This is a genomic window from Bacillus sp. JKS001846 (assembly GCF_900176455.1).
GTDB classification, from domain to species: Bacteria; Bacillota; Bacilli; order Bacillales; family Bacillaceae_G; genus Bacillus_A; species Bacillus_A cereus.
On the sequence record NZ_FWYG01000001.1, the window covers coordinates 4,345,293 to 4,460,635 of the forward strand.

Sequence of the window (115,343 nt, forward strand, 5' to 3'; positions counted from 1 at the left end):
ACTTGCTTAAATTCACCATCTTCATACACTGTACGCGATGGTAAATATGGATCATATTCATATGTCGTTGTCTCTGTAATTGATGCAGAAAAAGCAATCGGACGATACGAACCGTGACTTACACGGACAGACTCTACAGTATCCAATTGATTTGCTGCATGCATTGCCATCATTTGCGTTACACCCGGCGTCATGCCAAATCCAGGTAAACATATCTTTTCATTTTCAACAAATATAGCATGCGATTCATTTTCTTCACCAAATCCATTTAAGTTCACACCGTGACATCCTGCTTCTGCAATACAGCGGGTCGACAATCTGTTTAACTTTATCGTCGTACCGTCCATTACAATGTCATAACCAATCATTTTTGCAACCGTATCCTCGTGATCCGTTACATCTACTTTTACAAAATCAACACGAGGGTCGTTGAGCCATTCTACTACTTTACGGCCCTCTACCTCGTTAAAATCAGCTACTGTAATTGTCTCAAAAGATGAAAATTGAACTAAATCCAAAATAGCTTCGCGACAAATTTTACCTGCTCCACCTAAGCAAAATACTTTCACCCAATAACAGCTCCTTTAGCAATACTATCAACTAAGCGATTAATATCTTGTTCATGTACATCACCGATATTTCCAATGCGGAACGTATCTACTTTCGAAATTTTCCCAGGGTAAATAACAAATCCATAACGCTTTAATTCGTTATATAACTGTTGAAACTCGAATCCCTCTTTTGGATAAATGAAAGATGTAATAATAGGAGATTGGTATTCCTCATCTACTAGTGGCTTAAATCCGATTTCTCCCATTCTATTTACTAGTAGTTTTTGATTGTTGTAATATCGATTGTAACGCGCTCTTACTCCTCCCTCTTTTTCTAGTTCAAGTAGTGCTTGATAAAAAGCATGTACAACATGTGTAGGTGAAGTAAAACGCCATTTCCCATTTTGTTTTTCCATCGTTTCCCATTGATCATATAAATCAAGAGATAAAGAGCGTCCTTGCCCTTTACACTTCAATAATTCATCACGTTTTGCGATTACAAATCCGAATCCAGGAACCCCTTGAATACACTTATTCGCACTACTAATTAAAAAATCAATTTGTAAATCAGCAATGTCTATTTCAATCCCGCCGAAACTACTCATCGCATCAACAATTGTAACCTTTCCATACTGTTTTCCTAATTTACATACATCTACAATTGGATTTATAATGCCTGTCGTCGTTTCGCAATGAACAACTGCAATATGCGTAATCTCTTTATCTTCTTGCAATAACTTCTCTACTTCTACAATATTAGTAGGTTCCCACTCTTCTGTTTGACTGACCACTACATCAATCTGTAACATCTCTGCCATTTGCACAATGCGCTTACCGTACGCACCATTTGTACAAACGAGAATCTTCCCATTTGCCGGAATAACAGAACCAATTACTGCTTCAACTGAAAACGTACCGCTTCCTTGCATTAACACTGTTGTATATTTCTCTTCTTCCTTCGTCGCTAACGATACAAGTTTAGCTCTTACTTCTTGCACCATCGTATTATATTCATCATCCCACGTACACCAATCGTATAGCATAACTTCTTTTACTGATTTTGTTGTCGTTAATGGTCCTGGTGTTAATAATAAGTAGTGATTTTCAGTCATGATCCTATTCCCCTTTTATGAAATAATAAGTTCTTGTTTCTCGATATGTTCCATTACGCTTTCGAGTTCCTGCATCGTTTCTATCGTAAAGTGCGCCCCATTTTCAACGAAACGATTGCGAACTACTTCTATTTTTTCACGAAGTTCTACCGAATCCATATTCTCCACTTCCTCTTCCGTTAAACCGAGCTCGCTACTGCCAAGAATTACACCAACTGTCCACATTCCAGCATTTCTACCTTCTTTCATATCTGATACTGTGTCCCCAACTTTTATCATATGGTTCATCGGATACACACCAAGTTCCATTGCATTTTTATAGCACATCCATGGATATGGACGGCCTGCTGGAACATCATCTGGCGTAACAAGAAAATCAGGTTTATATCCTTGTAACGCTGCTTCCTTTGCTACAATATCCATCATTTCTCTCGTATAACCAGTCGTTGAACCAATTTTAATTCCTCTTTCACGTAAAGAAGCAATCACTTCTTTTACTCCATTAATCGGCGAAGCATAGCGCGGTAAAATAGCGAAGAGAATCTCTTCAAATTCTTCATACATCTCCTGAATGTCTGCTTCTGTTGGTAATTGTCGGAAAACACGATTCCACTCACTCGCAATACGAGGCATCTCAGTAAGTGCCCTTACATGATCTATTTTTAATAACCCCATTGGCTTACGAGCTTCTTCTGCTGTAATTGCTACACCCCGTTTATGAAAAATCTCCATGAATACTTCTAGTGGTGCAAAACATCCGTAATCAACTGTTGTCCCTGCCCAATCAAAAATAACTGCTTCAATTTTCATTCTGTCCATCACCTTTCTTACTTATCTTTTTTGCCATTGTGAAGTTCGGTTACGAAGTGCTTTCGTTCCCCATTCATATACAACTCTTACTACAATATTTGTAACAACAATAAGCACACTCATTGCAGCTGCTGGCGCCACATTTCCTGCATCATCCATATTTACGATTGATACGGCAGCTAGTTTAAAATCAGCTGCATATAGGAATACAACTGCCGATACAGTTACCATTGAATTTACGAAGTAGTACATTACCATTTCTAAAATTGCTGGTAAACACATTGGTACCGTTACTCTAAAGAATGTTTTATAAAACGGAATACCCATCGACTGCGAAACAAGCTCAAACTCTCGATCTAATTTCTTTAAAGCAGTCGTTGCCGTGACAAATGTTACAGAATAAAAATGAATGATATTTACTAGTACTAACACAGCGATTGTTCCGTATAAAGAATGAAACGGGTTCGTTACTGATAGTCCCAAAATTTGAATCGTTGGTTGACTAAAGAAAAAGACATATCCTAATCCGAGTACTAAACCTGGTATGGCTAAAGGAACGATAGAGAAAAAGTAACCTGTTTTTCGGAAGAATTGTAGCTGGTCTATTTTCTCAATTGCATATGCAAATACAAATGTTAAAATCGCCCCAATAACTGCTGTAACTGCTGAAACAATTACGCTATTTTTAAATGCTTCAAGTCCATCTCCTGTTAAACTCGAAAAATTAAAATGCTCAAATGTAAAACTCATATTATATGGCCATACTTTCACACTTGCAGCAATACCAACTGCCACAAATAACAGAATGATCATAAATGTAATCACACTACAGTATATGAATGAGATGACATCTCTTTTCTTATTAGCTATTATTCTGTATGGTACTGCTTTTGAAGATAAGAAATTCGCCTGCTTTCTTTGCGTAATACGATCAACTGCAAATGCGAATATAGCTGGGATTAATAAAATCATTCCAACTGTTGCACCCATCGACATATTTTGCTGTCCAATTACTTGTTTGTATACGTCAGTAGCAAGCACATTATATTGTCCACCAACAATTTTTGGTGCCCCAAAATCAGTGAAACTAAGTGTAAACACAACAAACATTGCACTAATTAATCCGTACTTTACACTAGGTAAAGTAACCGTGAAAAATTGTTTTGTTTTACTCGCCCCTAGCATATTAGAAGCTTCATATAAACGATAATCGGATCCTTGAAAGGCAATTAGTAATATGAGAAAGGCTTGCGGAAATGTATACATAACTTCAGCTATTACAATTCCTACTGGTCCATATAAAGGGATTTGTATACCTTCAAATAACCCAAACATTCCTTTCGTTACTAGCCCTTGATTACCAAATAAATATGTAAGTGCTATACCGTGCATCATCGTTGGTGCAAACAATGGTAATAACGCTACATACTGAAATACACGCTTTCCAAAAACATTCGTACGGGCAATTGCATATGCGTAAACGAATGCAATTGAAACTGAAATAATTGTTGTTGCGCCCGAAATCCATACCGTATTTTGTAAAGACTGAACTAAAGTTGGTGTTGTAAAATATTTACTGAAATTCGCTAAACCAATGAAAACTCCATCTTTATTATAAAAAGCTTGTGTAAATAGTTGTAATAGTGGTAATACAAGTATGACAAGGAAGGAAAGAATCATACCGATAATTACAAGCCTTTGGATCCATTCCTCTTTCCCTATACTTCTCTTAATCTTTTTTTTCGCACTTTCTACCTTGTAGTTTTCTAACATCTCCATCTATACAATGACCTTCTTTCCATATGACAACATATGATTTTCTGAGAAAGAGATTTGAATCGGCTTTCCTTTTCTAATATCAGCTACTTCTACTTCTGATGCTAATATATCCACTACAATTTTCTCATTATAAAGGTGTGTGTTTTCTTCTACGACTCGCACTTCCGTTCGATATACAGATCCACGAAATTCCATACTTTCCACAACTGTTTTAATACCGTCCTTTTGTACAATTGTTACATGTTCAGGACGAATTGCATGCTCTTCGTTATTTTTCGAAAAGAAATTAATAGAACCAATAAAATCTGCCACAAACGGATTGGCTGGTCTTTGATAAATCTCCTCTGGTGTTCCAATCTGCATAATTTCCGCATGATTCATTACAACAATTTTATCAGCCATCGTTAATGCCTCTTCTTGATCATGCGTGACCATAATAGTTGTTACTCCTACTTTCTCTTGCAAATCACGCATTTCTCTACGTAACTTTTCACGTACTTTCGCATCTAAAGCAGATAACGGCTCATCAAGTAACAAAATATCTGGAGACAGAGCGAGCGCACGTGCAAGTGCCACTCGCTGCTGTTGTCCACCAGACATTTGAGCAGGATATTTATCTTTTACATTCAGTAAATCTACAAGTTTTAACGCCTCTAGCGCTTTCTCTTTTACTTCTGCTTTTCCATATTTTTTTGTCTTTAAGCCGTATTCAATATTTTCAAGTGCTGTTAAATTCGGAAATAATGCATACGATTGAAACACCATTCCGAAGTTTCTCTTTCCAGGAGGTAATGCTGTAATATCTTTTCCATTCACAGCTATACTACCTGTTGTTGCCTCTTCTAGACCTGCTAAAATTCGAAGCAATGTCGTTTTCCCACAACCACTTGGGCCTAATAAACATACAAACTCATTTTTGTTCACAGTAAAAGAAATATCTTTTAACGCTGTAAATGCATCAAACTGTTTTTGAATGTGTTGAATTGATAAATATTCGCTCATTTTTTCTCTCTCCCACTCACTTACTTTTTCGGTTCTGCTTTTTGGCCAAACTCTTTTTCCCATTTTTCTAAAATTTTGTCACGATTTTCTGCTGCCCACTTAAAGTCATTTTTTTTGTATAACTTTTCTGTTACATCTTTAGGGAATCCATCTGGAAGTTTATAATCATTTTTAATTGTCGCAAATCCATTTTTCTCGAAGTATAACTTCATTACATCATCAGTAATCGCCCAATCTAAAAATGCTTGCGCTAATTTTTCATTTTTTGCATTATCTTTTTTAATAAGTGCGTTCGCTTCTACTTCCCAACCTAATCCTTCTTTCGGCAATACAACTTCAACTGGTGCACCTTTTTGTTTCTCTTTCAAAGCACTATAAACCATTGATACGCCAACTGGATATTCACCCGCTCCTGCTAATTTCGCTGGTTTTGATCCTGAATGCGTATAACTTGCCATATTATCATGAAGTTTCTTCATGTAATCCCAGCCTTTATCTTCACCCATGATTTGTAGCCATGCAGAAACTGTTAAAAATCCTGTTCCAGATGATGCTGGATGTGGCATAACAAGTGTTCCTTTATACTCTGGTTTCGTTAAATCTTCATATGATTCTGGCATCGGTAAATTTTTCTTCTTTAACTCTTCTTTATTTACAGCAATCCCCGTCATAAATGCAGTATTTCCTACCCATTTTTCAGGTTGCTTATCATCTTTAAATTGTGGAAGAACACGATCTGCTCCTTTTGGAGAGTATCCTTTTAACATATCTTTTTTATCTAAAGCTAATAGACTTGATGCCGCAGTTCCCCATACAACATCGGCTTGTGTATTTTTCCCTTCAGCTAGTAATTTCGCAGTAATAACTCCTGTTGAATCACGTACAATGTTCAATTTCACATCAGGATATTTCTTTTTAAAGGAATCAAGATAAATTGGTACAAGCTCTTCTTCAATTGCTGTGTAAACAGTTAATGATCCAGATAATTTGTCATCTTTCACTTTCGCTCCAGCACTTTCTTCCTTCTTTGCACCACACCCCATTAATAACGAAAATACCATTCCAGTCGCTACAGCTTTAAAGATTGTTTTTTTCACTGTTTCTCTCTCCTTTTACAAATCTTATGTACAACTCAAATATAAACAACTAGTGTAAAAGCAGTATTAAACCAACATTAATCTTTTGTTTGTTGTTTGTTTTTGTGTAATACGTTGCTACTTCTATGTTTTTTCGCATTTTTCTGCTAATAGAAAACACTAAATTTACAAATAATTAAAAAAACCTTTATAATCCCACAAAAAAATGAGGCGTTTGTAAAAAACGCCTCATTTTTGTTTCCCTTTTTTTGAATTACGATTCGCATACTTTGCGCTATTTTCTCCTTCATACTCTAATGCAAATTCTGCATCTGGTAAGCTTTCTTTCGGAGTTTTATTATTATTGATTGCCGCATTTTGTTTCACTTTTCTTTTTACCAATACATTCACCTGCTCTCAAGAAATCACTTTCTACTCTAGTTTGAAACAACTTAAAATAATTATTACTGGCAAGTGTTAACAAGTACATAAGAGGCGTTAGATGGAAATACTACATATGAAGAAATCATTATAAAAAGGAGCGATAATTTTGAAGAAAAAAGAAAAGATTCAATCACCCATTTTAGACGAAACGCTCCCGCATCAAATGAATTTTCCATCTTTTAAAGGAACAGGAAAAACGATGCAACAACCTTTTGTGAATCAATATAATGTTGTAATTGGAGACAGTAAATATAATTCCGAGAACAGTCCGCTTAACAATTGGAGTGATGAAGTAGATCCTGCCATTATGGCTGGCGATGAGTGGATCCATCCGACAAATGATATTGGGTGGATTTCAGAAGAAAATCAAGAGTTACTAAAAAACGAAGTGGATAATAAAAATGAAGCTTTTATGCATCCACAATTTGGCATTAACGACTAAAAAACCATTCTACCTAACGTAGGTAGAATGGTTTCATACTATCCAATAATAATCCGCTCTTTCGGGTATTTATAGCGAGGTGGTTGTTCCCTTCCACCACTAGCTAAAATAAATGTTAAAATACCAACGCGTCCGATAAACATAAGCACAATAAGTACAAGTTTCCCAACAGTTGTTAAATCAGGCGTAACACCTGTTGATAGTCCCGTCGTTCCGAAAGCAGAACAAACTTCAACAATTAAGCTCATAAGCGGTACATTTTCCGTAATAGATAAAATGAATAGCGCAGTAGCACATAACAAAATCCCCATCGTCATAACGACAGATGCTTTCAGTACATCCTCTTCATGTAGCTGACGTTTGAAGACTCTAACTGTTCTACCGCCCCTTGCAAAGGTGTATAGTGACAATATACTAACAGCAAATGTAGTTGTACGTATTCCGCCCCCAACCGAACTTGGAGATGCCCCTATAAACATTAATATACTCATAAATAAAAGCGTCGGTTGTGATAATTCACGTATATCCATTGTTGCAAGTCCACCACTTCGCGTCGTCACAGATTGGAATAATGTATAAAATACAGTTTCATGCCATGACTTTCCTACTAAAAAATGATTTCTCTCCAGTAAAAAAATCATAATTGTACCAACAACAACGAGTGCAAAAAATGTTGTTGTCGTCAATTTTGTAAATAATGAAAAACGGAATAATTGTTGTCTCCTTTTACTAAGGAATTGTTTCACTTCCATTAGCACAGGGAAACCAATCGCTCCTAAAATAATTAGTAACATATGAATCATTTGAACAATATAATCTTTTTTATACGGAATTAATGATTGTCCTGTTAAATCAAATCCGCCGTTCGTAGTGGCACTAACAGCTGCAAAGAAACCGTGAAAATAAGCTTCTTGCCAAGTCGGAAAGTAAAGTAAAAATCTTGTCCCCAATAAGATTGCTCCAATAAGTTCTATTGAAATAATTACAATTAAAATAGAACGCATCAATTCTACGAGACCCGATAAATTTCCTTGATTATGGTCTGCCATAATTAATCTTCTTCTTTGCAAACCAATCTTTTTCCCCGTAATGATCCAAACAAATGTCCCAAGCGCCATAATTCCTAAGCCGCCTAATTGTAAAATAAGGGCTAAAACAATAATTCCTGCTGTAGTAAACGTATCTGAAATCGTAATAACAGACAGTCCCGTAACACTTACCGCACTAACCGATGTAAAAAGCGCATCTATAAATGTCCATTTCACACCAGGCTTCGTAACAAACGGTAAACTAAGCAATATCACCGATACAACTACCGCTAATAAATAAAACAAAACGATGAGTTGTACAGGACGTAATTTTTGTAAAAACTTTTTTATATCTCTCATTCCATCACTTCGCTACCTTTTTTCTATCGATTAAATAAAGAAAAATCTTTACTTTCTTTATTTGTAAATAACTGCTCAAATAATTTGGCAAAGACCATTCCATATACAGTTCCATTACCTCCATACGGCAATGCATAAAACAAATTATGTATCTTTTCGTCTTCTTTTAAAATGGGGAGACCATCATGAGTACCACCAAATGCGGCTGCCCAATAGTAGTCTGCCTGTATATTTTTATACTGCGGGAACATCTCTTTTACAATATTAATAAGGATATCACGCTTATGCAATAATTTCGTATCACCAATTGTTTGAATTTGTAGCGCTTCATCTAATCCGCCTACAATAATGCGGTTTCGATACGTTCGAAAATATAAGTAAGGCCGTGCCGTTTCCCAAATTAACGATCGCTCATGCCAGCCTTCAAATTGATCTATTTCATTTGTTACAATTGCATAAGAGGTGTCTACTGTTGTATTTTTTTCTTTCTTTCCAAAAAGCGCCTCATAACCTGTCGCCATAATAATATTCTTTGCTACAATTTGATTTCCTGTTTTCGTGTAACAAATTAAATCATTTTTGCGTTTTTTTATATGTATTGCCTCTGTATGTTCATATATATTAGCTCCCATTTGGTTTGCTTTATGCAAAAAACTATACGCTAGTAAATACGGATTCACCTCAGCATCACCTTGCGTATATAACGCTGCTTGTTTTGCAAAAGAATAACGTTTCTTAATATCAGCTTCTGTAAAATATTCAACTGGAAATCCATAATTCTGTAACGTATTATATTCCTCTTGTAAAAATGAGACATCCTCACTTTTACTTGCATAATATAAACTATTTCGCGGAATAAAATGGGGATTAATATCAAGAGTCGGTATAACCTCTTCCATTGTTCTTAGCGCTTCATAACAAAGCTTATATGCTCGTACCCCTTTTTCTTTACCAAATGTATGGATAAGAGAGGTTAACGATTTATCATGAAGAAATTGTAGTAAACCTGTATTAGCAGCTGTGCTACCACACGCAATTGCTCTTTTTTCAATAAGTGTAACACTCATGCCAATTTTCGCTAACGAATGCGCTATATGAGCACCGGCTTCGCCGCTTCCAACTACGAGCACATCACATATCATATCATTTTCTAACAGTGGATAACAAGGTACAGAAACTCCTGTATTCCAAAACAACTTACCCATCATAAGTTTCATAATTATACTCCTAAAATATAAATTTCTCCTTTCTATGTTTTGTTATTTTTCATAAAAAAATCCAACTAACATAGGCTAGTTGGATTTTTTTATTTTTAATTAGAACGCTCTTCAAGCCAATTTCCAATCGTCGGATATGTTTGTTTTACAGCTGTTCCACCGTAAACGATAGACATATGCCCTGTTGGTAAACATACATATTGTTTATCTGTGCTAGAAATATGGTCTAGTAATGCTTCTACTTGACATGGCAAAGCGATATGATCACGTTTCCCGGAAATATTTAAGACATTCGCCTTAATATTTGCAAGGTCTACCTTTTGTCCGCGAATAACGAGTTCACCCTTAACCAACTTATTATTTTGATAAAAATCACGAATCCACTGTCTGTATGATTCACCTGGGAACGGAATACCATCACCAACCCACTTTTGAACCAATCTCCAGCTTTCGACGAAGCGCTCATTCTCTGAACGATCTACTAAAGCAACATATGGACCAACAAAGTTCGTAATTGGCTTTAACATTTTGTTTCCGAAATCAATCATTTCTGGCGGAATATTTCCAAATGTATCAACCGCTTTATCTAAATTGAAGTATTTCTCATCTAATAAAGGGCCATACAATCCTGTTTCAGAGAAATCAAAAGGACTTGTCATGAAAATTAAATTACGAATTGGCATGTGCGGATGAAGTGCTGCATAAATAGAAGTTAGCGTTCCACCCATGCAATAACCAAGTAAAGAAATCTCGTCCGATTTTGCAGTTCGCATTACTTTTTTTACTGCTTTTGCAATATAATCAAACACGAAATCATCAAATTTCAAATGACTATCTTCTAAACCAAATGTGCCCCAATCAAGCATATACACATCAAAACCACGATCCACTAGATATTCCACTAAACTATTTCCAGGAGTTAAATCCATAATATATGGTTTATTAATAAGAGCATATATTAATAGAATTGGAACTCTTTGTGTTTTTTCTTGTTTTGGAATGTAGCGATAAAGCTTCGTCTTATTCTTCGTCCAAATAACCTCTTTCGGCGTTAATCCGACTTGGGGCTCTGGTTCACGTAATAAAATTTCACTCGCCCTTTTCACTCGGCGGTATGCTTTTCGGTACTCTTCTGGGTATAGCTCTAATTGCTTTTCCCATTCTGTTGCGAATGTAGTCATTTTTCTATCTCCTTTTTGGTCGATTTCCTTCTAAAAAAAGAAGTGCATTCCTGCTATGGATATGCACTTTTTTCTTACTTCATTACATATATAATCCGCCGTTAATGTTTAATTGTTGACCTGTGATATACGCACCGTCACGGCATAGGTATACTACACCTTTTGCAATTTCATCAGCTTGACCAAAACGTTTTTTCGGGATTTTTGCAACGATTTTTTGACGTACTTCTTCTGGTACTTCTGCTACCATTTCAGTATCAATAAATCCTGGGCAAATAGCGTTTACAGTGACATTTGTTTTTGCAAGTTCTAACGCTAATGATTTTGTAAATCCTAACATACCCGCTTTTGCTGCTGAGTAGTTTGTTTGGCCAAATCCACCTGCTTGACCAATAATAGAAGAAATGCTAATAATTCTTCCTTCTTCTGCTTCCGTTATGTATGGAAGAACCGCGCTTGTCGTATTAAATACGCTACTTAAATTCACGTCAATTACGCGCTCCCAATCTTCACGATTTAACTTTTTGAATGTACGATCTCTTGTAATACCAGCATTATTAACAAGAATATCAACTTTACCAAAATGATTCACAGCTTCTTCTACAAGTCGGTTTGCATCTTCTACTTTAGAAACATCCGCTTGCACTGCATAAACGTCATGTCCGTCTTTTCCTAATTCATTTACTAAATTTTCAGCTGCTTCTTTACTGCTATTATAGTTAATAACTACTTTCGCTCCCTCTTGTGCTAATGCTACTGTAATTGCTTTTCCAATTCCTTTTGCTCCACCTGTTACGATTGCTACTTTTCCATTTAATTGAACCATTTCTTTTCCCCCTTAAATGAATTTGTGAACGATTGTTATGAATCATTTTGGTACTCATACTATAGAGTCCATATATAATTATGTTTCGCTGTTTATACACGAAAAGAGATTCTCCCTCTCTCTTTTACATGTTATAAACAAGCGCTTTTATCATTTTTTATTTTCTGGTTTATTCGCAGGCTTTACCTCTTCTTTTACAGGTACTTGTAGTTTAGCTAGTTCTGCATTTTGCTTTTCTAGCAATTCTAAAATTTGATCTACTTTTGTTTCAAGCGTACGAATATCTTGTTTTACTTTCGTCACATCACGCTTTAATGTAGGAGCTTGTCCTAAAGAATCTACTTTCTCCTCTAGAAACTCCTCAATGTTATCTACTTTATTTTCTAAGTTAATAACAAGCGTAGCCACTCTTGCGATATCCTCTTTCGTCGGCACATTTACTTGTTCTAAATAGCTTTTTGTCGTATCATTTAATGCTTTTTGATAAAACAAATTCAAATCTAGAACGCTGCCCATCCAAGCAGAATATTCTTCTGTTTTAATTGTTTCATTGAGCGCTTTTCCCCAAAATGTTTCGGTTTGTTCATAAGCATTTTTCCATGCTTGTAGTGGATCGAATTTTTGATCAATCACTTTACCTACACTCCTTTTTTCGTTTTTGAAACAATTCAACCTATTCACTATTTTCTAATATTCTGAATAAAACTTCAAGTCTATATTTTATTTTTTTCTATTTTCTAACAAATGTGTTGACTTTAAAAACAGATAGGTGTAAATTGCACTTATAAGCAAAAAATTCCATCTAACTGATTCATGAGGTGATGCACAATCATGCTACAAAATGAACCAGAACAACGCGAAAGTTTGGAGAGCAACCAAGCGAAACAACCAAACTCCATGCCAAAAAACTTCTTAGTTCCCTTCTTACTTCTCTGTCTAAAAGACTGGAGTCTTCATGGTTACAAACTTATTCAAATGCTAATGGATATCGGCTTTTCTTCTGTTGACCAAGGTAATGTTTATAGAACACTACGCAAGTTAGAAAAAGAAAACCTTATTTCTTCTACTTGGGATACAAGCGATGGAGGGCCAGCAAAAAGAATTTATTCTTTAACTGAATATGGAGAGCAATATTTAACAACATGTGCGACTTCTTTTGAACATTATCAAAATATGTTGCGAACGTTTTTCACGTTATACACCAATGCATTCTTTCCATTTTCTACTTCTCCAGAAAAGGATGAAAAGGATTCTTCATCTTCACCTGGTGGTACAGCAGAGTAATCTGCGTTCACAATATGCAAAAAAACATTTGGGGGTCAAACAATGGAAACTAAACCATACGAATTAGTCGATGCATTTTGGAAAAACTGGTCTCAATCACTTTCCCTTTTCTCTTCAGCTGGGAAACAGTTAGAGCAACTTACTTTAGAAACATTAAAACAACAACAAGACGCTTTGCATAAGTTAACATCAGGAGTAGATGAACTAGAAAAAGAACTACAACAACTCACTGCTCAGTTCAATAACCAATATACAGATTACGTGAAACAATTAACTGGAAACTCCTTAAATGATCAAATTAACGAGTGGCAAGACAAATGGAAAGAACTTTCTGCTCATATGCATCAGCTTACCGTTTCTCCTACAAAAACTTCTTTGTCAATTCTTACACAAACAAGCGGTCAATTTGAAGAAACAACAAAACAATTTATTGAACAACAACAATTACAACGTGAAGAGGCTCAAAAACAGTTAGAGGGTTTTTTGGAAGAGTTCAAGTCAAAACAGTTGGAACTCGCAAAAAAGTTCGAGGAAAACTCAAAAAATCTATTTACTTCCATCAAGTAAGAAAAATGTGGGAGCTAACCGCAGCACAAACAAAACTCTTTCTTCCTCCTACTACATCAAGATGGCTAACATTTTTCGATATGGAAAAGAAGGAGGACAAAATGAATCCATTTCAAGAAGCACAAACTGTTCCGGAGCTTCGCTATGATGAGATTCAAGTCGGTGATCAAGCATCCCTTACAAAAACAATTACAGATGAAGATGTTATCAATTTTGCAAAATTGACTGGAGATGTGAATCCTATTCACATTTTAGATTCTTTTGCGAAAACGACAATGTTTAAAGAACGTATTGCCCATGGTATGCTCGTTTCGAGTTTTATTTCTACCATCCTTGGAACGAAACTCCCAGGCAAAAATACGATTTATTTATCCCAAAATGTTTCATTCCGTGCCCCTGTCAAAATCGGTGATACACTTCGCGTTGTGGCAGAGGTTATTAAGAAGCGTGACGATAAAAAAATCATTACGTTGCAAACAAATATATATAATCAATCGGATGATATTGTCGTGGAAGGTACAGCGACAATACTAAAAAAAGAGTAGCAAATTTGCTACTCTTTTTTCTATCCAATAACTTCTAATCACACCGATTACTTCCGCGTATGAGCACGCCGGTTCCACATAAAATAACAGTACCAATTCAGATAAGTACTTATCTGGACTGGATTACTCATAAGGATGTGTATCATCATGGCAAAAACAAACAAATTACTAGTTCCAGGTGCTGAACAAGCACTTGATCAATTTAAATATGAAATTGCACAAGAATTCGGCGTAAGCTTAGGGTCTAATACAGCATCTCGTTCTAACGGATCAGTTGGCGGTGAAGTAACAAAACGTCTTGTTTCTTTAGCTCAACAACAATTACGTGGATAATAATATAACATATGGCTTAGAGGCAGATATTCTCTGCCTCTTTCTATTTTTCACATACATAATCGGACTTTTTCACATACTAGTAAGAGCAAACAGAAAGGAACGATATATAACATGAAACGGATTAACATTCGTATGAGTCCTCCCCGCGTTCTTACTTTGTCTTTTATCATGTTATCAATTATAGGTACATGCTTATTAAAGCTTCCAATTGCTACAACAACGTCTATTTCATGGCTCGATGCTTTATTTACAACAGTTTCTGCTTGTACGGTTACAGGGCTTGGTGTTGTGGACACTGGAAAAGTATTTACTTTGTTTGGACAATGTATCATTTTAACGCTTATACAAGTTGGCGGGCTTGGTATTATGAGCTTTGCTGTCTTAATTGCGATTATGCTCGGAAGAAAAATCGGTCTTCAAAATCGGATTTTACTGCAACAAGCATTAAATCAAACGAATATAGGCGGCGTCATCCGTCTTGCCAAAGCATTATTTTTATTCTCTTTTACAGTCGAATGTATCGCTACTTTAATTCTTTCTTTTGATTGGGTACCAAAATACGGGGTTACCAAAGGGATCTATTATAGTTTTTTCCATTCAATCTCAGCCTTTAACAATGCTGGTTTTTCTGTGTGGAGCGATAATTTAATGTCCCATTCTCATAGCATTATTGTCAATTTCGTCATTTCCTCTCTCATCATTTTAGGTGGAATTGGTTTTACAGTGATCGTAGACATAAAAAGAAAGAAAAACTTTAAAAACCTTACACTACATTCAAAACTTATGCTCTCTTCTACTCTAATCATCAACATTATTGCTACCCTTTTTATTTTTATATTCGAGTTCCATAACTCCCTTTCTATGAGAGGGTTTACCCCATTTGAAGAAGGAATGGCCTCTTATTTCCAAGCAATTTCAACGCGAACTGCCGGTTTTAATACAGTTGATATTTCTACATTGTCAAAACCTTCCCTGCTATTAATGATGCTACTTATGTTTATTGGTGCTGGTAGTGCTTCAACGGGTGGGGGGATTAAGTTAACAACATTTTTAATCATATTTTTTGGCGTATTTAAATTTTTACAACAACAAGAAGATATTGTCGTATTTAAAAAATCCATTAAAGATACTCTCATTGTCAAATCATTAACCATTACTATTATTTCTATTTCATTTATCTTTTTTGCTATTTTAATTTTGAGTATTACTGAACGAGTTTCTCTATTGATGAGTGCTTTCGAAGTATTTTCAGCATTTGGGACTGTTGGCCTCAGTATGAACTTAACACCCCACTTAACTATAATTGGAAAAGCGATTATTATTTTTATGATGTTTTTTGGGAAAATGGGTCCTTTAACATTGGCATTTTCATTTGCTCGTAAAAAGAACCGAAAAATAAAATATCCGAATGAAGATATTTTAACAGGTTGACAACCGTATAAATTATCCATATAATGAGAATACAATAACATATCTCCAAAGGGGAGTAGCGTCCAAGAATATATCTTGGAAACAAAGTCGTCATTACGTAGAACTTAGTTCTTCCGGCTTTGTTGGCATTTTTATTACATATGTCTAGCAAGACCTTTGCCTATTAACGGCAGAGGTCTTTTTTGCATTCATTTCCAGATTCTCCCAAAGTTAATAGGCAGGAGTATGGGGAAACTAAATAGTGGGGAAATTCTTCACTTATTTAGAAGTTATAGAGATGAGAGGAGAATGTACATGGATGTATCATTATTATTGGAGTATGGTTGGGTATTACTCATCCTAATTGCACTTGAAGGGATTTTGGCGGCTGATAACGCTCTTGTTCTTGCAATTATGGTAAAACATTTACCAGAAGAAAAACGAAAGAAAGCACTATTTTACGGATTAGCGGGGGCATTCGTTTTCCGATTTGGATCGTTATTTATGATTTCGTTCTTAGTCGATGTATGGCAAGTGCAAGCAATCGGTGCCATCTACCTTATGTTTATCGCTGGTAATCACTTATTTAAAACATATGTTAAAAAGAATACAGATGAAGAAACTGAAGAAAAAGAAGCAAAGAAAAAACAAGAGAACTTTTGGTGGACTGTATTTAAAGTTGAGGTTGCTGATATCGCCTTCGCAGTTGATTCAATTTTAGCTGCTGTTGCACTAGCAATGACTTTACCAAAAACAGGACTAGGTACAATTGGTAGTCTTGATACTGGGCAATTCGTTGTTATCTTTGTAGGTGGACTTATCGGATTAATCATTATGCGATTTGCAGCAACTGCTTTCGTACAAATCTTAAAACGTAAACCAGGGCTTGAAACTGCAGCATTCTTAATTGTAGGTTGGGTTGGTGTGAAGCTAGCAGTTTATACATTAGCACATCCTGCATTAAATGTAATTCCACATTCATTCCCAGAATCCACTCCGTGGAAGCTTACATTCTGGATTGTATTAGTCGGAATCGCAGTTGGTGGTTGGTTCTTCTCAAAAGAAGTAGAAGTAAAAGTGGAAAAGAATTTAGACGAAAAAGCGCTGTAATTACAGCGCTTTTTCTTTTTCCTTTCTTCCTCGCAATGTCCAGAAAAAATTCCATTATACTACCTTTTGTAAACGTTTTCTTAATGTATGTATGTCCTTTTTGTGAAACATTGCACAAACTTATTGAAAGTAAGAACAATTCCATGTACTTTATTCATATAAGGAGTATTTATAGAAGATTTACTAAAGGAGCGTATTACTCATGCTAGAACAAGGACTAGATTATGTTGTCAAACTGGCTAAAAGCAAAAAGAAAATACTAGATACAAACCCAATGCAATATTTCATTCGTGCTGCACTTGCTGGTATTTATATCGGCTTTATTATTGTACTATGTTTTAAATTAGGTAACTTTTTTCACATTGCAGATTCACCAGCAACTTATTTAGCCGCTTCTATGTTTTTCGGGATTGCTCTCGTACTTATTATATATGGCGGTGCTGAATTGTTTACTGGGAACACAATGTACTTTACTGTCGCAACTTTAAGAAAAGAAACAACGATTTCTGATACACTTCGTAACTGGGTTGCTTGTTATGCAGGTAACTTAGCCGGCGCATTATTCTTTGCCTTACTATTTTACGCAACTGGAATTTTTGAAGCAATTGATCACGGTCACTTAATGAGTAAAGTCGTTGAAGGAAAGATGAATACACCTACGATGCAGTTATTCTTTAAAGCCATTTTATGTAACTGGCTCGTATGTCTTGCTTGCTTCTTACCTTCTCAGGTTAAAGGTGACACAGCAAAAATAATGGTCATGATGCTACTTGTTTTCACATTCTTCTTATCTGGTTACGAACATAGTATTGCAAACTTATCACTCTTTGCTTTATCTTTAGTTTCACCGCATCCTGAGACAATTTCTTTTTCAGGTGCTATTCATAACTTAATTCCTGTTACAATTGGTAACATTATTGGCGGATCAGTATTTGTCGGTATGGTATACCACTACTTAACAAAGAAAACCCCTGAAGTTCAACAGGAAGAAACTGAAATCGCAACAGCTCAACAAGAAGAGATTATTCCTTTACAAGCCCATATGAAACATTAAAAACTCCAAAGTTTTACTTTGGAGTTTTTAGCTTCCCACGTATTTAATAACAAGGTGAGGAGTAATTTCTCCTTCTTCCTTTCCCTTATCCATTCTCTGTTTCATCTTGTACATACCGATGACATCATTCGTATGAAAGTGAATTTCATTTACATATAACCCCTCTGTACAAAAAGCTTCTACAAAATCCAGTCCATTTTTCGCTCCCCATCCCATATTAAAATCAAGAGAAAGAATATTCACATCATAATCCTGAACCATTTGCAAAGCACATTCTACTGTAGTTGCGGGCACATACCCGAACGGGCAACTTCTTTGATCATCCATATATACGTTCATTTTCGATTCCCTCTCTAATTTGAATATGCGGCCAATACATAACATATTGCCCCGAGACTAATAAAAGGACCAAATGGAATTGGCTTTCGTACTTCTATACGTTTTAATCCGATACCAATCCCGAAAAAACAAAGACTAAAACAAGATGCTAAAAATAAAACGATAAAAACTCCTTTCACTCCTACTATAAATCCAAGTAACGAAAGTAGTTTTATATCTCCTCCGCCAAGCCCTTCTGGATATATCTTTTGCATGCAATATAACAAAATAAATATAACACCACTACCAGCTATACTATCTGTCCAAGTAACTAATTGTACAAAAACACTTTCGAGAATGAGTAAAAAGGCAAACGAAATTAAAATACAATCAGGAATTAACATATATAAGTAATCTGTAACTGAAATAATAAGAAGCAGCGAAAAAAGGGATAAAATAATAATAAGCTCTCGTTCTATTCCAATCATATACACTGTAAGAAGAAATATACCTCCTGTTATACATTCAAATGCTACATACATAATTGGAATTTTCCTCTTACAATTCGTACAACAGCCTCTTTGTATATAAAATGAAATGATGGGGATTAGTTCTTTTGTCCTTAGCACATATTTGCAATAATCACAATGTGAACGCGGGGTAATAATAGAAGCACCTAATGGAACCCTCATCGCAACTAGCATAAAAAAAGAACCAAACACCATCCCTGCTAACAGTGCATATAAATAAGTGAACATCCCTTCCTCTCCTTTCCCAAAAAACATAGCAAAAAAAGGAGAGAACTTCTACTTCATATTATCCTTTATTCTACTAAAAAGCAGGCCATTTCCTGGCCTGCTTTCCCCTCTTTTATACGATGAAATAAACTGCTTTTAATGGTCCATGTACTCCGACAACAAGATTCATCTCGATGTCAGCCGAGTTACTTGGCCCTGTAATAAAGTTAATACAAGATGCCGCTGTCTCCCCATTTTCTACGCGTGAGTTCATATCCTGAACTGCTTGTGTAATACGAGGCACAAGTGTTTCACGTGGAATAATAGCAAAATATACAGTCGGTAAAAAGTGTAAAGAACGCCCTTGACCTTTATGACTTTGTACAACAATTGTACCAGATTCAGCTAATGTATAATCACTAAATGCAATACCAATATTCGCTTTTTCAGCTAAACGCATATTTTCGTCTTTTCTCTCTGGATCCCATACATTTACTTCAACATCTCGTTTTGGAAGTTCTTCTTTAAATAAAGATGTTAAACCATATGCATCAAAACGCGCATCTGCTGATAATAAAATAGGTCCCCCGCCGTTTTCCATGATTACTTTTTGAAGGTCTTCACCTAAACGGTCGTTTGTCGTTTCTACTACAGTTGTATGAATGTTTGTACATTGCTCTTTAAACACTTCTAGTAATTCTTCTTGTGAATAATCTTTTAACGTTTCTATATTCACATTACTTTTCCATACTGGACGCTCTACACCTTCTGTTTTACGCGCGCGCCCAAGTTCTTTTGCAATGTTATCTAGAAAGGCATCACGGTTTTGAATTAATCCTGTCATTATTTATCCCCGCCTTTCTTATGATCTTTATACCAATCACGGAATCGTTCTTTACTTGGAGCTGGGAATTCACGAATATCCGTCCAGTTTTTAAGTGGTCCAACACCTTTTGATACACGATTACCAGATGTAAATGGACTCATTGCCGCTGGTGCCATTTTTGAACCCATTTTATATAAAGCAGCTGAAGAAGCACCCATACTAAACATTTTCATAGCCAGTTTTTCTGCAAGTGGTGCACGACCTTCTTGCTCAACGATGACTTGACGATGTTTTAATAATAAATCATGCAATGGAATTTTTACTGGACAAGCTTCTGTACATGCTCCGCATAAACTAGATGCATAAGGAAGCTCTTTGTAATCATCATATCCACCTAGAAGCGGTGTTAATACCGCACCGATTGGTCCTGAGTAAATCGATCCATATGAATGTCCACCAACGTGACGATATACAGGACATACATTAACACAAGCAGCGCAACGAATACATTGTAATACTGAACGGAATTCAGATCCAAGAATTTGAGAGCGACCATTATCAACAACAACTAAATGAAATTCTTCAGGTCCATCAACTTCCTCTTCTTGAATTGGCCCCGCTACTGTTACATAACTTGTTAATTTTTGACCTACTGCACTACGACATAGTAAACCAACTAAAACATCTAATTCTTCCATTGTCGGAACCATACGTTCCATACCCATTACCGCTATTTGTGTTTTAGGAATTGACATAACAAGATCTGCATTACCTTCATTCGTTACTAAACAAAGAGAGCCAGTATTTGCAACAGCAAAGTTACAACCAGTTACACCAATTTCTGCATCCATAAATTTCTCACGAAGTTGTTTACGAACAAACTTTGTCATTTCATACGGGTCATCAGAATTTTCATAACCTAGCTTTTCTTTAAATACATCGCGAATTTGCGTTCTATTTTTATGAAGTGCAGGTGCAATAATATGTGAAGGTGGATCGTTATCTACTTGCAAGATATACTCTCCTAAGTCACTCTCTAACACTTCACAGCCAATCTCTTCAAGCGCATGGTTCATACTGATTTCTTCTGTTACCATCGACTTTGATTTTACTATCTTTTTTGCCTGCTTCTTTTTTGCAACGTCTTGAATATACTTTGCTGCTTCCTCTTTCGTTTTCGCAAAGTACACGTGTCCGCCTCTTTTTGATACATTTTCACTTAACTGCATTAAGTAATAATCAAGATTTTCTAACGTATGTTGACGAATTTGTTCACCTAGTTCACGCCACTCTTCCCAGTTTCCTAGTTCATCTGCGGCTTTTAAGCGATTCGTATATAAACGCGTTTGTGCAGAAGATACTGCTCCGCGCATAAACGAATCTTGAATTCCATCACCAACGCGATCATTAAATTTTTTCTCACTGATTTTCATAGACATAGCTTATGTTCCCCCTTCATGAGCGACTATTCAGTACCTCAGCAATATGCATTACTTTTACTTCTTTTCCTAAACGCTCAATACGTCCGCCAATGTTTAACAAACACCCACAATCTGCACCGATTAAATAATCTGCACCTGTTTCCATTACACTATCTACTTTTTCGTCTACCATTTGCTCAGAAATTGGAGTCATCTTAACTGAAAACGTTCCCCCAAACCCGCAACAATTTTGCACGTTTGGCAAATCTCTCACAGTTAATCCTTTTACATTTGATAATAAAATTCCTGGTGCTTCTTTTATTCCAAGCATACGTGTCATATGACATGATTTATGAATAGTAGCGACCCCTGGTAAACTTGCACCAACATCAGTAACCTTTAAAACATCCACAATAAACTGTGTAAATTCATAAGTTTTATCAGCAACTTTTTGTGCACGTTTAGCCCACTTTGGATCATCTTTGAAAACATGTGGATACTCATGAAACATTGTCGCACAAGAACCAGATGGCGTAACAATATATTCTGCATCTTCGAAAGTTTCAATCATATGTTTCATTGCTTCTTTTGCTGCTTCTACATGGCCGCTATTATAAGCAGGCTGACCACAACAAACTTGCGCTTCTGGAAATTCAATTTCACAACCTAAACGCTCCAACACTTCAACCGTTGCTTTACCGACATTTGTTTCAAACATATCGACTAAACAAGTAACAAATAAAGTAACTTTCATAACTATTACTCCCCCTTTTTACAACTTCACCAACAAACATATGGTCATCAGATGACTTAGCAGAGAAGAAATAGGCTCAACCATGGCCTATCCTCTCCCTCTTCTAAAGAAAACGCTTACTTAACCTTTCTCTATTTTATCAGAAAATTAAATTTTTAAAAGATTAAATTACGAATTTATATCGTTTTTACCTGTGACAATATGTTCTACATTTGTTAAGTGATCTAGCATTGCTTGCTGCGCTAATTCTACATCTTGTTTTAACACCGCATCATATATAACTTGATGCTCTTCTATAAGTCGTTCTGATGTCGTTTGTTCACCATATAAAATAATGCGTCTTGATTCACCAATCGTTTCAGCAATCATCTCTGAAACATGATTCATGAGTTCAAGCAAAATGCTATTATGCGAAGACTCTGCAATTCCCATATGAAATTGAAAATCGGCTTTTTCGCCAGCCTTTTCATCTCCAATGCTCTTTGCCATTTCATCTAACCAATGTTTCATATTTTGTAAATTATCTTCCGTACGTTTTGCCGCCGCTACTCGAACTGCCCCCACTTCAAGCACCTTTCGTACTTCTAATAAATTCAAAATATCTTCTTTCTTCATTAATAATCTATTGTTTAATGATTTCGTTAATGAAGAAGAATCGAAGTTCTTCACATATGTACCTTCTCCTTGTTTCATCTCAATTAAGCCCATCGCTCTTAGCGCACTTAGCGCTTCACGAACAGCAGATCTGCCAACTTGAAACTGCTCAGCTAATTGATGCACAGGGAGTAGTTTGTCACCAGGTTTTAACGTACCATTTTTAATCATTGTTAAAATAGCTTCAGATACTTCTTCGTAAATTTTTTTCGGTTTAATAGATTTGTACTCCAGTTAAATCACCTCAGTATCTTCCAAACAACAATTGAAACGATTTATAAGAACTTTGCATCATAACTATTTTAGACCGAATTGATAAGAAGTACAAATGTTTTGTTCATAAAATAGTCAAATTTTCGATATTTATTACATATTAATTTATATTTTTACGTATAAAGTGAAACTTTAATCAGTGAGGGTTTTGTTCATCCCCCACTGATTATTAGCCCTCACCAATCGGGCTTTTACGGGCAGCAGTGCCTCCACCTAACTTCTTTGCTTCCGCTGAATTTTGAGGTGAGGGTCTTACTGACCGGAGAATAGCGGGATAAATATTTTCTTCAATATAAAGAACATGCCCTAAAAATTAGAACATGCCCCCTCATCCTGTACATTCAGTTTAATAATAACCGTTGTTCCCTTATCTTTTTCACTTTCAATTTTCCACTGTCCACCATGTATATGAACAATTTGTTTCACAATAGCAAGGCCTAAACCTGTTCCACCATGTTGACGACTTCTCGCTTTATCAACTCGGTAAAAGCGTTCCCCAAGATTCTCCAAATGCTCTATATCAATGCCAATTCCTGTATCTTTTATTTTTAATTCACAGTAATCATCGATTTGCTCTAAAGTTATAACGATATTTCCTTTTTGATTTGTATACCGTATCGCATTATCTAACACATTATGAAGCACTTGTTGCATACGATCCTCATCAATCATGACAATGACCTCTGGATTTAAATTGGTTGAAATATGAATTTCCTTTTCTATAAACTTAATCTCATACGTATCTAATACGTCTTCAATCAGCTGTGAAAAAACGATAGGTTGCTTCTTTAACGGAAAGTGCTCACCTTCTAATTGTGCTAAGTCTAACAAGTCATGAACGAGACGCTGCATACGACCTGCTTCTTTATGAATTAGCTGAGTTACTTTTTCCTGCTGAGCTCCCTTTGCAACACCATCTAAAATAGCCTCGCTATACCCTTTTATATAACTAAGTGGTGTTCTAAGTTCATGCGAAACATTTGCTAAAAATTCCTTACGCTTTACATCTTCTGTTTCTAATGAATTTGCCATTTTATTAAATGCTTTTCCTAATCGTCCAATTTCATCCTCTGAAGAAACTGTAATCCGCTCCGAAAAATCTCCCGTAGCCAAATGATTTGCAACCCGCTCCATTTGCGAAAGTGGCTTCGTAATTGCAATTATAATTTTTCTTCCAACCCATATCGTAATTAAAATCATAGCAATTGCTAGCGGTGCTAAAATAAGACCCATATCATAGATTAAATCTTTTATACTTTTTAAAGGAATATACGAATAGACAATTCCGACTAATTTTTTATTTTCCAATACAGGAATGACAACCCCCATAATATTACGTTCAAAATGTTCTTCATATCCTATTTTTGTCACAGTTTTCCCATCTAATAGCGTTTGCCTATCTCCTTCACTTATAAGAGAATGATGATGCACATCAAAAGGCAAACATGCGCTTAAATCACGCGGATTAGATACGAAAATAACGTCTGAACTAGATATTTGATCAAACGATCTTACTTTCTCTTCAAAAGTTGATATTCCTTCACGCTTATCATATTGAGCAGCAAGACTTTTCCCTTCCATTACTAACGAAGTTTTTAAATTATCAACGTATAACTTTTCATACGAGTATAAAGATACGAAATAAAGAAAGGACACTGTTACACATACTGCACATACTACTGTAAGCCAAAGTTTTTGTACCATCGTAAACATATGTTACACCTCAAATTTATAGCCTACACCCCAAACAGTTTGAATGTAGTTTCCACTTTCTCCAAGCTTCAAGCGCATCGTTTTCACGTGCGTATCTACTGTTCTTGTACTTCCGGCATAATCATATCCCCATACCTTTTCAAGTAATTGCTCCCGGCTAAATACTTGTCCTGTATGCTGACAAAGAAAATATAGTAAATCAAACTCTTTTACAGTAAGAGAAATCGACTCACCATTCGCCTCAATTCGTCTGCTTTTTTCATTGATAAGAATTGGTCCAAATTGAATCTCTTCTTGCTGTTCTTGCTTTGTATATCTTCTTAGTACAGCTTCCATACGGGCAACCAATTCACCAGGACTAAACGGTTTTACAATATAATCATCTGCTCCCATACGTAAGCCATTCACCCTATTCCACTCTTCACCTTTTGCGGTTAAAAATATAATCGGCACATCTGACGTTTTTCTAATTTCTTTACAAACTGAAAGTCCATCCATTTCTGGCATCATTATATCTAATACAACGAAATCATAATGATCCGTTTCTAGTTTTTTAAGAGCCTCTTTTCCGTTTTCAGCTTCTCCCCACTCATATCCAAAGTTATCCAAATACATTCCAACAAGCTGCCTCATATCACTTTCATCATCTACAACTAGCACTCTATATTTATTCATTGTCCTTCCCTTCCCTCTCTATGAGTTGAAACGGTCCTTTTCCGACTTTAATTGTTTGTTTTATTTTCATACTCTTCATATCCATGACGCACACTTCATCACTATCATAACTTGCTACATATCCTTCTGCTCCGCTTTTCAAAAATGCAAATGGATTTGAGCCTATTTCAACGGAAGCTACCTCTTTATACGTACTAATATCAAATTTTCTAAGCATATTCGAACCGTGGCTTAATGCATATACGTACTTATTATCTTTCGTTATGTTCACAGGCATAAATGGAGCGTGTAAAGAACGTACCATTTCACCGCTCTGTAAAGAATACACTAATACTTTCTCATTCACTTGATTTCCATCACCATGCCCGCCAATCCATATTTCTTTCCCATCAGGACTAATCGTCGCTCCTGTTGATGCTGGCGGAATCATAAAGGATTGAACAACTTCTTTTTTCTTCGTATCAATTGTCGTTAGTTTCGTATCATAAAAGTTTAGTACAGATAACCGATTCTGATACTCTACCATCGTTATAGGCCCTTTTCCTGTTGAAACATTTCCTGTCTCTTTCCCATTTATCGTAAAGAACCTTACCTTTTGAACATTTTGATCAGCAGCAAATAATTGTTTTTTATCTGCTGATACGACCACATTTACAATGCCCTTTCCAGTTTTATATTTTTCCACTTGCCTTCCTTCCGCTAGTGAATATACATACATATATTCTAATTGCTTACCGTATACAAGTATTTCATCGCCATTTGGAAGCAGTGTGATTCCAGCCATTGGCTCATTTAGTTCCCATGTCGTAATTAACTTTTTATCTTTTTTATCAATAAAACTAATACTGCCTTCTTTTATATTCGTAGTTATAATAACATTTTTATCTTTAGCAATTGGTGTATATGAACTTCCTTGACACCCTACTAATAGAAATAAAAAACAGAGAAGAAAAACATACTTTCTCAAAAGATTCCCTCCACCTTCAGATGATTTCGTTATAATTGTAAAATAACAAATAAATGTGTGGAAAGTGTGAAATTCCCCTTTCTTACTCAATTTACATATATAATGTACAACAAATAGAATTTGAGGTGTGTCAATTATGCTATTTCCTGATTTAGCGAATAAAATTGTACGAGAAGTACGCAGACTAATTACAGAAAATATAATTATCATTAATATAGAAGGCGTTATTATCGCAAGTACAGATACAGAAAGAATTGGCCAATTTCATGAAGGTGCACTCCGCTGCGCTAAACAAAAGAAAACCGTCATCATTACAAAAGAAGATGAAAGGCGATTGCAAGGTGTAAAGGCTGGGATGAATCTTCCTCTATTATTTCATGATGAAGTAATCGGTGTCATTGGGATTACCGGAGAACCTGAAAACATTTCACGCTACGGAGAAATATTGCGTAAGATGACCGAATTATTAATTCATGAAAACTACTTTTTAGAGCAATTAGAACTTGAGCACCGTTCTTATGAAGCTTTTGTCTTTGATTGGCTTCAAAATACAGAGTGGTCCCCGAGTTTTCTTGATCGTGCCAAAACACTTGGCATTGATTTATATAAGAAAAAACAACTTGTTTTGTTTTCTATTGGCAAAAATGACACAATGCTCCAGCGTAAAATATGGCAACATGTACGAAATATTTTAACAAAAGAGCATCTATTTGTTCGCTGGGGAAATGATCGTTTTATTTTATTTACAGCGATGAGCTCCAAAGAACAAACTTATCAGTTTTTAAAACGGTTAAAACAAGACTGCGAAGCTTTATTTTCTATTCCTTTATATATCGGGATTGGGCAAACAGTTACCCCAAACAATATGAACATATGTTACGAACAAGCATTACGTGCTCTTTCTGTATCATTGGAAACGAAAAAAATTGTATTTAATGAAGATTTACGTTTAGAAATGTGTTTACAAGATATTTCTGCCGAAACGCGTGAACAATTTCTAGAGCGTACCATCGAAAGCTTACTATCATCTCCTGAGCTTATGCACACTTTACGCTTATTTATCGATTATAACCAATCTTATAAACAGACAGCTAAACAATTACATATACACATTAACACCTTACATTATAGGCTAAAAAAGATTGAAGAACATACAGGACTTGATCCAAAACAATTCAAAGACTTAAACGTTTTATACTTCGCACTCCTCCTATTAGATAATCATACAAAAAAGAACGATAAAACAGATTAATCTTTAGATGATTATACATAGAAAGAATCCCTCGACTTTTTTATCATTATAATGAAAGCACTGTTACCACGTTGTTTATTATAACTAAACACGTTAACAGTTTGAGGGGGATTTCCAATGTTAGAAAAACAAATTATTCATTCATTCGTATCTATTGTTGGCGAAGATAATGTAGATACATCCAATATGGGGCGTTTAACTTATAGTTATGATGCCACTCCAAACTTCCAAGCAATGCCTGATGCAGTCATTGCTCCTCGTAATACAAATGAAGTAGCTGAAGTGTTAAAAGTATGTAACACTTACAAAATCCCTGTGTATGTGCGCGGGTCTGGAACAAATCTTTGCGCAGGAACATGTCCACTTGAAGGCGGTATCGTCCTTATTTTCCGCCATATGAACAATATTTTAGAAATTGATGAAGAAAACTTAACAATTACTGTACAAGCTGGTGTCATTACACTTGATATTATTAAAGCGGTAGAAGAAAAGGGTTTATTTTATCCACCAGATCCAAGCTCGATGAAAATTTCTACAATCGGCGGTAATATTAATGAAAACTCAGGTGGATTACGCGGTTTGAAATATGGCGTAACACGTGATTATGTAATGGGGCTTGAACTTGTCTTACCAAATGGTGATATTATTCGCACTGGTGGTAAATTAGCAAAAGATGTAGCTGGTTACGATTTAACTCGTTTATTTATCGGTTCTGAAGGAACACTCGGCGTCGTAACAGAAGCCATATTAAAACTTGTTCCTATGCCTGAAACAAAGAAAACAATGCTTGCATTATATGAAGATATTAATGAAGCTGCACGTGCTGTTTCTTCTATTATTGCAAATAAAATCATTCCAGCAACACTGGAGTTTTTAGACCAACCGACAATTGAAGTAGTAGAAGAGTTTGCACAAATCGGTTTACCTACAGATGTAAAAGCAATTTTATTAATCGAACAAGACGGTCCGCCCGAAGTAGTCAATCGAGATATTGAAAAAATGGCTAACGTTTGTCACTCTATGAATGCGGTTGATGTTCGTGTTGCAAAAGATGAAACAGAAGCAGATGCGCTTCGTACCGCTCGTCGTAGTGCCCTATCAGCGCTTGCAAGATTAAAACCTACTACAATATTAGAAGATGCAACTGTACCACGTTCACAAATAGCTCCAATGGTTGAAGCTATTAATACCATTGCAAAAAAATATAATATTCCTATTTGTACGTTTGGGCACGCTGGTGATGGTAACTTACATCCAACTTGTATGACAGACGTTCGTAATGCAGAAGAAATGCACCGAGCTGAACAAGCTTTTGCTGAAATATTTGCGAAAGCAATTGAACTTGGTGGCACAATTACTGGTGAACATGGTGTTGGTGCGATGAAAGCTCCATATTTAGAAATGAAATTAGGTAAGGAAGGTATTGCAGCTATGCAAGGAATAAAGCAAGCTTTCGATCCAAATAACATTATGAATCCTGGAAAAATGTTCGCGAAAGACACTCGAAAAAGAGTGGTGGTTGAGCGATGACGACATTGAATAAAGAAAATATTCAAAAAGAATTTAAAGAACGATTAAGTGAAGATGAATTACTAAACTGTATGCGATGCGGTTTTTGTTTACCTACTTGTCCTACCTACATTCAATCCGGATATAAAGAGTCACATTCACCGCGCGGACGTATCGCATTAATGAAAGCTGTCGTTGATGGTTTAATCGAACCAGATGAAGATGTTGAAGATACATTAAACGTTTGTCTTGGTTGCCGTGCTTGTGAACCTGTTTGTCCATCTGGTGTAAATTATGGCCATTTATTAGAAGAAGCTCGTGATATTATTAATCAAAATAAAAAATTCTCGGTGCCAGTGAAAGCTGTTCGAAAAGTCGTTTTTGAAGGATTATTCCCCCATCAAAATCGAATGAGAACATTAACTGGACTAATCGGATTTTATCAACGTTCTGGTTTACAAACGCTAACACATAAAACAGGGATTATGAAGTTATTCCCTGAAACACTTGCAACGATGGATCTCGTTTTACCAAAAGTCCCTAAAATGAAAGCGATGAAAGATCGTCCTTCATTTTTACCTGCAGAAAGTACAAAGAAAAAACAAGTTGCATTCTTCACAGGCTGCTTAATGGATACGATGTTTTTAGAAACAAATAACGCAACGATGAAACTTCTTCAACTAGCTGGTTGTGATATCGTTATTCCAAAAACACAAAGTTGCTGCGGTGCATTACATGGACATGCTGGTGAAAAGAGTGGAGCAAAAGAATTAGCAAAGCGAAATATAAAAGCATTCGAAGATTTAAACATCGACTATATTATTACCAATGCAGGTGGTTGCGGGGCTTATCTTGTAGACTATGATTATCTTTTAAAGGATGATCCGGATTGGGCTGAACGTGCTAAGCAGTTTGTTTCTAAGATTAAAGATATTACTGCTATACTAGTAGAACTAGACTTCCATAAGCGAACTGACTTACGACTCACGCCGCAAGTTATTACGTATCAAGACTCTTGTCATTTACGCAATGTTATGCGCACATCTTCTGAACCTCGTATGTTACTAGAGGCTATCCAAGGTGCAACATATCGAGAAATGAAAGATGCCGATCGTTGCTGTGGCTCTGCTGGTATTTACAATATTGTTCATTCAGAGTTATCAATGGAATTTCTAGATTACAAAATGGACCGTGTGCATGAAACAGAAGCAGCAACCATTGTTACTGCAAATCCAGGTTGTTTATTACAAATGAAATTGGGCATTGAGCGAGAAGGGCTTTCTCATAAAATGAGAGGAATTCACATTGTGGATTTATTATTAGAAGCAATTGAAACTAACTCGTAATAACTCGTAACATACGTAATAATAGGAAAACGGCTATCTCCTTCGTCTATGTAAAGAGATAGCCGCTTTTTTGTCTGCTACAACATTAAAAATATGTTACTTTATTATAAAAAAGAACAACAGAAACATTACAGTTTTGTAAAAATCAATCCATTATATTCCTCAAAAAATCGTTCAAACCATTGATACAATAGGATTCTTCATTTTCTATTTAGGTAACTTTATCCAAAAACCCCCTCTTAAAACCAAGTATAAAAACACTATAAATTCCTTTTATACTCTATATTTCTCTTATTTTTGCTCCCTTCTTCTCTTAGGATAAATTAGGTAATTTTAAAGTCTATGAATTTTTTTCCATCTTTTTTCTCGCAAATTGTATGCTACGATGAATTTGTCAGTCAGACAGGCTGTCAAAAACAAATCGTGTGAAAACAAATTAAAACTTTATATAGGGGGACACACATCATGAAAAAGCGTGTTTTATTATCTGTAGCTGCTGCAACAGCTCTTACTTTAGGAGTATCTTCTCTAGATGCACAAGCTGCAACAGTACAACCATCTAACGTAAAGGTTCAAAATATTCAGCATTCAAAAGTGATGATGAAACAAATGAACCAACAAGAATTACAAGCATTCTTACAATCTATGGGAGTTGAATCATTAGCACAATGGCAACAAGGAAACTTCCAACCAAACTGCTTCATTCCTGGTCAACAACCTACTGAAAATGTTGTAACTGAGCAACCAACAGCTAAGCCAGAAACTCAAAAGCCAGTTGAACAAAAACCAGCCGAGCAAAAGCCTGCTGAAGAAGTTCAAAAACCAGAAGCTCAAAAGCCTACTGAAAACAACAATACTCAAAAACCTGCTGAACAAAAACCTGCTGAGCAAAAGCCTGCTGAAGAAGCAAAATCTTTAAGTGAGTTCGAACAACGTGTTGTTGAATTAACAAACGCTGAGCGTGCAAAACAAGGCTTACCAGCACTAAAAATCGATACTGAATTAAGCAAAGTAGCACGTATTAAGTCTGAAGATATGCAAAAAAACAACTACTTTGATCATAACAGCCCTACATACGGATCTCCGTTTGATATGATGAAGAAATTTGGTATTTCTTATACATCTGCAGGTGAAAACATCGCTCAAGGCCAACGTACACCTGAAGAAGTAGTACAAGCTTGGATGAACAGCGCTGGACACCGTGCAAACATTTTAAATAACGGCTTCACTCACATCGGTGTTGGTTATGTAGAAAGCGGCAACTACTGGACACAACAATTTATTACGAAGTAAATAGATTAAAAGAGTCTTCTCATGAGAAGACTCTTTTTTAAGTTTCATAGCTTTCTATTATGTATGAATAGAAAATATATAACATAAACAACATAGATCCACAGCTTATTATACTAAGCAATACATAAAATCCCCACTCTAAGTTCAAAAACAATGAAAACAATATGCCCCATGCCATCACTTGAAAAATTCGTCTACTCACTAAACGAATTTTTTGTAATTTAATTGGGTCTTTTTCTTTTTCTTTTTCTTTTTCTTTTTCTTTTTCTTTTTCTTTTTCTTTTTCTTTGCCTTTTATGTTCTTAAATTCTTTACTCAGCATAAAAAGAAACATACTAATCCCAATCGTTAATCCTGTTTGAAAGGATATCACCTTCCTAAAATTAATAAAGAGGATAAGCATATGAATAAACAACATAAATAACGTAATTTTCTTTATAAAGCCGCCTATAATACCATGCCCTCTTTCATTAAACTTAAATATATTATGTGAAATAATATACAAAAATCCATATGAAAAAATAATAAAACAGGGAATAAATGCTACAACAACTTGTTTACTCATAAACTCGTTTGGCTCACCATTTACATTCCAATGTACTGCCATACGATTTGGTAAATAGGGATAGAGAAATAGAGTAAGTAAAAGACAAGCGAAAAATATTCCAAGTACATACTTATATTTGATCAAGTGATTCTCACCTCTCTTTTCTCTTAACGGCTTCGCTTCTTTTAGAGAAATCCCTGCAAAAATCTACTTTTTTCAAGTTAAAACTTATACTTTACGCATTTTCTTTTTGAAATTCTTTTATTTTTTTATTTAAATTTGTAGGAAACGGCACATCAACTTCAATTGCTTCTTTCGTAATTGGATGCAAGAAATTTATCTTCATCGCATGCAATGCTTGACTGGACATATATTTTGTTTGTCCACCATATAATACATCCCCAACTAGTGGATTACCATTATGACTCATATGAACACGAATTTGATGTGTTCTACCCGTTTCTAATTGTAACGTTACGAAAGTCGTGTTTTGCTTCTTAAAATACTTTTCTACTTTATAATATGTGATAGCTTGGTCACCTTTTGGAGAAATACGACGCCTTGTAGCATGATGGCGATCCCTTCCGATAGCAGCATCAATCTTTCCTTGTTTCTTCTTTACTTTCCCTTCAACGAGCGCTGCGTACGTTCTTTTAATTTTTCTTTCCATTAATAGACGATCCATAATTGCACCAGCAATTCTATGCTTAGCAAACACGACACCACCTGTCGTATCTTTATCTAAACGATGAATATGACGCACCTTCGTCTCTAAACCTTGCATTTGAAAATGAAAAGCAACAAGATTTGCAAGCGTCCCGGTTCCACCTTTTTCAGCAGGGTGTGTGTCCATTTGCTCTGGTTTATTTACGATAAGTACGTGATCATCTTCGTATACTACATGTAATTCACCATATTCTGGATCTACACCGTACTCTTCCTCCGCAAACATATGGACTTGTAACTTATCGTTCTCTTTTAAAAGCTCATTCCATCTTCTTTGTTCCCCGTTAACCGTAACACCTTTTTCCATACGAAGCTGATGTAATAGCTTTTTCGGTATTTCCCATTCAACTTTTAATACCGATTCAATACTTATACCATTCCATTTAGCTGGAACGATAATTTCACACCATTCGCCCTTTTTCTTTGTTTCCATACTGTTTATCACCTTATTTCTATTGATTCTCTCATTGTAACGGAAAACACACTTTGATGCACTGTCAAAAATAGAGGACAGTCTTATAATAGACTGCCCCTCAAGCTCTAAGTCTTTTCATTTCTAACAATACTTCTTCAGCTTTTTGTTCATACGATAAATCCTTAAAGAAATCCGCCAACCTTTTATAATCATTGTAAGCATCTAATAAATCGTCCATCTTTTCTATTTTCATCACTTGTTGTTTTTGTTTCATTTTTACTGGATAGCGATAACCTGATACTTCTTGTATTTTGTAATACTCATCCTCTACTTGAACGACCTTTACAAGTTCTTCCTCTTCTGCATCCATCGTATACCCGTCAAATTCTCTAAGTAGTTCATAAATGATATGAGTCCATTCATCTTTTGGATAAAATCCTTTTTCTAACCGATAACCGACAATGCGATACATATGCCCATCGTTCTCAGCAAACTGTACTGTATCATTTAACTTAAACTTAAAATAACGAAACATTGCCTTCACCTACTTATTATGTAATGTTCTTATCACATACTATTTGCAAAATGTAGGCTTTGCTATTCATAAAAAATGCTCATCATATTGATGAGCATTTTTTACGATGCTTTTTCTCGTTTTTTTCGAAATGGTAACCACCAGTTCCAGTCTCCAAATAACTTCATTAAGCTTGGTACGAGCATAAGACGAATAATTGTTGCATCAAGAAATATTGCTAATGCAACGCCAAGACCCATCTGCTTTACTGGTAAAATATCAGTAAATGCGAATGCACCAGTTACAACAATCATTATTAAAGCAGCTGATGTAATGATTCTACTTGTTGAAACGAGCCCTTCTAACGTTGCTTGATCGTTATCTCCTGTTTCTTCATAGAGCTCATGAATACGTGAAATAAGAAATACTTCATAATCCATACTAAGCCCAAATACGAGGCCAAAAATGAAGATTGGTAAGACAAACAGAACCGGACTTGCTTCTAAACCGAAATGGCCACCTTCAAATAACCAAACAACAATTCCAATGGTTGCACTTAAACTAAGTATATTCATAACAATTGCCTTAATTGGAATGAGTATAGATCGGAATGCAAATAATAATATAACAAAGGTCGATCCAAATATAACAGACATACCAATTACAACTTTATCTTTAATTTCATCTTCTAATTCTTGTTGAAACGTCGTCATTCCGCCTAGATAATACGTAACATCCGTTTCTTTATAGTTCTTTTTAAAGTCACGTACCCACTGTTTTGCAGTCTCTGTACGTGGTTTTGTTTTCAAAAAGATTTCTATCGTCGTCTTATTCCCTTGCGTGTATGCTTCAAATACAGGAGTTAGTTTCGCTGATTCTGGCGACTGCAATATTCCAACAACTTGATCTGCTTTCATTCCAGTTAACCCGTCGTATAAGCTTCTTACTTCATGTACTTTCTTATCATCTTTTAACTTTCGAACGACTTCTTCTATCTTTTGTAGACTTTCTTTTTCTTTCATATCTTTTTTCGTCTCTACAACTAACGTAACATCAGCGTGTGTTTTGACAGTTTCATTAAATGCTTCTTCATACTTTTCATATGCAATCCTTGTATCACTCTTTTCAGGTAAAGCTTCAACACCAGGGAACTGCAAATTAGCTGTACGTAACGGTAATAAGCAAATAACAATAAATGTTGTAACAACAATAATCATTGCAATTGGATGTTTCATCACAAATTGTGCAAATTTACGCCATGCTTTTGCCGGCGTATGTGCTACTTGATTCTTTTTTAATATTCTTTTACCTATTAACGATAATAGTGCTGGAAGAAGTGTGAGTGAGAATAAAATGCTCATAATGACAACAATCATTCCGCTAATCGCGACAGATTGAATATAATCTATCTTAAAGAAAAACAAACCGGATAACCCAACAAATACGCATAATCCTGAAAATACAATCGCACGTCCTGCCGTTTGATATGTAATTGCTATCGCTTCTTTTACCGTTCGTTTAGCAACTTCCTCTCGAAAACGGTTCACAAATAATAGCGCAAAATCAATAGATAATGCAAGTCCAATCATCGGTGCAACGTTTAACACGAAAATAGATAGTTCTTTATCAACACCGATGAAATACAATATCCCCATCGTACTAATAACACTAAGCGCCCCATTCAAAATCGGTAAAATTGATGCCAAAAGACTACCAAACGAAAATAGTAATACAAGAAACGCAATTGGTAATCCAATCATTTCTGCTACTTTTAAATCATTTTGCGTTCTTTCATTAATCTCTTGATTAATTTTCGGAAATCCTGTAGGTGTTACTTTTAATGCTACATTACTTTCTTTCTCAATCTCATCAGCAAATTGTAATGTCTTTTCCATTCTTTCTTTATTTGTTTTCCCGGAAAATAAAATTGTCGCATAACCGATGTCATCTTGTAGCATTTCTTTATTTTGGATTGGGTGATGGAAAGATTCATAGCTCTCTTTCTCTTGAACATTCTTTACAATTTCATCTATTCGCTTTTTAAATTCCTCATGCGAAGCATCTTTATTTTTCTCAAAAACGAGCAGAAGCGTATCTTGAGACTTCTTAAAATCTTGATCTAAAATTTCTTTTGTTTTTTGATAGTCGCCTTCCGTTTGGAAACCGTCACCACCTAATACTCCCGGTAGCTTTGGAGCAAAAATCCCAAGTGCGATTGCGAGCAATAGTAACGCTACAATTACTGTATAACGAAACTGATACAAAAAAGCTCCTAACTTCCCCCACTTATCAACTTTATGTACATTTGTCTTCACACATTTTCACCTACTTTAAATAATTCAATTGTCACTTATACTGTATCACATCTTGATATAAACAAAAAACGTCTGGAAAAACTATAATAATAGTTTTTCCAGACGTTTTTCTATCTCTCTTTATTAAGCCCTAATCTCTCAGTAAGTAAACGATGGTAGTAAATCGCGATAATTAACAAAATACCACCTACGCAGTAACCAGCTAAAATATCAGTTGGGTAATGTACATTTAAAATGACTCTACTTAATCCAATCGATAAAATTACTATACCCATCAAAATCGTTGTGACACATTTCCCAGCTACGCTTTTCAAATTAGCAGCAATGATATAAGTAAGAAATCCAAATGTCATAATCGATAGCATTGCATGTCCACTAGGAAAACTATATCCAAGTGCATCTAGCGCTTCATTTAATGACGGACGTTCTCTCTTTACAATCTCTTTTATCCCTTTATTCACAAGATGTGTTATTAAAATCCCCATTGGATATACAATCATCGCAGCATAATAACGCTTCTTCCAAAAAACAAGCAAACTTATAACGAGCGTAGTGACTATCCCAATTGCTGATCCCAATTTTGTAAAGTACGAGAAAAATATAAGAGAACTTTCCGTTTGTAGCCCTCTTACTAATCCACGGACATATGTATCCATCACTGTAACGCCACCTGCATGTACGCGCCAAGCAACAATACCAAATACAGCAAATAACAAACCGATACACATTACCTCATACTGATGTAACTTCTTCTTCAAACGATTTCCTCCTACTATGAAAAAATGCGATTTCTACTTTAGAAACCGCATTTCCTTACTTATTTACCTTTTGTTTTTAGCTCTGTCCAGTAACGATCATAGTCTTTTAACTTATCGTCTACATCAACAAGCCATTCTGTACGATCTAACTCTTCTTTCGTTAAGAAAATCATGTGATTATCACGGTATTCTTTACTATGAAGAGGATGAGCTTTTTCATTTGGATTACTGTAACCAATTGACTCGTAGTTTTTCACACTTACTTTTTCATCTAGTAAGTAGTTCATAAATTTCTCAGCAAGCTCTTTATGTTTTGCACCTTTTGGAATTGCTAACGTATCAGCCCAAATTGTGCCGCCTTCTTTCGGTACAACATATTCTACATCTTTATTATCTTTTGCGATAAATGCTGCATCTCCAGACCAAACTGTTCCGATCCAAGCATCTTCTGTAATGAATTTTTGTTTAATGTTATCTGTATCAAATGCTAATAAGTTTGGAAGCAGCTTCTTTAAATCATCTGCTGCTGTCTTTAATTGTGCATCGTCTTTCGTACTGTTTGAGAACCCGTGCTTCTTAAGACCCACTCCTAATACTTCACGAGAATCGTTCAGTAACGTTACATGTCCTTTATATTTCTCATTCCATAAGTCCGCCCAGCTTGTAGGTGCTTCTTTCACATACTTTTTATTGTATGCAATCCCTGTTACACCCCAAGTGTACACTAAAGAATATTTATTCTCTGGATCAAACGCAGGTGTTTTGAAATTAGAAACCATATTTTCGATATTCGGGATATTCTTTTTATCTAACGGCGCTAATAAGTCCATTTTCGCCATTGTTTTAACCATGTAATCAGACGGCTGGATTAAGTCATACTTTGCGCCACCAGCTTGTAATTTCGCAAGCATTTCTTCATTACTTGCGTACTTGTCATAGTTAATTTTCACATTATATTTCTTTTCAAAATCTTTTAGCACTTGCTCATCAAAATTGTCAGCCCAGCTATAAATATTTAATTCTTCTTTCTTTTCACCACAACCAGCAAGCACACCAGCAACAAGGCTAAAACTAATTGCTGCGCCAGCTATTCTTTTCATTAATTTCATCGGTTTATTACCCCCTTGTACTTTCTATATCGTTCGTATTATAAAGGAAGGTGTCCTCCAGAGTTTTCTTCACCATCTGCACCTTTATTCCGGAAGATTTCAGATAGAACCATTAATCCTACGATAGCAACAATTAAAATTGTAGAAAGAGCATTGATTTCTGGTGATACTCCGCGCTTAACCATACTGTAAATGTATAGTGGCAATGTTGTTGATCCTGGTCCTGATACGAAGAAACTAATTACAAAATCATCAATTGATAATGTGAATGTTAATAATGCTGCCGAAATAACTCCCGGTGCAATTGCTGGGAACGTTACATAACGAAACGTTTGCCAAGGCGTTGCTCCTAAATCATTTGCAGCTTCTTCTAAGTCACGTCCCATACTTGAAAGACGCGCAGCTAAAATAACAACAACAAACGAAATACTAAATGTAATATGTGCAATAATAATCGTTGTTTGTCCAAGTTCCATTCCTAACTGGCTGAAAAGAATTAGTAAAGATAATCCCATTAAAATATCAGGAATTAAAATTGGTAAATATACAAGGCCATTAATAGCCCCTTCAAAACGATATTTATAACGATGTAAAGCGATTGCAAAGAATACACCAAGTACCGTTGTCACAATCGTTGTTATAACTGCAATCGTAATACTATTTACAAATGCATCAATAACATCTTGTTTTTGAAATAAATCTGTATACCAATGGAATGTAAAACCTTCCCACTCCGCATTAATGCGAGAGTCGTTGAAAGAATAGACCATTAAAACCATCATTGGAAAATACAAGAATAATAAAATTAACCAAGAATAAGAAACTAAAAACTTCTTCATCTTTGCCTATTCCCCTCCGTTCTCATTATATTTATATACTTTCGTTGCACGATAATATAAGTAAATTAACAGAACAGAGAATAGAACAACGATAATCGATAACGCAGATCCAAACGGCCAGTCACGTGCACCTAAGAATTGATTTTGAATAACGTTTCCAATTAATGCTACTTTCGATCCGCCCATCACGTCTGATACAACAAACATTCCGATAGAAGAAACGAATACTAAAATAGAACCAGTCGCAATTCCTGACATCGTCATCGGCACTGTTATATTCCAAAATGCCTTTATTGGTGTTGCTCCTAAATCATAAGCCGCTTCTAGCTTACGCTTATCCAACTGCTCAATTGCTGCATACACTGGTAAAATCATAAATGGTAATAAAGAATAGACCATTCCGAGTATTACAGAAGGAGTATTATATAATAAATTTAACGGTTCACTAATAATGCCAAGCTTTAATAACAACGTATTCACAAGACCTTGTGAACGTAAAATAACAATCCATGCGTATGAACGAACAAGAAAGTTAATCCAAAACGGGATCGTTGCCAATAATAAAAGAATAGAGCGGTATTTGCGGTCAACAATTGTAATTGTATACGCAAACGGATAACCAATTAATAAACATATTACTGTTGTAATAACTGCAATTTTAACAGTTTCCCATAACGTTCCTAAGTATAATGGATCAAACACACGGGATATATTCTCCAGCGTAAATTGCATTTCTACTGTCCCGTAAGCTCCGCGCTGCATGAAGGCGAATCCTAATACGAATACGAGCGGGATTAGGAAGAAAATTAACAGCCACGCGACTGTAGGTAGTGCGAGTAATTTCCCTTTTTTCAATTTAAGGTCACCTCGTCCTCTTGCTCCCAGCCTACATATACATTATCTCCAATGCTCCACTGTGCTGCCTCTTCAGCAGTTTGATATGCCATTAGTAATTCTGATGTTTTCTCATCACGTACATAAAGCTTCTCCATATTTCCGACAAACTCGATATCTTCAATATGTCCAAGATGGTATTCTTTTAAAATTGACTCTTCAACCGAACGTACTTTTACATTTTCAGGGCGAATTGCTACATAGCCTTCCCCGTTTTTCACAATATTATTTTCACCGATGAATGTCGCAACGAACAATGTTTTCGGCTTATTGTAAATTTCTTTCGGTGTTCCGATTTGTTCGATATGTCCTTTATTCATAACTACAATACGATCGCTCATGCTCATTGCTTCTTCTTGATCGTGCGTTACGTATATGAACGTAATTCCTAAATTACGTTGTAAGTTTTTCAATTCACGTTGCAAGTCTTTTCGTAACTTAAAGTCAAGCGCTCCAAGTGGCTCATCTAATAGTAATACACGCGGATTATTTACAATCGCTCTTGCAATTGCAACACGCTGCTGTTGTCCACCAGAAAGCTTCGCAGGTTTACGATTACGGAACTCAAGTAACTGCGTTAAACGCATTGCCTCTTCAGCACGCTCTTTCTGCTCTGCTGCTGATACTTTCTGCATTTTCATACCAAAACAAATATTCTTCTCTACTGTCATATGTGGGAATAGTGCGTAATGTTGGAACACTAGGTTCATATGACGCTTATATGGCGGCAAATCGTTAATTCTTTCATCATCTAATAAAAGATTCCCTTTAGTTGGAGTTTCAAATCCTGCGATCATACGAAGTAACGTCGTTTTCCCGCAGCCACTCGGCCCTAAAATTGTTAAAAACTCTCCCTCTTTAATATCTAAAGAAAGAGGTGGGATAATCACTTGATTTCCAAAATGTTTTTCAACTGCTTCAACTTTAATAATCTTTTTCATTTTCCCGTCCTATCTACCTTAAATTTTAAATTTTTATATTCATGAATAAATATTTATGTTCTATAGACTATTTTTTGTTTCGATCCAAACAAAAATGGTTATTTAGCAAGCGTTCGTTTCTATTCTTTATGTAGTATGTTTGATTCATTTTCGCCTGATACATAACGTCGAACAGAAAAACCCCTTCCATTGCGAAGGGGCTATTATCATACGGCTACGCCTACTGATAAACACCATCATCATTTTAACAACTTTCGTATGAATTTTAAAGCACTTTTTGTAGAAGAGTAACGAATTTTCATGTCGAATGCTGTAGATTGGGCTAAAATGCTTTTATAATGTGAAAAAGTCCGAAAACTTTCTTTCCCATGATAACCCCTAATCCACTACTTCCAACACCCCCAAAAGGTAAATATGGCGTAGCAAGGTGATAGACAACATCATTAATACAGCCTCCACCATATGAAATATTACTCGTCACTTTCTTTTGTACTTCTTTATCTTCAGAAAATACATATAACGCTAACGGCTTCGGATGTTGCTGGATTGTGCCAATTACATTTTCTATATTGTCGTACTCTATGATTGGTAAAATCGGACCAAAAATTTCATCTTCCATAACAGCATCTTGCCATGTAATATCCGCTAGTACTGTCGGTTCAATATGTAAAGTATCTTTCTCATAGTTTCCACCAATTACGACTTGACCATCTTGTAAGAATCCACATAATCGTTCAAAATGACGCTCACTTACAATACGCACGTAATTTTCATTTTGTAAAGGTTCTTTACTATACTGCTCTGTAATTTCATGTCGCAGTGCCTCAATTAGCTTTTCTTTCACGGAAGAATGCACGTACATATAATCAGGCGCTACACACGTCTGCCCTGCATTTAAAAACTTTCCCCAAACAATTCTTCTTGCTGTCATCTCTATCTTTGCATCTTTATGTACAATACAAGGACTTTTCCCGCCAAGTTCTAAAGTGAGCGGCGTCAACTGTTTCGCTGCTGCTTCCATTACAACTTTTCCAACGCCAACACTACCAGTAAAGAAAATATAATCAAACGGTTCCTTCAGCAAAGATGTACTCTCTTCAACGCCACCTTCTACTACCGCTACAAGCTCTTCCGGGAATAATTCATCTAACATTCTCTTAAGCACTTTTGAAACGCTTGGCGTTAACTCTGACGGCTTTAAAACGATTGTATTTCCAGCTGCCAGTGCTCCTACAAGTGGTGCAATTGCTAATTGAAAAGGATAGTTCCACGGTGCAATAATAAGCGTCACACCATACGGTTCTGGCACTACTTTTCCTTTTGATCCAAAATGAGTAAGTGCTGTTCGAACTCGTTTCGGTTTACTCCACGATGACATATGTTTCAATTGAAAGGAAATCTCTTTTAATACATATCCAACTTCCGTTGTAAACGACTCGTGAACTGACTTATTTAAATCTAATTTCAATGCCTGAAATATTTCTTCTTCAAAACGCTGAATGCCTTCATAAAGCTTCTTCAAATTATTCTTTCTCATTTCGATGCTTCTCGTATGCCCTTTTAAAAAATATTCCTTTTGCCTACTTACAATAGAGGAAATACTCATTCACTCACCTTCTCCCACTATTTTTATCCAATTCTTTCATTATTTATATAAACTTCATATATAACAAATTTCTATTCTTAAGGTTACATTATATATGACTTTTTCAGCTATATAAAATTCATTGCTCACAAAAAAACTACCGAAAGAAAATCTCTCGGTAGTTTTACAGTATTAACGATATAAACGAACAGCACCTGCAGAATTATCATCAGCTTGTCCTACTACTTCAAATTTCAAACCAAGCTTCGGTAAAATACGTCCTGCATCTGGAATCTGTTGATTAATATACGTTTTAGAATCATCAAACTTCGGTACGCCTGCTAAGCCATCATACGTAAATGTTCCACGCGTTGGAGATACGACTTTCCAAGCTGGCGTTTTGTCAAATGAAAACGCTGCATCAGCGATTTGGAATCGTGTACTACTCTTAACTGTTGGTTTACCATTTAAAGTACCAACAATTGCTTCTGGATGAGAATCAACTACACCAAGGAAACCGTGTCCTGGATGTACACCAACCCAGTTATCTGTATAAGCTGAATCTGCATACCATACAACCATACCAGTGTTAAATACTGGACCGCGAGCAAATTTCAACGCGTTATCTGCCCCAGCATAGTTTCTCCACTCAACATAGTAGTTATGTTTTTTCTTCTCTGTTCCGTTAGATACAACGAAACCATCTAATTTTAATTGTGGTGTACCTTCTGCGTCATCAGAGAATACTACTTTACCATCTACTGTTAATGAAGCATTATCAAGAGCGAATCCATTTAATGCTAAACCACCATCAGTAATGTAATCAAATGTTAATTTTACTTTCTTGCCTTTGAATTGACTTAAATCATATGATTTGTCAATCCATTTTCCATTTGTCGAATCTGCATTTCCACTATTTGCTTTCTCACCAAGTCTTTCAATTAACGTTTGTTTACCATCTTCTGTTACAGCGTGTACTTCAAGGAAATCATAACCTGCTTCAATCTCATATAATGACTTGAAATCAAATTTTGCATTCGTTGCATTCGTTAAATCGAACAACGGTGTTTCCATCTTCGTATGAAGATCGTCACCTTTTGTGCTGTAATAATATTGTTTACCAAATGCTGGCTCAATTGTTTTAACATCTTTATCCGGTAAGTTAACACGGATCATGCCTGGTCTTGCTGATTTCGTAACACTTTGATCCAAATATGTCGCTAGACCGATACCTTTATTTAATTTCTCGTAATCTACTTCTACGATATTTGCCCAGTTACCACCGATTGTTTTTTGGAAAAACTCTTTATTTTGTGGTGAGAAACTCGTTGGCGTCGTTCCAGCGATTTTACCAGCCCAGCTTCCGCCACTCATAATAGACCAAGCTTCAATCGGCTCACCTTGACCACTATATTGTGTATCGTACTCATCTGGAAGACCTAAATCGTGACCATATTCATGTGCGAATACACCAACTGCTCCATCTTCTGGTTCAATTGTGTAGTCGAATGCTGCCATCTTTCCACCCCAATATGGTACTTTCGCTTGTGTACCTTCAATTGGGAATGGCTTTGGTCCAACTGTCCAACGGTGCGACCAAATTGCATCATCGCCTAATTTACCACCGCCTGCTTCTTGTCCAACACCCGCATGAATAATCATTAAGTGATCGATTAAACCGTCTGGTTGATTTTTATTCCCATCACCATTTACATCGTATTGATCAAATTGGTCGAACTCTGATAAATCAATACCACTATCTACAGCTGCTTTTAATGCATCTTTTACTAAATCACGTGGCCCTTTTGGTCCTTTATTATCATGGCCTCCGCCCGGAGCATCTGCACCGTAATCAGCAGCTTTACCAGGAACTGTTAACCATTTTGTAACTGTTCCGTCTACAGTATAACTACCACCAGATTGCTCTTCGTAATATTGTTTAAACGTTTCAATTTTACTTCCATCATCTAATGTGAATGGCTCGTTGCCGAATAACATTTTTTCATAATGTTCTTTATTAAAATCGTTAGAATACATATATCCAGGCTCTTTGTCGATATTATTATGTTTAAAGTCAGCGTACTCTACAAGTAAAACGAGTACTTTGTCTTTACGAACTTCACCGTTATAGTCTTTTTGTTTCGCTGGAGAAGTTGGTACTTTACCATTTAGACCGCCTTTAACTGGGCCTGTCGCTGCAGGTGTGCCTGTTGCTGGTTGATTTAATTTTTCTTTCGTGTCTGCTTTCGCATCTTTCACTTTCTTTAAAAAGTCGGATGCATCTTTCGTAAGTTGGTCCCCATTCGCTGCTTCTTTCCCAGGATTTTCACCCTTTTTGTTCTCTACATACTTTTCGACTGCTTTCTTTGTTTCTGTCTCTGAAGCCTTCGAATCAATTACCCCACGTTTTTTTAATGCATCTGCTAAACGTTCTTCCGGAATTAAATGATCATCCACTGGGCTCGTAGCTGTTTTATTCACAGGCGTTTCAGCATATGCAGATTGAGTGCCAGCTCCGAATGAAAGGCCTAATACAGCTGTCAATGCGATTGATGACAAAACTTTGAACGGTTTCTTGTTCATCCCTTATTTCCTCCCCTAATAAATAATATGTATTACAAATTAAATTTTATTAAAAATTCAATATTTTTTCAATATTTAGTCATATTATGTAATGTTTTTAATATATTTGTAAAAATTTCATAGTTAGCATACGAATATATCACAATTCAACAATGTTTTCTGAAAATATTGAAAGTTTTTATCGAACAATTTATAATTTCCATAGAGGGAGTTTAATGGGGATTTTATCTTTGTTTCATCTACACAATATTTGATAATTCACTATATAAAACACAAAATCGGATTTCATTATCATGTATTCTGTAGCAGCAATTATGACCGATAATTAGGGAGGAATTACATTTGTACAAAGATAAGACAGACGCACTGGATCAAGAATGGATTGATTTAATACTTGAAGCTCTAGATGCCGGTATCGCCATGCAAGACATCGAGCAATTTTTCCAACGTATGAAGCCATCCAGTCAGGCTCAATAGGTTTGTTCTTTTTAACGAAGTTTATGTTATAATAATGACATCATAAGACAACTACATATTGATAGAAAGGTGCGCAAATATGATTGGAGAACGTATAAAACGCCTTCGTTTACAAAAAGGGATTTCATTAACTGAACTTGCCGAAAAAGCTGGCGTTGCTAAATCTTACATTAGTTCTATAGAACGAAATTTACAAAAAAACCCTTCCATTCAGTTTCTTGAAAAGATCGCAGCAGTTCTACAAATTCCAGTTGATACTTTACTTCATGATGAAACAACAAAGGAAACTAACCTAGACTCCGAATGGACACAACTCGTTAAAGATGCAATGAACTCTGGTGTCTCCAAAGAACAATTTCGTGAATTTCTTGAATTTACAAAGTGGAAGCAAAATCAAAAATAATAATAGAAAGAAGTGCTTACAACCAGCACTTCTTTTTCTTTATAAAAAAAAGCGGGAATACCCGCTTTTTTTATTATTTTTCTTCCCCAGCTTCTTGGTTAGCATTGAATGTCCATTCTAAATTCAATGTATCACCTTGGAAGATATTTTGGTCTTTTCCATCATCTACAAATTCAAATTGTACCCATAGATAATCCTCTGTACCAGCTGCTAATCCACCCTTTTCTCCCCACTCAGGAGCAAAGATATCTTTAGCTAAAAGATCTGGATCAACTTTTTGTAAGTCTGCTAAAGTTGTTTCGTATACAGGCTCACTTTGTTTATCCCAGTTCCAAAGGAATTTTACTTTAACGTGCTTACCAAAGTCTTCACCAGCATTATCACCTTTTGCATCTTTAACAGTATACTTTGTTGCTAATTTAACGTCTTTAATAGTTAACGAACCGCTGTTTTGTAATAAGAACTCTTTCTTAACAGAATCCCCTGGTTTTAAATCTTTAATATCTACAAGCGTCTTAGGGTTTAATGTAAGGTCTAACGTCCCAGCTGCAAATGTATTGTTTGATACTTCTTTATCGCTAAAGAATGCAAATGTTCCTCCACCAATTAAAGCTAACCCCAATGCTGCTGATGCAACTCCCATACCTAATTTCTTTTTCAGACTCACAATCAATTCCCCCTAGCTTTTTTTTATATTTTTATCACTTATTTTTCAATAAGAGATGTAAAGAAAACTATATTAGCTTAGCTAATATGTGTTCTTTTTTAAAAACCTTATGTTCATTATAACGAACAACCCTATATAAACACAACACATATTTATTAATATTTTCAGTTATTTTTATTTCTCAATATCATTTAGACTTTTCAGAAAAAAACAATGATAATTTATAACTTTTTTCACACTCAAATCATTTAATACTATAAGAAAAAAGAAAAACAAAGAGGTGAGGGCTAACGTTCCCTCACACTCGTATAAATATTACTAGTCTTGCTTATTCGTTCACTCTCTCTTACACCACATTCTTGTTTTCCGGCTGTTTCACTAAAGCAGTTACTCCGCTTTCTTTTGCTCTTCTAGCTTTTTCTGTTCTTCTGCTTTCTTCTGTTCTTCTACTTTCTTCTGTTCTTCGGCTTTCTTCTGTTCTTCTACTTTCTTCTGTTCCTCTGCTTTCTTCTGTTCTTCTACTTTCTTCTGTTCTTCTACTTTCTTCTGTTCTTCGGCTTTCTTCTGTTCTTCTACTTTCTTCTGTTCTTCGGCTTTCTTTTGTCCTTCCGCTTCAATTGCAACGTTTAATTGTTGCTGAAGAGCCTGAATTTGCTCATCAATAGCTTTCAAGCTAATTTCTTTCTCAATATAGTCACGCTTCTCTTTGATACTGCGGAAGCCTTCATTTACATATATGGACACTTGCTGCATCGACTCATCTTTATTTACCTTTAATTCTTCTTGTATTTGATTGTAAGGAGCTTCTATTTCAGTATATACATTTTGCAGGGCTTCCTTCTCAGCAACAATTTTCTCACGCCCTTGTTGCCATACAGAAATCGCCTGTTTTATTTCTTCAATAGAAGTTGCTTTCGATTTTCCCTTCATCGTTCCATACTCACGCTCAATAAACTGTTTATGTTTCTCAGATTGCTCTTTTAACGTATTAACTGTTTTCGGAAATATAATTGCTGTAGAAAGCGTCGCTTCTACTTTCGTTTCATGAATGAACGCCGCTTCTGTATGCGTCATAATTTGAGATCCTAAATAAAACGTAATAGAACACATACACGGCAATATAAGCATCTTTTTAAAATTACGCGGTCTTTTCAGCATCTTAATCTCTCCCATCGAACATTACGTTCTTTATACAGAACATTATCTATATTATAGTAAAGAACTATTAAAATTGATAGACAAATACTAGAAAAATAGAAAAAGGGCTATCCATGTGATAGCCCTTTTTCTTATTATCTTTCTTCACCTGCTGTTTGTTGTGCATCAAACGTCCAATTTAATTGTAACTTGTCGCCTTGGAATTGATTTTGATCTTTTCCATTATCAACAAACTCAAATTTCACTTTGAATTTATCAGATTTACCTGCTGAAATACCTTTTTCATCCCAGAACCAAGCCGATAAATCATTATCTACAGCTGTAAGTGTGTCACCTTTTAATTTATCTAAAGTAGTTTGTTTCACAATTGTCTCATGCTTATCTACATTTTTTAAGAATGTTACTTTAATATGTTTACCAAAATCATCTTTATTGTCTTTCTTTACATCTTCTACATTATAATCTGTTTTCAGTAGAACCTTTTTAATATTTAAAGAGCCTTTATTTTCTAGTTTAAATTCTTTTTCAATTGTATCCCCAGGTTTTAAATTCGATACGTTAACAACTGTTGATGGATTTAATGCTAAATCCAGTGTTCCAGCCGCAAATGTATTATTTGACACTTCTTTATCACTGAAAAATGCAAATGTTCCTCCACCAACTAAAGCTGCTCCTAATACTGCTGATGTAATACCCATTCCTAATTTTTTCTTTAAAGTCATGTCCATATCCCCTTAATATATATTTGTTAACTTCCTAAACGGAAAGTATAACCAAACGAACTAGACGGATTGTTCTACTTTTTTATCTTTCTTTTCTCCGTCAATGCTACGAATAGCACCAAAAATAGAAATCGCGGAATACCCAAGTAAAAAGACTCCTGGAATAATAAGAAGTAATGCTGCTCCCGCTTTTGAATTCGCATAATTCAGTAAATAACCAACATACGGAACTGTAATATCTGCATACTTTCCAACTACATTTTCTGCAAGTACTGGCTCTAAATCTGGTCCGTTGTTGTTATCCCCTTTTGTTTCATACATTACTTTTCCATTTGTATCTTTCACACCGATAATACGGTGAGTGATAATTTTTTGATCTTTCTCTTTAAAGGTAATAACATCACCTTTTTGATATTTAGAACCATCTTTGTTTGGTTCTATTGCAATGATTGATCCTGTTAAAAACGTCGGCTCCATTGATCCTGAAAGAACGCTCTTAAATTGATATCCCATCACTGTCGGATCACCACCGCTTGCTTTTGAAGAAATAACTACAAAAGCTAAAAAAACCATCAATGCAAATAAAACAAATGAGATCGCGTTGCTAATTATCTTCCATATTAATTTCATCGTCTCTCTCCCTCTCCGTTGTTTTATATTATTTGAAGTATGCAATATCCGCTTACGTTCTTTAACAAGAACACAAGTAAATGATATAACGAACTTTAAGTTATTGCAATAAGAAAATTTACAATTATTAGTTATTTAAAATATAGAAAAAAGACTGTGCCAAAATTTTACACAGTCTTTTTATTAGTAATTTATTTACCTTCTGATTTCATTCCTTTTGTATTTCGGCGCAACACTACATATAAAATTGCTCCAAATAATATAATCGCACCTATCCCAACACTTATTACTTTCACATTTGAGTCTTTTACTTCAGGCATAGTTGTATCTTTTTTAGGCATCGTAAAAGTGACATCTTCTGTTGAAAGAACATTTACCGTCGCAATTGTTTGATTATTTTTCGTAATATCAACTGCACCAACTACCTCACCACGATGTATTCCTTTATGATATAAAGATTCTTTATCTAATGAAGCCGCCCGGAAAATAGTTTTCACATTTTTCCCTTCATCTTTCTTAAGCATAAGCTCCGCACTTTGTTCCAACTCAGAATTAACATCTTTATTTAAATATGTTGTTTTTTGATGCCAATTATGTTTATCAAGCACCATTTGCTTCGTAAATTGACCGAAAGAATATTCCGCCATCTGCTTCAAATCTTCATAAATTTCAGGTCTTTGAGAAGCCATTACTACGCTTATAATACGATTTCCATCTTTCTCATTTAATAAAACAAGTGTATTACGTGCTTCATTCGTAAACCCTGTCTTACCGCCAATGCTATATGGATTTTCAAAAAAATTAGATTTATTAAAAATAGACACCGTCTGCCTAGACGTCGTAACTGTCGTTCTTTTCGTATTCATCGCTTGTAAAATTTCAGGATACTTTTGCACACCCTTCGTAATCATAGCCATATCATACGGCGTCGTATAATGGTTCGGATCATGCAATCCATTCGGTGTTACAAAGTGGCTATCTTTCGCTCCTAATTGCTTCGCTTTCTCATTCATCATATTAGCGAAATTCTCAACACTCCCGCCAATCCGCTCCGCAATCGCATACGACACATCATTCGCACTCAGCACCATTAAAATCATAAGCGCAGTATTTCTATTAATTGTCTCTCCAGGTTGAAACTCAATTTGATAATTACTCTTCTCTTGATCTAATGCTAATTGTGAAAATGTAAATTGGTCCTCTGGCTTTGTATGCTCCATGAGTAAAATCGCTGTTAACACCTTCGTCGTACTAGCAGGATATGCTCGGTGATATGCGTTTTTATCATACAAAACATCTCCTGTTTTCGCATCAATTGTCGTTGCAAACTGACTAAAAACATTCGGTCCTTCCGCAGGTGGTGGTGCAACTTGTTCTGGATTTACTCCAATATTCGTCTCAGCACGCAATGTTATGGGCGTCAAAAAAAACGAACAAATAACTGTAATAAAAACCAAAATTTTCTTAAAATTTACCATATGACTCTCCCTTTTCCATTTACTCCTTAACAAAATAATAAATCTACCAATCATATGTAATTTGTATTATATTGGAAGAATTTTCACTATTTTTTACTATATCATACTTTTACGATAAAGAACATAAATATACAATAAAAATAAGAAGGAATTACTCTTTCTTATCCTTCTCATCAATCAACGAATCTATTAACTTTTGACTAGCTTCCTCGGGCGTAATCTCATCTGTTATTCCCATAAACGACCAACCTTTAGAATCAACCCACTCAACAAACTCTTGTAAAAATTCATCATGTGTAACATCCACATCAAGAATCGATCCATTAATCGAAATCGTTCTATTTTTAGACACGCGCATCTTGAACGTTTTTCTTACCATTACAACTTTTCTCCCTCTACTTCTGAATATTTATAAAGTGAAACTTTCATCAACCCTCACGAATCGGACTTTTACGGGCATTCCGACCCGAACCTAACTTCTTTACTTTTGCTGAATTTCGAGGTAAGGGATCTTACTGCCCGCAAATAGCGAGATAAAATAATCATGTATCTCTGTTATACATGATTTTCAGTAAATTGTAAAAAGGATATATTGGCCAATTGGCATATTGAAACTGAAAATCTATCATTCTGCAAAAATATCAAATGATATGTAATTGTTCATAAATGACTAAATAGATTCACATAAAAATAAAACAACTTACATTTTACCACACCAAATACAAATGACTTTCTTACAATGGAATGGAGTATACTAGAAGAAAACTTAAAATGAGGAGGAACCTCATGACGCGTTGTACGTATTGTAAAACGAAGTGGACAATAAAAGATGTATGGGCAATACTCGTGACATTTGAAAAGGATTGTCCGTATTGTTTTATGAGACAATATCTATCAAAGAAAACGGTGAACGCTATGCCAGAACTTATAAGCTTACCTTTACATTTCTTACTCCCTTTTCTTGTTGATTTGAGTGCTGAAGGTCCTTTGGATTGGTATCGTAAATAATATAACCACTACATCCAAAGACTACTTTCTACTAAATTCGCTTCTCATCATTATTCCTTCATACATTACTAGCATAATCGGCTTATACTTTCCCTTTTGAAGATTCTGTAGCTCAGCAGGAAGAGCGTCCCCTGAACAAGGTTTATCAATTATGACTTTAATAAACGATGATATATGCATACTGTTAAGCATAAAAAATTAGCATTAAGTTCCACTCAAATATTAATTGAAACCCAACACTCCATTTAATCTCTAATCTAGAATACAAGCAGTGTTTTTTATTATGCATTTTTGCATACAGTATTATTTTCTCTTGTAAATAGATAATAATGTTATATAATAAAACCAACGTTTTACCAATAAAAGGTAATGAGAAGTGGTGGAATAAGTAAATAACCAAAGCGTATTAACAGATTTGTTCTATGTAAATCATGATACATATATGGAATCAAAACTATGAAATTTTATGTAGTGATTAGATTACTACAAGATGAAAGATTCATAGCGAATACACTTAAGGAAAAAACGTTCCATTAGATTAATGTGATATCTATCGAACGAATTGAGAATATACTTAGGGGGAATTTCAAGTGAAAACATTTTGTAAAGTATTATTAACTGGCGCATTAGCTTTAGGCGGTTTAACGGTTATGAACATTGATACACCAAAAGCACATGCTGACGAATGGGATGGTTGTCATTACATTTGTGGTCCTGGTGAAACGGTGAACGGTGTTACAGTTCAGGTACACTCTACACAAGTTACTTTTGGTAACAGCGTAATTGCAAGAATTACAAATGACCGAGCTGAAGAAATTCATTACAATGTCAGCCTTGAAAAGAAATATGGCGATAGATGGGGAGAATTTGAAACCAACTTCCGTTGGCAAAATCAATGGGTCCCAGCTGGAAGCAATGATGAAATTGCAACTTTCACAGGATATGGCGATGATATTTATGAAGATGGAACATATCGTTATAAAGTCGAAATAAAAGGCGCTGACGGTTCTATTGATACAATTTACACAGCAGGAATGACAGTTACAGGACGATAGCTTATGAACAAGCTCCATTATTTATGATTGTATTTTTGAAAATATCATTGATAATTGCGTTGATATTATTATTAAAATAAGCTCTTCGGGGCTTATTTTTTTATACAAAAATTAGAATATGAATATTCAGAAAATTACACCTTTACACCATTAAAGTTTGTTGCTATTATAGGAATACATCAAATGTTACAATACTCAACAAATTGTACAAATTCTCCGATTACACGAATGAAATGAAAATACATTGCTGATGGTAACATTTATAGTTGGGATCCCGTAGCTCAGCAGGGAGAGCGCCACCTTGACAGGGTGGAGGTCGTGAGTTCGAGCCTCTCCGGGGTCATATGAAAAACCCCTTGATAGTCAAGGGGTTTTCTTTATGTAGCAAATAAATGATTATTATTAAAACTAAATTTTTCCCTACTTCTTTTCTCCATTTTGGAGAAAGACATAAATTATATTAATTATCGCTCTACGTTGTTCGCTAGAACTCGATTCTTTACTCTCTTTTGGGAGCTTTTTAAAATTCTCTTTGAAAAATAGCCTAATACAGCAATTTTTATATTTATTTATATAAATTTCTCAACAAAAAAGATCTACACAGTTTAACTATGCAGATTTTTGTAAATTTAAGTTTAGAAATGAATAGACGAATCCTATTTTTGCCCTAATTTGATTGCCTTTTTGATATTACTAAATGCACCTTTACCATATATTAATACGCCACCGCGGTAAACACGACTCGTTAAACCAATCATCATACATATTGTTGCAATTAGAATTGCTAATGCAAGCGCAATCTCCCATACTGGGATATTGAGGAATCCAATTCGTACAAGCATAACAATAGGAGTGAAGAAAGGTACATAACTAGTAATGGTAACAACCATGCTGCTTGGGTTTGACATTCCATAAATTGCTATATACAAAGCAGCAAGTAACATAAACATCAGCGGCATAACAGCTTGAGAAGATTCCTCTATACGCGTAATGATAGAGCCAAATAGACAAGATAATGAGCCATATAATAAGAATCCTAATGTGAAGAATAGAATCCCATAAAACACTAGAGTTGGAGCAACAGAATTTAAATCAATACTATTTAAAATATCATTTTTCGAATCATTAATTGCTGTTTTATATCCAACAGTTGCGACCAAGCCCCAAATTATGATTTGCGTAATACCAGCCAATAATGTTGAGAATAGCTTCGCATATAAATGTTTGGTAGGCGAAATACTCGAAACAACTAACTCCATAACACGAGAAGATTTCTCTGTTGCAACATCTGTTGCTAATTGTGCAGCATACATTAATATCATTAGATAATTTAGCATGATAAAGACATTAATTAAAATCCCTACACCCTCAGTATGTTCTCCATCTTTAACCTTATCTGAAACCGTTTTGGTATGAATTTCTACTGGCGTTGTTAACACCTTTAATTCATCTTGAGATAGATTCAATTGCTGGGCGAAATTAGAAGATTGTATTTGAGATAAAATCGTTTGAACCTTGCTAACATCTTGCTGATTTACATCCGTCTCAGTTATATACGTAGCCTTTAATTGTTTATTATTCAATTCCTCTACAACGATTGCATATGTATAATCACCATTTTTAACACCTGATTCTGCTTTTTGTTTATCCGTGCTACGTTTAACTTGTATCTTACTATCGACATTTTTAAACACTTGATGAATGGTTGAATATAATTCTTCTTTTTCTGTAACAACAACAACTTGATCGTCCTCGTTACCTGCAAACAAGTTATAAATCTTGTCAAAATTCATCAATCCTATAATTAACATAGAAACTATTATTGTAATAGCAAAATATGATTTTGATTTCACTTTAGATTTATAGTTTTGTAAAAAAATTGTCCAGAAACTATTCATTTTGTGCACCTACTTTCGCAATAAAGATATCATTTAATGTAGGCTCTTCTACTGCAAACTTTTTAACATACCCTAATTTTGTTATCTCTTTAAATAAAACATGTGAAACTTCTTCATATGAAATTTTAAGAGTAACTGCATTTTTACGTTTCTTCATACTTTCTACACCTTTTATTTCTTTCAAATGGTCAAAGTTATGATCGCCAACGATTACAACGTTCTTTTTACCAAAATCACTTTTAATTTTGGTAATGTCACCCTGAACAACAGGTACACCTTTGTGCATAATACAAATGTGTTGGCATAACTCTTCCACATGTTCCATACGATGTGAACTAAAAAGAATTGACGACCCTTGTTTTTGCATATCAAGAACAGCGTCTTTTAACATTTCAACATTTACTGGGTCTAAACCACTAAATGGTTCATCTAAAATTAAGAGTTCAGGCTTATGTATAATCGCTGTTATCAGCTGGATTTTTTGCTGATTGCCTTTAGAAAGTTCTCCTACCTTTTTGTTCAGATGCTCAGTAATATTAAAACGCTCCAGCCAATAGTGAAGTTCTTTTTCTGCATCTTTACTTTTCATGTTCTTTAGTTTTGCAAAAAAGTTAACTTGTTCTTTGACAGTCATTTTCGCATAAAGACCACGTTCTTCTGGTAAATACCCAATTTTATCTGTAACACCATAATTTATAGGTTTACCATTCCATGAAATGGTCCCACTTGATTTCGATAAAAGTCCAAGTATCATTCGAAATGTAGTCGTTTTACCTGCTCCATTCCCGCCCAAGAATCCAAATATTTCACCTTTTGGTATCTCGATATTCAAATTATTCACTGCAACATGCTCGTCAAATTTCTTTGTTAAATCTTTAATTAGTAAACTCATTATCCACACCCTTAATTCCCAAGATGATTTATTTATACAATTGTATATCCATAGTCAACCACAATATTTTGCCCTCTAATGGCATCGCTTTTATCAGACATTAAAAATAAAATGACATTTGTTACATCTGAAATTTTAACAAATTTTCTATATGGAATTTTTTAAATAACTTATTTCCTTCAAAGGACTTCAAATAGCTTTCGTTATTATCGTTTATACTATAGGACAGTGGTATACAATTCACTGTAATTATTCATTTTTTATCTTTCAAAAATGAATAATTACCAACAAATGTTATATTTCGCATTATAAGGTTAGCATAAGATTTAAAATATTTAATATGCAATTTTGCATATTTTAACATTCCTAATTATTTACATAGTGTTTGACCATCTTTATTTAAAGCAGCCCCCACATTCACAAAATTCACTTAAAACAAGAATTTGTTTATCCATACTTTTTCTATAATTTTTCATGAAAGAACTGAAATTAATTAGTACCCCCTGTTAAACACCTAAATTTGATACTTAAACTAACTAATCTTCCTCTAATAAATTGTTTTCTTATTTGACTTCACAATTAATAATACCCAGCAGGTATAGTCACAACATCTTCGTACACCTCCTCATTAAAGCTGAAGGAACACTAATTAAAATCTGGTCCAGAAATTTTACCTTTCTACGTTACAGGATCCGCATAAGAAAACATAGAATACAGTACCTCCTCTGTTACAACTAGCTGTATGTCATAAACCAAAAAATCATAATATAAAATTTATAGAATTAATTTCTTGAGTTCAAACCTCTCCAGGTTCATAAAAAAGAGACACCATATCAACCTTCTACGTGATATGGTGTCTCTTTTTATCTAATTCAATTACTTCCCACCAAACATCTTCTCCAAAGACTTCGCATTGGCAAACAATACTTCTTTCAAGTTATCGTCAGCAACGATTTTATAGTCGCCATCTTTGTCTTTCTTTAAGTTCAATGTAACTTCGCGAGTTGCCATTGCTGCATCTTTATCTGCTAAGTTTTTGACGATAGTTGATGTCATTGTTTTTTCGATTGCTTTTTCAGATTGTTCTTTGTCTTCACTAAAGGCACTAGCGAACGCCATTGGCATAACTTCTCCCACTGCTTTTGTTACAGCAACGGATAGATCAGCAGATGTAATTTTCACTTTCACTTCTGCTTTGTCATCCTTTTTCGATACTTCTTCTAGCTTTTCAAATTTAAAGGTTTTTGTAATTGCACTTAGCATTGCTTTTGCCTCAGCATCATCTGTTTTTTCATTTAGTTTATTAAATTCCTTGTCACTCTCAACAAATGTACGAGCCTTTTCTACATCACCTTTTTGTATCGCTGTTAAAAATTCTTCTGTAGTATCTTTCGGATTTGCACACCCTGCTAAAACAACTGCTGTTAATCCTACTACCATCATTAATAGCAATAATCTCTTTATCTTTTGCACGCTCATTCTCCTCTTATCTTTTCTAGTAAGTCAGCATTATATAATAGTATGAAACTGACATTACAAACATTTTTTAGTATATCATTTATATGATTCGTTTTCTATTAATTCCCAAAAGATAAAGGGCCTTGCAGCATTCCTACAAGGCCCGGCTTCTATCAATCTGTATCCGTAGCACAAATGAACCACATTTTCTGTTCCCTACTATCTAACACCATCCAAGTAACATCCCACGCAACATCGTAAAACCAATCTTTCCAAGGGCGATAGCTTTCGAACACTTTAATATCTTCGTATCGATCTTGGAACATATATTGACATACATTGACTGCTAATTGTTTTGCGATAACTGGTCGTTCCTTAAACCCTTCATATGCTCCGCCCCACAAAATTTGCGCAGCAATGCTACCATCAAGCATGACTGCGAGCTGCTCTTTAAAACAAAACTTATATTTGTCTGACGTATGTATTTTTAACTCTTCTAAGTTATTGATTATGTCTAAAGAGTTGAAGATTCTTCTAAAGAAGTGCTCATGTCCATCTTTCGAATGTGGTATTTCTTTAAAAAAAATTTTCGTTATGCACTTTAAAACAGCTTATTATTGCTCCACCAATTAAGTTTTGTTCCTTAAACGTGTTTATAAGTTGCTCAACAGGTGAGTCATTCGTGTCTATTTTTTCAAACGTTCCCTCTTTCCATCTCATAACGCCCACTACTCTCTATTAAAAATTTGTTTCTTTATTATAAATAGCAAAATAAAAACCAGCAACTTTGAGGTTGCTGGCTTATCTCTTATTCATATTCGAAACAACAACAACAACAACAACTGCTCCAAACACATAATGCCCTGCTACCATCCACATACTCCAATCAAAAATCATAAGCAATAACCAAAGCGATATATTAATAGCAGTAAATAATAAATATAAAATGAAATCTCTCTTTTGCATTGCTCCTCTATTCATCAAAATGTAAGCGGCACGGATAGGAGGAAAAAGACTAATATTTTTCTTAACGACTACGGATACGAAGTTAGTGTCTGCATATGAACCTCCTTTTCATCATAATACTTGCTTCAACATCAGCCTCACTACCCTATATTCATCACTATAAGCTTCCTTTATGATTAAAGGCGGGTAATCACTTTTTTCTTCCTCAATCATTATGAATACTTCTGTTTTCTCTTGTAATGTATTAGATTCTCTATTTTTAGTAGGTTTTTTACTTGTTTTAATTTTCTTTGTTACTTCGCCAAGTTTTTGCCCAACTTCTTCTACTTTGGCAGGTTCATTCGTAACATAGTATTCTTGTTCGTCCCATACTAATATAGGTGGCACTTGTTCTCTTTTGTTACATATTATATAAGTAGTACTAGCTACAAGTAGTATACAAGTTAATAAATAGAAGATAGTTTTTTTATTCATATACTACACTCCTTATCTATCATTTCATTGGATTATATAACACAATTTATTTTCAGAAAATGGATTTGGTGGTAATTTTTAGGTTGAACAATAAAGAAAAACCTTACCAAAGTAAGGTTCCGTTTTTACATTCTATAGTGACTGATTAATTAATACGATCATTACAATAATTGCTATAAGCATAACAACTAAACAGCCGATTAATTTATAAAATCCTCGCTTCGTTAACGTCCCGCCTTGAACGTCTTTACGAATAAATAAGAATACGGCTAAAAATAATACAAGCCCAATGCCAAAAGCATACATCATTTGCATATGTTAATCTTCCTTTCTCTCTTCCATCTTAATATCTTTTTGCCAAAACAACAAATGAGATAAAGACGGTACTCATTGTAAGTGCCATAAGTATATTCAATAATATAGAAGAAACTTTTTTAAATTTCAGCACGTCTATTTTGAAGCGAAACACGGAACACTGTAAATAACTGTTACTATATCTCCTCACTTCTTTTTTTAAAATTTAATATCTCCATATTTGTTTTATCCTTTTAAAATATTTCATTTATTTCTTTATTTCACGAAATGCGTTATTTGTTTTACGGTGTTTTTCGTCATATTTATAGAAACTAACTGTTTATGGAGCATTTTTTATGTTTAGCAACTTTTTTTGTAGAAATCCTTCACTTTCCTTTCAATATTTAACACTATCTAAATAAAGTTTACGATAAATTCATAATTTTTTATTTTTTATACTATATTCCGTTATATTGTTGTATAATATCTATGAAAGCGCTTATTATTTCAATATACATAATTCAAACTGTTTTTATCGAAACATTCTAACTATTATACCTATATTTAAATGCAACAATTATAGCTATTAGTATAGGCATACCAAATATATCCACCCCATTTTTCTGTAAAATTACTTTATAACATGAAAGATTAACTTGGGTGATAAGTTATTGTGAATGTTTTTTTACAAAACAGATAAGTAATAGTGTTTGGTATTATGTAAATTATTGTAATAACATAAGAGTAAAGAAAAACATTTACATTGATTATTGATTCATTACTTATTGAAAAAGAGCAAAATGCACCTTTGTATGGAAAAGGATTATATGCATTGGGAGGTTTAAACAAATGACGAGGAAGAATACAACGACAAACCCTTGGGCCAAGTTCCACGGTCCGAACCTTGGTTATGTTATTGAGCAGTATGATCTTTACGTAACTGGAGCAGGTTCTGTTGATCCGGAATTACAAGAGCTTTTTGAAATTTTTGGAGCTCCTTCGTTTCAAGATGATGTCGTAACAGGGGACAACACAGCAACACATTTTTCTCCTCAAAACACAGGTAACATTGAAAAAATTCTTAAAGTCGTTCAACTTGTTGAGCAGATTCGTTCTTTCGGGCACACGTTGGCTCACATCAACCCGATGGAAGATGCTGCAAATGGACAATCTCTTCTTGAGAAAGCAATGAACGAACTGAGCGATGCTGACTTGAAAGCGATTCCAGCGAAAACGGTATGGCAAGATGCACCAGAAGGTATTCACACTGCACTTGATGTAATTCATAGATTAAAAGACGTTTATACAAAATCTTTAGCTTATGAATTTTCTCATATACAAGATAGTGAAGAACGCGCGTGGTTGCATCAAATGGTGGAATCAAATTCATTGCGTCAACCACTATCAAATAAAAAACGAACTGCTCTTTTAAAACGTTTAACAGCTGTTGAAGGTTTCGAGCAATTCTTGCATAAAACATTCGTTGGGCAAAAACGTTTCTCTATCGAGGGCGTTGATATGCTTGTACCTGTTTTAGATGAAATTGTTCTAGAAGGTGCTAAGAACGGCGTAGAGGATGTCATGATTGGTATGGCTCACCGCGGTCGCCTAAGCGTACTTGCTCACGTATTAGAAAAACCATATAGCCACATGTTTGCTGAGTTCAAACATGCAAAAATAGAAGGCGCAGTGGCTAATTCTGGCTGGACTGGCGACGTGAAATACCATTTAGGTAGAGAACAAGTCGTTAGTAACGAAGAAGTTAGTACTCGCGTTACATTAGCAAATAACCCGAGTCATCTTGAGTTCGTGAATCCTGTAGTAGAAGGTTTCGCACGTGCGGCTCAAGAGAATCGTAAAAAATCTGGTCTTCCAGATCAAGATACTTCAAAATCATTCGTAATTTTAGTTCATGGTGATGCTGCATTCCCTGGTCAAGGTATTGTATCTGAGACACTCAACTTAAGCAGATTGAACGCGTACCAAACAGGCGGAACGATTCATGTTATCGCAAACAATGCAGTTGGTTTTACGACTGATAGCTATGATTCTCGTTCTACGAAATATTCAAGTGACCTTGCAAAAGGTTTCGATATTCCGATTGTTCACGTGAATGCTGATGATCCGGAAGCTTGTCTTGCAGCTGCTAACCTTGCGATTCAATATCGCATGTTGTTCAAAAAAGACTTCTTAATCGATTTAATTGGTTACCGCCGCTACGGTCATAACGAAATGGATGACCCGGCAGTTACGCAACCACAAGTGTACAAAAAAATTAAAAACCATCCAACTGTAAGAGCAATTTATGCAGATCAATTACAAGCTGCTGGTGTTCTAAATGCAGATGAGGTTGAAACAATTACACAGTTTATACAAGAGCAATTAAAATCCGACTATGCACAAGTACCACCAGCTGATACGAGTGATGCAACAATTCACGTTAAAGTACCAGATGTTGTTGCAAAAGGTATTCAGTCAATTGATACTGGCGTTGAGATTGACTCACTTCGTGCAATTAATGAAGGTCTACTATCTTGGCCAGAAGGCTTTAACGTATATCCGAAAGTGAAGAAAATTCTTGAGCGCCGTAAAGATGCTCTTGAAGAGAACGGCAAAATTGAATGGGCACTTGCTGAATCATTAGCATTCGCTTCTATTTTACAAGAAGGTACGCCAATTCGTTTAACTGGTCAAGATTCACAGCGTGGTACATTCGCACACCGTCATATCGTATTACACGATACTGATACAAATGAAACATATTCACCATTACATCGCTTACCAAACATTAATGCTTCATTCTCTGTTCATAACAGTCCGTTATCAGAGGCTGCTGTTGTTGGTTACGAATATGGTTATAACGTATTCGCTCCAGAAACTCTTGTTATGTGGGAAGCGCAATATGGTGACTTCTCAAATACTGCGCAAGCATTATTTGATCAATATGTTTCAGCTGGAAGAGCAAAATGGGGTCAAAAATCTGGCTTAGTTCTTCTATTACCACACGGTTATGAAGGTCAAGGACCAGAGCACTCTAGTGCACGTCCAGAGCGTTTCTTACAGTTAGCTGCTGAGAATAACTGGACAGTTGCAAACTTAACGAGCGCGGCTCAATACTTCCATATCCTGCGTCGTCAAGCATCTATCTTAGGAACAGAAGCTGTTCGACCATTAGTATTGATGACGCCGAAGAGTTTATTACGTCACCCACTTACGCTTTCAACTGCTAGTCAGTTAAGCGAAGGACGTTTCCAACCTGCTTTAGAACAAGAAAACCTTGGCATGAAACCAAATAAAGTAAAACGTCTTGTTTTAAGCACAGGTAAAATGGCGATTGACTTAGCAGCAGAAATCGAGTCTGGTAAACATGAGTACAACTTAGACGAAGTTCATGTCGTTCGTATTGAGCAATTGTACCCATTCCCTGCTGAGAAAGTTCAATCTATTATTAAACGCTTTAAAAACTTAGAAGAAATCATTTGGGTTCAAGAAGAACCTCGTAATATGGGCGCATGGCATTACATGGCTCCAATTCTGTTCGAACTTGCTGGAGATAAAGTGAAAACAGGCTACATTGGACGTCCTGATCGCTCTAGTCCATCTGGCGGCGATCCATTCGCTCACAAAGCTGAGCAAGAACTAATTGTTGCACATGCTTTAGATGTGAAGTATAACTTCCGTCAAGATAAACAAGAAATTGAAGTTTACAGCAACTAAAAAGTAACAATGAAGCTTTCTAGCTTGTTCCTTGGGCAGATATTCTGCCCAAGGCCAGGCTAACAAATGGAGATTACCGAAGACAAAAGAAGAAAAAACACACCGTTAGGCAAATAAGGGGAGGACATTTAAAATGATCGAAATTAAAGTACCTGAGCTTGCAGAATCTATTACTGAAGGAACTATTTCACAATGGCTTATCAACGTAGGCGACAAAGTTGAGAAAGGTGGCAGCGTTGTTGAGCTTGAAACTGATAAAGTCAATGTAGAAATCATTGCAGAAGATTCAGGTATTGTATCGAAGTTACTAGGCGAACCTGGGGATACAGTTGAAGTTGGTGCAACTATCGCAATTTTAGATGCTAATGGAGCACCAGTTGCAGTAAGTACACCTGCACCAGTGGCTGAGCAACCAAAACAAGAAACGACTGAAGCACCGAAAGCTGCGGCACCAAATGCTGAGCAAACTGCAACACTACAAGGGTTACCAAATACAAACCGTCCTATCGCATCACCAGCTGCTAGAAAAATGGCTCGTGAATTAGGAATCGACTTAAACGACGTACGTAGCACAGACCCACTTGGACGCGTGAGACCACATGATGTACAAGCTCATGCTGCAGCACCAAAAGAAGCACCAGCTGCTCCAAAGAGTCCAGCTCCTGCTCCAGTTGCAAAAACGGAATTCGAAAAACCAGTTGAGCGCGTGAAAATGTCCCGCCGCCGTCAAACAATTGCAAAACGTCTTGTAGAAGTTCAACAAACATCTGCAATGTTAACAACATTTAACGAAGTTGATATGAGTGCGATCATGGAATTACGTAAAGAACGCAAAGATGCTTTCGAGAAAAAACATGATGTACGTCTTGGCTTCATGTCATTCTTCACAAAAGCAGTTGTTGCAGCATTAAAACAATTCCCATTATTAAATGCTGAAATTCAAGGTGACGAGCTTATCATTAAAAAATTCTATGATATCGGTATTGCAGTAGCAGCTCCAGATGGATTAGTTGTTCCAGTTGTACGCGATGCCAACCAATTAAATTTCGCTGAAATTGAAAGTGAAATTCGTGAATTAGGTAAAAAAGCACGTGACAACAAACTTTCATTAAAAGAACTACAAGGTGGTACATTTACAATTACAAACGGTGGTGTGTTCGGTTCTCTAATGTCAACACCAATCCTAAATAGCCCACAAGTTGGTATTTTAGGAATGCATAAAATCCAAGTACGCCCAGTTGCAATTGATAACGAGCGTATGGAAAACCGCCCAATGATGTACATTGCTTTATCTTACGATCACCGTATTGTTGATGGTAAAGAAGCAGTTAGCTTCCTTGTTGCTGTTAAAGATATGCTTGAAGATCCAAAGTCATTATTATTAGAAGGTTGATAGATTAAAAATCTATTAAAGGCTGTAGAATGAATCATTCTACAGCCTTTTTTTATTGTGTTCATACGGGACAAATTTCATGACATAAGGTAATAATGTATGCCTAAACGTAAGGAGGATTAAAATGAATAACCTTCCAATTCATGCAAAACTTAAAGTAAATAAGGATACTTTCTTCCTCCCCGATTCAAACGGGGGTGTCTATTTTCGAAATAACGCCAGTTCATTTCGTATGGACGGTGATGGAATTTATGATTGGATTGAAAAATTAATGCCAATGTTTAACGGGAATTATTCTTTAGCCGAAATAACCGATGGCCTCCCTCTCCCCTATCAAAACCGTGTATTTGAAATTGGAGAGATTTTATATGAAAATGGTTTCGTTCGCGATGCAAATCAAGATGCACCTCATGAATTAAACAGTACATTACTCGACAGATATGCTTCACAAATTGAATTTTTAGAAGCTGATTCTCATTCAGGTGCTTTAAAGTTTGAAACATACCGCGGAGCAAATGTCCTTGTACTTGGTTCTGGGGATATGCTCACTTCCTTAGTTTCTTCTTTATTAGAATCTGGTTTACCTACATTTCATTACCTCGTTACAGATCGGGATGAAACAAACTATGACAGAATACATGAGCTAATAGAACGTGCATATGAAGTTGATAACAGTGTACTCCTTCAAGAAATCGATACTACAATTGACCGTCCCTTGCGTGAAGTATTCGAACCTTTTGATTGGATTTTATATGTTTCTCAAAACGGAGACATTGACGGTTTAAAAACAGTTCACACTATTTGTAGAGAAACGAAAAAGAATTTCATACCAGCTATTTGTTTATCAACACTCGGTATAGCTGGACCTGTCGTAACAGAAAATCGTGATGAATGCTGGGAATCCGCATGGCATCGGCTACATGAAACGACTTTACAAAATGAAAATTCATCGGATTCCTTCTCACCAATTACATCTGCCATGTTAGCAAATGTAATCGTTTTTGAATTGTTTAAACATGTCGCGGATGATTCATATCGTGAAAAAGAATCACAATTCTTTTTATTAAACTATGAAACACTTGAAGGAACGTGGCATCCTTTTATAAAACACCCTCTTGCAACTGATGAAAGTTTTACAATTGATACGATAGAAAATATTTCTGAAAAACTTGAGCATCGGTATGGCCAACATACTTCAACTGATGTATTCCGCTTTTTCGATTCATTAACTTCTAAAGAAGCCGGTATATTCCATGTATGGGATGAACAAGATTCATATCAATTACCATTATCACAATGCTATATTCAAGTAGCTACTCCACTATCAGATGGCCCAGCTCCCCTTCTGCCTCTTATGACTTGTAGTGGATTGACTCATAATGAAGCACGCCGAGAAGCTGGTTTAACAGGAATTGAAACATATGTAGCAGAAATCATTCACCGCCTTATTCCTGAACATAACAATATCGGTATCGGTGCTGGAGAAACGATGACAGAAGGATTTTACCGGGCACTACAACAACATTTAAACAATAAACTGTATGAGCGGCAGTCACATATTCTAGAGGAACTTACAACTGTTGATTTAATTGATATTCAAGATAAACATTGTAGATTTTATTACGATGCTCTCTCTACAATCCATGAAACACCTAAAATCGCAATGAGTGAAGAGATTCTTAGTTTTCCAGTCGTTTGGGTTGGTATAAATGATAGATGGTACGGTGCATCTAATATTAATATGACGTTAGCGTTACGAAACGCACTACAACTATCACTCTTTCACGTTCAAAATGAAGAAATTCCTTACAGAGCTAATATCTTGCCTGAATCCTCTATTATTTTATATGACACGGATTCTTTTAGAGTGGAAATACAAGCGGAAGAAGAAATTCCAAGTGTGCAATCTTTACAGCTTGCCTTACAGCATTTAGAAGAACATAATTTTTATCCCTTCGTGTTCGATTTAGCAATCGAACCATTTTTAAAAGAAAACCTAGACGGTGTGTATGGGGTATTAATTGCAAAGGAGGACGGTTTATGATTCAAAATATATTGCTTATAGGAGATGGCCTTCTTGCAGACTATGTACATGATCAATTATGCAAACAATATTCCATCATTCGTCAGCATACCCTTACAGAAGAACTTCCTGAAAATATTCATCTCGCTCTCGTATTACATGACGGATCTCCTTCTACTATTCATCATGACGCTGAGCTAATTTTTCGGTCAAATCATATTCCGTGGCTACGTGGTTTTACTTCATTTGGCGAAGGTATTATCGGTCCTTACATTCATCATCTTACGCCCGGATGTTCCCATTGTTCTGATGGACGCCGTTTTATCGCTGGCTTTGACCAAAAAGAAATGTGGGAACTACAGCGGAAATATGCCTTTAAAGCAGATAATGTAACGAGACGTGACGTACGTGCCACCCAAAATGGAATGTTGCAAATGTGCCATCTTATTTGCGCAGAAACAGGAAAAATATTAACTCATAACCATTCTTCTTTAGAAAATGAACTTATTTTACTAAACTTACAAACATTACAATGTACGCGGCATTCTTTTCTTCCAGATCCTCTCTGTCCTGTATGTAGTAATTTACCTGATGATACTCCGGATGCGGCGGAAGTTTCTTTACAACCGAGTTTAAAAGTAAGCACCGAAACGTATCGCTGCCGTTCCATTCATGAGCTAAACACATTTTTAACGAGAGACTATTTAGATTATCGGGTCGGTATGTTGAACGGAAAAATGCAGCATTCTGTATTACCATTCGCTGACGTCATTATAAACATGCCATTAATGTTCGGAAATGAAGGTGTTGCGGGACGAACTCATTCATTTGCAGTGAGTGAAGCAACTGCTATTTTAGAAGGTTTAGAACGATATTGCGGTATGTCTCCTCGTGGGAAAAAGACAAATGTGCATGGTAGTTTTCATGATTTAGAGGAACATGCACTAAATCCCCTCACACTCGGTGTCCATACAAATGAACATTACAATCGTGATAACTTTCCATTCAAGCCGTTTGATCCTGATTATGAGCAAAACTGGGTATGGGGATATTCTTTATCACAAAACAGACCGCTTTTAGTTCCTGAATCAATTGCTTATTATAGCCTTGGTCATCGAGATGCTTTCGTGTATGAAACATCAAATGGATGTGCAATTGGCGGTAGTTTAGAAGAAGCGATTTTTCACGGCATTTTAGAAATAGTAGAGCGTGATGCCTTCTTACTCACTTGGTATGCCGAATTACCTCTTCCCCGCCTTGATCTTAGTTCAGCAAATGATACAGAATTACAATTAATGATTCAGCGGTTACGTACGATTACCGGATATGAATTACACGCTTTTAACGCGACGATGGAACACGGCATTCCTAGCTTATGGGTAATTGCAAAAAATACGCGTGAAAATGGAATGAACGTTGTTTGTGCAGGAGGCGCTCATTTAGATCCTATTCGAGCCTTAAAAAGCGCCATTCAAGAAATAGCAGGCATGTTACTTATAACAGACGATGAGCTCGAGCACAAAAGAGAATACTACGAAAAATGCTTACAAGATCCTTATTTCGTTAATAAAATGGAAGACCATAGTATGCTGTATGGATTGAAAGAAACAGAAGAACGTCTTCACTTCCTTTTACGGGAAGATGCACCGGTGCAAACGTTCCAAGAAATGAATGTATCACAATCATTTGATATGGATTTAACATCCGATCTCCACCAACTTTTAAATCGTTTGCATCAATCTAATCTTGAAATAATCGTTGTAGATCAAACCGTTCCCCTCATAGAAAAGAATGGATTACATTGTGTAAAAGTTATTATTCCAGGCATGCTACCGATGACGTTTGGTCACCATCTTACTCGAGTTACAGGACTGGACCGGGTATATACCGTACCGATGACACTTGGATATACAGACGAACCTTTAATGAATGAAAGATTAAATCCACATCCACATCCGTTTCCATAGTAAAGGAGGGATTTCATGCAGCTAGATACTTTTTTACATCATCTCCATTTCTCTATCGATGAAATTATGCCGAATCATGAGGTGGACTGGAAAGACGCACCGCTTCCTTATAAATTATATCGAAATTTACCTACCATCCCGCTCTCCTTAGAAATCCCATTATCTTTACCGAACTCTTCTACTACACCTACTTTAGATGAGATTGGTCACTACCTTTGGTATTCATTTGGTGTAACACAATTATGTCAGCTAAATAGCGAGAGAAATGTATTACGAAGATCTATTCCTTCGGGTGGTGCTTTATATCCGAATGAATTGTATATCTATTTAAAGATTGACGATTATCCAGACGGCATTTACCATTATGACGCCGCGCATCACCGACTTATTTTACTTCGCGAAGGAAATTTCGATTCTTATTTGGCAGACACACTCGGTAATCGCTGTAATATAGATGATTGTTTCGGTGCTGCATTCGTATCCACTATGTTTTGGAAAAATTTCTTTAAATACAATAATTTTTCATATCGTCTTCAAGGATTAGATAGCGGGGTCCTCATTGGACAATTGCTAGAATGTGCAAAGCAATTCGGTTATACAAACGGCGTATACTTTCAATTTCTAGACCGTGCACTGAACCATTTACTCGGATTGTCAGAAGGTGAAGAAAGTGTGTATGCCGTTATTCCTTTAAGTACAGAGCCAGAAACTAATTGGTTTCACAATGATTACCGTGAAAATAAAACAGTTACTTCTCATGAGTTGTTGCAACAAATTCCGCCGCTCGCACATGAACATTTCGTTCGCTCAAAACATGTAGGTGAATATCCGATGATAACAAAAATAAATGAAGCTTCTATGATCGAATCAACAGCACACTTCCAAACACTACATCATGAAGAGCACTATCAACATAATACGTACGCTGTACAGCTACCAAAAGTAGAACAGTTATCGTATGATTTCCTACAACTTTGTAAAAAACGATATTCTCCTGATGCGGATTTTATTTTAACGAAATGGGATGCAGCTGAGCTCGCTACTTTACTACAAGAAGCGAGTCTCTCCTTCCCCTATTACAACGACCTTGACGGTAAGTATACAAATGAAAATACACGCGTCTCCTTATACGGATGTTTTTATAGCGTGAAAAATATTGAAAACGGGGCTTACGCTTATAACAGTAAAACACATTCCATACAACCAATTCGATATGGAGACCTTCGCTACCCACTTCAGTCTAGTATGACGATGGATAACGTAAACCTTTTTCAAGTACCACTTTGCTTACATGTAGTCGGACAGAAAGATTACTATACACGTGCATTAGGCTATAGAGGATACCGCATTCACCAAATGGAAGCTGGTATCCTCGTTCATAAACTCGTTTTTGCTGCAACTGCTATGGGGATGGGCGGGCATCCGTTACTAAGTTTTGATACAAATTCATGTGATCAATTGTACGGAATAGATGCTGGGAATGAAACATCTCTTATTCAAGTTCCAGTCGGGGCATATCGGGCGCGGAATTGGTTAAAAGGGGCTTTGCATTGTTAGAAGTACGCCGTCTATCGGCGTGCTTTTTTTAAAGGATTTAATTTATAAAAAGCGAAATGAGTATATATTCTTACATAAAAGGAGAATTTAACTTGAGCATTTTACAACGGTTAATTCAGCAAGCAAAAAATCCTAGCGGAACAATTGGTTCCTCCATGCTTTGTATTATGAACGCTGCACATACGAGATTAATAAATTGGGCATTGCAGAAAGTACATATAAAGACAGATGCAGTCGTATTAGACATCGGCTGTGGTGGAGGCAAAACCATACACACTCTTTCAAAACGAACTCCACTTGGGGAAATATATGGAATTGATTACTCCGATCAAGCTGTGAAAAATTCTATACAGACGAATGCAAAAGATGTTCAAAAACAAAAAGTAATTGTTCAACAAGCAAGCGTTTCTTCTATTCCACATCATACGAACTTCTTCGATCTCATTACCGCCTTTCAAACTCATTATTTTTGGCCTGATGTTGAACAAGATATAAAAGAAGTATTTCGCGTCTTAAAACCGGACTGCTCCTTTTTATTAGTGGCTGAAACTTTCAAAATTCAATATCATATGAAGAATTTTAACACGACCGAAGAACTAATAAATCTCTTTTATAAAACAGGATTTACAAATGTACAATGTTACGAAGAAAGAGGTTGTCTTTGCGTTATAGGAATTAAATAAAAAGCAGACCTCAAAGGGTCTGCTTTTTCACTAGATTAACTTAAAAATACTCTTAATTTGTCTAGCAAATAACCAATTTTTCGTACCGTAGTTATCATTTAAACTATCTAAATTGATAGATTGTCCGTTAGCAAACTTTAATTCTAACGTAGTATTTTTGTCATTTGTTTTTAAGTTACTATTTGTAATGTCATCATACTTTAATTTTTCAATCTCAACATATTCGTCTTTTTCTTGTCCAATCACGACATGGTCTTGGAAGAAGAAAAAGACTTCTACTTTTTTACCGAAACAAAATACATTTTTCGTATAAATTAATGTCGCGTTATCAAGTCCGACACATACTTCTTTCATTTCTTCCACAACGTGTCCAAAGTCTTCTTCATGTCTTGCATTTGATTCAGCAATCCATTCTTCGATTGTTTTCATGTTAATTGCCATACTGCGCCCCCTGGTTCGTTCATTGCTTCGTTTAAAAAATAAATACTATATGAAAATATAAGCGATACGTAATATGTTTTCAAGGGGGAACGGTATATTCAAAATAAAGTGAAACTTTATTTACTCCCTCATTGTAAAAAAAATAGCACTTTAAAAAGTGCTATTCCGCTCTCCTTGCCGCTTGTTGAATTGGGTCCCACACGCTGTTATATGGTGGTGCATAACTTAAGTCGACGTCTTCTAAATCGTGAATACTCATTTTATTGAAAAGCGCCATTGCGATCACATCAATCCGTTTATCTACCCCTTCTTCTCCAATTACTTGCCCGCCCAATAATTGTTTCGTATCGGAGCGATATAGTAATTTTAAGTAAAGTGGTTTTGCATTTGGATAATAGCCCGCCATATTTGTAGAATCTACTTTGACTGTTTTATACGGGATGCGTAGCCCTTTCGCTTCTTTTTCATTTAATCCTGTTCTTGCGAGTGTCAAATCCATAAATTTAATAATGCCTGTACCTAACGTACCTTTAAATGCTCTTCGTTTATCCAGCATATTCAGTCCAGCAAGTCGCCCTTGTTTATTGGCAGTCGTTCCGAGCGGGATATGATCATGAATTTCCTTTATAACGTGGTAATGTGTTGCGCAATCACCGGCTGCATATACGTCTTGCACATTCGTTTGCATATATGCATTTACTTCGATTGCTCCTTTATGATTCTTACGTATATTTGTCCCTTCAAGAAAATCAGTATTTGGCTTCACTCCAACCGACACTAAAACAAGATCTGCTTTATACGTACCTTTATCCGTTTCAATTGCTTCTACTCGTTCACTCCCTTTGAATGCTTTTACATTTTCATTCGTTAAAATTTCAATATGATGCTTATCTGCTTCTTTATGTATATATTCCGCCATATCTGCATCATAAATTGTACCGATATGATCATTTCGCTCAATCATTCTTACTTTCTTACCAAGTTCGACGAATGTTTCTGCCATTTCCAGTCCGATTGCACCACCACCAATAATGATTACATCTTCAACTTTATTCGTTTCTAGCGTTTTTAATATGCGCTCAGCATCTGGAATTGTTTTTAAAAGATGAACGCCTTGTAATTCCCATCCTTCCCATTCCGGCATAACAGGACGTACCCCGGTCGCAATTAATAATCGATCGTACGGAAATTCAAAGACATCTTTCGTCTTTGTATGCTCTGCGTACACCATTTTCTTTTCCGTATCTACTTTCGTTACTTCATGACGCACTTTCGCATCAATTCCATATTTCTCACGAAACGTCTTTACATTACGCGCGATTAACTTTTCCGTTGAAGCGATAGCACCACTAATGACATACGGTAACCCACACTGCGCGTACGAATAAATTTCACCTTTTTCTAAAGTTACAACATTTGCATCTTCATCGTTTCTAACAATTTGCATCGCTGCACTCATACCAGCTGCATCTCCGCCAATAATGACATAGTTCACTTTACCACTCCTTCTTTTTTACATACTCTTTACGTTTTCCATATTTTATAGAAATAACACCTACTTCCATTGTAAAGAAAGAGAATTTCATCTTCAAATTTTGTGCACAAACTTATGCCTGAATAGGTAACTGTCGTGTCTTATAAACAACATGTTTAATATCCTATAACAGTAACCAGTTGAAAGTAGGTGAAACATACATGTGCGCCGGCCTTCTCGTCCAGCTTCCAGAGGAACCGATAGAACCGAAACCCGCCCTCCCGCTTGAACAGGAGTTTACGGTTAGTGTAACTTTATACAGTGCTCGTGCTTGGTTATCTGACAATGACACTTTCTCACAAACTATCTGGAAAGCTACCCGCTTCGCTTCTTCATCACACACTCGCAAGGCCATCTTTCCAGTCGGTACTGTTAAAATTATAAATTTTTCTGACGATACAATAACAGTTACTGCATCCTCAGAATCAGATGATGCTCTTAAAATAATCGTCCCTCCTCATTCTGAAGCTGCTTTAACGTCTAGTTCTTTATCTGATGTGCAAGCCAGTACATCAGGAGGGGCAAGTAAAGTCACATTTCTCTTTCATATCTTTTTCTCTAGGGAACCTCGTCCAGCCAAATAACGATAGAAAAGGTACAGTAATATACACTGTACCTTTTTCCCGCGCTCTATTCTCTTGATTTAATTAGTTCAATATTATAAGTTTCGATATCTGTTAACTTTCCTGTAAAATAAGGATTTTCTCTATACCAAGACTGTTTTGCAAAATACGCTTGCATATCTTTCGTTTGAAAAATATGTCCATGCCTTGCATATATTTCATTTCTAGCAATTTTCAACTGTTCTTTCGATAAATATGTTAAATCTGTGCTCGTTAATTTTCGAATATCACTATCAGGAAAGATGAAACCATTATATACATACCCAGTCGCGGGCGTTGGAGTAACATTATAAACAACTGTTTTTTCTGCACTTTTCGTTTGGAATGGAAGATTATAAGACGAAAGTGCCGTTACCGTCTCTACTTTTGTCGTTTCCCGTCCATTTTCTCCATTTCGTTCTAAATAAATTTTCGCGCTTCCATCAGTCGCTACAGGCCCCCATGTAATTTCTTCTCCTGCGAGCGCTGTAACTGGTTTTTGATTTACGTACAATGTTGCACCAGGCGCGTTCGTTTGAACTGTAATATATTGACCTTGCAACGTTAAATCTACCGTTACGTTATTTTGGCTTTGTTTCATAAGTACAACCTTTTCCTCACGCGATAGTTTTACGTAGTCATTTTTATATTCTGATTGAAACACTTGATTTCCCGGAAGAAATGGCCCATATTGCTTCTCAAACTTTTTGTCATCTGTCTTATCAATTTCTTTTCCGTTCATTTTTAACGATACGTCTTTTTCATTTGAAAGCAAAGTTGCATAGTACGTCTTCGCTTTCAATTTATATCGATCAAATATAAAGAAATACTTTCCGTCTTTCGTTAATGAAAAATCAGCTCTTTCTATTCCGTCCCGTTGTTTTTCACCTTGTCTCAAATATTCTTTTAATTCATTCACGTAAGATGGATTTTCTTTTATATATGAAAATAGAGGCGTTACGCTCTCTCTCGTTATCATAACCGATGGATCATCTGCCGTAACGATCTCAGCTAATTTCTCTCCGTCCCTCTCTTGTAAAATCGTAATCATCCGGTCTACTTGTGCCACCTGCGTATAATACGACAATCCGTACAAATACAATCCAATAATCGCTATAACAAATAGCGCTAACAGTGTAATGCCAACTTTTACACCACCGCTCATGTTCTTCTTTACTACAGAACGTCCCCTCTTCGTCCCGCAGTTTTGACAAAACTGCACACCATCTTCAAACTGAACTCCGCACTTTGTACATACATTCATCCAGTCAACCACCTTTTCATTAGAAGCCAGTTATTCCCTGTGTTAAGGCTTGAATTATCGTGCTAATGTAAGACCAAAGTACAATGAATGTTGCAATTCCAATTAAAACATTTGCAATAATAAGTGTGTAAACGAGATCTAATCCGCCATTGTCTAGCTTTAATACGGCTACAGTTATACTAATCCCTATATAAGTTGCAGCTACGGATAATAATATCGGTAAGAAAAAGATTAATAAGAAACTAAAAAGAAAAGAAAGGACTAATATGACAATAGCCGGCGTCGCTATCGTTCCCCATATACCGAATACTTCAAGAAACGAAAAAGATGATTTCATCATCTTACCACTTACAAAAATAATAAATCCGACAAATAAAGTTAAAATTAATAAAAAGAAAAAGACCGTTATAGATTCTACAAAAAACGTGGGAGTAGATATATCTGGTGCAAATGTTCTCGTAACTGCTGATGCTGCACTCATCATTCTATAAAAAATACATGCTCCTAAAAAACAAATAAGAACAAGACTTACAATTCCATTTCGTACTTCAATAGCGCCGCTTTGCATAATCGCTGTCGGTGCTTGTAATGCATGTTTAAAAAATTGAAAATAGCCGCTCGCAAACCGCTTCGCTTGCTCTACCGTTTCATTTTGCCGAGCTTCCTTTGCTTGTGCCGCACGTGCTTGTTCCGGCCCTTCTTCTTGGCCACTACTTGCCACTACTTCTTCCGTTAACGAATGTCCACAATTCCCGCAAAATTTTGCCTCCGCTGCATTTTCTGTATGACATGACGGACATTTCATTCTCTTATCCCTCCTTAAGGATATACCGTATAGGGTGTTACAAATTCAATATATGAATTTGTACATAAAACATGACTACAAGAAAAAGATTCTGAAATCCTTCTTCCGAAAGAAAATATATGTGCTAGTAATCTTGAAAAAAAATGCTATTATGAAACAGAATAAATAATATTTTTAACAGATTGGATGAAAGAAAATGGAATTGGTAAACTCAATTTTTCAAATACTCCTTACAATGATAACGCCAATTATTATCTTTAATTGGCGTTATCATTGTAATTGGATTTCTATTAGGCTATTTAGAATCTCTCACACGGATGTATTGGTCGAGAGCTTTTGGACGAAAAGGATTCCTATTAACGGCTTGGATCGGTGTTCCTATTCACGAACTTGGACATGCCATTATGTGCGTGCTGTTCCGTCATAAGATTGTAGCAACGCAGTTCTTCCCGACAGATACAAGTCAAGGGGCTTTAGGTTACGTACAACATCAATACAATCAAAAAAGTGTGTATCAACGGATTGGGAATTTCTTCATCGGCATTGGGCCTATTATTTCTGGTATTACTGCACTAATCCTTTTAATGCGCTATTTCGTACCAGAATCATATTTTTTATTTAATACAACTCTCGAAAAAACGATTACTTCTACTTCTATTAATGTAGAAATGATCCAAAACATGCTCTTGTCGACGTTTGTATTATTGAAAAGCTTATTTACAATCGGCAATTTATTGAATCCTTCCTTTTGGTTATTTTTATTTATCTCCATTTGCATTTCCGCACATATCGCTTTAAGTAAACCAGACATTAAAGGATCAATAGACGGTGTTATCGTCATGTTTATCGTTTTATTTTTATTCAACATCATCCCGGGACTGTTTCAATACGACAGTAACCAGCTAATTGGACAGGTTATGAAATATAATATGTATCTCATTGCGTTTTCTAGTGTAGCACTGCTTTTCTCTTGTATTTCTACACTTGTTAGTTTTTCGTTTTATAAAATAAGAAGAGGGCGTTCTTTTTAAACGCCCTCTTCTTATTAATTATTCCCCTTATAATCACAATGCTCAACAGGCACACGAGCATGCCCTTCTTCATCGGTACACCATGACTGTGATTGGAATGCAAGAAAGATACCAATCCATTCTTCTTCCTTCTCGAAGTGAATGAGTATTCCTCCGTCTTGCCATATGCCATCATCACCTTGCCATTTTTCTACATTCCCTTGATTCATGTGAATATCATGTATACCGTTTCCTGGTTTGAAATGAAAATAGGAATCTGGTGTATTTTCTTCTGGTCCCCATCTTTCGCCAAATGCGTAAATAATTGCTTTTTCTTCTATCGCTCGTTTTATATAACGTTCTATTTTTTCATTTAAATCATTATCTGCTCCTGCTTTTTCGGTAGGTAAAGGAATCATTTGTTTTGAGTCAAATAGATTTCCTCTTACATAATCTAAAGCTACTTTCGGTTCATTGTTTTTTATTTCTGTAAAACCGAATGGTAATGTCGGTAAAATATGAATCGCCTCTGACCTAATATTGTTACTCGCAAAATATAAAACTTCTGACGGATAACTTTGCGATTTCACGTTAATTGCAATACGATAATTTACTCCTGTCTCGCCCTGTAAATGAACTTGATAATGAGGTGTTTTCCCTTTTCCAATCTTTGATTGTATAACTGTACCTTTTAACACACCGTAGTTTTTTAGGGGCATACATTTCATCTCCTATTCATTTAGTAGAAGCTATTCATATTTAAATCATTATCCACTCATAAAAAAAATCCTCCTATGTTAGGAGGATTTTTAATTTCTCAACATATACCAAACAATAACTTCTACCACTACAAGCAAAACCGCACCAAAGATCATTAACGTCGTCTTCTTTAATAGTTCATTTTCACGGTAAGGGATATTACATAAGTAAGCACCTAGTGTAATCCGTGATGGACAAGCAATTGTCGCTACTGATGATGCGGTGTTTTGAAGTGTTGTGACATATTGCCACGGGAGTGCTACGTTTTGTGCGGTTTGCATTTGTAGTTTTATAAACATTGCATTTGATCCTACGTTACTACCTGTTAAAAATCCACCAATAGCGCCAATAAACGGAGCAACGAAAACGAAAAAGGTTCCAAATGTTTCACCAGCTGTCTTTGCGAGTAATGAATGCATGCCAGATGCACCCATTAGTTCTGAAATGGCGATAAACATTGTCGTCGTAATAGCAAATGGAATCCATTGTTTAATCGTTTGTGAGAGTGATTGTTTAATAATATTAGACGGGATGCGGAAGAAAATAATAGTAAATAAGCAAGTCATACCGAGCCAAAATCCTGGTGAATATAGTAACTCTAATTTGTAAGAGTATGATTTCAAATCAAGAACCGCATATGATCTGAACAAATCATGTAATGCTGGAACGAGGCGAGAAAGTAAAATACAAACTGTTAGAAATATATAAGGGCTAATAATTTTTATAATGGATACTTCTCTCTCCGTTGCAGCCGCATGTTCTGTTATAAGATTTTGCCCACTTTTTCCTTTTACTTTAATGATAAGAAAGCCAAAGGTAATCGTAACGATAGAACTTAATATCCCGGCTAGTTCAACACTTACGTACGCATTAGAAAGATAGATTCCGAGAGAAAATAATAGAAAGAACCCTACTCCTTCTTTCCACTTTTCTATAACCGCTTGCCAGCCGCCAACAACGTGTAAAGAAAGAATAACGAAGTAAGCAAACATCGGAATACTTAATAGCGCTGTATTTGTGCCAAGTGTTGTAAGAGGCATATTTATTAGCTGCGAACCGATAATCGTACCAGTTGCCATTGCGCCCCATGAACTAGCTAGTAAGCCGATGAATGAGAGTAGTACAGCTTGAAATGGTTTATATCCTAGTGAAAGAAAAATAGGTGCTGCAACCATGAAGCCAATACCGAATCCACTTACTGATTCAATAAGCGGGCAAATGCCAAAACACATAAGCAGCATTTGTAATAAGCGATCCTGAGTAACTGCTTCTAGAAAACGTGCTACTTGATCGATGTACCCCATTTTGTTCATGAGGTGAAATAAAAAAATACCGAAAAATAAAACGTACCCGACAATAAAACAAATTAACCATCCTTTAATCGTTGCGTGCACAGTTTCACTTATCCCTAATTGAAACATTGGCGAGAGTAAAACGATTCCAACAGACACAGCATAAGAAATTAACGAGGACCTTAATGACGTTTGTTTAAATAAAAATAAACAAATGAAAATCATCATAATTGGGATAAGTGCCAACAATATGGCCATGTTATCATCTCATTTCGTTTAAAATACAATTTTTAACTATTATATAACAGATACTATAATTTTCAATTGTTTTTACAACAGATTCAAAAAAGGAACCAAACGGCTCCTTTTCATTCACTCCCATTTTCTATTATCCTGAAAAACGGTCTGCTTTCCGACTATTTCTTTCAACACAACAAACACAATGTAAGTACATATTGCTTGCAATATAATATTCCAAAATTTCATTAATGTAAATGAATGAATCCGTAGAAATAATTCGTTTAATAATACAATCGAAACGATACTAAATAATTCTATACTAATCGAAAATAGACATATTTCTAAAATAGACTGTTCTTGAATGCGATTTAAGTTGGAAAAGATGAATACATACCCTAAAAATAGAGCCATTAACTCTATTTTCGTCATGCTAATGAGCCAAGCGTATAGCGGTACAGTTAAAAATAGATATAGTAGTTTACGTCTTAGCATGCCTTCTCACCCTCTAAATTATATGTATTTTCTGTATATTTTAACATTTATTACGCAAAACAAAAAGAAGAGACTACGCCTCTTCTTTTTGTTTTGTTGCATATATTAATTCACATATTTCTTCTTGCTTTTCATTTTCTAAAAGCTCAATGATCTTACTTCCAACGACAACTCCGTCGCATATTGTAACCATTTCTTCTACATGTTCTTTTGTTGAGATGCCAAATCCAGCGACTACTGGTAAGTTGACGTGTGATTTTACTTTTTCTAAGTAACTATGAATCTCCTCTTTAAAGTTTTGACGTACTCCCGTTACGCCCGCTACTGTAACAGCATAAACGAACCCTTCTGATTCACTCGTAATTTTTTCAATTCTTTCAATAGGACTCGTTACGGTAACGAGTGGAATGAGCGCAATGTTTGCCTCTCGAAGTAACGACGCAATAATATTTTGTTCTTCATACGGTAAGTCTGGAACGATGATGCCGTCTACACCTGCTTCTATACAGTTTTCGATGAATCGTTCTTTTCCGAATGCAAGTACTGGATTTAAATATGTCATGAGTACAAACGGAATTTGCACTTCTTTCCTTACCTCTATTAATGCTTGAAAAATACCTTTTACTGTTACACCGCTATCTAGCGCTCGTTTCCCTGCTCTTTGAATCGTTGGACCGTCTGCGACTGGATCCGAAAAAGGAATGCCGATTTCAACGATGCTCGCTCCTGCTTCATCTAAAAAACGAATTCTTTCTTTTAATTTTTCAAAGCCACCATCTCCGCCCATTACGTACGGAATAAATGCTTTCTTACCATTTTCAAACGCTGCTTTAATTTTTTCTACTCCCATTTTTTACACCTCTTCCATATAACGTTTTATACTCTCTACATCTTTATCTCCGCGGCCAGATAAACAAATGACAAGCCCTTCGTCTTTCTTCATTTGCGGCGCTAATTTTAAAGCGTATGCGACAGCATGTGAGCTTTCTAAAGCCGGAATAATCCCTTCTTTTTTCGTTAATAATTGAAATGCTTCTAACGCTTCATCATCTGTAATCGAATGATAAGAAACACGGCCAATATCTTTTAGTAAGCTATGTTCTGGCCCAACCCCCGGGTAATCGAGCCCTGCTGAAATAGAATGAGCTTCTTGAATTTGTCCTTCTTCATTTTGCAGAAGGTACATCATCGATCCGTGTAAAACCCCAACGCTTCCTTTCGTTAAAGTAGCTGCGTGCTGTTCTGTATGAACGCCTTTCCCTGCTGCTTCTACGCCGTAAAGAGCAACTTCTTCATCGTGTACGAATGGATAAAACATACCCATCGCATTACTACCACCGCCAATACAAGCAACGACTGCTTCTGGTAACTTTCCTTCTAACTCCTCATATTGTTTTTTCGTTTCATTTCCAATTACACTTTGGAAATCACGGACAATTTGCGGGAATGGATGTGGTCCGAGAACAGATCCCATAATGTAGTGCGTATCGTGCACGTGTGCAACCCAGTAACGAAGCGCCTCATTTACCGCATCTTTTAATGTGCCGCTACCTGCCGCTACACTTTCTACTTTCGCTCCGAGTAATTCCATTCGGAACACATTTAATTTTTGACGTCTCACATCTTCTTCTCCCATAAAGATGACACATTCTAATCCGAGTAGGGCACATACAGTAGCGGTTGCCACTCCGTGTTGTCCAGCCCCTGTTTCAGCGACAACTTTTTTCTTGCCCATTCGTACTGCAAGTAGTGCCTGACCGATTGTATTGTTAATTTTATGAGCTCCTGTATGGTTCAAATCTTCACGTTTTAAATAAATCTTTGCACCACCGCAATACTTCGTCATATTTTCAGCGAAATAAAGCGGTGTTTCTCTTCCAACGTACGTTTTTAAATAATGATTTAATTCCTTTTGAAACGCTTCATCTTGCATCGCTTCTTTATATGCTTCTTCTAGTTCTAATACAGATTGCATTAACGTTTCTGGAACGTATCGTCCTCCATATATACCGTAGTGACCTTTTTCATCTGGATATGCGTAATTCATTTGGAACACTCCTTCGCTTGTTTAATAAATTGTTTTATTTTCTTTAGATCTTTCTTTCCTTCTGTCTCTACTCCGCTACTTACATCGACCATGTATGGCTGAATAGTTCGAATCGCTTCTTCTATATTAAGAGCGTTTAATCCACCAGCTAATATCGTTTTCTCTCGCAACTCTTCTGGCATATGCACAAGTAGTTCCCATGAAAATGTCTTCCCATTTCCTCCGTGAAACTTTTCTTTCGGGCTATCAAACAATATATAATCCGTTTCATATGTTTGAGCATTTTTCATATCACTTTCTGAAGTTACTCCTAGTGATTTTATAGACGGAATATTCAATCTTCTAATTTGATAATTATCTTCATCTCCATGTAGTTGTACATGTGTTAACCCGCACTCATCTGCAATTTTCTGGATCACTTCTACTGATTCATTTACGAAAACACCGATTTTTAACACGTTGGCTGGAAGCTCCTGAATGATTTCTTCCGCTCTCTTTGGAGTGATTTTCCGCTTACTTTCTGCAAAAACAAATCCGAGTGCATCTGCGCCGTATTCGCAAGCACGTTTTGCTGTTTCCATATCAGTGATGCCGCAAATTTTCACTTTCATATATTCACCTTACAGTCTTCAAAAAAGTTACTAATAGAAGATGATGTCATAAGTGCCTCTCCAATTAATACACCTTTTGCTCCTGCTTTTTTAACACGAATAATATCTTCTTTTGAATGAATCCCGCTTTCACTAATCCAAAGTAATTTCTCCTCATTCAATCTTTTTCCAAGCTTTTCAGTTTGGCTTAAATCTACTTCGAACGTTTTTAAATTACGGTTATTAATACCAATAACGTGCGGATTTAATACAATCGCAGTTTCTAATTCCTGTTCATTATGAACTTCAACAATCGCTTCCAATCCTTTTTCTAACACGTAGCTATACAACTCTTTTAACTTCTCTTTCGTTAACGCTGCTACGATTAGTAAAATAATATCTGCTCCCGCTTCATACGCTCTATCGATTTGAATCTTATCGATTATGAAATCTTTACATAAAAGCGGAATGTTACTTTCTTCTCTTGCTGTTTGTAAATCGTGAAACGATCCTTTAAAAAATTGACCATCTGTTAAAACAGATACTGCTCCTGCACCACATTTCTCATATGTTCCCACTTGTTTTCGTACGTCAACGTGTAAATTGATATCTCCTTTTGATGGTGATGCTCGCTTTACTTCTGCAATGACAGTAAACTGCTGTAACGCTTCTACAAGTGAATGTGTCTTTCTTTTTGTTTTTACTGGTGTATATATTTCATATAACTCCGCAACTTCCTTTTTCTTCTGTTCTACAATTTTATCTAAAATCGTCCCCACTTTAGTTCACCCTTTCTAATTTTTCGTTGCTTGCTACAATTAATAAGTTTAATTTGGCTAATGCTTTTCCAGAGTCAATGCTATGTGCCGCGAGTTTAATTCCTTCTTCAATCGTTTCCGTTTTTCCATTTGCGAAAAGAGCTAGACCTGCATTTAATAAAACTGTATCACGATAAACACTCTTTTCTCCGCTCAATACTTCAAGCGTAATCTTTGCATTTTCTTTTGAATTCCCCCCTCTAATTTCTTCATTTTTCACTCTTGAAAAACCATACTTTTCTGGATTAATACTCTTTTCTACTATTTCATTATCTTTTAAAAGGACTACGTGATTTTCCCCTTGTAATGACGCTTCATCTAAAAAACCACTTCCATTTACGACAAGCGCTTGTTTCCGGCCTAACTTTTGTAATACTTGTGCAACTGGTAATAACATATCTCGTTTATAAATACCGACAAATTGTGTTTCTAAATTCACTGGATTTGTTAAAGGGCCAATTAAGTTAAAGATCGTCGGCACGTTTAACTCTTTTCTTATTTTCATAATGCGCCTTAGTGCTGGATGCATCGCTGGTGCAAATAAAAATGCAATACCTACATGCTCTAGTAAATAATCAATTTCGTTTGGCGTACTACTAATATTTACACCTAGTTCTTCTAATAAGTCTGCACTTCCTGTTTTACTAGAAACAGCACGATTACCATGTTTTGCAACCTTTACACCTGCTCCTGCCAGTACGAATGCTGATGTTGTGCTAATATTAAACGTTTGAGCACCATCACCACCCGTCCCGCAATTGTCCATTGCTCCTTGTATATGGTTCGAAAACGGCAATGCCTTTTCGCGAAGAGCTCGAACGAGACCGTATATTTCTTCTGCAGTTTCACCTTTCGCTTTCAGTAAGACTAAGAAAGCTGCAATTTCACTTTCTAATATGTTTTCACTTAATAAAAGTAGTCCTGCTTTATACATTTCCTCTTCTGTTAAATGTTGACCCTCCACTAATTTACGAAGATAGTTGTTCATACTCTTTCCTCCTCTTTTACTTCTGTTAAAAAGGCACGGATTAACTTTCCGCCTTCTTCTGTTGCGATTGATTCCGGATGAAACTGTAATCCGAAGAGCGGATAATAATTGTGACGGACTGCCATTATTTCTCCGTCGTCCATCGCTGTCGCTAATATGTCAAAGCACTTTGGCAAGCTCGTTTGCTCTGCAACAAGGGAATGATAGCGCATCGCCGTTAGGGGCTGTGTAACATATGAAAAGATTGACGTTCCGTTATGTTTCACACGCGATGTTTTTCCGTGTTTAATACGCTCTGCTCTAACAATGTCTCCTCCAAATGCAGATATGATCGCTTGGTGGCCAAGACAAATCCCTAATATGGGAACGTTCTTATAAAAATGACGGATGACGTCGATACAAATGCCAGCATCCTCTGGTTTTCCTGGTCCTGGTGAAAGTACAATTCCTCTTGGATTCATCTCTTCTAACTGTTCTATCGTTATTTCATCATTTCTTACAACTACAATTTCTTCTTCATGTTCGCCTAACAGTTGATACAAGTTATATGTGAACGAATCGTAATTATCAATAAGTACAATCATTTCATTACCTCCAAAAGCGCTCTCGCTTTATTTAATGTTTCTTCATATTCAGCTACTGGATCTGAATCGTAAACGACTCCTGCTCCTGCCTGAACGTATGCTTTTTCATCCTTTACGACCATCGTTCGAATGGCGAGCGCCATATCAAGATTTCCTGAAAAACTAACGTATCCAACTGCACCAGCGTATACATTTCTTTTTTCATTCTCTAGTTCATTTATAATTTCCATCGCTCTAATTTTCGGAGCTCCAGAAACCGTCCCTGCTGGTAAGCAATACGCTAACGCATCAAATCCGCCCATTTGTTTTCGCAATGTTCCGTAAACTTCAGATACAATGTGCATAACGTGAGAGTATTTTTCTACTTTCATATATTTATCTATCGTAACCGAGCCGATTTCGCTCACTCTACCAATATCGTTTCGCCCAAGATCTACAAGCATCATATGCTCTGCTCGCTCTTTCTCATTGCCTAACAGTTCTTTTGCGATTTCCTCATCTTCCCTCTTCGTTTTCCCCCTCGGCCTTGTACCAGCAATTGGATTCGTCATCACTTTATCCTCCCTTACTGATAGTAAACTTTCCGGCGAAGAACCGAGTACAACATAATCTTGAAAATCGATATAGAACATATATGGTGATGGATTTGCAATTCGAAGTTTTCGGTATAACCCGAATGGATCCCCAATACATTCACTTTGTAAACGCTGTGATAATACGACTTGGAATATGTCTCCTGCTCTTATATATTCTTTCGCAATTTCTACCATCTCACAAAACTCTTTTTCCGTTATAGAAGAAGTAAATGATAATGTGGATTGTATTGCATTTACTTCAGCTTCTTCTCCTTGTAGCACTTCCTCTTTGTATACTCGTAGCCTTTCGTATACTTCCTCATAATCTGCTGAATCATCTTGCTTGCATACATATACAAACGACAACTTTTGGCGTAAATGATCGTAAACGATAAACTCACGATATAGTAAAAGGTGTACTTCCGGAATATTTAATGGGTCGTGTAAATCCGCTCCAATGTTTTCATACTGCCGAATGACATCATATCCAATATAACCAACTGCTCCTCCGCAAAATGGAAATGGACTGTCTACTTGTGATGGTACGATTACTTCTTCTAACACTTGCAGTACGTTACCTTGTAACTTTTCTGCCCGGCCGTAAATCGTTCGTTCCACTTCCGTACCAACGCTTTTCACTTCTCCATAAGGATTACATCCTAAGTAAGAATAACGCCCTTTATCTTGATGAAGCTGTGAACTTTCTAATAAGAATTTCTTCTTCCCTTTCATACGTCTATATAAAGAAATTGGCGTAATGCTATCTCCTTCTTCTTCAGTGATTACTAAAAATGTCTTTCTCTCTCTTTTTTGTTTTATAAATTCTTCTTTCGTCATCATGTCCTTCACCTCACCCTGAAAAATAAAAAAGTCCTCTACATATCGAAAATATGTAGAGGACGATAAATATACCGCGGTACCACCTCGTGTTGGATGCAAAAGCATCCCGCTTTGTTCAGGTACAAATTTTATACCTTATCCTTGTAACGGCGGAACCCGGGTTGCCTACTGAAAATAATTGTTCAGCATACCTCTCGTAAGCCCATTCCGTATACGGCACCGTACCGGGCTCCCACCTATTCCCGGCTCTCTGTAACGTCTCCAATATACGTACTCTTCTTACTTAAACGATTTCATTTATTTAATTTTTTATACACAAAAAGGGAGTACTCATCCTATAGAAAGGACGGGTACTCCCGTGGTGCCACCTTAATTCGTTACAAATGTAACGCACTTTACCGTATCAAAAACAATACGTGTCTCTTGTATCGATGAGATCATGTCGCCAAAGCCTACTTCTTTCGTTTCGGTTTGGAAGCTCCGAAGCCCATTCCACATCAATTCCATACTGATTCGCACCAACCATCAGCTCTCTGACATGTTCATCATGTGTACTCTTCTTCATCAACGCTTGCATTTTTTTAAGTTGCACTCATTATAGACCTGACTTTTTTCACAAGTCAATACTTTTTCAAAAATTTTATTTTTCTTTCCTTTCAATATTATATTGACAAAACAACCTCTTTTTATGTAAATATAATAAATACTCTATTAAAAATAAGGTTTTTTGTATGAATATTATATATTAAAAAAGTAAAATGACATCAAAAAACGCTTACATTTCTGAAAATTCGTATTTCTATATGGATTTTTCAGAATAATCATGATAGATTATAAAGTGAAACTTTAATCAGTAGGGGTTTGTTCATCCCACTGATTATTAGTTAAATCAATCGGGCATTTACGGGCAGTTGCTCTCGCACCTAACTTCCTTGCCCAGCCAATTTTAAGGTGGGAGTTTTACTGCCCGTTTATGCGGGATAAATATGCATAACGCATCAAAAGACATGACAAAAGGAAGGGGAACTTCATGAGTACGCAGATGTTAACTTTAACTTCAATCTCTATTTACATGCTCGGGATGTTAGTAATCGGCTATTTCGCCTATAAACGAACGTCCAACTTAACAGATTATATGCTTGGCGGGCGTACACTAGGCCCCGCAGTAACGGCATTAAGTGCTGGAGCATCCGATATGAGTGGTTGGCTTTTAATGGGATTACCAGGTGCAATGTTTAGCGTTGGATTAAGTAGTAGTTGGATTGCGATCGGCCTAACACTAGGCGCATACGCAAACTGGCTTTATGTTGCTCCTCGCTTACGTACCTACTCAGAAATTGCAAATAACTCTATTACTATTCCAGAATTTTTGGAACACCGTTTCCACGACAAATCTCATATGCTACGTTTAGTATCTGGACTTGTTATTATGATTTTCTTTACTTTCTATGTAGCTTCAGGATTAGTTTCAGGCGCTGTATTATTTGAAAATTCATTTGGTATGAACTACCACGTTGGATTATTCATTGTTGCAGGCGTTGTTGTAGCTTACACATTATTTGGTGGGTTCTTAGCAGTAAGTTGGACAGACTTCGTGCAAGGAATCATTATGGTAGTCGCTCTTATTCTTGTTCCTATCGTAACAATTATGAATTCGAACGGACTTGGACCTGCATTTGATACAATTCGATCTGTAGATCCAACACGTCTAGATATTTTTAAAGGTGCCTCTACTTTAGGAATGATTTCTCTATTCGCATGGGGCCTTGGTTATGTCGGACAACCTCATATTATCGTACGCTTTATGGCAATTTCTTCTGTAAAAGAACTTAAAAGTGCACGAAGAATTGGTATGAGCTGGATGATTTTCTCTGTTGTTGGAGCTATGTTTACTGGTCTTATTGGTATTGCTTACTATTCACAACAAGAGTTGACATTATCTAATCCAGAGACAATTTTCCTTGAACTTGGGAAAATTTTATTCCATCCACTTATTACTGGATTTTTATTAGCAGCCATTCTAGCAGCGATTATGAGTACAATTTCATCACAGCTACTCGTTACTTCTAGTGCTGTAACTGAAGATTTATATCGTACATTCTTCAAACGTTCTGCATCTGATAAAGAACTTGTATTTGTCGGTCGTATGGCTGTACTTGTTATTGCATTAGTTGGGTGCGCATTAGCGTTTAAACAAAATGATACGATTTTAGCTCTTGTTGGATACGCTTGGGCTGGATTTGGTTCTTCATTCGGACCTGCTATTTTATTAAGCTTATATTGGAAACGTATGACGAAGTGGGGCGCACTTGCCGGTATGATTTCTGGTGCCGTTACTGTTATTATATGGACTCAATTCAAATTCTTAAAAGATTTCTTATATGAAATGATTCCAGGTTTCGCTATTAGTTTACTAGCCATCGTAATTGTTAGTTTACTAACACAACCTTCAAAAGAAGTTAAAGAGCAATTTGAGGATTTCGAAAAACAACATCGTCATAATTTATAAAAAAATCTCTGCTGTTATCATAACAGCAGAGATTTTTTACAGTTCGACAATCTTTTTATCAAATTTAACAAATTCTTTATGTTTCGTTAAATTTAACATAACACTACTCCTTTATAGTATGAGTATCAGCACTTATACAGAAAGGGGACTCCAACATGTTAGCAGCTTTCCAGCAACAACAAACACGAAAATTTTCACCTATCACAAATACTTCTGCGTCTTGTTTAAACATGCAACCTAACCCGCCTAAAATTTCAATTGCTCCTTCTGTTATTTCAGTCATCGGTGTTCATATGGAAAAACATAAATTAAAAATAAAAACGGGACAAAACATTGTGTTATCAGCTTCCATTTTACCAATACAAGCAACGAATAAAGAGCTTATTTGGTCAAATATGAATTCTGATATCATCACCATATATCCAAAAGGTGACACCGTGACGATTACTGGAAAAAGTGCAGGTAAAGCAGTCGTAATTGTCACAACTGCTGAAGGCAAATTTCGTGACCTATGTGTCATTCATGTACAACCTTATATGACAAATCCAAAGTAAAAGAGTGGCTTCGTAGCCACTCTTTTACTTGATTTCAATATTTGAGTTTTTACTTTTTACAAGGTTAATAAAAAATTGGATATAACCATACATTTTTTTTGATGGAAATTCTACTAAACTTTCCCCGTCTTGATTTAAGTCAATGAATCTCCTTCTCTTCCCTATTACAATGAAAACAATATTAGAAAAGGAGGACATATTATGACTGAACGAAAGTACGCCTTATTTGCTAGCACATCTCTTCTTGTTATGGCATTCATTGCATTTTTCTCTTACGGTTTTGTTCATGGAAACCTCGTTATACAAGGAGATGCGAGTACAACATTCCATAATATCCAAACTTCAAATTCACTTTTCAAAGCGGAAGTTTTTGGGTGGATTATCATTTTTATCACTGATATTGTCGCTGCGTGGGCTCTTTATTTCTTTCTAAAACCAATTCATACTAGCCTCTCATTACTAGCCGCTTTGCTTCGTCTTATGTATACAGCTATACTTGGGATTGCTATATTCAATCTAATATTGGCATTATTGCTTTCAAAAAATACAATTGCAAATCCAGAAACATATACAATGTTGTTTCTCAGTGCATTCGAATACATTTGGTCTGTAGGATTGATCATTTTTGGATTGCATCTTTTCGTTTTAGGCTATGTAGCTTTTCTCTCTAAACAGATACCAAAGTTTATTAGTATACTGCTGTTCATTGCTGCTACCGGTTATATGCTAATTCACGTCATGAATACAATGTTTACACAATACGATACAATGATTTCACTCATACAATCACTATTCCAATTACCTATAATTGCAGGTGAATTAGGACTTGCGATATGGCTACTATTGAAAGGTGGTAAACACTCTAATTAAGCCGTTTCTTAATTCTACTTAATGATTCTGGTGTCATGCCAAGATAGCTTGCTAGCTGATATTGTGGAACGCGATGAATTAAATACGGGCGTTTTCGTAACAATGTTTTATATCGCTCTTCTGGTGTCGATGAGATAAATACAGCAAGTTCATCTTGTACTTCACCGAAATTGTACTCGATCATTTTACGCGTCATTTCTTCTAATTGTGAATACTTATTATACATGTCCTTTTCACTATGTAGATCACCAACAACTACAGTACAATCTTCTAAACACGTTAACGTATATGATGAAGATTTATCTTGTTTATGATGGTTGAAATTCGAAATTGCCTGTTCTTCTGTATAAAAATTTGATGTAACTTCTTTCCCTGCTTCATCTATACTATGTTGCCTAACGCATCCTTTTAATACAAAATAACATTTTAACGGAACATTTCCTTGTCTTAGGAGCACTGTTCCTTTTTTATATTCTTCAATTTGTAATTCCCTGAGGATCATTTGCTGCTCTTCTTCACTTAGTGTTGTAAATCTATTCATATACTTCTTTAATATCTCTTCCATTTTCCTCCCCCTTCTACGCCCGCATTTCTATAAAACAAAAAGAGAAGTATCATAACTTCTCTTTTCTCCCCTAACACTATAATTCCTGTGTATACACTGGCTCATTTACGACATTTTTTGCTGTTCGCTTTTGTTGCTGCATTAAGAAAACAGATACACCAAACAATACGAGCATGCTACCGATCATTTGCATTGCATTTAATTTTTCTCCAAGTAAGAAGAACGCAAGTATAGATGCTCCAACAGGTTCTCCTAAAATACTCATTGAAATTGTCGTTGCATTTACATAATTTAATAGCCAGTTATTAATTACATGTGACACTGTCGGCACAACCGCAAGTAAAAGAAAAACAGTCCAATCCCACTTCGTATAACCTGTAAAGGGTACTTGTAATATAACATTATAAATCCCCATAAAAAGACCTGCGAACGCAAAGACTGTAAAGCTATAAATCCAGTGCGATACTTTCTTCACTGTCGTTTGCCCGATAAATAAATAACCGACAACCGCTATTACACTTAGAAAGGATAATATGTCACCATAAATTGCTTGCTTACTTAAACCTAAATCTCCCCAACCAATGCACATTACTCCTAAAATAGCGATTCCCATCGTTGCAATGGCTGAATATGTTGTTCTTTCTTTAAATAGAAAAAAACCTCCAACTAAAGATACGATTGGTTGAAGTGCCAAAATAATTGTTGAACTAGCAACTGTTGTATGCTTTAAAGATTCAAACCATAAAAGAAAATGCAGTGCTAAAAAGAAACCAGATCCAATTAAAAAGCCCCAATCTTTCATTTGAATCCTATTAAATTCCTCTCTTTTTTTCCATACGATAGGCAGCATAATAAGTACGATAATCCATAAGCGGTACATACTTAATATTGAAGATGGTGCTGAGGACATCTTTACAAAAACTGCTGCAAAGGAAATGGCAATTATAGAAATTGCTAATGGTAGTGCGATTGATTTTTCTTGTTTCAAATCCTGTCTCCCCTCTCACCTGTCAAAAATCCCACTTCATTATATCCGTTTTCTTTCGCAACTTAAATACTAATTTTTTAGATTCTTCGTACCATTATGGTAAAATAGAAATTAAGGCACCAATTAGTGAATATTTCTTTCCTTTTCACTACAAGCGTCGCTCTTACAATCGTTACAGTAAATTTTTATTTAGGGGGATCTACATGAGTCAAACAATAGGGAGAATTGAAGAAATTTCATTTTATAGCGCATCACTTCAAGAAGATGTTACACTTCTCGTTTATTTACCAGTAAATTACACACCACTGCACAAACATACAGTTGTAATTGCACAAGATGGTAGAGATTATTTTCAGCTTGGTAAAGCGCACCGTGTAATTGAGCGCCTTCGTGAAACCGAAGAAATTGACCGTACAATTATTGTCGGTATTCCATATAAAAATGTACATGATCGTAAAGAAAAATATTTCCCAAATGAAGTAAAAAATGCTGCATATATTCGTTTCCTTGCTCATGAACTTGCACCATATATTGATGAAAATTATCCAACGTACCAAATGGGAAAAGGTCGTGTTTTAATTGGTGATTCTCTTGGCGGAACAGTTTCCTTTATGACTGCACTTATGTATCCGCATACATTCGGTAAAGTCGTTATGCAATCACCATTTGTGGATGAGACAGTGATGAACTTAGCAAAAGAATTCAAAGATCCACAGGCGTTAGAACTGTATCACGTCATCGGTACAGAAGAAACGGCTGTAAAGCGTACTGATGGACAAGTATCTGATTTCGTAGGGCCGAACCGTGAGTTAAATACACTTCTTACAGATAGAAACTTCATCACGCATTATGAGGAATTTGAAGGCAATCATACTTGGAAATATTGGCAGACTGATTTACCGAAAGCCTTCTCTCATATTCTATCAATGAAATAATAGAGAGCAGTATTCAGAATAATTTGATATAATAGATAAAGAGATTTATTTATCTCAAAATCTAACTAGACTTACAAAGGGAGGAATTGGAACATGAAATTAGGCATTGTAATTTTTCCATCTAAAATGATTCAAGATAAAGCGAACGGATTGCGTAAACGTTATGACCCGCACTACGCATTAGTTCCGCCACATATTACATTGAAAACACCCTTTGAGGCGCAAGATGAACAATTAGAGTCGATTGTAAACGAGTTACATACAATCGCAAGTAAAACGAACCCTTTCACCCTTCATGTTGGGAAAGTTGGTTCATTCGCACCTGTTAATAACGTCCTTTACTTTAAAGTAGAAAAAACACCTGAACTTACTTTCTTAAATGAAGAAATGCATAGCGGGTTATTCACGCAAGAACGCGAATATGCTTTCGTACCTCATTTAACAATCGGACAAGGCTTATCAGATGCAGAGCATGCTGATGTGTTGGGCCGATTACGTATGAAAGATTTCTATTACGAACAACCAATTGATCGTTTCCATCTTCTATATCAATTAGAAAATGGAACATGGACTGTACACGAAACATTCCGTCTTGGAAAGGGGAACAACTAATTTGCACGCACAGATTGTACAAACGGACGAACAACTAAGAGATGCATTCTCTGTACGTAAACAAGTGTTTGTAAATGAACAACGTGTCTCTGCTGAAGAAGAGTACGATGAGTTTGAAGAAACTTCAACACACGTTGTTATATATGACAATGATGTTCCAGTTGGTGCTGGACGTTTTCGCATCCTTGATGGTATAGGAAAAATGGAACGCATTTGCGTGCTAAATTCCCATCGCAAAAAAGGGATTGGAAAAATTGTTATGGATTCTCTTGAAGCGTATGCAAAAGAAAATTCGCTACCGAAATTGAAACTTCACGCTCAAACACATGCCGAAGATTTCTATAAAAAACTTGGATATGTAACAAGTTCTGATGTATTTATGGAAGCGAATATCCCGCACGTCGTAATGATAAAAGAATTGTAATTTGAAAGCAGGAGGTGATCCCTCCTGTTTTTTTACATTGCTATTTTCTTTTTCTTCCGCTAAAGTTAAATGTTGATGCTATAGTTTTGAAGGTGAACATATGACACAAGAAAAATTTTCACAAAAATCGTTAACACACGCTGATATTCCGCGTGCGACATATCATATTCCGAAAACATCTACCCATTTAATTATGGAAGAAGATGTAGATGCGGCTTATTTCCGCGCTCTTGAACAACAAAATGTTTTTTTAAACGAAAAACAATTAGAAGCCGTGCGCACAACAGAAGGTCCTGTTCTTACACTAGCTGGTGCCGGAAGCGGGAAAACATCTGTTTTAACAACTCGCGTTGGTTATTTAGTAAATGTAAAACAAGTTCATCCACGAAATATTTTATTACTTACATTTACACAAAAAGCAGCTGAAGAAATACGAAGTCGTGTTGCGAAGTTACCGGGTATGAATCATGCAGCAAGTAGCTACGTAGTTGCTGGTACATTCCACTCTGTTTTCTTAAAATTACTTCGTAGTCAAGGTTATAATCAGCAAATTTTAGCAAATGAAAAACATAAACAAATTATGATAAAGAAAATCTTAAAAGAATTGCGTTTAAAAGACGATTATGATGCTGAAACGATGCTCGCGATGATTTCACTTGAGAAAAACAAATTAAATCGTCCGAAAGATGTAAAAGCGAAAACACCAGTCGAACAAGAATTTAAAGAAGTATACGAACGTTTTGAAGAGGTAAAACAAAGATACAATTATATTGATTTCGATGACATCTTATTGGAAACATATTATATGTTAGAAAATAATGCTCCTTTACTAACTCAATTACAACAACGTTTTCACTATATTGAAGTAGATGAGTTTCAAGATACATCGTATGCACAATATGAAATCGTAAAATTGTTAGCCACGCCAAGAAATAATTTATTTATCGCAGGTGATGACGACCAGGCGATATACGGCTGGCGAGGAGCAAGTCACCAAATTATTTTATCTTTTCCAAAAGAATTTGATAACACAACAATCATTGCACTAAATACGAATTATCGATCCAATCCCTTTATCGTCGGGCTTGGAAATGAAGTTATAAAATTAAATCAAGAACGTTTTGATAAAGAGCTATACTCTGTTCGTGAGGAAGGTGTACAACCTTTTTATGCAAGACCTGCTACGACTCTTGATGAAGCAAATCAAATTTTGCAGCTTATTCAAGAAAAAGTAGAGAGTGGTGAACGTAACTTTAAAGATTTTTGTTTACTGTATCGCACACATTCTGTAAGTCGTTCGTTACTTGATCAGCTTACCATTCATAAAATCCCGTTTATTAAACACGGAGCGAGCCAATCATTTTATGAACATTCTTTAATTAAGCCTGTATTAGATCATTTAAGACTCGTGATTGAGCCGTTTCGACTAGAATCACTTTCAAACATATTGCCGACGATGTATATCGGACGTGATGATTGTATTTCATTTATTGAACGTGAACAATGGAAATATGGTGAGGGGCGCTTCCCTTCTCTTCTTCATTTCTTACTATTAAATCCAAGCTTAAAACCTTTTCAAGTGAAAAAGGTAAATGAGCGCATCGATTTTATTAAGTTTATTAAAGAATTAGAACCGAAAAAAGCATTAAAAGAAATCATTCATGGTAAAGGAAAATATTTAGAGTACTTACAAAATAACGATCGTTCTTCCTTTACAATGCATAAAGACATACAAGAAGAAATGTTGGAAGAATTAATGGAGTCTGCAACTCGTTTCACCGATATTCCAGCTTATTTACAATTTATCGACGAGGCGATTCAAGGTCAAAAAGAAATGGAAGCATTAAAAACAATGCCGCAAAAAGATGCCGTTTCACTTATGTCAATTCATAACGCAAAAGGCCTTGAATTTCCATGTGTCTTTTTACTTGGAGCGAGTGATGGAATCCTGCCTCATACTTCTTCTTTAAAAGATGCAAATGATCGTGTTACGGAAACTTCTGAAGCGTTAGAAGAAGAACGCCGATTACTTTATGTTGCCATTACACGTGCGAAAGAAGAACTTTACATTTCTTCTCCGCAATTTTTCAGAGGAAAGAAATTAGATATATCTCGTTTTTTATATACTGTGCGAAAAGATTTACCTGAAAAGACATCCACTAAATAAGGATGTCTTTTTTTATATCACGTTATGTACATCCCTCCTATATAAATTCCTTGTTTTTATCGTGAGAATTAACGTAATATCAGCCATATCCCACTCATATTGTAATAGTGTATGTCAGAACTCACGAGAAGGAGTGAACATAATGAGCTGCAATTGTAATGAAGATCATCAACATGAGTGTGATTTCAACTGTGTATCGAATGTTGTTCGTTTTATACATGAACTACAAGAATGTGCAACGACAACATGTGGATCTGGTTGCGAAGTTCCATTTTTAGGTGCACATAACAATGCATCAGTAGCGAATACACGTCCTTTTATTTTATACACAAAAACTGGAGAACCTTTTGAAGCATTTGCACCATCTTCAAGCCTTACTAGCTGCCGATCTCCTATTTTCCGCGTAGAAAGTATAGATGATGATGACTGTGCTGTATTGCGTGTATTAACTGTAGTTTTAGGTGATGGTACCGCTGTACCACCTGGTGACGACCCAATCTGTACGTTTTTAGCTGTACCAAATGCAAGACTAATATCAACCTCCACTTGCATTACTGTTGATTTAAGTTGCTTCTGCGCTATTCAATGCTTACGTGATGTTTCTATTTAAAACTAAATAATGAGTTAAGCATGGATTGGGTGGCAGAGTATTCTGCCACCCAATCCATGCTTAAAGAGTATTCTTATGTAAATTTCTTAAAATTGGGAACTTGTCTAGAACATAGAACCTGTCCTTTTCATTAACTGAAAGTAGAAACAGATAAAGGAGTGAAAAACATGTTCTCTTCTGATTGCGAATTTACTAAAATCGATTGTGAGGCGAAGCCAGCTAGTACACTACCTGCCTTTGGTTTTGCTTTCAACGCGTCTGCACCTCAGTTTGCTTCACTATTTACACCACTATTATTACCTAGCGTAAGTCCAAACCCAAATATTACTGTTCCTGTAATAAATGATACAGTAAGTGTCGGAGATGGCATTCGAATTCTACGAGCTGGTATTTATCAAATTAGTTATACATTAACAATTAGTCTTGATAACGTACCTACTGCACCAGAAGCTGGTCGTTTCTTCTTATCATTAAATACACCAGCTAACATTATTCCTGGATCAGGTACAGCAGTTCGTTCTAACGTTATTGGTACTGGTGAAGTAGACGTATCCAGCGGTGTTATTCTTATTAACTTAAATCCTGGTGACTTAATTCAAATTGTGCCAGTTCAGTTAATTGGAACTGTAGACATTCGTGCTGCAGCATTAACAGTTGCACAAATTAGCTAGTAAAAAGCGGTATTTCTTATACAGAAATACCGCTTTTTATATATAATAAAAAACACTCACAGTAGCATGAGTGTTTCATTCTTCATATTGTTTTATTGTGTTCTTCTTTTTCCCACAATTGCATCCCTTTTTCTTCACAAATCCTTGTTGTTGTAATTGTTCTTGATATGCCTGTTGTTGTGCTTGGTGTTGTTGCTGTATATGATACCACTGCTGCAGGTCATATGAATTCTGCCTTAGATTATTGCTCACAGCAAACATCTCCTCTACTGTCAATTCTGTCTATTTACTATATGAACAACTCTTTATTTCCGTTCCCTCATTCTTTTAAACTCCGCTTTTTCTCGTATTATGAAAATATATTATTCTCCCATAAAATATCCTGTAATTGTTTCAATGATTGCTGCCGCTCCTGCAATAGCTAATAATGCAAGTAACGGTTCCGCAACGATAGGGATCCAATTATATAAGACTAATAAAAAAGCACTAACCCATACACCTGTACACCAATAACAGCTTAATAATTCGCCAATCCACTTTCTTAATCCATTACCTTTCACTTTTGTAAACGTTGATACACTTCCATCCGGCTCCGTAATCTCTAATTCATCAATAAATGGTCTTCGCAAAAAGGCTGTAATTTTATCATAAACAATTAAACGAGTGAGCCTAAAAGCAGCTAACGCAAAAATAAAAAATAAAAGCCAGCTTGTAAACAGCATAATTCCACCTACCCTTATCCTCTTTCGCCTATTTAAAAAAAAAGGTCTTGAGATTGTGACCAAATCTCCTCGACTCCAATATCTTATTAATGTAAATACAAACAAGAAGATAAGGAGTGACATTAATGAGTTGTAACGAAAATAAACACCATGGCTCTTCTCATTGTGTAGTTGACGTTGTAAAATTCATCAATGAATTACAAGATTGTTCTACAACAACATGTGGATCTGGTTGTGAAATCCCATTTTTAGGTGCACACAATACTGCATCAGTAGCAAATACACGCCCTTTTATTTTATACACAAAAACTGGAGAACCTTTTGAAGCATTTGCACCATCTTCAAGCCTTACTAGCTGCCGATCTCCAATTTTCCGTGTGGAAAGTGTAGATGATGATAGCTGTGCTGTGCTACGTGTATTAACTGTAGTATTAGGTGACGGTACTCCGGTACCACCTGGTGACGATCCAATTTGTACGTTTTTAGCTGTACCAAATGCAAGATTAATATCTACAACTACTTGCATTACTGTTGATTTAAGCTGTTTCTGTGCGATTCAATGCTTACGCGACGTTTCTATCGTAAAGTAAACTAAAAAACTATTGGGGTGGTAGAAGCTTTCTACCACCTTTACATATTTAAAAACCGGCCATACTAATCGATTGGATATCATCTATAGACAACCTAATATCTCTCATACTATTTTGCGGCATAATAGATACAATGCCATGACGATACGATATGATCGATCCAACATATGAGACTGTAGCTGTTTTTATTCTGCATCTTACTTTCGGAATGTAATGAGGGCGGTTTAGTAAAAAATGAATTTTTTCATCATTATTCATATCCTTAAATGATTTATTATACGGGACAGTTCTTACTGGTTCTGGTTCTTGCTCTTCTTGTTCTATGTGTTCTTCTTTTTCTTCTTCTATTTTTTCTTCCACTTGCTGCTCTTCTTGTTGTTCTTGTTCTATTACCTCTTCCACAGCACTTCTTACAATATTTTCTTGTCTATTACTTTTCTCTTTTTGATCTTCATTTTCAAAGTTTGTCAGGATAATCCTTTTTATTTTCGGTGCAGCAAGTTCTAAACTTACTTGCGTGATATATAACAACGGTTTTCCAACTGTTGAACTTTTATTTTTATTCTTCACACTCGTCCCTCCCACTTCCATACGTAGCTAAATAAATCGTGTACTATTATAGTTATATTCATCACGTGGTAAGAACTTTCGTTAAAAATCGTTCTTTCTAAGAACAAATAAAAAGGACAATCTCAGCATTTAGAGATTGTCCTTTAAAAATTAATATTATATTTATCCTAGGATATGATACCCTGAATCAACATGAATGTTTTCTCCTGTTACACCGCGTGCTAAATCACTGAATAGGAATACTGCTGTATCGCCAACTTCTTCTTGCGTTGTTGTACGACGAAGTGGTGCGCGCTCCTCAATTTCTCTTAAGATTGAGTTGAAATCGCCTACACCTTTTGCAGATAACGTACGAATTGGTCCTGCAGAAATAGCGTTAACACGAATACCGTGTTGACCTAAATCGTTCGCTAAATATTTCACGCTCGCTTCTAATGAAGCTTTCGCAACACCCATAACGTTATAATTTTTCACAACGCGCTCGCCGCCAAGGTATGTTAATGTTAAAATATTTCCGCCTTCTGTCATTACTTTCTTCGCTTCTCTTGCTACAGCTGTTAAAGAGAATGCGCTAATATTTTGTGCAAGTAAAAATCCATCGCGAGAAGTATCTACAAATTCACCTTTTAAGTCATCGCGATTTGCAAAAGCAATACAATGTGCTACACCGTGAATAGTACCTACTTCTTGTTTAATTGTTTCAAAGCAAGCTGTAAGTTCCTCATCATTCGTTACATCACAAGGTAATACAAGTGATTCTTGTCCTTCTAATGTGTCCGCTAATTCACGAACGTTTCTTTCTAAACGTTCTCCTGCATATGTGAATATTAATTTTGCACCTGCATTATGCAAAGAGCGAGCTATTCCCCATGCAATACTTCTTTGGTTCGCAACGCCCATAACAACAAATGTTTTCCCTTGTAATAGTTCCATGATATATCCTCCCAGAAATACTTATACTTGTTATTAGTACCTGATACTATAATTATAGTACCATAAAACCGCTTAAAGGCAAACAAAAAAGTCATTAACAGAAATTTGTTAATGACTTTTGGTTTCTATAAAAAACCGCTCTAATCCTTCTTCCCAAGACGGCATTTGTGAAAAACCATTTAATCGTAGCATGTTATGTTGAAAAATAGAATATTTGGGCCTCGCAGCCGCAGCCCCGAATTCTTCCGTTGAAACAGGTAATACATTCACTTTCATATTGGCGTACGAAAATATCTTTTGTGCAAATTCAAACCAAGAGCATGAGCCTCTGTTTGATACGTGGTATGTACCGTATAAAGAAGTATGAATGAGCTTATTAATAACCATATTTAAATCCGCCACATACGTAGGAGAGCCAACTTGATCCGCTACAACAGATATTTCATTTCTTTCTTTTCCTAATCGCATCATCGTTTTGACAAAATTATTTCCATATTTACCATATAGCCACGATGTGCGAACGATAAAATATTTATTATGTAACTCTTTGACAAACTGCTCCCCCGCATACTTAGAGGCCCCATATATATTTATCGGCGCTGGACTATGAAATTCGTCGTATCCATCTGGTCTGGCGCCTTGAAATACATAATCAGTACTAATATAAACTAGCTTCGCTCCTACTAATTGTGAAGCAACCGCTACATTTCGAGCTCCGATTGCATTTATTCTATATGCAAGGTCCTGTTCTTTCTCCGCATGATCTACTTTCGTATAAGCAGCACAATGAATAATTATATGTGGTTTTATTTCTTGTACCACTTGTTGTATTCGGGATATATTTGTCACATCTAATAACTTTTTATCAAATGGATATATATCATATTCTTCAGAGTCTAACTCTTCAAATAGTTGCTTTCCTAATTGACCGTTTGCTCCTGTTATGATAACCCTCTCTTTCATTTAACATGCCCCTTACTGGTCTTTTAGTGGTTTCCACCATTCCTTATTCTTTTCATACCATTTCACCGTCTCTTGTAATCCTTGTTCAAACGTATATTTCGGTTCCCAATCAAATTCATTCTTCATTTTCTCTGCATCAATCGCATAACGACGATCGTGCCCTAAACGATCTGTAACATATTCAATGTCTTTTTTTGTTTTTCCTAAAAGATTAATAATTTGTTCCACAACTTCTACATTTGTTTTTTCATTATTTCCACCTATATTATATACTTCTCCTACACGCCCCTTATGCAGAACAACGTCAATCGCACTGCAATGATCCGTTACATGTAACCAATCTCTTACATTTAATCCATCGCCATATAACGGTAATTTTTTTCCTTCCAGTGCATTCGTAACCATTAACGGAATTAATTTTTCAGGATATTGATACGGCCCGTAGTTATTGGAACAACGCGTTACTATAACTGGTAATTGATATGTTTTATAGTAAGATAGAGCTATCATGTCCGCACTCGCCTTACTTGAAGAATATGGACTATTTGGAGCTAACGGTGTTTTCTCTGTAAACTTCCCTGTTTTTCCTAAAGAGCCATACACTTCATCCGTTGACACTTGCACAAGTTTTATATGCGAATATTTTTTAACTAGTTCTAATAAAGTGACCGTTCCAATTACATTTGTATCATAAAAAGGAATCGGATTTTCAATACTACGGTCCACATGTGATTCAGCTGCAAAATTTACAATCACTTGTACATCCCGCTCTTTTATAACGTGTTCTAATAGCTCTCCATTTTGAATTTCTCCCTTTACAAAAGAGTAATTCGGGTGATCCAGAAGAGATTTTACGTTATTTAAATTCCCGCTATATGTTAAGGCATCGTAATTAATAATTTTATATGTTTCATAACTTTGTAGCATGTAATGAACGAAATTACTTCCAATAAATCCAGCCCCACCTGTTACTAATATATTCATAAACAACGCTCCTACTTAAAAACTATCTTCATATTCCTCTAATAATGGTAATATCTGATCCTTATCGGACAATATAGGATCGGTTACTGGCCAAGGAATTGCTAAATCTTTATCTTCCCAAAGTAATCCTGAGTCATGCTCTGCGCTATAATATTCATCTACTTTATACATAACGATAGTATGCGGAACAAGCGTGCAAAATCCATGCGCAAACCCTTTTGGCACTAGTAATTGCCGATGGTTATCTGCACTTAAAATATATCCTTTCCATTGTTTAAATGTTGGTGATTTTTTTCGTAAATCAACGATAACATCATAAATTGCCCCTTGCATAACTTGAATGAGTTTCGTTTGTGCTTTCGGTTTTTTTTGAAAGTGTAGTCCCCGAATCGTTCCTGCCTTAGCCGAATAAGATACGTTATCCTGTACAAATGAATACGTTATCCCTAATGTTTCTAGCACCTGCTTATTATAACTCTCTGAAAAAAAGCCACGCTCGTCTCCAAACAACCTCGGTTCTAACAATTTTGCATCGGTAAAATTTGTTTCTACAACTTTCATATTCTCACCTATTCTCCGTTAAACTGTTTCCCAAAATTAATATCACGCGCTAACGTATTCGCCTTTTGAAGCGAAGCATGAGTTCCCGCATCAGTCCACCAGCCGCTCATTTCATTATAAGTAAGTACCCCTCGTTTTAAATACCAATTATTTATATCTGTAATTTCAAGTTCTCCCCGTGCAGAAGGTTTTAATTCTTTAATATAAGAAAAGACTTTCGAATCATACAAATAAATTCCCGTAACCGCATAAGAACTTTTCGGCTCTTTCGGCTTTTCTTCAATTTCAACTATTTTTCGGTTTTGAATATGTGCTACGCCAAATCTTTCGGGATCTTCTACAGATTGCAATAGCACTTTCGCACCTTCTTTTTGATTTGCAAACTCTTCAACATACGGAAGAATATCATCTGAAAAAATATTATCCCCTAATATAACTACCATACGATCATTCCCGACGAAATCTTCACAAAGCCCTAACGCCTGTGCGATCCCGCCCGCTTTATCTTGCACACGATACGTAAAGGACACTCCAAATTCATGACCACTCCCTAAAAAGCTAACAACATCCCCCATATGCTCTTTACCCGTAATAATCATAATATCTGTAATATCGCATTGTTTTAGCTTATATACCGCATGATAAATCATCGGATACCGACCAACAGGAAGTAAATGTTTATTCGTTACTTTCGTTATTGGATATAATCTCGATCCAGTACCACCTGCTAAAATAATTCCTTTCACTTTTCATCTCTCCTTTATGATGGAGATAATATATCTTTGTAATGTTCTACAAACACTTTCCGGTACTTCTCATATGTATCCGCATCAAACTCATCCCCGTTGTAATGAATACACCATAAATTTGCTTGATTTGGGATACCAATTAAATAACCAGCCCTTTGAAACTCTAAAGACTGTGACACATCATAAAAGTGAAACCCTTGAAACAAATCTTCTCGCCACGGAATATCATACTGCGTTGCCATGAATAAACCATCAATTGCCTGAACTGACAAAAATGGTTGATTACCATAAAAAACCTGATCTAAATTTAATAATTGATAATTCCGTCTTCTATACTCAATCACTTTCCCTACTAAATTTTTTCCTTCCCACCATATCCCGTTATTCGGTAAAAACTGAGCCCCAGCGACTCCTATTAAACCAAGCTTTTCATTTTCTTTAAAAAGAGATATAAGTGTAGAAAACACGTCTCGATTAATAAGATATGTATCTTGATGTATATACACTTTGTATTTCGCTGGATATGAAAGGGCTCGGTTGTATGCACTTGCCATACTTTGCGCATCTCGTATCGGAAAAATTTGCACGACATAACCAGAGGGAACAAAAATGTTTCTTATTTGGCTCTCACATTGTTTGAAAAGCTCCTCATTATTTACACAAACAACGACTAATATTGTATGATCTTTCATTTTTGTCCCCCCTTTTATTCTTCCTTATTTACATCTGACATATAGTGTTCCACAAATATTTTCCGATACTTTTCATAGTTCGTCATATTCACATCAAAATGATAATGGATACACCAAGCATCGCGCTGTACAGGTACACCGACTGTATATCCTGCTTTTTTAAATTCAAATGATTGAGATACATCATAAAAATCAAATCCGTCAAATAAGTCTTCTCGCCACGGAACATCATATTGTGTCGCCATTAATAAACCATCAATACATTCTACAGGAATAAATGTTTTTGATTCATGATACGGTTGTTCTAAACTTGCCATATAAAACAAATCATTCATATAACCAATGACTTTTCCTACAATTCCACGCCCTTCGTTCCATACGCCAGTCGGAGGAACATATTGCGCTCCAACCATCCCAATCATCCCAAGGTTTTCATGTTCCTCAAATAATTGAAGTAATCCGTATAAAAAAGCCCTATTTATAATAAAAACATCTTGATGTAAATACACTTTATACTTCGCTGGATGCGAAATGGCTTGATTGTATCCACTCGTCATACTTTTCGCATTTCGAATCGGCATAAATTGGACAATATACCCTGGCGGTACTAACAATTGCAATATATGTCGCACGCAGTTTGCATACAATTTCCGATCATTTATGCATGTAACAAATAATATTGTTTTGTCTGCAGCACTCATAATTGTGATTTTTCAGCTTCAATAATATACTGAAATACAACTGTCTCAGCCATGAAGCCACTTCCAAGACGATATTTTTTACAAATTCCATATAACTCCTCAATAAGCGGCTCATACATTTTATGATCAACATATACACGATCTACTTTACTAATTGAATATCCTGCTTTTAAAAACATTCTTAGCATTTCATTGAATGTAAAGAAACGAATATGTGTTTTATCTAATAAACCATATTCTGTATACGTCCAATTTCCAGCAAGTAAGGGAGCTAATACTGAAATATGAGCAACGTTTGGTATACTTGCTAAAATCACACCATTTTGCTTTATATATGGCTTAACCTTTTCAATCACAGCCCACGGATCAAATAAATGCTCTAATACATCCCCAAATAGGACGCAATCAAATTGCCCCTCCTCATAAGGAAGATCTATTTTTTCTATATCCCCTAAAATAACATGATCTAGTCTTTCCTTCGCTTTTTCTGCCGCCTCTGGAAATGCCTCTATTCCTGATACACGTGTACCGTTTTCTTTAATAGCTGCTCCCAATGCACCGCTCGAGCAACCAATATCAAGAACTTCTTTCCATTCCTTTTTTATATGCTTTAATAAATTCGGATTCGCTGCATTATAATAATGCTCGGATTTTTCTTCATATAAAGAACTTTTTTCGCGATTCATTTCACACACTCCTTATGCAAATTGAATTAGAAATATAAATCTCATATGAATTCTATAAAGTGCAGATTTTGTTCATCCCCCAATGATTATTAGCCCGCAAATAGCAGTATAAAATCTTTTATTTATATTGGTTACGTTACTGATACTCTAATATATAACCAATCTATTAGAGTTAGAATAGCGATAAATCATTTCTAAAAAACGAAACCTATTACACTTTATATGGTTTATCAAAAACTCCCCGAAAATATTTACGGTTATATTCAATTGCAGCATTATTCGGAACATAAGAAGCTGCTAATTCATTGTAATAATACGCTTTATCCTGCTCCCCTAACCTGCTATAACAAATACACATTTGTAAATAGGGTAGCCATGTGTAGCTAGCTGGACTATGGAAAGGACTTTCCGTTGCCATTGGTACTTCCGTGGCAAGTTTAAACCAAAATATCGCTTCATTATATTTTTCTTGTTCCATATATATATATCCTATTCTTGTACAATTCTCTCCTCTAGGGACGTCATACCGAAACGACTTCACACAAGATTCGATTGCCTTCTCCCACATTCCTAGCTTTGCATAGCAATCTCCTAACTTACCACATGCATAAATTTTCTCTTCATACCATCCTTCGTCTTGATTAAGAAATGTTTCATATAGAAGAACTGCATCATCATATTTTTGGTTATCCGTAGATTCATTTGCGTAATAAAATAAATCTCTCGGACTTAATTCTTCACCTGCCGCTACAGTATTTTGAAAAATTTTCAAATTACGATTTGTTACTTTTTTTTCTTTTTTATGTGTAATAGCAACATTACTACTAAAAACCTCACCAGAAATAGCTAAATACTCATGAACCTTTCCAAACCATTGAAATTGTTTTTCACGCTTTACAAGTCGATTTCTTTTTGTACAATATAAAGGTTTCCCGTTAGAATCCATTGCAAGATGATAAGGCATCGAAACAGCATCAATTTTAGGATCTAATTCTCTTTTTAAAAGTTTCAATGCTTCTTGAGCATCTTCTAATAAGACATCATCTGCATCTAGCCACAATATATACTCTTGCGTCGCTTTTGAAAAAGAAAAATTTCTTGCTGCTGCAAAATCATCAATCCACTGGAAATCATATATGTTAGAAGTGTATTTCTCTACGATTTCTTTCGTTCGATCGACGGAACCTGTATCAACTACTATAATTTCATCCACAATTTTTTCAACTGTTTCTAAACAACGGGCTATTGTCTCCTCCTCATCTCGAACAATCATACATAAACTAATTGTAATTCCTTGCTTGTTCAACATAATCACCCTCTTCCAAATCAATCATATGTTATACATATACTAAACTTTCCATTTTTTTAAATTGTTCAAGTAGTTTAAGATTTCTTTTCAATAATTCAAATGTCCGTGTCATTTTCTTTCGGTTTTGCATCTACTATATAATGAACGCTTTATGGAGGTGAATTTATGTCAAATAATAATTATTCAAATGGATTAAATCCCGATGAATCTTTATCAGCTAGTGCATTTGACCCTAATCTTGTAGGACCTACATTACCACCGATACCACCGTTTACCCTTCCGACTGGGCCGACCGGGCCGACTGGACCGACTGGACCTACGGGGCCGACTGTACCTACCGGGCCAACTGGACCGACTGGGCCAACTGGACCTACGGGACCTACAGGACCTACAGGACCGACTGGTGGCACTGGGACTACTGGACCTACGGGGCCTACTGGTGGCACTGGGACTACTGGACCTACGGGGCCTACTGGTGACACTGGGGCTACTGGACCTACGGGGCCTACTGGTGGCACTGGGACTACTGGACCTACGGGGCCTACTGGTGACACTGGGGCTACTGGACCTACAGGGCCTACTGGTGACACTGGGGCTACTGGACCTACGGGGCCTACTGGGGCTACTGGGGCTACTGGACCGACTGGACCGACTGGACCATCTGGACTAGGGCTTCCAGCAGGATTGTATGCATTTAACTCCGCTGGGATTTCTTTGGATATTGGACTTAATGCTCCAGTACCATTTAATACTGTTGGATCTCAGTTTGGTACAGCAATTTCTCAATTAGATCCTGATACTTTCGTAATTAGTCAAACTGGATTCTATAAAATTACCGTTATCGTATACACTGCAGCAGTAAGTCTATTAGGAGGACTTACAATCCAAGTAAATGGGGTATCTGTTCCAGGTACTGGGGCCACTTTAATCTCAGTTGGAGCACCTATCGTTGTTCAAGCAATTACGCAAATTACGACAACTCCATCATTAATTGAAGTAATCGTTACAGGGCTTGGGCTATCATTAGCTGTTGGTACAAATGCATCTATTATTATTGAAAAAATCGCTTAAATTTTTACTTAGCAGTAAAACTGATATCAGTTTTACTGCTTTTTCAATTTCAAATTCAATCATGAAACATTCGCTATCTACATAATCATATTGTTGTATGACATTTTGCAGGAGGCACAAATATGGAAAGTAAATCTGCTGTTCAGCTTTATCTCGAATTGCTAAAGAAGACCATTTTATTTGAAATATGGTTAGAATATGAGGCATACTTACCCGCATCTCTACATATTTCAAAAGAACTAGAATTCGAGCCAGTTACAGTCCCCCTCCCTTTATTCATTAAGCAATATGCTGAAAACCATAACTTAAAAATTGTAAAACCAAATGTTTCAAAAAGTGAACGCCATGATGGAATGGATTGGCCAAGAGCAGCACATAGCATGATCGGTCGAGAACGTATGAACCAATTACAAGAGGCAATGGAAACCGTTGTTCGTGAAAATATAGAGGGAGATTTTATTGAAACAGGTGTATGGCGCGGAGGATCGTGCATTTTTATGAATGGTTTTTTACAAGCAAACAACATTACGAATCGTAATGTGTGGGTCGCTGATTCATTTGAAGGTTTGCCAGCACCGAATCTAGAACAATATCCAAAAGATTACGGTGATTATTTGCACACATTCGATTATTTACGCGTCTCTTTAGAACAAGTACAAGAGAATTTCAAAAAATATGATTTACTAAATGATCAAGTGAAATTTTTAAAAGGCTGGTTTAAAGATACTTTACCAACAGCACCAATTGAAAAAATAGCAATTGCACGGCTTGATGGTGATATGTACGAATCCACAATGGATGGTCTCGTGAACTTATATGATAAAGTTTCTAAAGGTGGCTATATAATTATCGATGACTACGGGCTACCGCCATGCGCTGAGGCTGTGACAGACTTTAGAAACCAACGAAATTTAAAAGCCCCTATTACTAAAATTGATGTATTTGGCGTTTATTGGAGAAAAGAATAAAAAAGATTTAATCTATAGGAGATTTCATTTTCACTCATCCTTCTCTCACTTCTAATCCAATTAAGTATTCTTTTTCGGAATCTCCTTACATATAACAATTGTTTTCCTGTGTTCTCTCAATACAAATTGAAAATTTTATTAATAGATTTACTGCATCTTCTCATACAAGAAAGGGGTATACTCATGAGTGAACTTAACAAAGAAATGACTTTACTCCCCCCTCCTGAACTCGTCCAATATGTAGGTGGCGACTTCAAAAAAGTTGGAAAAGAGTTCCTAAAGCATTTTATTCAAATTGGCGCTTTAAAACCAAATGAAAAAGTATTAGATGTAGGCTGCGGCGTCGGTCGAATGGCTGTACCATTATTGAATTACTTAAATGATGATGGAGCGTATTATGGATTTGATTTGTTTAAAGATGGAATTACTTGGTGCCAAAATAACATTTCAACTATGCGTAATAATTTTCACTTTGAACATGTTGACATATACAATCAATTCTATAATCCAGAAGGAAAAGAAGATGCCTCTCAATATCGTTTCCCCTATGAAGACGGGACATTCGATTTTATCTTTTTAACTTCTGTATTTACGCATCTTCTCCCAAAAGAATTAGAACATTACGTATCTGAAATTGTACGTGTATTAAAAAAAGACGGGAGATGTTTCATTACATTCTTTCTTATAAATCCTGAATCGTCCTATTATTTAAATGCAGGACAAAGTACATTAGGTTTTTATCATCGAATCGAAAATTGCTACGTTGTAAATAAAGATATTCCGAATTTCGCAGTTGCTTATCCTGAGACAGATATTTGCAATCTATTGAATAAGTACGGCCTAGAAATAATCAATAAGCCGCATTACGGTTTATGGTGCGGCAGACATGAATATACAAGTTACCAAGATATTGTTCTTACAAAAAAAAGCTTCTGAAAGGAAGTTATGTATGATGAATGAAAAAAATCCACCTCTCGTTTCCATCCTTATTCCCACTTATAATCGGCCTCATTATTTCAAAATTGCTCTAGAAAGTGCATTGGCACAAACTTATTCTAATATTGAAATCATCATCGGAGATGATAGTACAAATGATGAAACAGCAACTTTAATACGCGAACAATACTTACCAAATTATAAAAATATAACATACATTCGAAATATTCCTACTCTAGGACAATTTCACAATGACCTTATGCTCATAGAAAAATCAAATGGTGAGTATATAAATTTTTTAATGGACGATGACGTGTTTTATAAGCATAAAATACAAAAAATGATGACCTATTTTGAGCAAGATCCCAATAAAAATCTTGCTCTTGTTACTTCTTATCGAGTACGCATTGATGATCATGGAAATCTAATAGGTGATTCCCATCCAACACAAAGGTTATATAGTGAAGACACCCCATTAAACGGGATATTTTTAGGTAATTGGATGTTAAAAGGTGGACACAACATTATCGGTGAGCCTACAACTACCTTGTTCCGAAAGGAATTGCTCACTGAACCTTTTGGCACTCTTAAAGAGCGACAATATTCTTGTAGTGTTGATATGGCCTCATGGATTTCTTTACTTTCTAAAGGAAATGCAATATACATTTCTGAGCCTTTAAGTCAATTTCGCTACCATGCTGGACAACAAATACACAATAAGCTCCTTCAAGGTTGTGAAGATTTCACACACCTCGTTATAACAGCAAAAGAATATGGCTTTTTACAAAATACTACAGACTATAGAGCAGCTCTACTTAGTGCTTACCAATGGTGTAAAAGTTCCTTAAAATACTATCTTCATCAACTAGATATTTTTCCTGACGCACATGTACGTCTTTCCCATTGTTTGGATATAATTATTAAAGAGTTAAACAATTAAACTACTCTGCAAAATTAAAAGTGTATGGACTATATGTGAATCATTCGTATAGTTCATACATTCTTTCTCATACTATAAAGTGAAACTTTAATCAGCTCTCACCAATCGGGCTTTTACGGGCAGTTGATCCCCCACCTAACTTCTTCGCTTTCGCTGAATTTTGAGGTAGGGGTCTTACTGCCCATTAATGCGGGATAAAATCCATTACTATAAAGAGCAGTAGAAAGGAATACCTACATTGAAAGATCCAAATTCTCAATATCAAATAGACTACGTATTACTATTTATTTTATTTGCCATTGGGATTGTTAGTTGTTGTGCTATTGCAAGTGCGCAAGCCTCTTTACCGCCATTTTTACAAAACGTCAATTTTGTACTAAAGCAAATCCAATGGTATTTCATTGGATTTATAGCCATTGGTGTTATTATGATTATCGACTTCGATCGTTATCAAAAAATTGCTTGGTATTTGTACAGCTTTGCAATGGTACTACTTATTGGACTAGAACTTCAAGTACCAGGTGCCGTTACAATTAAAGGCGCTACCGCTTGGTACAGGCTCCCAGGCATCGGAAATTTTCAGCCTTCTGAAATTATGAAATTATTTTTAATTATCGTCATTGGACGAATTATAGCAAACCATAATGAGAAATATTTTTCCCAAACAATACATGACGATTTTTTACTACTTGGAAAAATATTTGCAACAAGTTTGCCACCACTACTACTCATCGCAAAGGAACCAGATTTAGGAAATACAATGGTCATTTCAGCGATGCTTGCAGCAATGATACTAGTTTCTGGCATACGATGGCGTTTTATTTTCGGATTAGTTTCAGCTACTTTCGTTGCTGGAACTACATTAATATATATTTTTTTTACTCACACAGATTTCTTTAAAGCACACATTTTAAAAGAATATCAATTAAATCGCTTCTACGGATGGTTAGCACCTTACAAATATGATGCACAAGGCTATCAATTAAGACAAGCATTCTTAGCGACTGGATCCGGAGAAATGCAAGGAAAAGGGTGGGAAAATGGACAAGTATATTTTCCAGAACCACATACAGATTTTATTTTCACTAATGTCGCTGAACAATTTGGATTTCTAGGCGCAAGTGTCATTATTTCTCTTTTTTTCTTACTCATTTTTCGAATGATTCATATTGCTTTAGAAAGTAATGATCCTTTCGGTAGTTACATTTGCGCTGGTACAATCGGAATGTTTACTTTCCAAGTATTCCAAAATATCGGGATGACAATCGGATTACTTCCCATTACAGGGATAACATTACCTCTTATGAGCTACGGAGGAAGTTCACTGCTTACATACATGATTGCGATTGGATTCATTTTAAATGTTCGCTCAAGAACGAAAATCTTTATGTTTAAATGAACAACACAAAAACGCTATATTTTTATCTCTATCCTTTTTTAGATATACTAATGAAAAATACGATGGAGGTTTAAATATGAAATATGACATTATAGGAGATATTCATGGATGCTTCCAAGAGTTTCAAAATTTAACAGAGAAGCTAGGATATAACTGGAGTAGCGGTCTACCGGTTCACCCTGACCAACGTAAACTTGCATTCGTTGGCGATATTACAGACCGTGGTCCTCATTCATTACGTATGATTGAAATTGTATGGGAACTTGTCATACATAAAAAAGAAGCTTATTACGCTCCTGGAAATCACTGTAATAAACTATATCGATTTTTCCTTGGGCGTAATGTAACAGTCGCTCACGGACTTGAAACAACTGTTGCTGAATATGAGGCACTTCCTCCTAATAAGCAAAACATTATAAAAGAAAAGTTTATCACTCTTTATGAACAATCACCGCTCTACCACATACTAGATGAAAAAAGAGTAATCGTATGTCACGCTGGGATTCGGCAAGATTACATAGGAAGACGAGATAAAAAAGTACAAACCTTTGTATTATATGGCGATATTACAGGAGAAAAGCATGCCGATGGCTCACCTGTCCGTCGCGATTGGGCGCAAGAATACAAGGGGCAAGCTTGGATTGTATATGGACATACACCAGTAACAGAACCTCGATTCGTCAATCAGACAGTCAATATTGATACTGGTGCTGTATTTGGTGGCAAATTAACCGGATTACGTTATCCTGAAATGGAGACTATCTCTGTCCCTTCTTCTTTACCTTTTGTCGCTGAGAAATTCCGTCCAATTTCATAACTACCTTACTTAGCATTATTTAGGCAGATCTCATATAAAACTAGGTAAAGTAATTAAAAAAAGATGCAATAAAGTGCATCTTTTTTTAATTACACTACATATAATGTCGCAGGAGGTGACAGAATGAAGAAAAAATCTTCTAAACAAAAAAGAAAATTTCCCCCTTTATATCTGCCCATGTACGGAATTAACAACTGGTGTAGTATTCGGGCTGCAGCGATAGAAGAACTGGAAGAACAAGAGTCATCAAAAAAAAGCAAAGTAAAACCAACATATGTCTCTTTAGAAAATGCTGTGATGAGCCGCATAATCGATCGCAGAAAAATAAAGATGCAACAAAAAAATAAACAGCTCTCAAATCAAGATGAACAGGTAATACATTCTAATCAAGCAGAAGAAAAGACGGAAGAAAATATTTCTGTAGCAATAAATAAAAAAGTGGAACCAGAAATTCCAGCTGCTATTATAAACAAAGTAAAAAAAATAAAAGAGGCATTGGCTTCATCGAATGATATACAAACTGAAAAACCCCTCATAATTGAGACACCTACACCTGAAAATACAAAAGTTAAAAGGGGCGGCCGATATGCATATGCAGAGGGGCTTCACTCTCATGCGGAGGGCATGGCAGCACATGCGGAAGGCTTATTAACACACGCAAAAGGTTCTTTCTCTCATGCAGAAGGATCAAACTCAAAAGCAACTGGACATAGTTCGCATAGTGAGGGAAGTGAAACGACAGCAGGCGGGGCTTATTCTCATGCGGAGGGTAAACAGACAATTGCTTTAGGCGAAGCAGCACACGCAGAAGGAAACGCAACTATCGCTAACGGATCCTCTTCTCATGCGGAAGGTCATCATACATCAACAGCTCATTTTGCAGGTAGCCATATTATGGGGCGCTTCGGCACTGCAGAAGAAGCTTATTCTTGGTTTATTGCAAATGGTGTAAGCGACACCGACCATAATATCGGGGCTAAATGGCTTGCTCATAATGGAGAAATGTACATTGAGGGCGCGTCTTACAATGCAAGCGGAACGGATTTTGCACAAATGTTTGAAACCGAAGGTTATAAACCTATTGATGTCGGTTATTTCGTTACATTTAGTAACGAAGAAAAAATTCGGATAGCTACTTCACGCGATTCGTTCATTTTAGGAATATCTAGTGCAACCCCTGCCCTTATAGGAAATAGCGGGGCTTTAAGTTGGCAAAAACGTTATAAAACAGATAACTTTGGAAAACGCCAATATGTATGGACGGAAGCCGAAGAAATACAACCTCTTTTAAATACAGAATGGGATCCAACTTGCAAATATGTAGCAAGAAAAGATCGCGCCGAGTGGCTTCCTGTCGGATTAATTGGACAAATGTTAGTACGTGATGACGGCACTTGCGAAGCACATGGATATTGTCGTCCAAATGACAATGGCATTGCTACAAAAGCCGAAAGTGGATTTTTCGTTATAAAGCGTACGGGTGAAAACCAAATTTTAATATTATTCCGCTAAGAAAAAAGGGAACAAAATTCTTTATAATATAAGAATTTTGTCCCCTTTTTAAGTATGCCGCAACACTTCTTGCATATCGCTTGGAAGCTTTATAGTGAAAGACATCTCTTTCTCTAAAATAGGATGATAAAACGTCAAAGATTTACTATGAAGTGCTTGCCGTTTCATTTCATCCCTTCTCCCTCCATATAAGCTATCACCAAGTAACGGATGTCCTATATGAGCCATATGCACACGAATTTGATGCGTTCTTCCTGTCTCAAGCTCAAGCGCTACATGTGTCTTATGATATGTACTATCAATTACCTTAAAATGAGTAACTGCCCTTTGTCCATCCTCACAAACCGTTCGCTCAATAATGCTATCAGATTTTCGACCAATTGGTGCATCAATCATTCCTTCTCGTTCTACAATCTTTCCGTGAACAATTGCTTCATACGTTCGTTTCACAGCTTTTTGTTGATGCTGCTTCGATAAAAGATGATGCACGAAACGATTTTTTGCAATAAGCATAAGCCCCGAAGTATCACGATCTAAACGTGTTACGATGTGCACTGTACTTGCAAGGTGCTGCTTATCATAATGAGATAAAAGCGCATTGGCAACACTCCTTGTCGGATGTTCTCTAGACGGAATCGTTGACATGTTCGCCTCTTTATTAATGATAAGAACCGCGTCATCTTCATATACAATGCTTAAAGGGATATCTTCTGCCATCATCCCTTCACTTCTTTCCTCAACTGGAAAAAAGACACGTAATTCTTCACCAGCACGCAACTGATGACGAACACTCGCATGTTGACCATTTACTTCAATTGCCCCGCCGTGAAACTTTATATCCGTTAAAGCGGCTTTAGAAATACATTTCGTTTTCAAAAATTCCCTAACTAAAGTTCCCTCTTCAGCCGGACCTATATCCCATTTCAATGTAAATCTGTTCAAATATATAACCCTTTCTATTTATCCGCAACAAACGAGTCACGAACTCGTTTCCAGAACGGGAATGGACGGAAACGAACAAATCGTACTTTCTCGTTTGCGACCCGATACTGGATTGATTTCACATCTTGATGAACCATCGTTAAATGATCCACTGTAATTTGTAAGTTCATTCCTGCAGCTGGCTTTAACACACATGTATGATGCTTCGGCAATACGAGCGGCGATCCTACAGTACGAAATACACGATTGTTAATGGACGCCATTTCTGCAATTTGTATCGCTTCAATAGATGGGTGAATAATCGCTCCGCCAAGCGCTTTATTATACGCGGTACTTCCTGAAGGAGTAGAGATACATAGGCCGTCTCCGCGGAATGTTTCAAAATATTCTCCGCGTATTTCTACTTCTGTTACTAATGTACCTTCTGCACTTTTTACAGTCGCCTCATTCATCGCTAAATACTGTGACTCTTTACTTCCATTCACATAGCGAATAATAACTTCTAAAAGCGGATATTCCACCACTTGGAATGGTGTTTTCGCAATTGCAATTACTAATTTCTCTACTTCTGTCGGTAACCAATCTGCATAGAAACCTAGATGTCCTGTATGTACACCAACAAATGCTGTTTCATCCAATCGATTATAATAACGATGAAACGCATATAAAAGCGTTCCATCTCCCCCAACAGAAATTACAATATCGGGTTCCTTTTCATCCATTATAAATCCAAAATCTAGCAAGTACTCTTTCATCGTGCTTGCCAGTGTATCTGATGATTGATCTCCCTTTGACATAATTGTAAATTTCATCGCCCAACACCCTTTAGTTTATGATTCAGAATCTTTCGTTTCTTGCTTTCTTGAAAAAGCCTTTTGCGCTTCTTGAATTTCAAGACGAATAGAAGACATTTCTTCATCTAATAAAAACGCCGCTTCAGCTGCACGTTGCAACCTTATTTTAATATCTTCAGGAAAACGTCCACTATATTTATAATTTAAAGAATGCTCAATTGTTGCCCAAAAGTTCATTGCTAGCGTGCGTATTTGGATTTCTACCAATACTTTTTGTTCACCCTGAATCGTTTGAACAGGATAACTAATGACAACATGATAAGAACGATAACCACTATCTTTCTTTTGCGTAACATAATCACGTTCTTCCACGATTTCAAAGTCATTTCGTTTTCGAAGATATTCTACAACAGGCTTAATCTCATCAACAAATTGACACATCATTCTAAGCCCAGCAATATCCTGCATATCTTCTCTCAATCGGTCTAGCGGTACATTTCTCTTCTCCGCTTTATCAATAATACTTGCAACCGACTTTACCCTTCCTGTTACAAACTCAATTGGAGAATGCTCTGTTAACATTGCAAATTGAGTACGCATTCCTTTTAGTTTCACTTTCAGCTCTGCCACCGCTTGGTGGTAAGGTGCTAAAAATTCTTCCCAATTTCGATTCATTTCAACCACCACCAAAATCAATCCA

The 115,343-nt window shown here is 36.0% G+C and carries 114 protein-coding genes, 1 tRNA gene, 3 pseudogenes, 1 riboswitch and 2 other annotated features (1 of these 121 only partly in view); of the genes and pseudogenes, 42 read left to right on the forward strand and 76 right to left on the reverse strand.

Annotated features, from left to right (window positions below):
* From B9A45_RS23205 to B9A45_RS32305, 7 genes are all read right to left on the reverse strand, one after another.
* Window positions 1-569: the 5' portion of a saccharopine dehydrogenase family protein gene (locus B9A45_RS23205; protein ID WP_000862174.1), read on the reverse strand. It extends 616 nt beyond the left edge of the window; 569 of the gene's 1,185 nt are visible here — the first part of the coding sequence; its start codon is at window positions 567-569; its stop codon lies beyond the left edge, outside the window.
* On the reverse strand, window positions 566-1,663 hold the full coding sequence (phnW, locus tag B9A45_RS23210; RefSeq protein ID WP_000138230.1) for a 2-aminoethylphosphonate--pyruvate transaminase: 1,098 nt from the start codon (window positions 1,661-1,663) through the stop codon (window positions 566-568). The genes B9A45_RS23205 and phnW overlap by 4 nt, the downstream gene beginning before the upstream one ends.
* A 15-nt stretch (window positions 1,664-1,678) precedes the next feature.
* Window positions 1,679-2,473 (reverse strand): phosphonoacetaldehyde hydrolase, encoded by a 795-nt coding sequence (gene phnX / locus B9A45_RS23215; RefSeq protein WP_000687366.1) that lies wholly within the window; start codon window positions 2,471-2,473, stop codon window positions 1,679-1,681.
* A gap of 21 nt (window positions 2,474-2,494) precedes the next feature.
* Window positions 2,495-4,252: a putative 2-aminoethylphosphonate ABC transporter permease subunit gene (locus B9A45_RS23220; RefSeq protein ID WP_000425518.1), complete on the reverse strand. Its 1,758-nt coding sequence runs from the start codon at window positions 4,250-4,252 to the stop codon at window positions 2,495-2,497.
* Window positions 4,253-5,254 (reverse strand): putative 2-aminoethylphosphonate ABC transporter ATP-binding protein, encoded by a 1,002-nt coding sequence (locus tag B9A45_RS23225; protein ID WP_000006190.1) that lies wholly within the window; start codon window positions 5,252-5,254, stop codon window positions 4,253-4,255. It abuts the gene before it with no gap.
* A gap of 20 nt (window positions 5,255-5,274) precedes the next feature.
* Complete coding sequence (locus B9A45_RS23230) at window positions 5,275-6,351, reverse strand: putative 2-aminoethylphosphonate ABC transporter substrate-binding protein (protein WP_000750895.1); 1,077 nt, start codon at window positions 6,349-6,351, stop codon at window positions 5,275-5,277.
* Window positions 6,352-6,579: 228 nt separating this feature from the next.
* The gene (locus B9A45_RS32305; RefSeq protein ID WP_000240799.1) at window positions 6,580-6,732 is read right to left on the reverse strand and encodes a hypothetical protein; all 153 of its coding nucleotides are present in this window, start codon (window positions 6,730-6,732) and stop codon (window positions 6,580-6,582) included.
* Between the two features lie 148 nt (window positions 6,733-6,880).
* Here B9A45_RS32305 and B9A45_RS23245 point away from each other — a divergent pair, with 148 nt between their 5' ends.
* Window positions 6,881-7,216, forward strand: a complete 336-nt coding sequence (locus B9A45_RS23245; protein WP_000726028.1) for a DUF3905 domain-containing protein — start codon at window positions 6,881-6,883, stop codon at window positions 7,214-7,216.
* Window positions 7,217-7,254: 38 nt separating this feature from the next.
* On the opposite strand, the gene B9A45_RS23250 is transcribed toward B9A45_RS23245, so the two are convergent.
* From B9A45_RS23250 to phaR, 5 genes are all read right to left on the reverse strand, one after another.
* Window positions 7,255-8,604: a TrkH family potassium uptake protein gene (locus B9A45_RS23250; protein WP_001204707.1), complete on the reverse strand. Its 1,350-nt coding sequence runs from the start codon at window positions 8,602-8,604 to the stop codon at window positions 7,255-7,257.
* 23 nt (window positions 8,605-8,627) lie between these two features.
* Window positions 8,628-9,821: an NAD(P)/FAD-dependent oxidoreductase gene (locus tag B9A45_RS23255; RefSeq protein WP_000772518.1), complete on the reverse strand. Its 1,194-nt coding sequence runs from the start codon at window positions 9,819-9,821 to the stop codon at window positions 8,628-8,630.
* A gap of 95 nt (window positions 9,822-9,916) precedes the next feature.
* Window positions 9,917-11,002, reverse strand: coding sequence for a class III poly(R)-hydroxyalkanoic acid synthase subunit PhaC (phaC, locus tag B9A45_RS23260; RefSeq protein WP_000206336.1), 1,086 nt, complete (start codon window positions 11,000-11,002; stop codon window positions 9,917-9,919).
* Window positions 11,003-11,084: 82 nt separating this feature from the next.
* The gene (locus tag B9A45_RS23265; protein ID WP_000250407.1) at window positions 11,085-11,828 is read right to left on the reverse strand and encodes an acetoacetyl-CoA reductase; all 744 of its coding nucleotides are present in this window, start codon (window positions 11,826-11,828) and stop codon (window positions 11,085-11,087) included.
* A gap of 150 nt (window positions 11,829-11,978) precedes the next feature.
* A complete protein-coding gene (gene phaR / locus B9A45_RS23270; protein ID WP_000566957.1) occupies window positions 11,979-12,461 on the reverse strand; it encodes a polyhydroxyalkanoic acid synthase subunit PhaR in 483 nt (160 codons plus the stop codon).
* Window positions 12,462-12,659: 198 nt separating this feature from the next.
* Between phaR and phaQ the strand changes: the two genes are divergently transcribed.
* The 7 genes from phaQ (at window position 12,660) to B9A45_RS23305 (ending at window position 18,134) form a co-directional block, all read left to right on the forward strand.
* Window positions 12,660-13,112, forward strand: coding sequence for a poly-beta-hydroxybutyrate-responsive repressor (phaQ, locus tag B9A45_RS23275; protein ID WP_000939955.1), 453 nt, complete (start codon window positions 12,660-12,662; stop codon window positions 13,110-13,112).
* Between the two features lie 42 nt (window positions 13,113-13,154).
* Window positions 13,155-13,679: a polyhydroxyalkanoic acid inclusion protein PhaP gene (gene phaP / locus B9A45_RS23280; RefSeq protein WP_000448594.1), complete on the forward strand. Its 525-nt coding sequence runs from the start codon at window positions 13,155-13,157 to the stop codon at window positions 13,677-13,679.
* 101 nt (window positions 13,680-13,780) lie between these two features.
* Window positions 13,781-14,224 (forward strand): MaoC family dehydratase, encoded by a 444-nt coding sequence (locus tag B9A45_RS23285; protein ID WP_001067916.1) that lies wholly within the window; start codon window positions 13,781-13,783, stop codon window positions 14,222-14,224.
* Window positions 14,225-14,371: 147 nt separating this feature from the next.
* Window positions 14,372-14,557 (forward strand): alpha/beta-type small acid-soluble spore protein, encoded by a 186-nt coding sequence (locus tag B9A45_RS23290; protein ID WP_001140707.1) that lies wholly within the window; start codon window positions 14,372-14,374, stop codon window positions 14,555-14,557.
* A 114-nt stretch (window positions 14,558-14,671) separates the two neighbouring features.
* A complete protein-coding gene (locus tag B9A45_RS23295) occupies window positions 14,672-15,991 on the forward strand; it encodes a TrkH family potassium uptake protein (protein WP_000822327.1) in 1,320 nt (439 codons plus the stop codon).
* 38 nt (window positions 15,992-16,029) lie between these two features.
* Window positions 16,030-16,203: riboswitch (yybP-ykoY riboswitch) on the forward strand.
* Between the two features lie 82 nt (window positions 16,204-16,285).
* Window positions 16,286-17,080 (forward strand): TerC family protein, encoded by a 795-nt coding sequence (locus tag B9A45_RS23300; protein WP_000383326.1) that lies wholly within the window; start codon window positions 16,286-16,288, stop codon window positions 17,078-17,080.
* Window positions 17,081-17,282: 202 nt separating this feature from the next.
* On the forward strand, window positions 17,283-18,134 hold the full coding sequence (locus B9A45_RS23305) for a formate/nitrite transporter family protein (RefSeq protein ID WP_000893027.1): 852 nt from the start codon (window positions 17,283-17,285) through the stop codon (window positions 18,132-18,134).
* Window positions 18,135-18,161: 27 nt separating this feature from the next.
* Here B9A45_RS23305 and B9A45_RS23310 read toward each other — a convergent pair whose 3' ends face one another.
* The 9 genes from B9A45_RS23310 to B9A45_RS23350 form a co-directional block, all read right to left on the reverse strand.
* Window positions 18,162-18,473, reverse strand: a complete 312-nt coding sequence (locus B9A45_RS23310; RefSeq protein WP_001103758.1) for a cyclic-phosphate processing receiver domain-containing protein — start codon at window positions 18,471-18,473, stop codon at window positions 18,162-18,164.
* Between the two features lie 14 nt (window positions 18,474-18,487).
* Window positions 18,488-19,210: a prepilin peptidase gene (locus B9A45_RS23315; protein ID WP_000495716.1), complete on the reverse strand. Its 723-nt coding sequence runs from the start codon at window positions 19,208-19,210 to the stop codon at window positions 18,488-18,490.
* A gap of 112 nt (window positions 19,211-19,322) precedes the next feature.
* Complete coding sequence (locus B9A45_RS23320) at window positions 19,323-20,033, reverse strand: LutC/YkgG family protein (protein WP_000147183.1); 711 nt, start codon at window positions 20,031-20,033, stop codon at window positions 19,323-19,325.
* A complete protein-coding gene (locus B9A45_RS23325; protein WP_000061922.1) occupies window positions 20,033-21,454 on the reverse strand; it encodes a LutB/LldF family L-lactate oxidation iron-sulfur protein in 1,422 nt (473 codons plus the stop codon). Before B9A45_RS23325 ends, B9A45_RS23320 begins: the two co-directional genes overlap by 1 nt.
* Window positions 21,455-21,470: 16 nt before the next feature.
* Window positions 21,471-22,190 (reverse strand): (Fe-S)-binding protein, encoded by a 720-nt coding sequence (locus tag B9A45_RS23330; protein WP_000869150.1) that lies wholly within the window; start codon window positions 22,188-22,190, stop codon window positions 21,471-21,473.
* A gap of 168 nt (window positions 22,191-22,358) precedes the next feature.
* Window positions 22,359-23,048, reverse strand: a complete 690-nt coding sequence (locus B9A45_RS23335; protein ID WP_254904472.1) for a FadR/GntR family transcriptional regulator — start codon at window positions 23,046-23,048, stop codon at window positions 22,359-22,361.
* A 375-nt stretch (window positions 23,049-23,423) separates the two neighbouring features.
* Window positions 23,424-24,830 carry a sensor histidine kinase gene (locus B9A45_RS23340; RefSeq protein WP_000494819.1) on the reverse strand — a complete coding sequence of 469 codons (1,407 nt, stop codon included), beginning with the start codon at window positions 24,828-24,830 and terminating at the stop codon, window positions 23,424-23,426.
* A gap of 3 nt (window positions 24,831-24,833) precedes the next feature.
* Window positions 24,834-25,505: a response regulator transcription factor gene (locus tag B9A45_RS23345; protein ID WP_001046400.1), complete on the reverse strand. Its 672-nt coding sequence runs from the start codon at window positions 25,503-25,505 to the stop codon at window positions 24,834-24,836.
* Window positions 25,498-26,472 (reverse strand): YncE family protein, encoded by a 975-nt coding sequence (locus tag B9A45_RS23350; protein WP_001234146.1) that lies wholly within the window; start codon window positions 26,470-26,472, stop codon window positions 25,498-25,500. Before B9A45_RS23350 ends, B9A45_RS23345 begins: the two co-directional genes overlap by 8 nt.
* Window positions 26,473-26,599: 127 nt before the next feature.
* On the opposite strand from B9A45_RS23350, the gene B9A45_RS23355 reads away from it, so the two are divergent.
* From B9A45_RS23355 to B9A45_RS23370, 4 genes are all read left to right on the forward strand, one after another.
* Complete coding sequence (locus tag B9A45_RS23355; RefSeq protein WP_001999325.1) at window positions 26,600-27,724, forward strand: CdaR family transcriptional regulator; 1,125 nt, start codon at window positions 26,600-26,602, stop codon at window positions 27,722-27,724.
* A 117-nt stretch (window positions 27,725-27,841) separates the two neighbouring features.
* Window positions 27,842-29,254 carry a glycolate oxidase subunit GlcD gene (glcD, locus tag B9A45_RS23360; protein ID WP_000890763.1) on the forward strand — a complete coding sequence of 471 codons (1,413 nt, stop codon included), beginning with the start codon at window positions 27,842-27,844 and terminating at the stop codon, window positions 29,252-29,254.
* Window positions 29,251-30,579, forward strand: a complete 1,329-nt coding sequence (locus tag B9A45_RS23365) for a (Fe-S)-binding protein (protein WP_000209617.1) — start codon at window positions 29,251-29,253, stop codon at window positions 30,577-30,579. The genes glcD and B9A45_RS23365 overlap by 4 nt, the downstream gene beginning before the upstream one ends.
* A 465-nt stretch (window positions 30,580-31,044) precedes the next feature.
* Complete coding sequence (locus B9A45_RS23370; protein ID WP_084065178.1) at window positions 31,045-31,872, forward strand: CAP domain-containing protein; 828 nt, start codon at window positions 31,045-31,047, stop codon at window positions 31,870-31,872.
* Between the two features lie 37 nt (window positions 31,873-31,909).
* Here B9A45_RS23370 and B9A45_RS23375 read toward each other — a convergent pair whose 3' ends face one another.
* From B9A45_RS23375 to inhA1, 11 genes and pseudogenes are all read right to left on the reverse strand, one after another.
* The gene (locus B9A45_RS23375; RefSeq protein ID WP_084065180.1) at window positions 31,910-32,563 is read right to left on the reverse strand and encodes a DUF1648 domain-containing protein; all 654 of its coding nucleotides are present in this window, start codon (window positions 32,561-32,563) and stop codon (window positions 31,910-31,912) included.
* Between the two features lie 91 nt (window positions 32,564-32,654).
* Window positions 32,655-33,578 carry an RluA family pseudouridine synthase gene (locus B9A45_RS23380; protein WP_000448322.1) on the reverse strand — a complete coding sequence of 308 codons (924 nt, stop codon included), beginning with the start codon at window positions 33,576-33,578 and terminating at the stop codon, window positions 32,655-32,657.
* 100 nt (window positions 33,579-33,678) lie between these two features.
* Window positions 33,679-34,095 carry a hypothetical protein gene (locus B9A45_RS23385; protein WP_000490301.1) on the reverse strand — a complete coding sequence of 139 codons (417 nt, stop codon included), beginning with the start codon at window positions 34,093-34,095 and terminating at the stop codon, window positions 33,679-33,681.
* A 101-nt stretch (window positions 34,096-34,196) separates the two neighbouring features.
* Window positions 34,197-36,389, reverse strand: a complete 2,193-nt coding sequence (locus B9A45_RS23390; RefSeq protein WP_084065183.1) for an MMPL family transporter — start codon at window positions 36,387-36,389, stop codon at window positions 34,197-34,199.
* Between the two features lie 110 nt (window positions 36,390-36,499).
* On the reverse strand, window positions 36,500-37,147 hold the full coding sequence (locus B9A45_RS23395) for a phosphatase PAP2 family protein (RefSeq protein ID WP_000727790.1): 648 nt from the start codon (window positions 37,145-37,147) through the stop codon (window positions 36,500-36,502).
* Window positions 37,148-37,206: 59 nt separating this feature from the next.
* Entirely contained in the window at window positions 37,207-38,256 is a 1,050-nt protein-coding gene (gene potD / locus B9A45_RS23400) for a spermidine/putrescine ABC transporter substrate-binding protein PotD (protein ID WP_000772485.1), read from the reverse strand.
* Between the two features lie 38 nt (window positions 38,257-38,294).
* A complete protein-coding gene (gene potC / locus B9A45_RS23405; protein WP_000714192.1) occupies window positions 38,295-39,095 on the reverse strand; it encodes a spermidine/putrescine ABC transporter permease PotC in 801 nt (266 codons plus the stop codon).
* A gap of 6 nt (window positions 39,096-39,101) precedes the next feature.
* Window positions 39,102-39,950 (reverse strand): spermidine/putrescine ABC transporter permease PotB, encoded by an 849-nt coding sequence (potB, locus tag B9A45_RS23410; protein WP_000715500.1) that lies wholly within the window; start codon window positions 39,948-39,950, stop codon window positions 39,102-39,104.
* On the reverse strand, window positions 39,947-40,930 hold the full coding sequence (gene potA / locus B9A45_RS23415) for a spermidine/putrescine ABC transporter ATP-binding protein PotA (protein ID WP_000720336.1): 984 nt from the start codon (window positions 40,928-40,930) through the stop codon (window positions 39,947-39,949). Before potA ends, potB begins: the two co-directional genes overlap by 4 nt.
* Before the next feature lie 239 nt (window positions 40,931-41,169).
* Window positions 41,170-42,536, reverse strand: a pseudogene (locus B9A45_RS23420) (aldehyde dehydrogenase).
* A 171-nt stretch (window positions 42,537-42,707) separates the two neighbouring features.
* Complete coding sequence (gene inhA1, locus B9A45_RS23425) at window positions 42,708-45,098, reverse strand: M6 family metalloprotease immune inhibitor InhA1 (protein WP_001035946.1); 2,391 nt, start codon at window positions 45,096-45,098, stop codon at window positions 42,708-42,710.
* 342 nt (window positions 45,099-45,440) lie between these two features.
* Here inhA1 and B9A45_RS23430 point away from each other — a divergent pair, with 342 nt between their 5' ends.
* Together B9A45_RS23430 and B9A45_RS23435 are read left to right on the forward strand one after the other, a co-directional pair.
* Complete coding sequence (locus B9A45_RS23430) at window positions 45,441-45,575, forward strand: anti-repressor SinI family protein (RefSeq protein WP_000276219.1); 135 nt, start codon at window positions 45,441-45,443, stop codon at window positions 45,573-45,575.
* A 79-nt stretch (window positions 45,576-45,654) separates the two neighbouring features.
* Window positions 45,655-45,978: a helix-turn-helix domain-containing protein gene (locus tag B9A45_RS23435; RefSeq protein ID WP_000578885.1), complete on the forward strand. Its 324-nt coding sequence runs from the start codon at window positions 45,655-45,657 to the stop codon at window positions 45,976-45,978.
* A 73-nt stretch (window positions 45,979-46,051) separates the two neighbouring features.
* Here the strand turns inward: B9A45_RS23435 and calY are convergent, their stop codons facing one another.
* From calY to B9A45_RS23465, 6 genes are all read right to left on the reverse strand, one after another.
* Window positions 46,052-46,645: a biofilm matrix protein CalY gene (gene calY / locus B9A45_RS23440; RefSeq protein ID WP_000053713.1), complete on the reverse strand. Its 594-nt coding sequence runs from the start codon at window positions 46,643-46,645 to the stop codon at window positions 46,052-46,054.
* 387 nt (window positions 46,646-47,032) lie between these two features.
* Entirely contained in the window at window positions 47,033-47,803 is a 771-nt protein-coding gene (locus tag B9A45_RS23445) for a DUF4047 domain-containing protein (protein ID WP_179135407.1), read from the reverse strand.
* 134 nt (window positions 47,804-47,937) lie between these two features.
* A complete protein-coding gene (locus tag B9A45_RS23450; RefSeq protein WP_000172854.1) occupies window positions 47,938-48,525 on the reverse strand; it encodes a CalY family protein in 588 nt (195 codons plus the stop codon).
* A gap of 60 nt (window positions 48,526-48,585) precedes the next feature.
* Window positions 48,586-49,155, reverse strand: coding sequence for a signal peptidase I SipW (locus tag B9A45_RS23455; RefSeq protein ID WP_000767792.1), 570 nt, complete (start codon window positions 49,153-49,155; stop codon window positions 48,586-48,588).
* Window positions 49,156-49,346: 191 nt separating this feature from the next.
* Window positions 49,347-50,633, reverse strand: coding sequence for a D-alanyl-D-alanine carboxypeptidase family protein (locus B9A45_RS23460; RefSeq protein ID WP_000247031.1), 1,287 nt, complete (start codon window positions 50,631-50,633; stop codon window positions 49,347-49,349).
* A gap of 151 nt (window positions 50,634-50,784) precedes the next feature.
* On the reverse strand, window positions 50,785-51,012 hold the full coding sequence (locus B9A45_RS23465; RefSeq protein WP_000251856.1) for a hypothetical protein: 228 nt from the start codon (window positions 51,010-51,012) through the stop codon (window positions 50,785-50,787).
* 407 nt (window positions 51,013-51,419) lie between these two features.
* On the opposite strand from B9A45_RS23465, the gene B9A45_RS23470 reads away from it, so the two are divergent.
* From B9A45_RS23470 to B9A45_RS23480, 3 genes are all read left to right on the forward strand, one after another.
* Entirely contained in the window at window positions 51,420-51,641 is a 222-nt protein-coding gene (locus B9A45_RS23470) for a hypothetical protein (RefSeq protein ID WP_000196288.1), read from the forward strand.
* A 590-nt stretch (window positions 51,642-52,231) separates the two neighbouring features.
* Window positions 52,232-52,696, forward strand: a complete 465-nt coding sequence (locus B9A45_RS23475) for a hypothetical protein (RefSeq protein ID WP_000846430.1) — start codon at window positions 52,232-52,234, stop codon at window positions 52,694-52,696.
* 270 nt (window positions 52,697-52,966) lie between these two features.
* Window positions 52,967-53,039 (forward strand) — tRNA-Val (locus tag B9A45_RS23480).
* Between the two features lie 313 nt (window positions 53,040-53,352).
* Here B9A45_RS23480 and B9A45_RS23485 read toward each other — a convergent pair.
* From B9A45_RS23485 to B9A45_RS23520, 7 genes and pseudogenes are all read right to left on the reverse strand, one after another.
* The gene (locus B9A45_RS23485; RefSeq protein WP_001084160.1) at window positions 53,353-54,594 is read right to left on the reverse strand and encodes an ABC transporter permease; all 1,242 of its coding nucleotides are present in this window, start codon (window positions 54,592-54,594) and stop codon (window positions 53,353-53,355) included.
* Window positions 54,587-55,486 (reverse strand): ABC transporter ATP-binding protein, encoded by a 900-nt coding sequence (locus B9A45_RS23490; protein WP_000054723.1) that lies wholly within the window; start codon window positions 55,484-55,486, stop codon window positions 54,587-54,589. Before B9A45_RS23490 ends, B9A45_RS23485 begins: the two co-directional genes overlap by 8 nt.
* Window positions 55,487-56,362: 876 nt before the next feature.
* A complete protein-coding gene (locus B9A45_RS23500) occupies window positions 56,363-56,959 on the reverse strand; it encodes a DUF4878 domain-containing protein (protein ID WP_001169504.1) in 597 nt (198 codons plus the stop codon).
* A 158-nt stretch (window positions 56,960-57,117) separates the two neighbouring features.
* Window positions 57,118-57,664: pseudogene (locus B9A45_RS23505) on the reverse strand (hypothetical protein).
* A gap of 81 nt (window positions 57,665-57,745) precedes the next feature.
* Entirely contained in the window at window positions 57,746-57,910 is a 165-nt protein-coding gene (locus B9A45_RS23510) for a hypothetical protein (RefSeq protein WP_256891713.1), read from the reverse strand.
* A 111-nt stretch (window positions 57,911-58,021) separates the two neighbouring features.
* Window positions 58,022-58,384: a hypothetical protein gene (locus B9A45_RS23515; protein ID WP_084065190.1), complete on the reverse strand. Its 363-nt coding sequence runs from the start codon at window positions 58,382-58,384 to the stop codon at window positions 58,022-58,024.
* Window positions 58,385-58,516: 132 nt separating this feature from the next.
* Entirely contained in the window at window positions 58,517-58,699 is a 183-nt protein-coding gene (locus B9A45_RS23520) for a DUF3976 domain-containing protein (protein ID WP_001178294.1), read from the reverse strand.
* A gap of 828 nt (window positions 58,700-59,527) precedes the next feature.
* Here B9A45_RS23520 and odhA point away from each other — a divergent pair.
* From odhA to B9A45_RS23550, 6 genes are all read left to right on the forward strand, one after another.
* The gene (odhA, locus tag B9A45_RS23525; RefSeq protein WP_000197136.1) at window positions 59,528-62,395 is read left to right on the forward strand and encodes a 2-oxoglutarate dehydrogenase E1 component; all 2,868 of its coding nucleotides are present in this window, start codon (window positions 59,528-59,530) and stop codon (window positions 62,393-62,395) included.
* A gap of 133 nt (window positions 62,396-62,528) precedes the next feature.
* Complete coding sequence (gene odhB / locus B9A45_RS23530) at window positions 62,529-63,788, forward strand: 2-oxoglutarate dehydrogenase complex dihydrolipoyllysine-residue succinyltransferase (protein WP_000569926.1); 1,260 nt, start codon at window positions 62,529-62,531, stop codon at window positions 63,786-63,788.
* Window positions 63,789-63,912: 124 nt separating this feature from the next.
* A complete protein-coding gene (locus tag B9A45_RS23535) occupies window positions 63,913-65,832 on the forward strand; it encodes a putative thiazole-containing bacteriocin maturation protein (RefSeq protein WP_053513406.1) in 1,920 nt (639 codons plus the stop codon).
* Entirely contained in the window at window positions 65,829-67,778 is a 1,950-nt protein-coding gene (locus B9A45_RS23540) for a TOMM precursor leader peptide-binding protein (RefSeq protein ID WP_084065193.1), read from the forward strand. The genes B9A45_RS23535 and B9A45_RS23540 overlap by 4 nt, the downstream gene beginning before the upstream one ends.
* Window positions 67,779-67,793: 15 nt before the next feature.
* Window positions 67,794-69,335, forward strand: a complete 1,542-nt coding sequence (locus B9A45_RS23545; protein WP_058839294.1) for a SagB family peptide dehydrogenase — start codon at window positions 67,794-67,796, stop codon at window positions 69,333-69,335.
* A gap of 92 nt (window positions 69,336-69,427) precedes the next feature.
* Window positions 69,428-70,018, forward strand: a complete 591-nt coding sequence (locus tag B9A45_RS23550) for a class I SAM-dependent methyltransferase (RefSeq protein WP_084065196.1) — start codon at window positions 69,428-69,430, stop codon at window positions 70,016-70,018.
* Window positions 70,019-70,048: 30 nt separating this feature from the next.
* On the opposite strand, the gene B9A45_RS23555 is transcribed toward B9A45_RS23550, so the two are convergent.
* On the reverse strand, window positions 70,049-70,459 hold the full coding sequence (locus B9A45_RS23555) for a DUF3908 family protein (RefSeq protein ID WP_000996783.1): 411 nt from the start codon (window positions 70,457-70,459) through the stop codon (window positions 70,049-70,051).
* Window positions 70,460-70,619: 160 nt separating this feature from the next.
* Entirely contained in the window at window positions 70,620-71,954 is a 1,335-nt protein-coding gene (locus B9A45_RS23560; RefSeq protein WP_084065199.1) for a CoA-disulfide reductase, read from the reverse strand.
* Window positions 71,955-72,154: 200 nt separating this feature from the next.
* Here B9A45_RS23560 and B9A45_RS23570 point away from each other — a divergent pair, with 200 nt between their 5' ends.
* The gene (locus B9A45_RS23570; protein WP_084065202.1) at window positions 72,155-72,577 is read left to right on the forward strand and encodes a hypothetical protein; all 423 of its coding nucleotides are present in this window, start codon (window positions 72,155-72,157) and stop codon (window positions 72,575-72,577) included.
* Between the two features lie 46 nt (window positions 72,578-72,623).
* Here the strand turns inward: B9A45_RS23570 and B9A45_RS23575 are convergent, their stop codons facing one another.
* Window positions 72,624-73,859 carry a TcaA 3rd/4th domain-containing protein gene (locus B9A45_RS23575; RefSeq protein ID WP_001099940.1) on the reverse strand — a complete coding sequence of 412 codons (1,236 nt, stop codon included), beginning with the start codon at window positions 73,857-73,859 and terminating at the stop codon, window positions 72,624-72,626.
* A 19-nt stretch (window positions 73,860-73,878) separates the two neighbouring features.
* The gene (locus B9A45_RS23580) at window positions 73,879-74,664 is read right to left on the reverse strand and encodes a zinc ribbon domain-containing protein (protein ID WP_000650090.1); all 786 of its coding nucleotides are present in this window, start codon (window positions 74,662-74,664) and stop codon (window positions 73,879-73,881) included.
* 196 nt (window positions 74,665-74,860) lie between these two features.
* On the opposite strand from B9A45_RS23580, the pseudogene B9A45_RS23585 reads away from it, so the two are divergent.
* A pseudogene (locus B9A45_RS23585) lies at window positions 74,861-75,695 on the forward strand (hypothetical protein).
* Between the two features lie 14 nt (window positions 75,696-75,709).
* On the opposite strand, the gene B9A45_RS23590 reads toward B9A45_RS23585, so the two are convergent.
* From B9A45_RS23590 to trpE, 10 genes are all read right to left on the reverse strand, one after another.
* Entirely contained in the window at window positions 75,710-76,393 is a 684-nt protein-coding gene (locus B9A45_RS23590; RefSeq protein WP_016109561.1) for a DUF2278 family protein, read from the reverse strand.
* A 90-nt stretch (window positions 76,394-76,483) separates the two neighbouring features.
* Complete coding sequence (locus B9A45_RS23595) at window positions 76,484-77,983, reverse strand: L-lactate permease (protein ID WP_084065207.1); 1,500 nt, start codon at window positions 77,981-77,983, stop codon at window positions 76,484-76,486.
* Between the two features lie 114 nt (window positions 77,984-78,097).
* Window positions 78,098-78,457: a DUF4029 domain-containing protein gene (locus B9A45_RS23600; protein WP_000946131.1), complete on the reverse strand. Its 360-nt coding sequence runs from the start codon at window positions 78,455-78,457 to the stop codon at window positions 78,098-78,100.
* 73 nt (window positions 78,458-78,530) lie between these two features.
* Window positions 78,531-79,307: a tryptophan synthase subunit alpha gene (gene trpA, locus B9A45_RS23605; RefSeq protein ID WP_000537815.1), complete on the reverse strand. Its 777-nt coding sequence runs from the start codon at window positions 79,305-79,307 to the stop codon at window positions 78,531-78,533.
* A gap of 3 nt (window positions 79,308-79,310) precedes the next feature.
* Window positions 79,311-80,504, reverse strand: a complete 1,194-nt coding sequence (gene trpB / locus B9A45_RS23610; RefSeq protein ID WP_001105021.1) for a tryptophan synthase subunit beta — start codon at window positions 80,502-80,504, stop codon at window positions 79,311-79,313.
* A complete protein-coding gene (locus B9A45_RS23615) occupies window positions 80,501-81,115 on the reverse strand; it encodes a phosphoribosylanthranilate isomerase (protein ID WP_000865122.1) in 615 nt (204 codons plus the stop codon). The genes trpB and B9A45_RS23615 overlap by 4 nt, the downstream gene beginning before the upstream one ends.
* Window positions 81,112-81,873: an indole-3-glycerol phosphate synthase TrpC gene (gene trpC, locus B9A45_RS23620; RefSeq protein ID WP_000536700.1), complete on the reverse strand. Its 762-nt coding sequence runs from the start codon at window positions 81,871-81,873 to the stop codon at window positions 81,112-81,114. Before trpC ends, B9A45_RS23615 begins: the two co-directional genes overlap by 4 nt.
* A 1-nt stretch (window position 81,874) precedes the next feature.
* Complete coding sequence (trpD, locus tag B9A45_RS23625) at window positions 81,875-82,900, reverse strand: anthranilate phosphoribosyltransferase (RefSeq protein ID WP_001067361.1); 1,026 nt, start codon at window positions 82,898-82,900, stop codon at window positions 81,875-81,877.
* Window positions 82,897-83,484: an aminodeoxychorismate/anthranilate synthase component II gene (locus B9A45_RS23630; RefSeq protein WP_000636321.1), complete on the reverse strand. Its 588-nt coding sequence runs from the start codon at window positions 83,482-83,484 to the stop codon at window positions 82,897-82,899. Before B9A45_RS23630 ends, trpD begins: the two co-directional genes overlap by 4 nt.
* Complete coding sequence (gene trpE / locus B9A45_RS23635) at window positions 83,481-84,899, reverse strand: anthranilate synthase component I (RefSeq protein WP_142263084.1); 1,419 nt, start codon at window positions 84,897-84,899, stop codon at window positions 83,481-83,483. Before trpE ends, B9A45_RS23630 begins: the two co-directional genes overlap by 4 nt.
* A 52-nt stretch (window positions 84,900-84,951) precedes the next feature.
* Window positions 84,952-85,196 (reverse strand) — a binding site (T-box leader).
* Window positions 85,197-85,238: 42 nt separating this feature from the next.
* Window positions 85,239-85,476: a binding site (T-box leader), on the reverse strand.
* A 453-nt stretch (window positions 85,477-85,929) separates the two neighbouring features.
* Here trpE and putP point away from each other — a divergent pair.
* From putP to B9A45_RS23655, 3 genes are all read left to right on the forward strand, one after another.
* On the forward strand, window positions 85,930-87,408 hold the full coding sequence (putP, locus tag B9A45_RS23645) for a sodium/proline symporter PutP (RefSeq protein ID WP_000107212.1): 1,479 nt from the start codon (window positions 85,930-85,932) through the stop codon (window positions 87,406-87,408).
* Window positions 87,409-87,563: 155 nt separating this feature from the next.
* A complete protein-coding gene (locus B9A45_RS23650; RefSeq protein WP_000878734.1) occupies window positions 87,564-87,962 on the forward strand; it encodes an Ig-like domain-containing protein in 399 nt (132 codons plus the stop codon).
* Window positions 87,963-88,163: 201 nt separating this feature from the next.
* Window positions 88,164-88,832 carry a DUF4386 domain-containing protein gene (locus tag B9A45_RS23655; protein ID WP_084065209.1) on the forward strand — a complete coding sequence of 223 codons (669 nt, stop codon included), beginning with the start codon at window positions 88,164-88,166 and terminating at the stop codon, window positions 88,830-88,832.
* Here the strand turns inward: B9A45_RS23655 and B9A45_RS23660 are convergent.
* Both B9A45_RS23660 and B9A45_RS23665 read right to left on the reverse strand, forming a co-directional pair.
* The gene (locus B9A45_RS23660; RefSeq protein ID WP_070757200.1) at window positions 88,825-89,397 is read right to left on the reverse strand and encodes a Crp/Fnr family transcriptional regulator; all 573 of its coding nucleotides are present in this window, start codon (window positions 89,395-89,397) and stop codon (window positions 88,825-88,827) included. The genes B9A45_RS23655 and B9A45_RS23660 overlap by 8 nt on opposite strands.
* A gap of 76 nt (window positions 89,398-89,473) precedes the next feature.
* A complete protein-coding gene (locus tag B9A45_RS23665; RefSeq protein WP_000806941.1) occupies window positions 89,474-90,385 on the reverse strand; it encodes a DMT family transporter in 912 nt (303 codons plus the stop codon).
* Between the two features lie 203 nt (window positions 90,386-90,588).
* On the opposite strand from B9A45_RS23665, the gene B9A45_RS23670 reads away from it, so the two are divergent.
* The 6 genes from B9A45_RS23670 (at window position 90,589) to exsF (ending at window position 95,804) form a co-directional block, all read left to right on the forward strand.
* Window positions 90,589-91,320 (forward strand): alpha/beta hydrolase, encoded by a 732-nt coding sequence (locus B9A45_RS23670; protein ID WP_000084013.1) that lies wholly within the window; start codon window positions 90,589-90,591, stop codon window positions 91,318-91,320.
* A gap of 93 nt (window positions 91,321-91,413) precedes the next feature.
* Window positions 91,414-91,932: a YjcG family protein gene (locus B9A45_RS23675; protein WP_000765863.1), complete on the forward strand. Its 519-nt coding sequence runs from the start codon at window positions 91,414-91,416 to the stop codon at window positions 91,930-91,932.
* A gap of 1 nt (window position 91,933) precedes the next feature.
* Entirely contained in the window at window positions 91,934-92,356 is a 423-nt protein-coding gene (locus B9A45_RS23680) for a GNAT family N-acetyltransferase (protein ID WP_000543295.1), read from the forward strand.
* Between the two features lie 100 nt (window positions 92,357-92,456).
* Window positions 92,457-94,523, forward strand: a complete 2,067-nt coding sequence (locus B9A45_RS23685) for an ATP-dependent helicase (protein WP_000191202.1) — start codon at window positions 92,457-92,459, stop codon at window positions 94,521-94,523.
* 142 nt (window positions 94,524-94,665) lie between these two features.
* Window positions 94,666-95,133 carry a spore coat protein CotY gene (gene cotY, locus B9A45_RS23690; protein ID WP_001277719.1) on the forward strand — a complete coding sequence of 156 codons (468 nt, stop codon included), beginning with the start codon at window positions 94,666-94,668 and terminating at the stop codon, window positions 95,131-95,133.
* Window positions 95,134-95,300: 167 nt separating this feature from the next.
* Window positions 95,301-95,804, forward strand: coding sequence for an exosporium protein ExsF (gene exsF, locus B9A45_RS23695; protein WP_000492943.1), 504 nt, complete (start codon window positions 95,301-95,303; stop codon window positions 95,802-95,804).
* 75 nt (window positions 95,805-95,879) lie between these two features.
* Here the strand turns inward: exsF and B9A45_RS23700 are convergent, their stop codons facing one another.
* Both B9A45_RS23700 and B9A45_RS23705 read right to left on the reverse strand, forming a co-directional pair.
* Window positions 95,880-96,065 carry a hypothetical protein gene (locus B9A45_RS23700; protein WP_021727509.1) on the reverse strand — a complete coding sequence of 62 codons (186 nt, stop codon included), beginning with the start codon at window positions 96,063-96,065 and terminating at the stop codon, window positions 95,880-95,882.
* Between the two features lie 101 nt (window positions 96,066-96,166).
* Complete coding sequence (locus B9A45_RS23705; RefSeq protein ID WP_000899664.1) at window positions 96,167-96,526, reverse strand: DUF1360 domain-containing protein; 360 nt, start codon at window positions 96,524-96,526, stop codon at window positions 96,167-96,169.
* 125 nt (window positions 96,527-96,651) lie between these two features.
* Between B9A45_RS23705 and exsY the strand changes: the two genes are divergently transcribed.
* On the forward strand, window positions 96,652-97,116 hold the full coding sequence (exsY, locus tag B9A45_RS23710) for an exosporium assembly protein ExsY (RefSeq protein ID WP_001277743.1): 465 nt from the start codon (window positions 96,652-96,654) through the stop codon (window positions 97,114-97,116).
* Window positions 97,117-97,164: 48 nt separating this feature from the next.
* Here exsY and B9A45_RS23715 read toward each other — a convergent pair whose 3' ends face one another.
* The 10 genes from B9A45_RS23715 to B9A45_RS23760 form a co-directional block, all read right to left on the reverse strand.
* Complete coding sequence (locus B9A45_RS23715; protein WP_002196304.1) at window positions 97,165-97,707, reverse strand: spore coat CotO family protein; 543 nt, start codon at window positions 97,705-97,707, stop codon at window positions 97,165-97,167.
* A gap of 141 nt (window positions 97,708-97,848) precedes the next feature.
* Window positions 97,849-98,619, reverse strand: coding sequence for an enoyl-ACP reductase FabI (fabI, locus tag B9A45_RS23720; protein WP_000421886.1), 771 nt, complete (start codon window positions 98,617-98,619; stop codon window positions 97,849-97,851).
* Window positions 98,620-98,727: 108 nt separating this feature from the next.
* A complete protein-coding gene (gene rfbD, locus B9A45_RS23725; protein ID WP_000664656.1) occupies window positions 98,728-99,582 on the reverse strand; it encodes a dTDP-4-dehydrorhamnose reductase in 855 nt (284 codons plus the stop codon).
* A gap of 12 nt (window positions 99,583-99,594) precedes the next feature.
* Window positions 99,595-100,566, reverse strand: coding sequence for a dTDP-glucose 4,6-dehydratase (rfbB, locus tag B9A45_RS23730; RefSeq protein ID WP_001024159.1), 972 nt, complete (start codon window positions 100,564-100,566; stop codon window positions 99,595-99,597).
* Between the two features lie 15 nt (window positions 100,567-100,581).
* Window positions 100,582-101,127: a dTDP-4-dehydrorhamnose 3,5-epimerase gene (rfbC, locus tag B9A45_RS23735; RefSeq protein WP_000869415.1), complete on the reverse strand. Its 546-nt coding sequence runs from the start codon at window positions 101,125-101,127 to the stop codon at window positions 100,582-100,584.
* 8 nt (window positions 101,128-101,135) lie between these two features.
* Window positions 101,136-101,873 carry a sugar phosphate nucleotidyltransferase gene (locus tag B9A45_RS23740; RefSeq protein WP_000676160.1) on the reverse strand — a complete coding sequence of 246 codons (738 nt, stop codon included), beginning with the start codon at window positions 101,871-101,873 and terminating at the stop codon, window positions 101,136-101,138.
* A 14-nt stretch (window positions 101,874-101,887) separates the two neighbouring features.
* The gene (locus B9A45_RS23745) at window positions 101,888-102,568 is read right to left on the reverse strand and encodes a glycosyltransferase family protein (protein WP_000651531.1); all 681 of its coding nucleotides are present in this window, start codon (window positions 102,566-102,568) and stop codon (window positions 101,888-101,890) included.
* A gap of 14 nt (window positions 102,569-102,582) precedes the next feature.
* Window positions 102,583-103,269, reverse strand: coding sequence for a glycosyltransferase family protein (locus tag B9A45_RS23750; protein ID WP_001271187.1), 687 nt, complete (start codon window positions 103,267-103,269; stop codon window positions 102,583-102,585).
* Window positions 103,266-103,955 (reverse strand): class I SAM-dependent methyltransferase, encoded by a 690-nt coding sequence (locus tag B9A45_RS23755; RefSeq protein ID WP_001078432.1) that lies wholly within the window; start codon window positions 103,953-103,955, stop codon window positions 103,266-103,268. Before B9A45_RS23755 ends, B9A45_RS23750 begins: the two co-directional genes overlap by 4 nt.
* Window positions 103,956-104,166: 211 nt before the next feature.
* Window positions 104,167-105,264 (reverse strand): glycosyltransferase, encoded by a 1,098-nt coding sequence (locus B9A45_RS23760; RefSeq protein WP_000932913.1) that lies wholly within the window; start codon window positions 105,262-105,264, stop codon window positions 104,167-104,169.
* A 165-nt stretch (window positions 105,265-105,429) separates the two neighbouring features.
* On the opposite strand from B9A45_RS23760, the gene B9A45_RS23765 reads away from it, so the two are divergent.
* The 7 genes from B9A45_RS23765 to B9A45_RS23795 all read left to right on the forward strand — a co-directional run bounded on the left by B9A45_RS23765 (window position 105,430) and on the right by B9A45_RS23795 (window position 112,907).
* Window positions 105,430-106,335, forward strand: coding sequence for a BclA C-terminal domain-containing protein (locus B9A45_RS23765; RefSeq protein ID WP_021727508.1), 906 nt, complete (start codon window positions 105,430-105,432; stop codon window positions 106,333-106,335).
* A 122-nt stretch (window positions 106,336-106,457) separates the two neighbouring features.
* Window positions 106,458-107,303: a TylF/MycF family methyltransferase gene (locus tag B9A45_RS23770; protein WP_000444386.1), complete on the forward strand. Its 846-nt coding sequence runs from the start codon at window positions 106,458-106,460 to the stop codon at window positions 107,301-107,303.
* Between the two features lie 183 nt (window positions 107,304-107,486).
* Entirely contained in the window at window positions 107,487-108,239 is a 753-nt protein-coding gene (locus B9A45_RS23775) for a class I SAM-dependent methyltransferase (RefSeq protein ID WP_001292838.1), read from the forward strand.
* A gap of 13 nt (window positions 108,240-108,252) precedes the next feature.
* Window positions 108,253-109,179 (forward strand): glycosyltransferase family 2 protein, encoded by a 927-nt coding sequence (locus B9A45_RS23780; RefSeq protein WP_002004643.1) that lies wholly within the window; start codon window positions 108,253-108,255, stop codon window positions 109,177-109,179.
* A gap of 238 nt (window positions 109,180-109,417) precedes the next feature.
* A complete protein-coding gene (locus tag B9A45_RS23785) occupies window positions 109,418-110,578 on the forward strand; it encodes an FtsW/RodA/SpoVE family cell cycle protein (protein ID WP_000654700.1) in 1,161 nt (386 codons plus the stop codon).
* A gap of 76 nt (window positions 110,579-110,654) precedes the next feature.
* Entirely contained in the window at window positions 110,655-111,395 is a 741-nt protein-coding gene (prpE, locus tag B9A45_RS23790; protein ID WP_000872695.1) for a bis(5'-nucleosyl)-tetraphosphatase PrpE, read from the forward strand.
* Window positions 111,396-111,518: 123 nt separating this feature from the next.
* A complete protein-coding gene (locus B9A45_RS23795; protein ID WP_016109550.1) occupies window positions 111,519-112,907 on the forward strand; it encodes a peptidase G2 autoproteolytic cleavage domain-containing protein in 1,389 nt (462 codons plus the stop codon).
* A 48-nt stretch (window positions 112,908-112,955) separates the two neighbouring features.
* On the opposite strand, the gene B9A45_RS23800 is transcribed toward B9A45_RS23795, so the two are convergent.
* The 3 genes from B9A45_RS23800 to B9A45_RS23810 are packed head-to-tail and all read right to left on the reverse strand — an operon-like array spanning window position 112,956 to window position 115,318.
* Window positions 112,956-113,849, reverse strand: coding sequence for an RluA family pseudouridine synthase (locus B9A45_RS23800; protein WP_001079131.1), 894 nt, complete (start codon window positions 113,847-113,849; stop codon window positions 112,956-112,958).
* Window positions 113,850-113,863: 14 nt separating this feature from the next.
* Entirely contained in the window at window positions 113,864-114,661 is a 798-nt protein-coding gene (locus B9A45_RS23805; protein ID WP_000673190.1) for an NAD kinase, read from the reverse strand.
* An 18-nt stretch (window positions 114,662-114,679) separates the two neighbouring features.
* Entirely contained in the window at window positions 114,680-115,318 is a 639-nt protein-coding gene (locus tag B9A45_RS23810) for a GTP pyrophosphokinase (protein ID WP_001081482.1), read from the reverse strand.
* Window positions 115,319-115,343 lie beyond the last annotated feature (25 nt).

What these genes read in the sequence shown, in the direction of transcription:
- B9A45_RS23765 (WP_021727508.1), top strand. Translation starts at nt 105,430, where the DNA reads ATGTCAAATAATAATTATTCAAATGGATTAAATCCCGATGAATCTTTA.
- B9A45_RS23660 (WP_070757200.1), bottom strand. Translation starts at nt 89,397, where the DNA reads ATGGAAGAGATATTAAAGAAGTATATGAATAGATTTACAACACTAAGT.
- B9A45_RS23460 (WP_000247031.1), bottom strand. Translation starts at nt 50,633, where the DNA reads ATGGTAAATTTTAAGAAAATTTTGGTTTTTATTACAGTTATTTGTTCG.
- trpB (WP_001105021.1), bottom strand. Translation starts at nt 80,504, where the DNA reads ATGAATTACGCATATCCAGATGAAAAAGGTCACTACGGTATATATGGA.
- B9A45_RS23760 (WP_000932913.1), bottom strand. Translation starts at nt 105,264, where the DNA reads ATGTTGAACAAGCAAGGAATTACAATTAGTTTATGTATGATTGTTCGA.
- B9A45_RS23265 (WP_000250407.1), bottom strand. Translation starts at nt 11,828, where the DNA reads ATGGTTCAATTAAATGGAAAAGTAGCAATCGTAACAGGTGGAGCAAAA.
- B9A45_RS23705 (WP_000899664.1), bottom strand. Translation starts at nt 96,526, where the DNA reads ATGCTGTTTACAAGCTGGCTTTTATTTTTTATTTTTGCGTTAGCTGCT.
- B9A45_RS23675 (WP_000765863.1), top strand. Translation starts at nt 91,414, where the DNA reads ATGAAATTAGGCATTGTAATTTTTCCATCTAAAATGATTCAAGATAAA.
- rfbD (WP_000664656.1), bottom strand. Translation starts at nt 99,582, where the DNA reads ATGAAAGAGAGGGTTATCATAACAGGAGCAAACGGTCAATTAGGAAAG.
- B9A45_RS23685 (WP_000191202.1), top strand. Translation starts at nt 92,457, where the DNA reads ATGACACAAGAAAAATTTTCACAAAAATCGTTAACACACGCTGATATT.
- B9A45_RS23345 (WP_001046400.1), bottom strand. Translation starts at nt 25,505, where the DNA reads ATGAATAAATATAGAGTGCTAGTTGTAGATGATGAAAGTGATATGAGG.
- B9A45_RS23340 (WP_000494819.1), bottom strand. Translation starts at nt 24,830, where the DNA reads ATGTTTACGATGGTACAAAAACTTTGGCTTACAGTAGTATGTGCAGTA.
- phnW (WP_000138230.1), bottom strand. Translation starts at nt 1,663, where the DNA reads ATGACTGAAAATCACTACTTATTATTAACACCAGGACCATTAACGACA.
- B9A45_RS23805 (WP_000673190.1), bottom strand. Translation starts at nt 114,661, where the DNA reads ATGAAATTTACAATTATGTCAAAGGGAGATCAATCATCAGATACACTG.
- B9A45_RS23535 (WP_053513406.1), top strand. Translation starts at nt 63,913, where the DNA reads ATGAATAACCTTCCAATTCATGCAAAACTTAAAGTAAATAAGGATACT.
- B9A45_RS23305 (WP_000893027.1), top strand. Translation starts at nt 17,283, where the DNA reads ATGCTAGAACAAGGACTAGATTATGTTGTCAAACTGGCTAAAAGCAAA.
- B9A45_RS23540 (WP_084065193.1), top strand. Translation starts at nt 65,829, where the DNA reads ATGATTCAAAATATATTGCTTATAGGAGATGGCCTTCTTGCAGACTAT.
- B9A45_RS23775 (WP_001292838.1), top strand. Translation starts at nt 107,487, where the DNA reads ATGAGTGAACTTAACAAAGAAATGACTTTACTCCCCCCTCCTGAACTC.
- B9A45_RS23780 (WP_002004643.1), top strand. Translation starts at nt 108,253, where the DNA reads ATGATGAATGAAAAAAATCCACCTCTCGTTTCCATCCTTATTCCCACT.
- glcD (WP_000890763.1), top strand. Translation starts at nt 27,842, where the DNA reads ATGTTAGAAAAACAAATTATTCATTCATTCGTATCTATTGTTGGCGAA.
- fabI (WP_000421886.1), bottom strand. Translation starts at nt 98,619, where the DNA reads ATGGAACTATTACAAGGGAAAACATTTGTTGTTATGGGCGTTGCGAAC.
- B9A45_RS23455 (WP_000767792.1), bottom strand. Translation starts at nt 49,155, where the DNA reads ATGAAATTAATATGGAAGATAATTAGCAACGCGATCTCATTTGTTTTA.
- B9A45_RS23580 (WP_000650090.1), bottom strand. Translation starts at nt 74,664, where the DNA reads ATGAAATGTCCGTCATGTCATACAGAAAATGCAGCGGAGGCAAAATTT.
- B9A45_RS23225 (WP_000006190.1), bottom strand. Translation starts at nt 5,254, where the DNA reads ATGAGCGAATATTTATCAATTCAACACATTCAAAAACAGTTTGATGCA.
- trpD (WP_001067361.1), bottom strand. Translation starts at nt 82,900, where the DNA reads ATGAACAACTATCTTCGTAAATTAGTGGAGGGTCAACATTTAACAGAA.
- B9A45_RS23490 (WP_000054723.1), bottom strand. Translation starts at nt 55,486, where the DNA reads ATGAGTTTACTAATTAAAGATTTAACAAAGAAATTTGACGAGCATGTT.
- B9A45_RS23315 (WP_000495716.1), bottom strand. Translation starts at nt 19,210, where the DNA reads ATGTTCACTTATTTATATGCACTGTTAGCAGGGATGGTGTTTGGTTCT.
- prpE (WP_000872695.1), top strand. Translation starts at nt 110,655, where the DNA reads ATGAAATATGACATTATAGGAGATATTCATGGATGCTTCCAAGAGTTT.
- phaP (WP_000448594.1), top strand. Translation starts at nt 13,155, where the DNA reads ATGGAAACTAAACCATACGAATTAGTCGATGCATTTTGGAAAAACTGG.
- B9A45_RS23615 (WP_000865122.1), bottom strand. Translation starts at nt 81,115, where the DNA reads ATGAAAGTGAAAATTTGCGGCATCACTGATATGGAAACAGCAAAACGT.
- B9A45_RS23795 (WP_016109550.1), top strand. Translation starts at nt 111,519, where the DNA reads ATGAAGAAAAAATCTTCTAAACAAAAAAGAAAATTTCCCCCTTTATAT.
- B9A45_RS23555 (WP_000996783.1), bottom strand. Translation starts at nt 70,459, where the DNA reads ATGGCAATTAACATGAAAACAATCGAAGAATGGATTGCTGAATCAAAT.
- B9A45_RS23520 (WP_001178294.1), bottom strand. Translation starts at nt 58,699, where the DNA reads ATGCAAATGATGTATGCTTTTGGCATTGGGCTTGTATTATTTTTAGCC.
- trpE (WP_142263084.1), bottom strand. Translation starts at nt 84,899, where the DNA reads ATGATGACGAAAGAAGAATTTATAAAACAAAAAAGAGAGAGAAAGACA.
- potD (WP_000772485.1), bottom strand. Translation starts at nt 38,256, where the DNA reads ATGAAATTAATGAAAAGAATAGCTGGCGCAGCAATTAGTTTTAGCCTT.
- B9A45_RS23290 (WP_001140707.1), top strand. Translation starts at nt 14,372, where the DNA reads ATGGCAAAAACAAACAAATTACTAGTTCCAGGTGCTGAACAAGCACTT.
- B9A45_RS23650 (WP_000878734.1), top strand. Translation starts at nt 87,564, where the DNA reads ATGTTAGCAGCTTTCCAGCAACAACAAACACGAAAATTTTCACCTATC.
- exsF (WP_000492943.1), top strand. Translation starts at nt 95,301, where the DNA reads ATGTTCTCTTCTGATTGCGAATTTACTAAAATCGATTGTGAGGCGAAG.
- putP (WP_000107212.1), top strand. Translation starts at nt 85,930, where the DNA reads ATGAGTACGCAGATGTTAACTTTAACTTCAATCTCTATTTACATGCTC.
- B9A45_RS23630 (WP_000636321.1), bottom strand. Translation starts at nt 83,484, where the DNA reads ATGATTGTACTTATTGATAATTACGATTCGTTCACATATAACTTGTAT.
- B9A45_RS23285 (WP_001067916.1), top strand. Translation starts at nt 13,781, where the DNA reads ATGAATCCATTTCAAGAAGCACAAACTGTTCCGGAGCTTCGCTATGAT.
- B9A45_RS23770 (WP_000444386.1), top strand. Translation starts at nt 106,458, where the DNA reads ATGGAAAGTAAATCTGCTGTTCAGCTTTATCTCGAATTGCTAAAGAAG.
- B9A45_RS23510 (WP_256891713.1), bottom strand. Translation starts at nt 57,910, where the DNA reads ATGCAAAAGAGAGATTTCATTTTATATTTATTATTTACTGCTATTAAT.
- B9A45_RS23470 (WP_000196288.1), top strand. Translation starts at nt 51,420, where the DNA reads ATGACGCGTTGTACGTATTGTAAAACGAAGTGGACAATAAAAGATGTA.
- B9A45_RS23450 (WP_000172854.1), bottom strand. Translation starts at nt 48,525, where the DNA reads ATGACTTTAAAGAAAAAATTAGGAATGGGTATTACATCAGCAGTATTA.
- B9A45_RS23385 (WP_000490301.1), bottom strand. Translation starts at nt 34,095, where the DNA reads ATGTTTCGTTATTTTAAGTTTAAGTTAAATGATACAGTACAGTTTGCT.
- rfbC (WP_000869415.1), bottom strand. Translation starts at nt 101,127, where the DNA reads ATGAAAGTTGTAGAAACAAATTTTACCGATGCAAAATTGTTAGAACCG.
- B9A45_RS23595 (WP_084065207.1), bottom strand. Translation starts at nt 77,983, where the DNA reads ATGGCCATATTGTTGGCACTTATCCCAATTATGATGATTTTCATTTGT.
- B9A45_RS23330 (WP_000869150.1), bottom strand. Translation starts at nt 22,190, where the DNA reads ATGAAAGTTACTTTATTTGTTACTTGTTTAGTCGATATGTTTGAAACA.
- potA (WP_000720336.1), bottom strand. Translation starts at nt 40,930, where the DNA reads ATGAAAAAGATTATTAAAGTTGAAGCAGTTGAAAAACATTTTGGAAAT.
- B9A45_RS23300 (WP_000383326.1), top strand. Translation starts at nt 16,286, where the DNA reads ATGGATGTATCATTATTATTGGAGTATGGTTGGGTATTACTCATCCTA.
- phaQ (WP_000939955.1), top strand. Translation starts at nt 12,660, where the DNA reads ATGCTACAAAATGAACCAGAACAACGCGAAAGTTTGGAGAGCAACCAA.
- B9A45_RS23810 (WP_001081482.1), bottom strand. Translation starts at nt 115,318, where the DNA reads ATGAATCGAAATTGGGAAGAATTTTTAGCACCTTACCACCAAGCGGTG.
- B9A45_RS23700 (WP_021727509.1), bottom strand. Translation starts at nt 96,065, where the DNA reads ATGTTTGCTGTGAGCAATAATCTAAGGCAGAATTCATATGACCTGCAG.
- B9A45_RS23325 (WP_000061922.1), bottom strand. Translation starts at nt 21,454, where the DNA reads ATGTCTATGAAAATCAGTGAGAAAAAATTTAATGATCGCGTTGGTGAT.
- B9A45_RS23750 (WP_001271187.1), bottom strand. Translation starts at nt 103,269, where the DNA reads ATGAGTGCTGCAGACAAAACAATATTATTTGTTACATGCATAAATGAT.
- B9A45_RS23655 (WP_084065209.1), top strand. Translation starts at nt 88,164, where the DNA reads ATGACTGAACGAAAGTACGCCTTATTTGCTAGCACATCTCTTCTTGTT.
- B9A45_RS23365 (WP_000209617.1), top strand. Translation starts at nt 29,251, where the DNA reads ATGACGACATTGAATAAAGAAAATATTCAAAAAGAATTTAAAGAACGA.
- exsY (WP_001277743.1), top strand. Translation starts at nt 96,652, where the DNA reads ATGAGTTGTAACGAAAATAAACACCATGGCTCTTCTCATTGTGTAGTT.
- rfbB (WP_001024159.1), bottom strand. Translation starts at nt 100,566, where the DNA reads ATGAATATATTAGTAACAGGTGGGGCTGGATTTATTGGAAGTAATTTC.
- odhB (WP_000569926.1), top strand. Translation starts at nt 62,529, where the DNA reads ATGATCGAAATTAAAGTACCTGAGCTTGCAGAATCTATTACTGAAGGA.
- B9A45_RS23370 (WP_084065178.1), top strand. Translation starts at nt 31,045, where the DNA reads ATGAAAAAGCGTGTTTTATTATCTGTAGCTGCTGCAACAGCTCTTACT.
- B9A45_RS23515 (WP_084065190.1), bottom strand. Translation starts at nt 58,384, where the DNA reads ATGAATAAAAAAACTATCTTCTATTTATTAACTTGTATACTACTTGTA.
- trpA (WP_000537815.1), bottom strand. Translation starts at nt 79,307, where the DNA reads ATGGGAGTAGAAAAAATTAAAGCAGCGTTTGAAAATGGTAAGAAAGCA.
- B9A45_RS23545 (WP_058839294.1), top strand. Translation starts at nt 67,794, where the DNA reads ATGCAGCTAGATACTTTTTTACATCATCTCCATTTCTCTATCGATGAA.
- B9A45_RS23445 (WP_179135407.1), bottom strand. Translation starts at nt 47,803, where the DNA reads ATGCTGAAAAGACCGCGTAATTTTAAAAAGATGCTTATATTGCCGTGT.
- B9A45_RS23295 (WP_000822327.1), top strand. Translation starts at nt 14,672, where the DNA reads ATGAAACGGATTAACATTCGTATGAGTCCTCCCCGCGTTCTTACTTTG.
- potC (WP_000714192.1), bottom strand. Translation starts at nt 39,095, where the DNA reads ATGAAGAAGTTTTTAGTTTCTTATTCTTGGTTAATTTTATTATTCTTG.
- B9A45_RS23755 (WP_001078432.1), bottom strand. Translation starts at nt 103,955, where the DNA reads ATGAATCGCGAAAAAAGTTCTTTATATGAAGAAAAATCCGAGCATTAT.
- B9A45_RS23485 (WP_001084160.1), bottom strand. Translation starts at nt 54,594, where the DNA reads ATGAATAGTTTCTGGACAATTTTTTTACAAAACTATAAATCTAAAGTG.
- B9A45_RS23670 (WP_000084013.1), top strand. Translation starts at nt 90,589, where the DNA reads ATGAGTCAAACAATAGGGAGAATTGAAGAAATTTCATTTTATAGCGCA.
- B9A45_RS23220 (WP_000425518.1), bottom strand. Translation starts at nt 4,252, where the DNA reads ATGGAGATGTTAGAAAACTACAAGGTAGAAAGTGCGAAAAAAAAGATT.
- odhA (WP_000197136.1), top strand. Translation starts at nt 59,528, where the DNA reads ATGACGAGGAAGAATACAACGACAAACCCTTGGGCCAAGTTCCACGGT.
- phnX (WP_000687366.1), bottom strand. Translation starts at nt 2,473, where the DNA reads ATGAAAATTGAAGCAGTTATTTTTGATTGGGCAGGGACAACAGTTGAT.
- B9A45_RS23715 (WP_002196304.1), bottom strand. Translation starts at nt 97,707, where the DNA reads ATGGAAGTGGGAGGGACGAGTGTGAAGAATAAAAATAAAAGTTCAACA.
- phaC (WP_000206336.1), bottom strand. Translation starts at nt 11,002, where the DNA reads ATGACTACATTCGCAACAGAATGGGAAAAGCAATTAGAGCTATACCCA.
- B9A45_RS23575 (WP_001099940.1), bottom strand. Translation starts at nt 73,859, where the DNA reads ATGAATGTATGTACAAAGTGCGGAGTTCAGTTTGAAGATGGTGTGCAG.
- B9A45_RS23255 (WP_000772518.1), bottom strand. Translation starts at nt 9,821, where the DNA reads ATGAAACTTATGATGGGTAAGTTGTTTTGGAATACAGGAGTTTCTGTA.
- B9A45_RS23600 (WP_000946131.1), bottom strand. Translation starts at nt 78,457, where the DNA reads ATGCTAAGACGTAAACTACTATATCTATTTTTAACTGTACCGCTATAC.
- B9A45_RS23590 (WP_016109561.1), bottom strand. Translation starts at nt 76,393, where the DNA reads ATGCCCCTAAAAAACTACGGTGTGTTAAAAGGTACAGTTATACAATCA.
- inhA1 (WP_001035946.1), bottom strand. Translation starts at nt 45,098, where the DNA reads ATGAACAAGAAACCGTTCAAAGTTTTGTCATCAATCGCATTGACAGCT.
- B9A45_RS23320 (WP_000147183.1), bottom strand. Translation starts at nt 20,033, where the DNA reads ATGACAGGATTAATTCAAAACCGTGATGCCTTTCTAGATAACATTGCA.
- B9A45_RS23250 (WP_001204707.1), bottom strand. Translation starts at nt 8,604, where the DNA reads ATGAGAGATATAAAAAAGTTTTTACAAAAATTACGTCCTGTACAACTC.
- B9A45_RS23310 (WP_001103758.1), bottom strand. Translation starts at nt 18,473, where the DNA reads ATGAACGTATATATGGATGATCAAAGAAGTTGCCCGTTCGGGTATGTG.
- B9A45_RS23435 (WP_000578885.1), top strand. Translation starts at nt 45,655, where the DNA reads ATGATTGGAGAACGTATAAAACGCCTTCGTTTACAAAAAGGGATTTCA.
- cotY (WP_001277719.1), top strand. Translation starts at nt 94,666, where the DNA reads ATGAGCTGCAATTGTAATGAAGATCATCAACATGAGTGTGATTTCAAC.
- B9A45_RS23465 (WP_000251856.1), bottom strand. Translation starts at nt 51,012, where the DNA reads ATGGTAAGAAAAACGTTCAAGATGCGCGTGTCTAAAAATAGAACGATT.
- B9A45_RS23380 (WP_000448322.1), bottom strand. Translation starts at nt 33,578, where the DNA reads ATGGAAACAAAGAAAAAGGGCGAATGGTGTGAAATTATCGTTCCAGCT.
- B9A45_RS23570 (WP_084065202.1), top strand. Translation starts at nt 72,155, where the DNA reads ATGTGCGCCGGCCTTCTCGTCCAGCTTCCAGAGGAACCGATAGAACCG.
- B9A45_RS23745 (WP_000651531.1), bottom strand. Translation starts at nt 102,568, where the DNA reads ATGAAAGATCATACAATATTAGTCGTTGTTTGTGTAAATAATGAGGAG.